This window comes from Saccharicrinis sp. 156, assembly GCF_050589685.1.
Taxonomy (GTDB): domain Bacteria; phylum Bacteroidota; class Bacteroidia; order Bacteroidales; family Marinilabiliaceae; genus Saccharicrinis.
The window spans coordinates 115,343-226,346 of record NZ_JBNGOS010000006.1 but is presented as its reverse complement, the minus strand read 5'-3'; the positions used below and the strand labels follow the sequence as shown (position 1 = coordinate 226,346).

The window sequence follows — 111,004 nt, the reverse complement described above, 5'->3', positions numbered from 1 at the left end:
ATCAGTGTCAAATTAGTAGTTAATCCCACTAATTAACTTAAACCTAAATCCAAGGGGTCAACATGCTCCGCTTTTTTGAAAGCAGCTGTTGCTGACGGGGTCAATATGCTCCGTTTTTTTTGCTCCCGGAGCAACTTTATTCCTCGAAAAACATTTTAAGGGGGTCAACATCCGCCGGAATGTCATGCTAAAACACAACCTTAACCAACGTTTGGGAAGGGGGTCAACATGCTCCGGAATATCCATAGAGACCTTCTAGGGTTGAAAACTCAATTTCTTTGTGCGTTTGAGCATGTAAGCCAATGGTCATACATAGAGTTACTAATAGTAGTAATAAATTATTCATGTTTTTGAATTTCATTAAGTATCCGAAACTGTAACATAACCGAATATATATTCAAGAAGTTATGCTTGTAGTTAAATTTTCTATTTGTACATAACGAAACTATTGGTTAATCGTAATGTATTTTCAAATGTCTGTTTGGCAATTCTAGAATGAAATGTTCAATTTCATCATATGTATCAAGATGAAGTTCAAATAGATAATCTGGATCTGCTCCTGTGTAATTCAAAACTCCGTTTTGTGAACTAACTAAATGCGCTTTTTTTGCTGAAAGTGTTGGTTCTATACTAATAATAACCTCTGACCGGTCGTTAAAAAAATTCACATTGACATTTCTTTCAACATCTGACTCACTTACCTTAAAACCTTGCTCAAAACGCTCATGACGTTGGGAATAAAAAATACAAGGTTCTGAAGTAACGTTGTCAATTGCCGTCCCATGCTTTTTCAAAAAATAGTCCCTTAAATAATCCCACATTTCTGCCCATGAAATATTGGAATAAATACTATTAAAGGCAGCTTTTCTCTCTGCCTCACCATACTGATGGGGAAAAAGTTTAGATGCTGCATTAATAAATGATAGCGCATAGGGTTGAAAGGTCATGTTTTTCATTATCACAGAATTGATTTGATTAATATCATGCACTGACTTCAAATCTTCTCTATGATTTTCAATAATGTATTTACATGCTTGATTGATAACTTCTGCCTCAATTTCTTCAGTTGTAAAATTACCTTGTCTTTTTTGAAGATTTGAGAAAGATTCACTTAAAACATTGCTTGCTTTCTGATTAAGATTCATGATATATCAACGAGTTAACTAAACAACTTAATTCCTAATTAAAAATTATTCGTTCTTAACTAGAATAATTTCTGCCTGTCTTAAAATATTACCACCTATTTTATAGCCTTTCTTGAGCACCTCAGCGATATAATCATTTCTATTGGATTCATCCTTTACTGTATCAACAATCATTACTACTGAACTATCAATTTCAAAGTGCTTTAGCTCAACCTCAGAAACATCATTATCATTTAAAACATTCAACATTCTCTTTTTAACAATTGCGAAATTTTTAATAATCTTTTTAGCATCAGCCTCTTCATGCTTTTTATGTAAATTTTCCTCTTTACGTTCAAAAGCATCTACCATCTCAATAACGCTTATTAGAAATTTCCTTTTCTCCTCATCTTTTTCACGCTGGAGAGTTTTTATTTCATTTCTATGTGCTAAAAGTTGTTTCTCGTTCTCTAAGTTTAAATCAACTAATTGATTTAATTGATTGATTTTATTTTCATTACTCATATTTATAAAGAATCAAAGGCATTATTATCAATTGGGTCTAAACTATTTTCGATTTCAAGCGAATTAATTTTATTCATTTTAACTCGTTTGCTAGTAATCTTTCTTGGAAAAAGAAAATCGGCCATTAATCGTTTTTCAGGGCTTAATAGCATTTTTTTATACTCCATTAATTCCTGAGGTTTAATTTCTTTTGTCTTGATAATCTCACGCTGCTTTATAATAGCTGCTTTCTGTATTTCTTGTTTAGTCGCATTTGGGCTTATTCCCAATACTATGTATGGATTTTTCATTGTTACGCTGCATTTTTTAAAGCTATTATTATTCTGGCCATTCTTATTCCCTCCGGTTGATAACCGTATGTATTGCCGTTTTCAACATCAGAGATAAGTGAATGGAATTGATAATTCGTAATACCAATTTCACTTATTACATTGTTATAAATACGGTTTAGGGTATTTAATATTCGTCGATTTCTTAATCTCTTTATTCTTCGAATATAAGATTCAAACTTACTCTGAGTAATATCCCCTTGAAAAGCTTCTTGAAATACTGCATTGAATAGAGGTTCCATATTTTCGTACGATATATTGGTAACCGCTATTTCCATACCATCGAGAAATGTATTAAACGCTCGCTCTAAATCCCACTTTGATTCATTAATATTTTTAATTGCATGTTGCATTTTTACATTGGCTTTTAATTCCTTATAGCAACTTTTACCGGGATATTTAGATTCTATTTCTTTAAAAAATTTCTCTATTTGATAATTCTTAACAACCATACCCGGTAATAAAAACTCTGCTATATCATCATGAGCAGGATATTTATCCAAGTACCTAAAAATTTCTTTGCTATCGTTTTGAGAAATTTTCCCACCTTTTTCTACCACAGATTGCAACAAAAATGTAGCAATGAATTGAAGTGCATTTCTTTTAGCTTGTTCATCCTCTTCCCATTTTAAAACCTTATTTAGATAGGTTAGAGCCTTTGTGCCATTAATTTCATTATTGTTATGAAATTTCACAACCAGTCTATTAGTATAATCAGCAAATGAATATGCAAGTTTTTTACTTTTCGGTAATACTGAAAATAGTTGGTATGTATTATCCCATAACTGTTCGCTGTATTGATGCTTTTCTTTATGTGAAGTAAAAATGTTAATGATTTGTTTTTCTAAATTAGTCGCCATTACTGGAAACTTATTATAAGGCATCTTAGCTGTTTTAATCTTGTCATTCTTTGTTGGTTTTAGATTTCTATAAGCATCCAATAACGATTCTTCCCCTTTTGAAATTTTCAAGAAATCCTTTATCAATTCGGGTTTATAGCCACTGTTCACATACTTAGAAGCTACATTTAGTAAATTGAGCTCATTATTATCTTCATTGTATAGTGCTATCAAATTATCAACAATCGGTTTATTAAGACTATATGCATGTGTAAAGTAAGGTGCAGCTATATAGTTATTATTAAAGGTATTTTTTCGCTTTATCAATTCTGTGATTGCTTCTGCTTCCTCTTTATAAAACTCTTTAATTTTATCATCACTATAAGCAGAAATCTCCTTTTCAAAACTTTTCACTAAAGCTGTTTGACTTTCTTTTATAGAGATTGCATTAGTTGTGCCAGACACTGATATGTTTTCTACACCATCTAATAAACTTTTATCACTTAGCCAGCCTATTGTTCCCTCAATCGTAAATTGGTGCTCATCATCCCAAGAGGTATTTTCAAGAGAGCTAATCATTAAGTCATCTAAATATACACTTGATAACCAAGTAGAAATTATTTCCTTATAGTGCTTAGTGTTTAATTGGCCATTCGCAACAAGCTGAAAACAGCAAATAGCAACATTGTTTAATAAACTGTGTTTCCTAAAGTATTGTATATCTTCTTTCTTAATTAAATTGAAAATAAAGGTATAGTCACCTTCATGAATCCCAGTATTAACAAGTTCCTTAAATAATTTTGATTTAAGGTTGCCTAAATTTTTATTCAGAAACTTAATTTCAATTCCTTCTAGAATAGGCATTTCTAAAATGGTATCTATTTCTGTAAGAACCTTTTGATAATACTCTTCAAATTTTGCATAAACCTCCTTCATTTCTTCATACGAAAAATCATTTCGTAAAATACTATTCAAGGTTTCAATTTTATCCGATATAACTTTGTGATAGAATAGGTTAATCTCATTAATTAGTTTATCTAAAGCTTGTTGAGTTCTATAATCTGGAAATAACTTTGGAAGATATTTTGCTACAGTCTCAAATTCCCCTTTCTGGTAGTTTTGAACCAACCATCTATATTTTAAATCATCAGTCAATGCTTCTGTTACATCATTGATTGATGTAGCATTAATTTCTTCAATAGTGACTTCTTGATTCAGTTTAATTTTAACAATTAGTTTACGACAGTTAATATCTGCTGCGACTTTATGCTTAGGATAAAAACTTAATATTAAATCATACAGCTCAATGCTTTCGTTATACTTAAATTCTTTTTCAAGTAATTTGGCAAAAGCATATATTTCTGATTTTAATTTAGTCAGCTTCTTTTTTGCTTTAGGTAAATCATCTTTCAACGCCGAATAAATTGGCAGACATTCTGTGAAGTTTTTTTCTTCATAATAACTCTCCGCACGCAAGTATTCGACCTCTCTTTCGCAGTCACTTTTTAAGCTCAAGGCCTTAGGTAGTTCATTGACAATTGAATCAATGATTCTGAGCGCTTCTCCGAATTTGTTTTCGTTAAAGCAATTTAATGCATTTTCAAACTTAATCTCATCATTTGTTTTGACCAACCATAATTCTGCCTCTTGATGTTTACACTCTGTAAAAGTATTTAGAGCGTTTTGAAGTTCCCCCTGTTCGAAATGCCTAATCCCTTTTAATAATTCAATTTCGTTATTAGTTTTTTCCAGCCAACTTGAAGCTTTAGCGTGAACCTCCAGAAGTGACTTAAATACTTTTGCAGCTTCATTATAATCCTTATTGTCAAAATGATTTACTCCTTTTATAAAGTCTAATTCCACTTGACAATTGGCAATAGCCAAATTAGCCGCTTCGTATTTGTGACTATCTTCGGTGATTTCTCTAAAAGAGTCTTGTGCTTTCAGAAATTCTTTTTCTTTAAATTGAACAGAGCCATTTTCAAAAATAACTTCATCAGTGGATTTTCTTAACCACCCTTTAAGTTCTTCTTTTTCAATCGATTTTTTAAAACAAGCTAGTGCATCTGTAAACTGCTTGTTTTGATAATATTCAATTCCCTCCAAATATGCTATTTCACCTTTTGCATTATCCAACATGGATTTTCTTTCAGGAAAGGCACTAACAATTTGTTCCGCAAGTTCCTGACAACTTCTATACCCATCAATTGTATCTAATTGATAAAGCTCGTTGTAGGATTCTATATTGATATGAGCCTGTGATTTTTGATATAAGCTTTGCGCAGGTTCACAAGGGAAATTGTCAATAATGCTAATTACAGTTTTATAATCATCTTGTTCATAGAAAGGAAGTGCTTGTTGGTACAGTATGTGAGCTTTAGCTTTATCAGAGCACGATTTAGCATTTTTCTCACTTGATTTATCAAATGAGAGAATAGCTGCTTCATATTGCTTATTCTCAAATTGAGTTTCACCAATAGCAAAGTATGTTTTACTCAACCAAGCTAGTGCTTTATCGTATTTTTTTTCTTTTAATTCAGTAAAAATACTTAATGCATCATCATACCTTTTTGAATTGAAAAGACTTATTCCTTTTTTTAATATTCTGTAGTTTGCTGATAATATCCAACCTAACACTCCTAAGAAGGCTATTAATGATATAATTATAAAAACTGTCATTGATGCATATTATTTAATAATTTCTATTGACTCTCCTTTAATGATGAAATCGGTATCAAGTATGCCGTTTTTTTCGATAATTAGCTTTTTACGCTCCTCAAATGGCATTTCAGATTGTATGCCTTTTATAAGCTCATTGAATGTATCTCCGGATTTAATTTTCACAGTTACCCATTGCAGCTTCTCTTTTTGTATTCGTTCTGCTTCAAGTTCTTGCTTTAAGTCCTTATTCTTTGTTTCTTGAGATGTTAACTGCTGATTCAGCAAGTCTTTTTCACGATGTAATGCGATCATCATTTCATCCTTATTTTTTATTTTGAAGTGCTGATGTATTCCTAAATAGGAAATCATTACAACTAAAATGAAAAATGCAGCATAAACATATATTTTCCTAGTTTTAACCGCTTTTGGATTCTTTAATTCTTCTTTATCCGAACTCTCTTCTTGGTTCGTAATTAGTAGATTTAATAGGTTATAACTTCTTAAATCAGCTTCACATTGAGGGCAGGTCTCAACCCCCTTGGTTAGACCTGCCATATTGCATATTGGACAATTCATTTACAAAAACAAATTAGTTACCTATTTCTGTTCCTGCGCCAGTAACTTCATTTACTGTTGCACCATACTGCTCAGCTAATTCTGAACCTTCATCTATGTATGCTCTCGCTTCTGCGAAATTATTTTGCTCAAATGCATCCTGAGCCAAGTGAAATAAATTTGCGATTCGTTTAGAAACCTCAGGATTTGAATCCCTTAGGTTATCTGCTGAAAGATTTAATACATAATGTGTCAAAAATAACCCATGGTTATTAATGAACTCATTAATATCAATCATCATATCTGCTTCAATAGATGGCGTGTTGCTAGAACTTATTTCTGCAATCATTCTTTTTATATTTGCCAATGCATGTGGCTCAATGAACCTTTGATATTCATTAATGATTATCGTTGCCAACAAAATAGTATAATTCTCCTCAGACATGTTTTCATTTTGCTGGAGACTTGTTTTAGCTTTAGATACATCTGTTATAATTTCATCCCATAACATATGGTCATCATCAATAGTACCTGCATCATTAATCTTCGATATTGATTTATGTATATCAGTCATAAATCCTTCACGCTTTGCCTCCTGAAAACCATCAGAGTTCAGCAGTTCAAACGCTTTTTCTATCTCTAAAAATGCTTTACTATCCTTATTACCACGCGATAATGTGATTTTTTTACTTTTACCTAGCACCGTGGCTGTAATATCAAAATTCTCATTACCATCGATTTTAAAGTCAAATACCACTTCACTACCTTTTGGCAGATCATCCCGGTCAAGTGTTACATAACCTTGTGTCTCCAGCTTGTATTTACCATTTTCAATATCACAGAATATTTTAAGGTGCATGAATTGCTGGTTTTCATATACAGTCTTATAGGTTTTTGTTTCCTCCAAAGGTGTCGGCATTCGCTCTTCAATGATGTTGTCCAGTGATGTATTGCCGTCACTATCTGTTATCTCTATGAAATAATTGTGATTGGTCGCCGTGTAAACCATTACATCACCTTCTGCCACTTCAACATTTTCAGTATCTTCAATAGCCCCATAAGATTTTGCTAATTTCGCTGCACCTTCAGCAATAGCCAACATTGGTTTTTTACCAACCTTTACTTTTTCTGCCAAAAAACGCTCTCTCATCATATTTTGTAAAAGTGGAATAGAAGAGGTCCCCCCAACCATGAGAAAATAATCAATCATGTTTTCTTCATAGTCCATTTTCGCTAGCAGTTCTTCAATAAGCTGAATACTTCTTTCTCCAATAGGCTTAATAACTTCCTCAAAATCTGATCGACTAACATTAATGTCAATATCAATGTCATCACCATCTTCATCTTCAAGAGTGCCATCTATAAATATATTTGCTGAAGTAGAGGCAGAAAGGGTTTTTTTAGCTTTATCAACTTCGCTTCTTAGTTGATCTTTAAATTTATATTTCTTTTTTAGAGGAAGGTTTTCTATCATACTATTTATGTCCTCTATGTCATACTCTTCACTTACCTTACTAAGCACATAGTCCATTAACTTACGGTCTATGTCATCACCTCCTAACCAACGGTCACCTCCTGTACCTTCTTCTAGAATTGAATCACCAGTAATAGATAGTACTGAAATATCAAAGGTTCCACCACCAAAATCATAAACTAATACTGTTTTACTATCGTCCTTGTTTATTTCCTCTTCTCCATATGCAATTGCAGCAGCCGAAGGTTCTGCTAATAGTTTTATTACTTTTAGACCAGCTAACTCTGCAGCTTGTTTGGTGGCTGCCTTTTGCTTTTCAGTGAAGTAGGCTGGTACAGTAATAACTGCATGAGTTACTTGACCAACTTTATTTTCTGCATCTTTCTTAACTTTCTTTAGAATTTCTGCAGATACTTGCTGAGGCGTATATTGTTTTTCATCAATATTAATGGCTACAGCATCATTTGTACCTTGCCTTAGAGGTTCTATTTTAAATTGGTAATAATCTTTATGATTAAGCATGCTTTGAACCATATCATCTTCGATACTTCCACCCATTAATCTTTTCACCGATAGAACTGTATTTACGGGAAACCTTTTTAACTGATTTAGCGCTGATGTCCCAACTTTAATATCTCCATTGGTGTATGATACACATGAACGTGTTAAATCCTCATTTTCTGAATTTTGAAGAATTTCTGTGTTGTCTATCGTAATTGCAAAAACTGTATTTGTTGTTCCTAAATCAATTCCTATTACTTTGCCTTGTTTGCTCATATTAATATATTTTTAGAACGAGATATTAAATCCCTGATAATTTATTTAATAATATTTTTTATAACAATTAAAATTCTTAGTTATACCCGTACCCATTATAACTAGTCCACTCTTTAAGCTTTCTACATTTTTTGATATTACCTTTAATAAGGAAATCAATAGATGATAAATATCGATGATGTCAATAAAAAAAATGGATATATGAAAGGCTTCGCCAAGCAGATTAATTTTATATTTAATCTAGTAGTAGCTATATTATCCTTTTATCAAAAGATTTAGGATTAGCTCGAACTTAAAAAATGTGATGCTTTGATTTGCAAATCATTAGAACGTATACAAATACAAATAAGAAAATTGAAGGTAAAATATGAATAGTTTAGTTGTTTGGCTTTCATTTAGTGTCGTTCTCAGGTTTTGTTATTATAATATTTTGCGTGTAGTGTTGGTTTTATTTATTCGAATGTACGAATATTTGTCATAAAAGTTTATAAAAATGCTAATAAAAAACATTTATCCTACTTCTTTCATATATTAACTTTCATATAATTAAGAGCTTATTCTGTTTAGAAAAGGGACGTATAAAAACAATATTAATACCTAATTTCCTTCGATGCCTCTAAACCCCGATAACTTCAGATAGAATTGTTTTGGATTACAGGTATACTTTTCACTTGTAAAATTACTAACACCCAGATCCCGCTTTTTCAGATGAAAGAAGGGAAGTGCAATAGTGGGAAATGATTGGTCTTAACCAACAAAATCTATGTTTACTGCATACGCACACTCGACTCGTCTGATGGTATAATCTATTGGCTCACGATGGCAGCATGCTCAAACATATCAATCACAGCCAATAATAGTATTGGCTTATGAGGAGCTGGACCGTATCTAGTCACTCTTACTTAAGGTGGATTGTGGTAGTGGTGGTCGGTATTATTTATACATCACAATCATTCTTAACTAAAAAATATACTTTTCCCATACTATTGAATTAGGATGCGAAGGTAAAAAAAATCAGGGTATGACTTTTAAAAATCATACCCTAATGCTCTGCAATTATATTGAACTAGTTGAAATATACTTTTCCACAAATGCATCTGTACACCTTTAAATATAAACTTTATGTGAAGAATAACTTTTTAACGATTTGGTTCGGCATCAATATATTTAATTCTAATGGGACAACAAAAAAGGTTGAAATCTTACGGTTTCAACCTTTTTTTTTAACAAACATCCGCTTTAATCTAATAATAGCCGGAATATATCTTTGTTGTTTTTCTTCCTTTTTGCCGGGTAGCTTGGGGAATAATGATAAAGCCTTACTGTACGCAGGCTATAAAAAACAGGCTACAGTTTAGCTTGCGGTCCGGTTAAGACAAACTTTTCTTGTATTGCTTTAGTTTAACTTCGATAGGTGTTATATTTTTAAGGTTGTCAGAAACGGGGCAACGGTCGCAAACGGCTTCCTTCCATTTTTCCAAGGTAGCATCATCCGCATCGCAATCAGGGATCATGGTCAACTCAATGGATTTGTATCCGGCCCTCTCTTCAAACGACTGTCCAAACAAACGAGCCGGATTCAGCGTTCCCGCAAGTTTAATTTCCATGCCGCGCAACTCAAAACCAAGTTCTTTGGCTACAATGTGTGCCATCACATTAATACAGCCAGAATAAGCAGCCAGAACATATTCAACAGGATTTGCACCTTCGTCGGTGCCTCCCAGGTTAGCCGGTTCATCAATGATCATTTCAAAACCTCTTGCTTTTACAACTGTTTTGGTGGCATTTTCACTATGCGCATGTACTCTAAATTTTATATCTGCCATTGTATTAAATTTTAATTATTAAGCTGTATAAATATTGTTAATTATATGCACTTATCAAAGGATTTTGGCGTCAAATTTTGATTCATGCATAAATTTGTATTTGGCTTGATGTAATCGTCGCCGCGACTCACATCATTTATAAACCCGCAATATTGCAACTTTTTTCAGGGGTTGGAATATTATTATAGCTATCGGGACTATCTTTTTGTGCATGCCGGGTTTGATGACCAAAGCACAAATCCCTTGAACGAGAAACATCAGATGCTGTGGACAAGAAAGGGAAACTACACCAATCCGATCTTTCAGGGAAAAACCATTATTCATGGACATACGCCAATTACTTTCAACACTTGCAAATGGACCATAGAAAAAGGGGCACAAGTGATCAATTTAGATACAGGCTGTGTGTATAAGGATAGACCGGGCTGTGGTAAACTAACCGCTTTGGATATCGTCTCAAGAATCATTTATACGGTGTGATCGCCATTTTTATGCAATCACTTTTTCCATTTCCTCTCTCCACCTAGTAAAGTCCCCTTTCTTGTAATTGTGGTAAGCACGCGTAAAATTTGATTCTTTTATCGAAGCATCAACCTGTACAAGGCCATCTTCGAAAGACAAGTTCGTTGCAGAATATTCATTAAGCGATGAATTGCGATAGACTTTTATCAAAGGCCATGATGCCATTGAAAAATAGAATAAAAGACCTGATTAATCGGAAAACCAATCATTATAGAGCTATATTATTTGTTTTGTTCATAATAATATAGTATATTATCCATTCATTTTTAACAAACAGATAACCCAAAGGCCGGTTCTCCACCGGTTGAGTTTTGACGAACAGTTCCGGCAGAGGCAGGCCCAAGGTTATCTGCAGTATAAACCTCTAAAATATAAAATTATGTCGAAAAATTCGTATGACGCAATTTTACCGGAAGCACAAGTTGTTACCGATGAGAGATTAAAAAAACCTTACATGCCCATAGGCATTTACCTGCAAGAAGCTGAAGACCTGTATGTATGGGCCAGCAAAGACAAAGATGATTTAATACAAGCTGGTCTTACTGAGCGTATCTTTGAGAAACTTCAGTCAGCCACCGATGCATGCAGGTATGCCCAAAGCCTGTGGATGACGGAATTACAGGCCCGAAAAGATGCCGAAGAACGATGGGCCAATGAGGCACGCCTGGCTTTTGACCTGCGAGACCGCTTGCTTCACACCTTCCGCTATGCTTACCGCAAAAACGAAAATGCTTTGCAAGTAGTAGCTGATATTGCAGAAGACGCTGGCAATGCAGATATGATACAGGATTTAAGCGATGAGGCCGCACTGGCCCGTAAATATCCGGATGAGTTAACAGCCATTCATTTTGATGCCTCATTAATTGAAACCGCCGATACTTTAAGCGGTGAAATGGCCGACCTGCGTGCCCTGGCCAATGGTGAAAAAAGGGAATCCAATGAAACCCTCACCATCCGAAACCAAATGTACACCTTGCTGAAAGAAATGGTGGATGAAATCAGGGATTGCGGTAAATACCTGTTCTGGCGCGATGAAAAACGCATACAAGGGTATATCAGTAAGTACAATCGAGACAAGAAACATTAAAATAGCTTTCGACTAAAAAGTTATTATATCTCACAAAGTAAACTTTAAATTCTTCCCTCGGTCTTGAAACCGGGGGAAAGTACTTTGCCGCAGCAAAGGGATGGCCCCTATGATTATCCTCCCTGTTTTTTGGTTTTCCCTCCCAACATGAGTCCTGCCCTCCGTCAAATTTTCCTCACCCTCCCTCTGTTAACCATTATCCTCCCGGCGATATACCATGTCCTCCCATAGAAACCCCCCGTCCTCCCTGGGGAGGACAGCATAAAAAAGTCGGAGGATGCTTTGTTTTATAAGGAGGAAAGCATGAATAACTTTTAGAACCATGCCAACTATCCACAGGACCTATTAAAATGCCAAAGGAAGCTTTCATATCTCCACAGGGTGATGTCAGGTTCATCAGGATTACCCCAGACTTATCAGGACTTCCTCTTAAGGTTTGGTGCAAATCAGATATATCTTCCAGAAACTTTAGATAGTTGTGAGTATTTATCTTAAAGCAAAACGTAGTATCCTGCCAGATTACTCACAAAGATGTATGATAATCTTTCAAGGATGATTTTCCTTATTTCGAAAGAGACTAAATACTTATACGTATAAAAACTCTATTTATCTTACCATTCTGCTCTACTCTATGAACAATAACATTAATAGTGCCTTTTGCTCTTTTAAACACACGACAGTGTATTTTCTTTACGTACCCTATGAACTCTCCTTCTTTAAATAGCTTTACAGCATCATTGTCTTGGTCGTTTGTTGGTTCCAATTGATAAGTTAGCTCATCGCCGCATTTTAGCGAGTTTGGTTGTAACTCTAACTTTGACAACCCTGCAATCTCTGAAATAAATGATAATCCTTTCTTTGGATTGAAATCAGCCAAAAATTCAAAGCTATCCGTAGGTAGTAAACCTTGTGTATAAGCCAACATATAAAAATTATCGTCTTTATACTTTTTATCTATCTGCCAAAAAGTGTAAAAATCGTCTATATCGTTACGTTCAGAACGCATGATACGCTGACCAAAAATATTGATAACGTTTTCTGAATATTCTTTGGTAGTATCAGGAAAACCTTCATAGCAAGTAAAGCCAAACTTTTTAGCTTCTTCTACACCTTCAGCAATATAATTAAAGCGAGTTCCTTCAGTCACATTATTTTTAATAACGCCAACGATGATTCTTCGACTCCCTTTACCTTTACGCCAAGCTAAGTATATGTTGCTAATTGCTTTCACTTTAGTTCCATTAATTTTTGAAACCGCAAAGATACTATTTCAGACCAAAACTCTGTTGGATAACGAATTTCTCCCGTATCCAACTCTTTTGAACCTTTAAAGAAAAACTCTTTATTTGTGTCGGGATGTAGAGCTATTTTTTTACTACGCGTACCTCCAGTGTTTTGGTAAATATTAATTTGCCAATCAGAAATATCAGTATATGTAGTTTTAAATTTCTCCATTAATTGTTTCCATTATACCCTTAAAACTGCTTAATCCCGATTCTAAGTTTTCAATAATCTCACCAGCCAAAATATCGGGATCAGGTAGGTTATCCAAATCGGTAAGGCTTTTGTCTTTGAGCCAGAAGATATCCAAGTTGGTTTTATCTCTTGCCAAAATTTCTTCATAGGCATATTTGCGCCAACGACCATCTGGATTTTCTTCGCTCCAAGTCTCTGTGCGTTTGTGTCTATTGTCAGGATTATACAGCTTAACAAAGTCGGCTAAATCAGTCGTAGTCATTTGCTTTTTCTTAAGCGTATGATGTATGTTGGTACGGTAATCATAAATCCACACTTCTTTGGTTTGTGCTTCTTTACTGGCTGGTTTATTATCGAAGAACAATACATTTGCTTTTACGCCATGCGCATAGAATAATCCAGTCGGTAAGCGTAAAATAGTATGTAAATCGGTAGTCAACATTAATTGCTTACGGACTTCTTCGCCTGCGCCACCTTCAAACAATACATTATCAGGTAAAACAACTGCTGCTTCACCAGTAATTTTTAATTGTGTTTTTATGTGCTGTAAAAAGTTCAACTGTTTGTTGGAAGTTGTTTCCCAAAAATCCTGACGGTTATAACTTAAATCTTCTTTTTCGGCTTCGCCCTGCTCGTTGGTAATGGTCATGCTACTTTTTTTACCGAAAGGCGGATTAGCCAATACATAATCGTAGCGACTGCCATCGTCAGAAACCAACGCATCATTTGAAGAAATAAAGCTCATACCATCTATCTCGCCAATGTTGTGCAAATACATATTCATTAAACACATACGGCGTGTATTGGCAACAATCTCATTTCCATGGAAAGTATCATTTTTCAGGAACTCCTTTTCTTCTCGGTCGAGTTGGTTGTTGGCTACAATCCAATCATAAGCAGCTAAAAAGAAACCCCCTGTGCCACATGCAGGGTCGGCAATGGTTTTTAATGGCTTTGGTTGTACGCAAGCCACCATGGTTTTAATTAAAGCACGAGGCGTAAAATATTGCCCTGCGCCCGACTTAGTATCCTCAGCGTTCTTTTCCAATAAACCTTCGTAAATCTTGCCTTTAATGTCGGCACCCATCATCGACCATTGCTCCTCGTCTATCATGTTGATGACACGCGATAGTTTTGCAGGGTCTTGTATCTTGTTTTGGCTCTTGGTAAATATTTGCCCCAACATTCCTTTTTCGGTGCTTAAACTACGAAGCAATTGCGAGTAGAACGATTCTAATTCTGCACCACGTTTGCTCGATAGGGTTTCCCAGTCGCAAATCTCACCGTCTTTTATTTCATTGCCTTCCACATCCTTTAAGCGGGGAAACTGCAAACCTTTATTGTATGGTGGTTTGTTTAATTCATCTGCCATTTTTAAGAATAACAGATACGTGATTTGCTCCAGGTAATCGCCATAACCTACGCCATCGTCACGAAGCACACCAGCGAGGTTCCATATTTTTGATATTATTGTTGAGTCTGTCATTATTTCTTTTTTTTAGAGACGAATATCAATCCGTCTTTACATTAAATTTATCATTGTTCCATTTTAATGGATTTTCAATGATGTATGATTGTATTTTTTCAAATGATTTATCGTTTCTGATAATGTGGTCGTGAAACCGCGATTGCCATGCAAAATCGGCATGAATTTTACGGGCATTTTTGGTAACCCCAATTTTAAACCCGCGAATAATGGATGCCAGATTTTTTGATTGGGGTCCGAATTGGTTTTTTGCCCCCATATTGTTCGTTGCGGTGGTAGAGACGCAATGCATTGCGTCTCTACGTTCCGTCCCACGTTCCGTATTGTATTCATTTTCGCCAATTGTTATAATGGCATGAAAATGATTGGGCATAACCACGTATGCCCCCATTTGTAAATTCATATCGGCACGCATTTCGAATGTTTTTAACCATTCAATTTTAACAATTTTCCCAATTTCCGAGAATTGCATTTTACCGTCAGAAATATCACCAAAATAACATTCCCTGTTATGTGTGCATATGGTTACAAAATAATGCGCGTTCCATCCGTAATCCCAATTTTGTAATCGGGAAGAGGGGATGCGGTATTTATTTTGAAATTTATCGGTCATTGGTTGGTTTTGTTTATTGTTTGGAGACGCAATGCATTGCGTCTTTACGTTGTTTTATTCGTTCCAATAATAATTGTGCAGGCTCGTAATCAGCCTCTTGTTTGCATTGTGCAATTTCTGCTTCGCTTAACAGTTTGCCCTCAAAGGCTTTTTTAAGGATGCTTTGGCGCAAGGCTTCCGATTTATTTAAGGCTTCGGTAATGTTTTGCTCTACCTTATCGCAAACGGATAAGCGGGATTCTATTTCGCGGACGATTTGGTGTTGTTCATTTCTATCAACATCTGGAATTTGAATTGATTTAAGGTTTTGCAAATTTATGCCTAAAACAGTTGTTCCACTAGATAACTTCACACATTCTCGCTCAATTGATTTAAATAGAAAGAAAATATATCGATTATACATCTCTGCTTTTGGTTTAGCAATTTTTAAATCTTGATTTATTGCAGTATCAATTTTTGTTAATATTGCTTTTCCTGGAGAAATTCTTGTGATGATAATAACTTCTTCTTTTAAAGCTAAGTTAGAAGAGCTTTTCTGTAATCCTTTATTAGTAATATAATCTTGAGTAGATGTTAAATAATCACCTTTAATATCTTTTACAGACGCCCAAGGGATATCACCATTCCAATAATCTTTTTCTTTCTTACTTGGCGTGCCACCACCAACAAAATCAAATAAGTCGCCAACTGTAGTTTCTTTCCATGCCCCCTCAAACGCCTTTTTAAGCACTGCCTGACGGTAAATTTTGAGTTGCGCTTGTGCTTTTTTAAGGTCGGCAATGCCATTGTCTAAATCAGAAAACAGGGTTTCTATTTTAGAGACGATGGCGCGTTGGATGGGGAGGGGGGCGAGGGGGATTTGTAATTTCTTTAAAATCGTCTGACTAATATTTGGCTGTGCTCCACCTGTTCCCTGAGAAACCAATTTAGGGCGCTTAAATAATAGAAAATTATATAAGTAATTTGAGTTTACAGCTTTACTTTGAAAAATACCACATATTGCCTGATTTGTAGAAGCTTCAACCCCCAGAAATGCAAGTTTTCCAATTGTAGCTCCATAGAGAGCAATTAATAAAGTTCCTTTTGGAAATAATTTAGCACTTGATTTTTTAATTGCTTCATCTGATATTTTTTCCTCAGTGTCATAAATTATTCCTTTATCTAATTCCCCTGATTTCACCCACGGGATTATTCCATTATAATAATCCGAATTTCTCCTTGAAGGCGTACCTCCCGAAGTTGTAAAACAGACCTTACCTAGTTCTTCCTCTATCCAATCCTCTCTCATTATGCAGCTAATACCTCGTTCAATTCGTTAATAATTTCGTTCATCTCGTTGGTTTTATTGTTTTCATGTAGAGAAAATTCATGAATTTTCTCTACATGAATTTTCTCTACATGAAAACACCCATTAATTACCATTGAATTTATCCTCATCCCATTTTTTAGGATTATTGATAATATAATTTTTAATGCGTTGGTAGGATATATCATCTCGGACAATATGGTCGTGAAAACGTGATTGCCATGCAAAATCGGCGTGTATTTTACGGGATTCAAACGTAACACGACCTTTGTACCACCGGATAATTTTTGATAAATTTTCTGTAATCATTGGATTTTTTATTCCTGAAAACCCACCAATATTGATTGTTTTCGTTCCCGTAGAGACGCGATTAATCGCGTCTCTACCATGTTCACAACAATCACCGCCATCACGTTTATCGTCCTGTTTGTCAATCACAACAATTCCGTGAATATGATTGGGCATCACCACAAATTCATCCAATTTAACAAATGGGAATTGTTCAGGTATTTCATACCAATATTTATCTGCCATTTTTCCTATTTCTGACAAAATCATTTCATTGTTTTCAATTTCGCCAAAATAATGTTCCCTGTTTTGGGTGCAAATGGTCACGAAATAGGACGCATTCCACCCGTAATCCCAATTTTGCATACGGGCAGATTCTATTCTATATTTACCTTTAAATTTTTCCACAACAACAAATTTTACGCCGCCAACACTTCATTTAGCTCATCGATAATTTTATCCATTTCATTTCCGAATAATTGGTGCATTCTACCTCGTCCGCCTTGCGCATCGAAAGGGGTGTAATCTAAATCGTCTATTTCAATATGATAGCTGCTTACTACATGGTCTTTAATCATGCGTAGCCAATCCATTTGCTCTTGTGAAAAACGGTTGTGCTGCCCTGCGTTTTGTTTGAATATCCAGTTTTGAAAATTCTCGTTTATGGTTTTATCGAAGGGTTTTAATTCATCGTCGATACCACATACACGGCGTATTAAAGAAACCAAGGCAGTTAGCTGGTCTTTAGGAGCCGCAAGGCATTGCGGCTGTACAACCTTATAGGCCTCCCATACATAGTCGGGGGCCAGTAAAGGTTTTTCCAGTTTCAGTTTCTCCATTACATCCTTTATCATTTTAAAGGTAATGTTACGGCGATTGTATGGCTGATTGTAGAATATGCTAAGTGCTTTTATCTCGTCTTTGTGCTGTTGCAAATATTCGGTAAAATCTTTAATGGTTTCGTTTGCCTTTTCGGTGGTAAAGCTGTCCCATTCCGATTTGGTTACGGTATCGATATTTACATGGTCGATAATTTGCTCGTGTTCGCGGCGCACATTTTCGATGTAGTTGTTCAGTTCACCATTAAAGGTGCTTGCAGCCTGATTGATTAATTCTTGTTGGGCTTCCTTATAGATTGCTTCTACCTCTGCAGGAGCCATCGTTGAGACGCAATGCATTGCGTCTTTACACATATCCTGTGCTTTCTTCTCAATTTCGTCAGGGTCGAAGGCAGAAATCAGTTCCTTGGTAATCTGTTTCAGGTTTTTGCCTTTGGAGTATTCCAGTAACTTATCTTTTTCCTTTTCGGTAATCTGCTTTTCTAATCGGATTAAGCGGTTTGCCAGCGAAAGAAACAAATCTTCGTCTTCGTGCCCCATGGTTACCGCACCCAATAAATCTTTCAGCGCAACAGTTGGCTTGCGCTCCAAAGGTCGGCTATCGGTCTTTTTACTTTTGGTAGCGCCAATGGCATCTACAATTACAAAGTGGGTTTTGCTGTTGGCGGTTCGAGTCACCTGCATCAGTTTATCTTTGTCGATGGTTCGGGTTCCGCGCCCTTTCATCTGCTCAAAGTAGTTGATGCTTTTTACATCGCGCATAAAAAGTAAAACCTCCAAAGGTTTTACATCGGTACCTGTGGCAATCATATCCACCGTAACGGCAATACGAGGGTAATAAGAATTTCTAAAACGGTTCAATACCGATTTAGGGTCTTCCTCAATTTTATAGGTTACCTTTTTACAAAAGTCGTTGCCCTCGTCAAATTCCTCACGCACAATTTTTATAATGTCGTCGGCATGACTATCGGTTTTTGCAAAGATGAGTGTTTTAGGTATTTCGTATTCACCGTTTTCATCGATACGGTTCGGAAAAATATCGGCTTTTAAGGCACGTTTGTATTCACGAATAATATTACGGATTTGGCTTGGGTTTACCACCTTTTTGTCCAAATCGTTTCTTGAATACTGCGTGTCTTCGTCTTCCTGTTGCCAGCGTTTTTGTCGGGTCAATTTATCACGGCGGTCAACAAACCACCCTGCTTGTATCACTTCACCTTTTTGCGAAATATCGGTTTCAATGCTGTACACATCGTAAGGTACATTTACGCCATCGGTAACCGATTGTTCATAAGTATACTGGCTTACCACATTCTCGTTGAAGAATCCGAAAGTACGTTTGTCGGGAGTGGCTGTTAATCCAATCAGGAACGCATCGAAATAGTCCAACACCTGTTTCCAAAGGTTGTAAATAGAGCGGTGGCATTCGTCAATTACAATAAAATCGAATTGCTCAATGGGTACTCTGTTGGTATATTCTACAGGAACGGCTTTCTTTTTATTGGCTTGTTGTTTTAGCCAAGTATTATTTTCGGTGGCTTCCTCTTCGGCACTTTCTTCAAGTTCTTCGCCTTTTAAAATGGAATACAAACGCTGAATGGTAGATATACACACCTGACTATCGCTGGCAATGTAGCTCGATGATAACCGCTGTACATTATAGAGTTCTGTAAATTTTCGATTGTCATCGTTAGGCTGAAAGGTCATGAATTCCTGTTCTGCCTGTTCGCCGAGGTTTTTGGTGTCTACTAAAAACAGGATGCGTTTTGCATCGGCATGTTTTAGCAAGCGATATATAAACGTAGCTGCGGTAAAGGTTTTCCCTGCACCCGTAGCCATTTGAATCAGTGCTTTCGGTCGATTGTTCTTAAACGATGTTTCCAGATTCTCAACCGCCACAATCTGAGCAGGGCGCAGCCCAGTTGGGTCGAGTGTTGGTATATCTTGTAATCTGCTACGTAAACTTTTATCCTTTTTCAACCACCCTGCTATCGTATCCGGTTTGTGAAAACTAAATACATTTCTCCCTCTTGGTTTTGGGTCACGGTAATCTGTAAATCGGGTTACAGCACCTGTACTTTCATACACGAAAGGTAAGAGAGCGTTTTTGAGGTATTTAAGCTTTGCGTTAGCGTAACCTTTTGATTGGTCTTCGACAACGGTTAGGTGCTGTCCTTCTTCTTCACGTTTCGCTTCTATGATACCTACAGGCTTGCGTTCAACAAACAGTACGTAATCTGCTGGTCCAACATCCGTTTGGTATTCTCTTACTGCAACACCTTTGTTTGCCGATAAATCAACCTTGTTTTTTGATTGCACAAGCCATTCAGCATCCACCAACATTTGGTCGATATGGTCTCTTGCAATCTGTTCTGGGTTTTGGTTGATCGTTGCGGTCATTTATGTTTTAGCTTGTTTTGAATTTGTCAAGCTCAAAGCTACTTAAAATTTTATTGTTCACTATAACTTATAGTCAAGATTATCCGTTAAACCCGCATTATGCATTAGAAAATCTATTACACATTAAAATTGTTTCAAAACAAGACACTCCGCTGCTTCACTTCAACTCACCATAACAATGAAAACCTAGTAAGATTGCACTTTCAATGCTCACGACGAACCTCCAATGCATAATCCGGGATAAACTTACAGTGACGTGGATGATATCCAATTTTTCCGTAACTTCTCTTGCATAAATCCTATCGAACGCAAAAGTATACCATGATGCCAATCAGAATTATAGCCATAGGGGATATTCACGGCTGCTTTGGGTCTTTAAAAAAACTTGTCGAAGAAAAGATACGAGTTACAAAGGCTGACAGACTGGTCTTTCTGGGCGATTATATAGACAGGGGTACGCAAAGCAAAGAGGTGGTTGACTATATATTGCATTTAATGGCCATGAAGTATGATATTGTCCCATTGAAAGGCAACCACGAGCAAATGCTGATAGACGCATTTACCGAGGACCGGTATATTCCCCTATGGTTGTATAATGGCGGAAGGGAAACGTTACATAGTTTTGGATTAGGCGCAACCGTTAATCTGCCTGTCAAATATTGGAACTTTTTTCAGGGGTTGGAATATTATTATAGCTATCGGGACTATCTTTTTGTGCATGCCGGGTTTGATGACCAAAGCACAAATCCCTTGAACGAAAAACATCAGATGCTGTGGACAAGAAACGGAAACTACACCAATCCGATCTTTCAGGGAAAAACCATTATTCATGGACATACGCCAATTACTTTCAACACTTGCACATGGACCATAGAAAAAGGGGCACAAGTGATCAATTTAGATACAGGATGTGTTTATAAGCATATACCGGGCTGTGGAAAATTAACGGCTTTGGATATCTTCTCAAGAACTATTTACTCGGTGTAAGTCATTCTTCCGTATAATTTTTTTATACCCATTGATTTTTTCGGTCGCTCAGATGGTTCCCAAAGACAAACTCAAAAGTCAGCAAATTACATTTTTATATCAAGCTGCTTTCCTTCGCTCAATGCTTTTTTATCTTTTTGAGAACCAATCACTGCCCCAATAACCAGGCCAATGGGGAGACCAACTCCCAGCAAACCCACATTGCCAATAATGGCTCCGATAACAACACCAATGGGAATACCAAAGGCTACCATGCCAACGGCTAACCATTTATGCTTATAATAACCTTTGGGCACAAGTCCGAGTTCTTTTTCTAGTAGCGTATAAATCCTCGATTGCATTTTTGCGATCTGCCTTCTGTAGTCAACTCCCGAATCAGATAATCCATTAAAACGCTCTATAATTCCGTTAATCGAATCAATTATCCCGTTCGGTAAGTTGTTTGTTCTTAACTCAGCCAAAAACCGGTTAAAATGCACAAAGGCATTAAATGTTTTATTGTTTTCTTTAATGCTGTGTCTGTTTTTGGGCGCTATGATCTCCATTCTTCTTTTTATTTTTTAAAAATAGCTGAAAATTAATTATTCAACACTTATCCTGGACCTTCCAAGTATTATTTTCTGTACACACTGCAAGTCCGTGCTAGCTGTTGTAATACGATTTAGTAAATTAACAATCGAAGCGTAAAAAAAAGAAAAACTAAATTAAGGTGACGCATTTTTTTTATCTTTTTGTTATCCGTCCTGAATTCTTTACCCATTAACGGCACTAACTCTCAGGTCCAATTTTTACCCCCAGCACAAGGATATCATCCGTCTGCACCAGTTCACCCTGCCACTTCTTAATATTCTGTTGCAGTATCTCCCTTTGTTCGCTCATTTTTTTATCCTGAATGGTAAATAAGAGTTCGCGGAAATATTTCACGCGATAGGTTTTACGCTTAGGGCCTCCTATCTGGTCGACATAACCATCGGTAAACAGATAAAACGAGTCTCCGGGCTGAACGGTTATATCATTATTGGTAAAAGGTGAAACAGCATCGTAATAGATACCAATCGGCATACTGTCAGGCCGGTATTTTAACATCCTATAATCACCTTGCCTGATCACCTGCAGGTTGCTATTTGGTTTCTCCTCGTTGCTTTGTCCGTTATGGTTCTTCCGCACGAGGTACAGCGGCCGGTTAGCCCCGGCATATTGCAGGGTATTATTTTCCAGGTCGAGGATACACAAGGCTATTTCCAGTCCGTCCCGGGCCTCTCCTTCTTTTCCTTTCTGATGTAACGAAAATATTAAAGCCTCCCTCATCCGCCCTAAAATCTCGCTGGCATCGTAATTGTTGACACTAACAATCTCGTTGAGATAGGAAATGCCCAGTATGCTCAAAAAGGCTCCCGGCACGCCATGCCCCGTGCAATCAGCCACGGCGATAAACAACTTATTGTCCTTTTTCACGTTCCAGTAAAAGTCACCGCTAACAATATCGCGCGGGTTGTTTAACACAAAATGATCACAGAAGGCGTTTTGCAGCAAGTCTTCAGGCGGCATGATGGCGGTCTGGATCCGCTTGGCATAACGGATACTGTCGAGTATCTGCTGCTGCTGGGCCTCAATGGTATCTTTCTGCCTAATAACGAGCTCCAGCTGGGTCTCTATCTCCTCTTTCTGGTCCTCTATTTCTTCTTTCTGCTTGGCAATCTCACGGGTTCTTTCCACCACTTTATCTTCCAGCTCCGCGTTCATCTGCGAAATACTGGATATATAGTTTTTAATCTTTTGTATCATGACATTATAACCCTCGGCCAGTTCACCTACCTCGTCATTGCTTCGCACAATCGTAAAATCGGTAATCCCGTCCGACCGGATCTTTTTCATGTTCAGCAGGAGCTCATGCACCGGGTTCACAATACTGCGGGTGGTCCATTTTACAATCAGGAATATATACATGATGGAAACCAGAATCCCTGTGCCAATTCCCAAAAACATCACGATGGTATCTATGGCGTTCACATAATAATAATCGGCATGGTTACCTATGTCTATTGTCCCTGATAACATGTTAACCGAATCATTCCAATTGCCCAGCATCACCTTTTTTTGTTCCGGGCTCAACTCAGAAATCCCAAGGCTCTCCACCGAGGTCAGGCTCAGCACAATATACAGGCCCACAATAGCCAATGGAAAAAAGGTGGTTAAGGCATTGGCAAACCACAATTGCCGGCCAATCTTACCACTTCTGTAACGGAATATACGTTGCCTGAGTTCTTCTTTGCTATAGAAATGCTCGATATAGGTTAAGCGCACCCTGTTTTTTTGCCAGAAGTAAACAAAGAGTACCGTAAGAAAAGCAGCTACGGCAGACACATAGAAGAAGTTCTGAAAAATATTGCGCTCTATCTCCTTCATGAAGATTTTTTCCGACAACAGGATATACAAGGCAAAGGTATGGCTGGCTAGGTGCGGCAGCAATAAAATTATTCCATTGATCCGGGGTGTTTTTAGGATAAGTTTTTTACAATACCATTGCAGTCTGTTGCCAATTGGCTTTTGCTTTCTTTTTCGGCGCAGATATATCTTAAAGGGCCTATTAAAAGCAAGCCCCAGTAAATAACACCCCAACAGAACGTTAAAATACCAGAAAAAAAACAGCATTAGGTAATCTTGTTTATTGTTATGCTTCCGCTCTCCGGGATGGTTTCTGGCAGCAGGCTCCATGGCTGCTGCAATGGAATCCGCCATTTGTTTATAGTGTTGTTCCATTTGTGCAACACCTTCCCTTTTGCCCATCACATCCAATAGAACAGAGTCCCTGATGGCTGGCGGTCGGCCTTCCTTCATCGGCATTCTCTTTCCAGGAAATCTTGATTCTTTTATAATATCGGGCAGGTTCTGAAATATCAGGAAACCGATAAACGGCATCACCAAAAACAAATACAAGATGGTTGAGGTGAGATATATTCTTAAACCAATAAATTTGGGTATACTAGTACTACTCATATTGTGTATATTATCGTAACGGTACTATCCGGGCATTACTTTACGGATTTGTCCAAGTTAGTAAGTTTTTCTCTTTAGAAAAAGCCCTTGGAGGAAGCCCATATTCCTGGCATTTAAAAAACCAATAATTTAAGAATTCAAATCAATGGTAAATATCATAAGGCTGAAAGTCATTATTTCGAAAGTTGGGGCAACGCTCATAAGTGTTCGGAAAGTTGTAATATTGAACCCGCAATATTTTACAAGACGGGAGTCGGTACTCCTCCTTCAAAAGTGTGTGTGTGAAAATGCATAAGTATTTTTGAGAAACTTTCAATTTGTAAGCTGTTTGCCTTTGATAATACCCCTAAATCCCCTGAAGGGGACTTCAGCCTCCACTTTAGGGGAGGTTTGGAGGGGTAAAAAGAAGGAGGTGGGAGATGTTTTAATTGGTGGTTGCAGTATAGTCTTTAGTAGAGCTGCTGACTTACAATGTTTATAATTATTTGCCAATTTTGTTCAATATCCTATTTAAAACATCACCTTTTAACGTGAAGTATAACAACAGTGTTGTCAACCATATAAACATCAGGTTAAACCAAAAGGTAGGTATCTCGGTGTTCCCAAGACGTTTGTACGACGCATAAAAATGCGCCCGCCCAAAATTGGAATCAGGTGTTTTATATATCGGATCCTTAAGCTGCACCCACTTGTCGTTCACCTGTGTGATCATGTCAGATCCTGTTCTGTTGGTGACCAAATCGTTTAATCGTTTATTAAAATACCGTTGTTTATTCGCATAATATTCCTCTTCGCCTCCCAATGTTCTCACCAGCTCCAGGTATTTTTCATCATTTTCGCGAGCGGCCTTATTCCTCTTTTCATTGAGCTGTTGTGTCAGCTGCAACAGATAGTTCCCGATATCTTCCAATAGCTCGGTGTTCACTTCCTTTATATTTATTTTTGCTGTTTTTTCATAAGGAAAGGCGGTGTTTCGTGCGAGCGTCTTGATGCCATTCTTGATCAGGCGCACCTGAAAATCCACCACTGCGTTATTTTCCGTATTGTCAATATTACGCTCACAATAAAGAATGCTTTTCTGCAATTCAGGAATCAGGTAATCTTTGTAATAGGTAGCCCTGCTTTTTTCCTTCTGCACATCTGTAAAATGTTTTTGAAACTCGTTTGCGTTATGCTGATGGACAATAAGCGCTTCATAGGCCCAACGAGAGGTCATCACATCGCCAATCACGGGCACATACTTCTGCGATGTGATACTCTTGTGCAAGTTGTCGTAGGTCACAATAACACCACTAAACAGCAATTCGGGCACCAATATAAAGGGTATCAGAATATAAATGGTGATGACAGAGTTTAATGCCGAAGAAAGGTTTAGTCCTAATAAATTGGCGAAGCAGGAAGTGGTGAATAAGATCAGCCAATAGTGCATGTTCATCCCTTTTATTTCCAGGATAAAATTACCTATGAGCACAAAGCTTAACATTTGTATGGCTGAAATCATAAACAACAGCGCTATTTTAGAATGTAAATAACTGCCCCTGCTTAATCCTAAAAACGATTCCCGTTTCAGGTGCTTCCTGTCTTTTATTATTTCTTCGGCAGATATGGATAATCCCAAAAACAAGGCCACCACTACGGCCATAAAAATATAAGCCGGGATATTGTTGTTCTCCATAAAAATATAGGCATTTGGATCTCCCGTCCTGCCACTTATATATTTGGTAAAAAAACCCAGCAACACCGCCAGAACAGGGGCCTCCAAAAGACTTATTAACAGATATTGCTTGTTGCTCAGTTTCGTCAGCAAATCCCGCTGAAAAAAGATGCGGAGCTGGCCGATCTTTCCCGGGATGCTATACAGGCTATGTCCGGATTTCCTTTCCTCGGGGAAATCCGTTGACTGGCTATGCCGGGTCTCTAGAAAGAAGTCGTACCATTCTCTGGGTGTTATTTTCCTGGTTCGGGTCGGCTTTCCATACTCATTTACAATCTTGGATTCGATGATTTGCAAAAGCTGTTCGGGATTCACATTGCCGCATTCACCGCATTGTTCATCTGTCGCGTTAATATAGTTGCTCTTCCTTTTAAAATAGCCAATGGCCTCAATAGGGTTTCCCGAATAAATCAGATATCCTCCTTTATCCAGAAACAGCATCCTGTCGAACATCTTAAAGATGTCTGATGATGGCTGATGAATATTAACGATGACAATCTTACCATTCAGGGTTTGTTCTTTCAACAGGTTCATCACCACCTCCGAGTCGAGAGATGACAGGCCCGAAGTGGGTTCGTCCACAAACAGGATAGCAGGCTCCCTGATTAACTCAAGGGCTATGTTTAAACGTTTGCGCTGACCCCCACTAATGAGTTTGTTTAACAGATTGCCCACCACCAGGTCTTTAACGCCATACAAATCAAGGTCGTATAACATTTTATGGACATACTCTTTTCTTTTCTCCTCGCTATAGTTGCTCAGGCACAACTGTGCGTTGAAATCGAGATTCTGATACACCGTCAATTCTTCAAACAGGATATCATCCTGCGGCACATAACCGATAATACTATTGTTTGCCGGGCTATAATTCTGATACAGATCATGGCCGTTGATAAACACCTGTCCCTGTTGTGGTTTGATATTTCCATTTAAGATATTCAGCAGCGTGGATTTTCCGGCCCCACTGGCTCCCATGACCCCCACCAATTGTCCCGAATCGATACTAAGGTGTTGCAGAAGGACCCCGTTTTCACTGTTCTTAAATCTAAAAATAATATCGCGTGCAATTAAGGAAGCGCCGGTTTCTTTGCGCAAGTGCATAAAAACCTTTACCACATCGGTATAATATATGGTTTTTGTTGTCGCACTTCGCAACGATGATCCTGCCTCAAAAATATATACCTGGTGTGGCGTGAAATTTTGCCCATTCAAGTATACATCCTGGTTCCCTGTATAACGAAAGGCAAACGTATTGGTGCTCTTGATATGCAAAAAGATGATTTCCCCGCCTATATCTCCAATGTTACGGTGTACGATCCCAGCTTCAGACTGACCACCGTCAGAATCAAAAATAATCACATTTTCTTTCTCCGGCACATTTTTTAATTCGTTAAAAACAAAACCCTTACAGTTGAGGTATTCTGTTTCGTCAATATTAAAGGCCGTTGCCACGGAAAGCACAAAATCCAATTCTTTTTCTGTTAAAATGGCATCCAGTGAGATGAATTCCAGAAGTTTCAACAACACAAAGGTCTTTTGTTTCTGCTGCAATTCCTGATTGATCTGCTCACAGATAGCCATCACCTTCATGGCATCCACCATGGTCCGCTTTTTCCTTTTCTTGTCGGAGACATCCACTTTATTGGAGGCATACAATTGCAGGTAATCATCAAACCGGATCAGGTATTTCTCTATCAGATTTTTATTTAGGAGCTTACGCAAAAACGTTTCGACAAACTTACGTTCCCGGCTGGGTTGTTTAACCGATATGTCTATGTCAATTACCAGGGCAAATAATTGAATTAATGCCTTAATTATATTCTCATTCATGTCTTCTTTTTTTTCTTCCCAACGGTATGGTGGCTGTTTGGTGCAATCGGAAATCTCCGGGTTTAGATCTATCCAACCGTAGCTATATGCAGCTTAACTCTCTTTTGAGATTGTTTATAAAGCTACTAATATTTTCCTATCTTGTAAAAAAAAGTAATTCAGGCTATCCAGCAATACCAATAATGTCGAAAATTAAGACCATACTAAATTATAGGGGACCCATTGAATTTGAAACAACAGAAATTCTTTTACAGAAAGTTAAAAAGGATTTGGAGGCCCATGCTATAAAAAAGGTACTTAAAAAACGTGTTTACAACATTATGGTTGAATGCATTGAGAATATTCTCAGGCATCATGCAGCTCCCCCTAACACTACCATCCATCCATATATCATACTCGAGCAGGAGCAAGAGGGATATTTAATCACAGCAGGGAACCTGATCTCCAATGATGAAGTGAATGATCTCCATCAAAAGATTGACCATGTGAAGGGTCAGGATAAGGAAGGCTTGCTGAAGATGTATGAAGACCAGATTAATAAAGATGGTATCGCCATCAATAAAGGAGCTGGATTGGGAATTATCACCATAGCCTTAAAGGCCAACAGTAAGATTAACTATAATTTCACGCCGGTAAATGCAGGATGGTCTGTGTTTGAATTGCAGGTAAGCGTTCCTTTGGAGCATTAAAAAGTATATTTCATGAGAAAGCTAACAATAGACCCTACTCCCAACTCCCCAAAAATATGGTTTGAACCTGATAAATACAGCTTTGAAGTATCAGGGGAGTCAAGACCTGAGAATGCCAGTATTTTCTATAAAGATTTGATAGATTGGGTGAATGAACTGGAACTGTCGTTAAAAAACAATGACGGCTCAATTGACAGGCCCTATGTTTTTATTTTTAACCTGGAGTATTTTAATTCAACCTCGGCAAAGTTTATCCTCGATTTCTGCAAGAAACTGGGCAACTTGCATTCCATGGGTCATCCAATTGTTATTCACTGGCATTACGAAGACGATGATGAGGATATGCTGGAGGTAGGCCAGGAAATGTCCAGGATGTCCAAGTTCCCGTTTGAATTTATCGAGATTAGGACCTAAACCAAAATTCCTTCGGATATTAGGAAGTAACGACATTTAGCACGGAGCTCACTTTTAAACCCATAATACCACTGCCGCGTTCACCCTTTAGCAATATTCTCCAATAATTTCAAGGTAATTAGGTAGGTGGGTTTTATCCCTTCCTGGCCAAGGCCACCGGAAGCCAATGTTGTTTTGCTTTGCATGGGATTGTCCGAGGCGTAATAGGCATAATAGACCCTCACCTGTTCGTTGACACTTTTCCGCACCTTGGTGGCGGCCTGAATCGCCTTTTGATAATGTGCCCCCTCCATCTCAATTCCAATTGCATTCCACGAACTGTTCATAAAGTGCTTTAACACATCCTTGTTTTGCAGGGAGGTACCCAGAACAGTAATCATGTTCCCCTCGACCACATTAATCCCGTTTCCCGCAAAATCAGCTGCCTTAAAGCTGTTCTCGAACGGGTAGTTATCGCCGGTCCCCTCAAAAACATGAGCGCCGGGTACAATGATATCCCCTTTGTCTCCTTTCAGAATTCCCGCTTTACCCATAATGGAGATGGTCTCAATGTTCAGCCGCAATCTTCTTTCGCCTTTTATCTCGGGCTTTAACAATTCGTCCATACACTCGTACGCCTGTTCCCCAAAAGCATAATCCATTACCAATAACAAACCTCTGTCTGTGGTATTACCTTTTTCTGAATGCAACCATTTGGAGCTGTTGTTGTGTAAAGCTTTCTCCAGATCGATTATTTGAACATTAATATTGGCACCGGATGAATCCTTTATCATATGCAACCCATTTTGCAGCGCTATTTTTTCAATTTTGTCGCGGAGTTTTTTGTTTCCGCCCTCGCTTGTCTTGATGGCCAGTTCATCCAGGGAATCTATATCCGGTTCGGCCAGATTTCCGTATAGTGTGTTTAAAAAACTATGGAGGTTTGCGCTTATAATATGCAGTGGGCGTTCAATCCACCCTTTTTTCACAATAAAGTCTTTAATGTGATTGGCCCATTTCTCGCCATAAATATGATGCCCGATGATTTCCCTTAGTTTTTGGGAAAAAGATATTTCTCGTTTTATTCCCTTGATCTGTTCCTGTATGGTAAGGTGCCCCAGCCAATAAATAATTTCAAACAAGGAGGGCTCATCCTTTCTCTGGCCAAAATCTTCAACCGCCATCTTCGTTTCCAGGTAAGTACGCCCCAGCACGTTGCTTAAATAAGTGATTCCCTGCTTTATATCGCGATTATCGTCCGAGTTTATAAAGTTCTTAAGTTTATTCCAGTCATCAGAAACCTGTCCCTTAGGATCCAGACTGTTTTGCATTATTTTTTTTGATTCGTTGAACAGAAATGTCAGGTGCGTGAGAATATCGTAAATATCGCTTCGCCCACGGGTAACTTCAATATACATCGAATCTTCATCAATGCGGTAACAGTTTCTTCGCCGCTTTAAAGGAACGATAACATCGTAGTCGGACAATTCAAATCCTTCGCGCGCTATCAAGCGGATGTGCCTGCATTTTTCTATTCTCCTGGGCAAACGATCCAACACGTATTTCATGGCACTTAACTCCACCCTGTATGGGTCGGACATGGATCCGTAGATTTCCGGATTCAGGGTTAAGAATGTTTTGGTCAGCTCCTCTCCCGATACCCCCAGGGGTTTGTAACTGCCCCGGATGAACAAGTGACGCATGGTAATATACAACCTTTCGATGGCTGCCCTCGATTCCCTCGTCCTGATTTTATTGTCCATGAATATTTCTGTTTTAAAACGATATTGTTGTCCTATCACAGCACAACCGTACCTAATGAACCATTTCTCTTTTGCTAAACAATTTGTTCCTTGTCAAAGTCCCAGTAAGTTCTTCTGCCTTCTTTATAGGATATGGTTCCCATATGGGCTGTCATGGCTTCTTCAAAAGCCCTGTCGATATTACAACTTGGTTGTGTACCATTGTTTAGCCGGATGCAGTCGAGCCATTCGCGAAGGTGCAGGTGTGTGGTATCCACTTGTTTTCCGTCACGATAGGTATATAACAATCCGCGACCTGCAAAGTATTTCTCGGTGGCCGACGTGATGGCATCTACCTTGTTTTTGCCCGGAGTATAGCTGAAAATCGGTTTCCCGGGATCCATCAAACCATTTTTTATCTTCTCTTTGTACCTGGTCGAATTTGGGTCTACATTTATTTCAAGCGTATTGCCTACGTGCATCGTAGCATCATGACCCATAATCATTTTACCGCGGGTGTTCTGATTTGCCTGGGTTGCGCTGTATAAGAGCGTTAAGTCTTTGTGAGCAAATTCATAGGCCATTGTCAATACATCAGGCACGGTTCGTCCGTCCTTAAAATAATAGATACCCCCGGAAGCCATGGAAGAGGATGGCATGCCTAAATCTAATATCTGATTCATCGCATCGTATTCATGGGTAAACAAATCGCCGCTTAATCCGGTGCTGTAGTCCCACCAGCATCGCCAACGGAAAAAGCGTTCCAAACTAAAATCGTGCCATGGAGCCGGTCCTATAAACTGTTTCCAGTCGATATTGTTCTTGTTGGCTTTGGGGTGAATATTATACACCCATGCCCCATTGGGAGAATTACGGTTGGTACAGGTTTCTATAAGCGAAATTTTTCCCAAGGCTCCTTTTTCAATAATCCCTTTGGCAACATGGTAACTATCCGTTTGACGGTTCTGATGTCCTAACTGAAAGACATTTCCCTTTTCTTTCACTATTTTACGAACCATATATGTTTCATCTAAATGCCACGACAAGGGCTTCTCGCAATATATATGTTTCCCGTTAAGCGCGGCCTCAATGGCTATTGAAGAATGCAAATGATCCGGGGTTCCGATTATGACAGCATCTACATCATCCGATTTAACCAATTCCTGATAGGTTTTGTATCGCTTTGGGGCTTTACCCTTTTTCCCGGAAATGCCCTGACGGTAAATATTCTGACCTGCCTTGATGGCATTCTCAGCATGAATATCGAAGACGTCACATATGGCGGTTATCTCCACCCCGAGATCTTCCTGGTCAATAAAATTCTGATATCTTTTTTCCCACCCTTTTTCGGTTTTGGCTTTAGTCGCCAATTTATCGATATATTCAGGCTGAGCAAAGCCGAGTGACCTTAACAAATAGTTACAGCGGCTTCCGTATCCAACCACACCAATTCTAATTTTCTTATTTACCGGAACATTAAGGCTGCTTTTTTCACTTAAATCAAAATCAAGCTCTTCGAGCAAGTGTTCGTTTAAGGTATCGTAATACCTGTTTTTACTATACATTCCATAAGCAAAAGCGCCAACAACAGGTACGGTGGCCAAACCCTTCAATACTTCCCTTCTGTTCAATTTTCTTGGAGAAGATTTTGGTATAGAATTTTTGTCTTTTTCTTCCATTTTATATACGCTTGTTTTTAAATAGTAGTCGGTCGATTCCTATATAATAACTACTTGGTATAAGAAACAACACGACCAAGATGCAGCACTCAATTGCGTTTTTGTTCACTAAAAGGTAACTTCCCTCCGAAGGCATCATATATTCCGAACCAATCACAGGTGGGTGTGAAAGATAAAACATCAGGATCATTATCGCTCCGGCAATAGAAGCATATCGGGCCAAAAGTCCTAATATTAAAGCCAGCCCAATTAATATTAACCCCCACTGGATGATAATATCAATAGCGTTCAGTATTATTTCTGTGTCAACCATCCATAAGAACCACTGTTTAAACAGGCCTTCAGAATCCAACAGATATCCAGCTGCACTCCAGTCGGGATTTAACATTTTTACAGCACCTTCATATAATAAATGCCATCCTATCAATACCCGGCATATTACGAGTGCCGATAGCTGGTATTTATTTATTGCATAATTTGTTGATTTATCCATTTAATCAGAGCTTTTCTTGTATTATTAAAACCTTGTAAGTGTTTGCTCTTCGCCAGCTTTTAGGTTCAGACTAATTGTTTTATCCCCTACTTTTATTTTACACGAACCGCCGTTTTTCGATGAAATCACCACATTTTCAGGATTACCATTTTTCCATTTCATATCCAATGTAAAGCCACCACGTGTGCATAAGCCAGATACATTCCCATTGGGCCAAACCTTTGGCAAAGCTGGCAATAACTGAATGATGGTTTCCCCGTTTTCATCTTTCAGATGACTTTGAACCAACATCTCCGCCATACCTGCTGCTCCTCCAAAATTGCCGTCGATTTGGAAAGGCGGGTGCATGTCGAATAAATTGTCGGCCATCGATTTTTGAAACAGTGCCTTTAAATTTTCATAAGCCTTATCTGGATTTTGAAGTCTGGCAAAGAAATTGATAATCCAGGCCCTGCTCCATCCGGTGTGGCCTCCACCATTTGCCAAGCGCCCATCAATGCTGCGGTTAATGGCATCGATGTAATAAGGAGTTTGTAATTCGCTGAACTGTCTCCCCGGATATAGACCAAACAAATGGCTCATATGGCGATGTCCTGCGTCCACCTCTTCAAACTCCTGCGACCATTCCATTAAACGGCCATCGGAACCGATTTTTGGCAGCGATAGGTTGGCAAGTGCTGTTTTTACATCCGCTACAAAATCATCTTCTATTTCAAGAATTGCAGCAGCCTCCAACAGGTTGGTAAAGTTGTCCCAGATAATTTCCTGGTCCATGGCATTGCCCATATCAAGTCGAACCATTTCTTTATCGGTTCCCGGTGCATAAAATTTATTTTCGGGCGAAGTTGACGGCCCTGAAACCAATTTCCCGGAACGGGGATCTACCGAAAGCCAATCAAGCAGAAACTTACTCGATTCTTTTAAAATCGGGTATGCCCGATTAGCTAGAAATTCCTTATCGCCGGTAAAACGATAATGTTCCATAAAATGCTGCGTACACCAGGACGAGCCAAAGGGCCACATGCCATACTGTACTTTGCCAATAGGTGCTGTCCAGTGCCACACATCCGTAGTATGGTGCACCACAAAACCATCACAATTATAAACTTCTTTTGCCGTTTTACTTCCCGGTTCAACTAGGTCTTCCAGTAAGTCGAAAAATGGTTCGTGACATTCACTTAAGTTGCAGATTTCCACCGGCCAGTAATTCATCTGAAAATTGATGTTGGTATGAAAATCACTGTTCCAGGGAGCGCTCAGGTGCTGGTTCCATATTCCCTGCAAATTGGCAGGCAGGTTGCCCGGCCTTGATGAGGAAATAAGCAGGTAGCGTCCATACTGAAAAAACAGCTGCATCAATCCAGGGTCGTCCGCACCTTGCTTGATGGCCTCCAACCGCTTATTGGTAGGCACATTAACGTCTCCTGAATTTCCAAGGTTAAGGGTCACCCTTCTAAACAACCGTTGGTGCTCTGTTTGGTGCTCGTCTACCATTTTTTCAACGGTTTTTTTCGATACCGCTTTTAACTGTTTAGCACAAACTGCCGAAAGCGTATGTGTTAATGGAGAATAAGGCTCGTCGGCATTATAATCGGTGGCTGCCGAGATAAATAAGGTTAACCCATTAGCCCCGCTTACCTTTATATTTCCCTCTTCAGCAATGGTTTTTCCACCGTTAGGCACAGCCAGCAATTGGGCTTCGTATTTCACGCCCGGATGTTTGCCTTTTTGGCTGGCTTGCCCCCACATTCTGATTTTGTTTTTGCCTACCGTAGCTACCTCAAAATCGGCAGGACGGTCTAAACTCAAATTAACACTCATGGATTTAGGTTTGTCGGCAGAAAGCTTTACAACAATAACCTGATCTACAGGGCTCGAAAAAACCTCGCGGGTATAGTTGACACCGTTTAATGTAAAAGTTGTTTTGGCAATGGCTTTGTCGAGGTCTAGTTCCCTGCGGTAATTTTCAGCTTCACCTTTCAATTGAAAGTCCATGTTCAAATTACCCAGTGTTTGGTAACTTCTTGGTGCAATCCTGGGCGACAATACATCGGTTTGCATAATGCTGTCGGCTTCCACGTATTTTCCATTAAAAATCGACGCTTGCGCTTTTGCGATGGATTTCCAGGCCCCATTGCGATTTTCAGGAACGGGAGGCCCGGCCCAAACCGATTCTTCGTTGAGCTGGATGGTTTCCTTTTCAATGCCACCAAATACCATGGCACCCAAACGCCCATTTCCAACTGGCAGGGCTTCCATCCATTTTTCTGCAGGTTTATCGTACCATAATATTTTTTCTTGTGCTGACGTGCCTGTAATCAGACTTAATGCAATACTAAGTATTGCAAATATTCGTTTGTTCATTGTACAGTTTTTTTACTTGTTCCTGAATCTATTAATATTTTTATCTATTCTATATTTTTCATGGTTTCATGAGGTTTATCCTGACAGCAGATAAACTTAACTAAATTAGTTTGTATGACCAAAGCGATATTCCGTGCCTCTGGGGCAAGGAGCATACACTGTATTCAGGTTGTGCCTGATCGGCTGGCCAGAATAACACCCAGTCGTCAGGAGCCGTTTCGATGATATAAACTCCCTATATATCTCCAACTTTAAACCCTATAAAGCCAATTGGCACCTTTTTATGTAATACGGATTGTCATTTGCACCAAACTTCGTGGGAGCCTTAGATGCTTTAAGCAAATAAAATTACTTACATCCCATATCCAGTAACGCTTCGGCGAATGCCTTGCCAGCCTGAGCATGGAACTTAGCCGAGCCGTAGTAGTGAACAAAGCCACCAATAGAGGCAGCCCGCTTCCATAGGGCCATCTCTTCAGGGGTGAGTATTTTAGCTTTGTAATCATCCATATAAGCTTTCTTCTGCTCCGGCGTCATTGAGCCATCGGCATTTGGCCCATCGGCAAGTTGTTTCGACAATTTTCTACCCATGTTTTTCACCTTTGTTTGTTTCTGTTCTATGAATCCAAGTACATCTTCTCTGAATGGTGCCGTCTGAACGGCAGCTACACTCCCTTTGAACTCTTCCATTTGCGCTGGCACCGCCATGGCTTTACGGAAAAGCTTCATGCGATAATCCGATTTGTTAACCACCTTAAATGTGCCTGGTGTGTAATTCCCATACTGACCCATCACACCTATAACAAATGGCAGTTCGGGAGCCTTCAAATCCTTACGGACATCGCGTATAAATTGTGCCAATAAATGGCTGTATTGATCATACTGCTTTTCTCCATAACTTGATGGATAGGTGGTAAGATCACTAAAGTCATTCCATCCCTGGAACCAAACAAAACCCGACAATTCATAGCCTGCATCCGGGTCGTAGTCCGGGTAGACCCGCTTTATATCGCCCAGAACCTTTCGGACATGATCCATCATGTAACGATAGTTTCGGCCCGTTGCCTCCTTTTTCTGCGCCCTAACCTTCTCTAGCGCGCCCTTTTGGGTCAATATTTCTACCTGATAGTCATTCATTACGTATGGACCGGAGCCAGGCGATCGGTAATCCACACTTAGATTTTGGCCTCCCCAGGCGGTCTTGATAATTAAGATAGGGCCATCGTATGATTCTTCCATGGTGATGCCGAACATATACTCCGGTCCGATAAAATCGTCAGGTTTCGTGGGATCTGTTCTGCGCACACCGTAACCGGCAGTCAACTTGCCATATCCTTCTCCTCCGTATTGGTTCATCTTTCCATTCAGCGAAGAGATCCAAACCCTTTCACATACCTTCGGTTTGCCGTCGGGGCCAAGCATCTTCTTAAGCAATGGGGCGGTTGCGGGATCGTCTCCAATATAGTCGAAGGTCGAAATACCCCCAGTGCCGACCATATTCGACTGCCCGGCCATTATGTAAATCTTAAGCGGTTTTTTTGCAAAGGCCGGACTAATACAAAAAAAGGCAACAAAGACAGCAAACATGAGTTTTACAGCTCGTATCATAGTTTCTTCTTTAAACGTTAAAAATTTGTATGCTTCATTCTTTTTTACCAATACGCACCTCTAAAAACTATTTTTCGATGCTATTTTTAAATAATCGATTTATGAATTATAAGGCCTACTTTAAATGATAAGGGGTATTACAAACCAAAATGATACTCCTCACCGCGAAAAGCAACAGGCGTAACATTCGGTTTGGGTTGAACCTTACCTTTGGGCCAGAACATCACCCATTCGCCGGGCGACATTTCAAGGTGGTACGTACCTCTATCATTTGGGCTAATCTTTGTATTTTTTGAGGCCACCCATTGTGCATCCTGCATGGCAGGATCAACTTCTACTTCCCCGCCTGCTTCTGACTGAATTAACACCCATTGGGTTTTACTTTGCTCACGTCGGGCACTCGCCAAATAAGCGCCTTCACCACGAAGCTGGTGAAACTGAACATCGGGCCACTTTTCGGGAACAGCAGGAAAAATACGCAGCTGTTTGCCCCAACTCTGCAACAGCATTTCTTGCATTGTGGTGGCTCCATGCAATGGTGTTTCCATCACAGGCAAACCGATTTCAGAATAAAAAGTATTGGGCTTTAAAAACGACTTTAAACCATTGAGTAACTCTAAGGCCCGGTCGCCATCATTCAGTATGGCAGCCATACATGCCCCTCCTGTATACGAATAGCCCATGGCCCGCCCGAAGCTGTGCCAGTGCGTTAAACTACGATCAATTAATTCACGGTTCTCCTTAGTTTCAGGAGTAAGTGTATGCAAAGGATATACCGCCAACAAGTGCGACCAATGTCTGTGTCGATAATCTAATGTGACATCTTTTCCAACCATTCTACCGGTTGCTTCATCAACATGAACCGGCATCAATTTCGTTTTAATTTCTTTCCAGGCGGCAATTAAAGGTTCTTCTTTTTCTGAAAGACCTTTTTCTTCTGCCATTTCGAGTAAACGCCCCAGGCCCCAATTCAACAGATCGAGATCGTAAGTACAATCTACTGCCATTTTATATTCAGGACTAAAGGTTTGGGGCAGACTCAATAAACCCTCCTCGTTTTCTACCAAAAAGTGTCGGTAATAATTTACAGCACGAGTTAGCAGCGGATAAAGCACGGTGTCGCGTAGTTCCTTGTCTTGCCAATAGATGCATTCCATATCTACGTTATGCAGCCCCCACAACAAGTTTCCAATCTCACTTCCAATTTTGGGTTCTATGGGCTCCCGGCCTCCAGGTTGCCCGGCATGTCCCGCCAGATCCCAGCCCGAGCTGTTTCGACCAATGGCATACGAATCATGACGATAAGGTTCGGCTACGTTTTTGGCCAGGTTCTCGCGGTTCACATTCAGCTGATGACTCATGGCCGAAACCATTCCACGGCGATTGGCAACATAGCCACCACTGTGCGAAAGTTGTACATTCAGATTCCACCAGGTTGCGCACCACGCAGTTGGTTGCAACCATGGTCCCTGATTATCAATAATCCATCCTTTATCGCGTGTAGCGCAGGCCAATTTGTATTGTTGTATCCAGTAAAAAGCATCCCAGTAGCGGTCGCCCACCGAAATAAAACTTTGCGGATAATAGTTGTGCCACCATTCGCGATGCGATTCCATCCACTTTTTCTGATCGGCCATAGCTGCTGCACGTACCGCCAAGACAGCATTGCTTACTGCTTCGTTGCCCGGAAAACTGTGTTGAACACTTAACCAAAGTCGTGTGGTGTCGCCCACTTCTTTTTGTACCCATGCCACAGCTGTTTGTCCTCCGGCAATTAGATTTTGAACGGCAGTTTGCACACCATCACCGAACGTTGAAAGCGCCGGAGAAGGATTGACCGGAGTTCGTGGTGCGTTGGAACGCACCGAACGTGGATTCCGTGCTTCTTCAGCAATGTAGGTAAATTTAGTTCCTTCAAGATTACCTTCGGCAACTAGATCGAAACGCATGACCGGTTCTGTGGCATGTACAATTGTTTTCCAATCCACAGCACCTCCATTAGATAAAAGCGTTCCTGTCGCTTCCGCATCCCACAACGAGAGGCGTGATTTGCTTTCTGTTATTTCTTTTGGTAATTGCAGTTTCAGGTGACCAATAAAATGTCTACCACGATTAAGCGCTGTAAAATTCTTTTCCGTAAGGTCATCGTCCTCCATGGAGCGGTGTTCATGTGCTGCCGAACAACCTACATCCCATCTGAGCGTATGGCCGTCGATTTTATACATAAGCGTACCTTGCTCGCCATTGCCCAGGAAAGGTCCTTCGAACCATGTTCCGGGAAGTGAATCCCATTGCATATCGTGATTGGCCATAAAAGCCGGCCAGTCTACGGCATCCATTCCCGAACAGGTATCGCCTGCTTTAAGAACCATTCCCCTATTTTTACTCGGAGATTTTTGTGCGCCGGCAAGTCCAACACAAAGGACTGATAACAATATTATCCATATATTCTTCATCTGTTTATTATTTAGCAAAACCTTGATAACCAATGCAAATTCTAATCTCCGAATCAAGTTCGGAGCAGGCTATGCTCCTGTGTGCCCGATTATTTGCCCTGGCCATGCCAGTTTCATATGATCACCTAATTACAAAATATTATTCCCTACATGTTTTTTCCAGTCTCCATTGCGGTTTTCAGGAACGGGAGGCCGGCCCAAACCGATTCTTCGCTGAGCTGGATGGTTTCCTTTTCAATGCCACCAAATACCATGACACCCAAACGCCCATTTCCAACTGACAGGGCTTCCATCCAATTTTCCGCCGGTTTGTCGTACCACAAAATGGTTTGCTATGTTTCTGAAATGCCTGAAATCAGCACCAATGCAATGATAAATGTAGTTACTCGTTTATTCATCGTTTAAGTTTTTACTTGTTCCTGAATCCATTATTGTTTTTAAGGTCTTTTCCATTGAATTTGCCAGCTCCCGGTTCTCATCGATAATATCAGTGGTTTCTGAAATATCCTTTTTTAAATCGAACATTGAAAATGGTTTTTCAAAGGCCTTTCCTCTTGGAGTTTCACGACCACCGGAGCCATTACCCAAGACCAACTTATAGTCTCCGTTTCGAATGGCAAATGTACCACTAACCGAGTGATTCACAATTGGAGCCCGTGAGAAAGCATCGTCGTTTTCCTGTAATAAAGGGAGAAAACTAAAACTATCCTCACCCTCATTTTCGGAAAGGGAAACACCTAATAAATCTGCAAAAGTTGCCAGAAAATCAGTAGTGCAAATGGTTTGTTCTTTCACCTGTCCTTTTTTAATTGCGGCCGGCCAACGTACCACGAAAGGAACACGGTGTCCACCTTCCCAAACATCGGTTTTTGTTCCGCGATAAATGTAATTTGCCGTGTGGTTTTTGGCGTAAAAACCCTGAACATTCTCATTCATTAAATGGTCAGCTTCCACACTTTCATCCAGGCGGTACATAAACGAACCATTATCTGACGTAATCATCAGCAAGGTATTTTCTTCCATCCCGGCCGCTTTTAATTTGTCGGCCATGCGGCCGACCACATAATCGGTTTGATGCACAAAATCGCCATAAGCTCCCAGTTCTGTAGTGCCCACAAAACGTGAGTCGGGCCACACTGGTTTATGCGGTGCAGGTAAAGCAAAATACATGAACATGGGTTTATCGGTTGGACGTTTATCAATTAAACTTTCGGCTTTATTTAACAGGTTTTCCCAAGCCGTTTCAAAATCAAAATTTTCAGCTTTGTCACCTTCCCTTAAATACCTTGGAAAATCTTGTTTTGGTTGTATTTGCGTAGGAACCTGGGTAAAATGGTCGTTTTCGATATAAACGTACGGAGGAAAATCGAGCGATGCTGAGATTCCATAAAAATAGTCGAAGCCGTTCACTGTTGGATTATTTTCAATTTTACCGGCATAATCAACAACTCCGGCAGTGTCTATTGTAAAATCCATTCCCAGATGCCACTTTCCAACACCTGTGGTATAATAGCCATTTTGTTTCAAAAGCGATGCAATGGTCGTTCGCTGCGGATCAATCAGGTGTTCGCTGAATCCATTTAACACCCCTTTCTTTTTCCATGTGCGCCAACAATAACGCCCGGTAATAATTCCGTAGCGCGTAGGTGTGCAAACGGCTGAGTTTGTATGGGCATCGGTAAAACGAATTCCTTCAGCTGCAACCTTGTCCATTGCCGGTGTTGGAATTTTGGAATCCGCGTTGTAACAATGTACGTCACCACTTCCTAAATCATCAGCCAGTATAATGATAATATTTGGTTTCTCTGTTTGTTTTTCCACAGTAGAACATGCGGAAACAAGGACCGCTAAAATCGGAAAAAATAAAGTTTTATAATTCATTTTTGTTTTAATTTAATGTTTTAGCTCGCTGAGCTTGATTGTGTACGCCTCCACTTTTTCGTTGTCAATACTCCATATTTCGTATCGCAGCGTTGGATCAGATGATGTTGTATTGAAGATAAGCTTCCCAAACGAACATTTTTCACGGTAGCACAATATTCTTTCAGGGTCGTCCATACAATCATGCGTGTGTGTATTTATCAGTTTCGAACTTTCCATTTCATATAATGGGTAACCGTTTTCGCGCTCAATTTTCCATAAGTCGCTGCGGTGTCGGTCGGCAGACAGAAGCACAACGCCTTCAATTTTATTTTCAGCCAGGAAATCGAAAATCTCCTTGCGTTCTTTTTTATATCCACGCCAGGTATCGAATCGCCCGGCCATACCTGCTTTAGCACCATATGCCCAAGGAACGCTGGAAACAATTACCTTAAATGTCCCTTTCGATGCCAGTAGTTTTTCCTTTAACCATTTTAATTGAACAGGACCCAACATTTGCGGATCTTTGATATTTCCATCTGCACTAGAAGGTTCACGATAGTAACGGCAGTCCAACATGAAGAAATCGATATCGGCCATTTGAAAATCGTACCATATACCGGGATTTTTATCACCACCTCCATAATAGGGATTGGCAAACTGATTTCGGAAAACTTCAAAAACCGGACGTTTCCATTTCGGTGAATCAATTTCCTTTCCACCAAACTCATCGTTATCGCCAAAATCGTGGTCATCCCAAATTGAAAGGATTGGTGTCCCCGATGAAAAATCACGAAACTCGGGTTTACTTTGCCTTCGAAAATAACAGTACCTTTGAATTTCAGCGTTCTCCGGATAGTCGATATAAACATTGTCGCCCAATAACAGCATTGCATTTAAATTATGCGATTTCAATGTATTCCACATGTACGAGTGCCAGGGAATGTAAGCGGCACCACCACCAAAAGCTACGGTAGTTTCGCCGGGCTGCCCTTCCACAGCTTGTGTTGTAAATTCGTAAACTTTATCTTGAATTTTACCATCAATCTTTACTTTGTAGAAATAGGTAGTTTTTGCCATGAGGCCTTTAGCATCAAGTTTTGCAGTATACTCTGAATCTCCACTTGTTTGTACTTCTGCAGTCAAAATCTCATTGTCGAAACTTCTATTCTCGCTTAAAACAATTTGGGCTTTTGATGTATGAGATGTACGCAACCAAATTTTTGCAGTGCTTGAAGTAGTATGCCCAATCATTGGACCATGAACGATTGTTGTCCCATTCTTTTTAATAAATTTCTTGAACTGGGGTAACTTATTTAAAGAAACAAGCATTTCGTGAGGACCTTGGTAGCGGTCGATACTTAAGCCCCAATTTAGCGACTTATGCACGTTTGCCATGGCCGAGTCGGCATTTCCCATTCGGGCAAAGGCCAATGCTTTCACAAAACAAGCCTCTGCATCAATTCCTTGTTTGTTGGCATGTTCAATGGCAGCTTTGGGATTTCCATTGGCAATCTCAATTAAATACTTAGTTACACCAGTTTTACGATTATACCAGGACTTGGCATTATCAGTATAGCGTAATTCAGGTTTGTTTTCCGGCCTATCTGCTTGACAAAAAGTAAAAAGAAATGCTACCAATACCAATAAAGCTATGTCTTTCATATTATTATTTATTTCGTTTGTATTCGATGTAATTCTCATTGAATTTTAATATTTAGGTTCTGTGTTTGTTTTTCTGAATGAGAATATGCGGAAACGGTGACCGCTAAAATCAAAAAAAAAGCTTTGAGGTTCATTTCGTTTTAATAAAAAATCTATTTAAGTCATTATTATAAATATTTTTCCGGAAAGCCCTTTCTTTTTGAAATTTCAAAGTTGCCCGCATTATACTTACTTAACAACCGTAAGTGTTACCGTCTTTAAATCTTCTGTTCTCGAAGAAGCGCCAACAGAAACCGTGAATGTTCCAGGTTCTACAACCTTGTTCATGTCCTGTGTTAAAACTGCGAGATTCTCCGAATTTAATTCAAACTCCACCTTTTGGGTTTCACCTGGTTTTAGGCTAATACGCTTAAATCCCTTCAGCATTTTTAAGTAACGGCCCACGGAGGCATAATCGTCGCGTATATACATTTGCACCACTTCATCGCCAGGCCGCATTCCGGTATTTGTAACATCCACTGACACCGTAGTGGCACCACCTGCTTGTATGACCGATTTCGCTAATACGGGATTTCCATACTCAAAAGTGGTATAACTTAAACCATACCCAAATGGGAACAATGGAGATTTATCGCTGTATTTATAACGACCTTTGCCATGACCCACAAAATCGGGACGCTCCAAATAAGTGACAGGTACTTGTCCAACGGATCGAGCAAATGAAACGGTTAATTTTCCTCCCGGGTTAACATCTCCAAAAATGACATTTGCGACAGCATCACCAGAGCGCATACCTAAATACCACGTTTCAAGAACTGAAGGTATGTTCTCAGCAATGTAGTTAATACTTAAAGGACGACCATTAATAAGCACTACAATAATGGGCTTACCCGTTTTATGGATAGCCTCAACCAATTCATTTTGAACACCTGTTAAATCAAGATCGTCACGGTCTTCGCCTTCTCCACATGTTCTGCGGGAACCTCCAACGACAAGTATTACAGCATCGGATTTTTTTGCTGCTGCTATGGCTTGTGAAAAACCTGCTCTGGATTCTCCTTGTAAGTCACATCCCTGGGCATAATTTATTTTTACTTTTCCATCTACTTTTTTAGTTAATCCATCTAAAACAGAGACATAATAAGGGGGTAGGCCGGAATATCCACCTAATAATGAATAGGTGCCACTTTTAGGTTTAAGTTGATGTGCATTGGGGCCAATAACCGCTAACGACTTAAGCCTTGCCATATCGAGGGGTAACAAATCATCCTCATTTTTTAATAATACGATGGCTTTTTCTGCCATTTCCTGAGCAAAGTCCTGATGCTCAGTCCGACTAACAACGGTGTCAGTTTTAAATTCATTGCCCGAAGAAGCAAACAAACCCAACTTGTATTTTGCTGTTAAAATGCGTGATACAGAGCGATCAATATATTTAATCAAGTCAGGGTTTTGTTCCAAGGTATCTTTTAAGATGGAAGAACGATAGGAGGAAAGCGCAAGGGATTTATCCAGCACCAAATCCATATCCACACCAGCTTTAAGCCCAAGAATGGCTGCTTTTGTTCTGGTCTCAGGAATAAAATGCATCGTTTCAAGTCTTCCCACATCGTTATTGTCAGAAACAATAAAACCATCAAAGCCAAGCTCCTTTCGCAATATATCATTAAGCAACCAGGAATTCATATGACAAGGTACACCATTAAAATCCTGGTGTCCGGGCATTATACTACCAATTTGGGCTTCTTTTACCGCTGCCTCAAATGGCGGAAGGTACACTTCGCGTAAACGGCGCTCCGACATATCGCTAAAACCTGCGTTTATACCACGTTGGTTTTCGGGGTAACCAACAAAATGCTTTGCCGTTGCCATAATATGGTTTTCGTCAAATTGTTCCTCTCCCATACCTTGCATTCCCTGTATAAAAGCAACCCCCATGCGTGCCACCAAATAGGGGTCTTCTCCGAAAGATTCTTCGACTCTTCCGTAGCGAGGGTCGCCTGATATGACATCCAGATTAGGCGAATAGCAGTGTGTAATATTTAGAGCGCGGGCTTCCAATGCCGTTTGTGAAGCCATTTTTTTTATTAATTCCGGATCCCAGGTAGACCCATTGGCAATTGCCTGTGGGTAAACCGTAACGCCATTAAACCATAAACCATGTAATGCTTCGCCAAATTTCATAAAAGGAATACCTAACCTTTTGTTTGCCGGCACATCTTGTGTCATCTGTGCAATCTTCTCATCCAGCGTCATCTGATCTATAAGAGATTCAACTTTTCCTGTAATGTCAGCAACTGTTGGGTCTTTCGTCTCCGTTTGCTCTGGTTGACATCCCCCCAAAAATACAATCGCCAAAATAAAAATCAGTTGTGGTTTTATATTCATTTTTTTTATTTTGTTTGTTCTCAATAAGGGATATAAACTGCCATTTTTAATTTTTTTTTACCTCAAGAATTCTCCCCTGTGTATTCTAAAACTGTGCTTTTTCCAATTCTTATGTGCAGCGAACACTTTGTTTTCCCTTTAGATTCTCATGCTCGCGCCAAACCCAAACAAACTTCAAATTAAGCCAGTTGGGGCTGTCTGTAAAACCCAACTTCTGCCCCGATGAATAGTGACAGGTGTTTCGCTTGGATTTGAACTCTCTAGCTCAAACGCTCTATTTTCTGACCAATCACTAGTTGGTAAGACCAAATCGATATTCCTCACCTCTGCGGTCAACAGGAGTAACACTGGTTTCAGGCTGTGCCTGATCGGCTGGCCAGAATAGAACCCAGTCACCGGGAGCTGTTTTGATGGTATAAACTCCTTGCTCGTTCCTCACTTTAACACCTTTAGAGTTAATCCATTTCGCATTTCCCAATTGTGTTTGCACTTCTACAGTTCCTCCCGCTTCTGCCTTTACAAGTACCCATTTTGTTTTTCCCTGCTCGCGGCGGGCACTAACCAGAAAACCACCTTCGCCGCGTAGTTGGTGAAACTGAGCATCCGGCCATTCTGTTGGCACTGCCGGGAAAATGCGCAGTTTTCCGCCCCAACTTTGCAGCAGCATTTCCTGCATCGCGGTGGCACCGTGTAGTGGCGTTTCCATCACAGGCAGGTGATCAATTTCGTAATAACAGGTATTTGGCTGCAAAAACGACTTCAGTCCATTAAGGAATCCAAAGGCCCGTTCGCCGTCGCCAAGCAGAGAGGCCATACACGAACCACCCGTAAAGGAATAGCCCATTGCCCGCCCGAAACTGTGCCAGTGGGTCAGGCTACGATCAATTAGTTCGCGGTCTGCCGACGATTCCGGAGTAAGGGTTCGCAAAGGATAAATAGCCATCAGGTGCGACCAGTGGCGATGACGCCCGGTCAGCTCAACGTCGCGGCCAATCATTCGTCCGCTCTCCTCATCGATGTGCACCGGCACGAGTTTTGCCTGAATTTCTTTCCAGACAGGAATCAGTGGCTCGTCTTTCTGCGACAGCTTCATTTCTTTTGCCAGTTCAAGCAAGCGACCTACGCCCCAGCCCAGCAAGTCTATATCGTAGGTACAATCAGCGGCTATCCGGTATTCGGGACTGAAGGTTTCGGGCAAGCTCAATTGGCCATCTTCATTTTCCACCAGAAAATGTCGGTAGTAATTCACAGCACGTGTAAGCAAAGGATAGAGTACGCTGTCTCGCAAATCTGTATCCTGCCAATAACGGTATTCCATGTCGACATTGTGGATTCCCCACAACAGGTTCCCGGTTTCACGGCCTATTTTTGCATCGAGGGGTTCGCGGCCTCCCGGCTGGCCCGCGTCACCCAGGAGATCCCATCCCGAAGTTGAACGGCCGAGGGCATAGGAATCGGCGCGGTAGGGTTCTGCAACATTTTGTGCAAGGTTATCGCGATTGATGTCAAGTCGATGACTCATAGCCGACACCATACTTCGTCGATTGGCCGTGTATCCCCCACTATGCGAAAGTTGCACATTCAGGTTCCACCACAGGGCAGGCCACGCAGTAAGTTGCAACCATGGCCCCTGATTGTCGATGATCCACCCTTTGTCGCGCGTGGCGCAGGCGAGTTTGTATTGCTGGATCCAATAGAAGGAGTCCCAGTAGCTATCGCCGGTGGAGATAAAACTTTGCGGATAATAGTCGTGCCACCAGGTGCGGTGCGCTTGCACCCATTCCGACTGGTCTGCCCGGGCGGCATTTCGCACGGCTGCAACAGCTTGATTTACGGCGTCCTTGTTCGGGAAGCTATGCTTGACGCTGAGCCAGAGAAGGGTTTTTCCGCCCACTGTTTTCTGTATCCAGGCGACGGCGGTCTGTCCTCCAGCATGGAGGTTGTGGACAGCTGTATGCACCCCGTCGTTGAGCGTTGTCAATTCTGGCGAAGGGTTTGCGGGGACGCGCTTTTCGTCAACCGGCTTTTTCAACGTCAGGGCACGCACCGCGCGGGGATTGCGCGCCTCCTCAGCCACATATACCAGCTTAGCCCCTTTGAGAGTGCCCTGGGCCAACAGCTCGAAACGCATGACGGGTTCGGTGGCGTGCACCAGTGTTGCCCAATCAAGCGTACCTCCTTTGGTGTTGAGCGTACCTGTTGCTTCGGCATCCCACAGCGAAAGGCGCGACTGGGCCATGGTGACATCTTCAGGGAGCTTTAGCTGCAGGTGGCCAATAAAATGCCGGCCGCAATTGAGCACGGTAGGGTTTTTATCTGAATAATCGTCCTTTTCAACCGGGCGATGATCGTGAGCCGCAGAACACCCAACATCCCATCGCAGAGTTTGCTCATCGAGCTTGTACATTAGCGTGCCTTGTTCCCCATTGCCAAGAAAAGGTGCATTAAACCAATTGTCTGGCAAGCTATCCCACAGCATATCATGATGGGCCATGAAGGAGGACCAGTGCACCTTATCGACCACCGGATCGGTAGCCCGCAGACTATTTGTAAGAAATAGTGTAAGTAATATTACAACTGCTCTTTTTGTCATTTTTCAATATTCATTTACTCTCCATAAAAAACATCATCCCAATCATCGGTACGGAAAGGCAGTGCAGGCAAACCTTGTAGGTTAAATAAAGTGGCGTTGGCATTGTTAGCCCAGTTGTACCGCACGGCCACCGGACGTTGCACTTTTGCTGAATTTAAGATAATTTTGTTGCCTTCTTGCTTCGCTCTTGCGGGGTAAAATATTTTGTTCTCTCCGGCCACATAAAACGAATAAATACCACCAATGGCAAATCCTGAAGAATACAACTCCGAACCCGGCGTTTCAAATTCCAGCACCATTTTTTCACCTTCAGCCTTATAAGAACTTAAAGCCGGCCCCTGATAAACCACATCGGTTTTTCCGTAGGTTTGATTTAAAGCCACTAAACTCAAACGGCGTCCAACTTCTCTTTTTTGTGGTGGATGAATGTCGTAAACAGCGCCAATGTCTTGCGTAGCTGCCACTCCGGTATTTTTCAGTTTTAAGGCTTCGCATTGAGCTTCTACAATTTGTGGCTGGCCATATTTATCGTCGTAAGCCCGAGGGGCTATTTGTACAAAATAGAAAGGAAAATCGCCAATGCCCCATTTTTCGCGCCAGCTGTTAATCATATTCGGAAAATGCGTTTTGTAATCCTTCCAGTTGGGCACATTGGATTCGCCCTGGTACCAAATGGCTCCTTTTATACAATAATTGATTAAAGGAGAAATCATTCCGTTGTACAAAACTGCCTTGTGTACATGTTTACGTCGGTGGTAAGACAGGCTAACCGGATATTTCGGATATATATTTATAATACCTTCTTTGTAATATTTTACTGCCTGAAAGTAATACGCACTATCCGCTTCAGCACTCTTTTCGAATTTATTTATCAAATCGAGTGTTTTTTCCGTATAAAATTCCTCAGGAGTCCATGGTTCAACAGGTGTTCCGCCCCAGGCTGATTGAATCAATCCAACCGGAGTATTCAAATTTTCATGAAGCTCCTTTCCATAAAAAAATCCAACGGCAGAAAACTTAAGCGCAGTTTCTGTAGTACATTCCACCCATTCACCTTCTATATCCTCAACCGGAGTTTGTGAGGGAACTTTAGGAACATTAAACATGCGAATTTTGTTGTAATTGGCTTTTTGTGCTTCTTCGTAGAACCCCACAATTGGTTTCTGCCCGGCGCGGAAGCCCAGCGCCCGCTCCATATTCGACTGCCCCGAACATAACCAAACCTCACCAAACAGAATATTGTTGATGGTTTCTTGCGATGAACCGGTAACTTTGATGGTTCCAGTTTTTCCGGCTTTGGGTGTAGTAATTTTTACCAGCCATTTACCTTCTTCGCTCGTTTCTGTTTTAACTGCTTTTGCCCACGAGGGTTTTACCGTAACTGTTTGTCCGGGATTATCCCATCCCCAGATTTTCACCTCGGCCGATTGCTGCAAACACATATTATCGGATAATATTGCAGGAAGTTTGGTTTGGGCGAATAAAGTTTGTGCTCCTAAAAAGAAGACAAGACACAGTAGCGTGTTTTTTATTAAACGTTTCATTTTATATTTTTTAGTCATTCGTATCCACTAAAATTGAAAAAGATTCGGTGCTGTACTAAGAAAAATAACGTTATTCATTTAAAAAGGTGCACGATTGTGCATTTCTCTTATAGATTGGTTTGACTTGAATGTTTTATTTTTCCGTGAATTGTTTTTGTTGCCAGGGAATTGTGCGGTTGAATATTTTGGCATATTTCTGATAGTTATTATAAGGTACCGCTTGTTGTTTCCATTTCAACAATTCCATATCGTATTTTGCACGCATTACCTTTAGCTGCTCTACATATTTTTCGTCGTTTGCAAGATTTTTCATCTCCATGGGATCAGAAGCCAGATTGTAAAGTTCCTCACATGGTTCCATTTCCGAATTTCCATACCACCAATAGGTATATTTCAAATCTTTTGTAATACAGGTAAGGCTTTGTATTGGTGCAGAGCCCCATACATTAATAAAAGCAAGTTGTTCATGAATATCGTGTTTCGGATTTTCCAACAACGGAACAAGGCTTGCGCCATCCATGTTTTTGGGTATTTGCACCCCAGCTAAATCAAGTATGGTTGGTGCAAAATCGATGTTTCCGGTAAGTGCGGCACACCGTATTTTTTTGCCTGCACTCTTGCTTCGTGGGTCGTAAATCATTAAAGGTGCCCGTGACGACTCTTCCATGGGAAGTACTTTTGATGCGTAGCCATGAGCACCACAAATATACCCGTTGTCACTGGTGAAAATGATTATCGTATTATCGGCAATTCCCTGTTCTTCCAACTCATCCATTATCATCCCAACGGCTACGTCTACAGCATAAATTAGTTGGTAGTATTTTGCCATAACGCCATCATAATCAGTGGAATATTTCCATTCATGGAACCTTTTGTACTGACGTCCCTGCTTGCTTTGCTCGGACATGTGTTCTCCCGCTTCGCGCCCAAAATTTGCTGGCTTGGTGAAGGATTTCCCTTCATAAATATGGTCAAATTTTGGATCGGGCGACACTGGGCGGTGAGGAGCTTTGAAACTAATGGATAAACAAAATGGTTTATCCTTTTTCACGGCTTCTCGAATCACATCCTGTCCAAAAGCGCCATAGGACAACGTAGAATGAGGAAAGTCTTTGGCGTATTTCGCCATGGAACTATTTTTCCTTGTTTCATAGTAAGTTTGTCCTGGACCACCACCCCATATCTTAAATTCCTTTTCACATAACCCCAGCCCATCCACTTCGAAACCAAATTTTCCGGCAAATGCCGTGAAGTATCCGGCCTCCCGCAAAAGCACCGAGTATGATTTTTTCCAGACTTCGGGTTTCATAATTCCATGAGAGAAATTAGTGCCCGTTTTGTATTCGTACATACCTGTCATTACCGTAGCCCGACTTGCCATGCAAATGGCAGTGGTATTGTAATGCTTTGTGAAAATCATACCCGCTTCCCCAATTTTATCCATATTTGGCGTTTCCACCTCATTATTTCCATAACATCCAACTGAAGATATGTTTTGGTCATCTGTCATTAGATAAATGATGTTAGGTTTTTGCCCTTTACTTTCAAAAACAACAAAAATAAAAATGGCGAATAAAACGGTTATTTGTTTCATGATTTTAATACTTAAAGTAAAAAGCCGCTGTCCATCCTGGGTGCGCATATTTTTCCGCTTGGCTCAATTTTACCCGATTGATTTATACCCCTTGTTGAATAAAATACCTCTTAAAATTAGTACATGCTACTTTATTTGAATTAAAGCCACGGCTTTGTCCAATCCTTCCGATTTGGCAGTAACCGTTACTTTACCCGCGTTTTTGCCGGCTTTCACAATCAGCAGGCACTTTCCGTTAAACGCCGTAATTTCATTTCCAACAAAACTTGCCTGGTTCAGAGGATCGCCATTGTCGATTCCAAGTATTGTAGCATCGCCTTCAATATTAAAAGAAATTTTGTTGGAAGCATCCGGTACAAACCGGTTCTGTACGTCCACAACATTAACTTCCAAATGCACAACATCGGTACGGTTTGCTTTTATAGTAGAATTGTCGACCAGCATTTCAATTTTTGCCGGTTTGCCGGCGGTTTCAATTTCCATTTCGCAGGATATTTCTCCGTTGCTTTTCCCTTTTGCCATCAAGATACCCGGCTGATAAGGAACCAGCCAAACCAAATCCATGTTGTCGCCCATTTCTTTTTCCCCCAGTGATTTACCATTCAAAAACAACTCAACACTTTCGCAGTTCGAATAGGCCACTACCGGAATTTCTACACCTTCTTTACCTTCCCAGTTCCAATGCGGAAAAATATGCACCATGGGTTCTTCTGTCCACTGACTTTTGTAGAAATAGTAGGTATCTTTTGGGAAACCGCACATGTCGATAATCCCAAAATTCCACAATTTTGCAGGCCAGCCAAACATGGTTTCGCCCAAATAATCGAAACCGGTCCAGCGGAATTCGCCGGCCATATAATCGAAATCGCGGGTGCGGCGCCACGAATCGCGTGCACCAATACGCACCATAGCGTTATCGTACGACGAACTGTAATATTTTGGATGATCGGGAAAAACTTCCTCTTCGGTTAAATTCGGCACTTTCATAATTCCGCCTAAAGGATTTTGTCCACGGTACCACGATTGTGTACGATAAATGCCTCGCGTTTGAAATGAGTGTGGCACTTCTGTGGCGATAAATTTTCTTTCGGGATATGTCTCATGATCTTTTTCGTACATAAAGCATGATCCGCCGCCGCCATTGTAACCAGTAATATCGAGCGCGCTGGCAAAGCCACTTTCGTTGGCCAGGTGCATGTGGGTAATTCCACAAGTAACCGGCCGCGTTGGATCATTCTCGCGAACGACGTCGATTAATTTGTTTAAACGCTCCACGCCTACTTCGAAACAAGCATCAGGTATTTCGTTTCCAACACTCCATATAATTACCGAAGGGTGGTTGCGGTCGCGTTTGATCAGTTCGGTTAAATCCTTTTCTGCCCACTCGTTAAATAACAAATGATAACCGTATTTTACTTTACCACGCGGAGGTTTAACTCCTCCAAATGGCCACGATTCCAACCACTCGTCAAAGGCCTCATCCATGACCATAAACCCCATGCTGTCGCACATATTTAAAAGCTCGTCGCAGGGTGGGTTATGGGCAGTACGGATGGCATTGCATCCCATTTCTTTTAAAATTTCAAGACGACGATGTAACACTCGATCATTAATGGCAGCCCCCAATGCTCCCAGATCGCTGTGGTTGTTCACGCCCTGAAACTTCATGCTTTTGCCATTTAGGGTAAAGCCATTGTCGGCTGAAAATGTAAATTCTCGGATACCAATGTTGGTTTCAACTTCGTCAACTATTTTATTTTTTTGACTGATTACAGTTTTCAATTTGTACAAGTTGGGTTGGTCGGGTGACCATAGTTCAGGTATCGCAACCGTAAGATTCTGAACAATTTCCTGAGAACCATCCTGTTCAAGATTAGCATCTGTTTCAAATTCGGCAACTAACTCTCCAGCCGGAGAATACAATTGATTTTGCAAACTAATAGATCGATCTGCATCATTATCGTTTATAATAGAAGTACTTACTTCAATTGCAGCCGAACCATCGTCTTTAATTTCGGTAGTGGCAAAAACACCGTGACGGGCAATGTGCAACTTATTTGTGGCAACTAGCCAAACATGGCGGTAAATGCCCGAACCTGTGTACCATCGCGCATTGGGTTGTTTCGAGTTATCGACACGAACTGCAAGTACATTCTCGCCATCGAAATTCAGATAGGGTGTTAAATCGTAATTAAAACTGATGTAACCGAAGGGACGTTTTCCCAAATAGTTCCCATTGATCCAAACTTCGCTGTTCATATAAACACCGCCAAATTCGATGCTTACCTTCGAGCCTTTGGAAATACCATCCAGGCTCAAAGCTTTTCTATACCATCCAATTCCGCCTGATGCAAATCCTCCGGATTTACCTGTAGGATTATCTTTTGAAAATGTATCGGAAATACTCCAGTCGTGCGGTACGTCAATTTTCTCCCATTTACTGTCGTCGAATGATTGTTCTTTGGCTTCAGGAAAATCGCCTTTTGAAAAAGTCCAGTCGAAATCGATTTTAACTTTTTGACGAGGAATCTCCGGTTTATTTTGAACACAACTGGAACACATAACTAATATTATCAGAAATACCAGTCCTTTGCAGAGGTTTTTAAGCATCATTTGTATTATTTATTAGATTATTCTATTCGGTTTATATAAACAAAGTTGGCTCCCCACGATTTTTTATTTTCGTCGGAAGAATCAGACTCAAAAAAGGTAGATAGGTCATATTGCCCTGTTTTCAGCTCTACCTCAAAAGTAACTTTTTCTTGCTCAGTATCTGTTATCTTCGAAAATACACTTTCGCCAATTTTTAACACCGTTTTATTTGCAGCAATAGTTTTCGGGTGCTCGCGTGGGAAACTCCGCAATTCGAAATGGTAAAGCCCATCGTTAGCAATGGTAACCGGCCAAACACCATTATTTCGTTTTGAAGGAATTTGCCCTTGCGTATGTGGATTATTTCCTTTGTACCAATCCATGGCATTGAGACGTATCTCGGGTGCATTTTTAGCTCCAATAATATGTCGAGCCAAGATTGGCTCTGTGGGAAGGCTTTCCCAAAATTCGTTGTAAATAGCATTAAGGGAATCTACAACTTGTGGGTGTTTTGCCGAAACATCCTCTAACTGATAAGGATCTTCAATAGCATTAAACAATAATTTACCATCAAGTAAGCGCCATTCTCTGGTTTTAACCGAGGCGTTTTTATATTTTTTTCGCTTTCTGTTTCTAGGGCATTGCACAATAACTGTACGGTCATCATCCCATTCTTTGGTGTCTGTCAACAATGGTTTTAAACTTCGCCCATCCATATTAGCAGGAACTTCGAGTCCGCATACATCGATAATTGTGGGTGGAATATCTACAATTCCGGTGAGTGCCATTGATTTATAAGCCTGTTTTTGTTTCTTAGGGAATTGCATCATACAAAATACCTTGTGGCGAAAGTCGAGCACATCATCGGGCAATCCGTGGTTGTTTACTGCCGGTGGGTTGGGTAAACCCCGATAACGCATTCCCTGATCCGTGGCAATAATTACCAGCGTATTTTCCGTTAACTCCAGCGAATCGAGTTCGGAAAGTAACATCCCCACATTATCGTCAATATTTTCAATCATTGAATAAAGGGCCATCTCTTTATCAGTTCCCTCAATTCCACGTTTTTTAAGTTCTTTCAATTTTTCGGGGTGAGCTTGCCAGGGGCCATGGGTTGCCGGGGTCGACACAAAACAAAAGAAAGGGTTATTTTGATTCTCTTTTATGAAATGCTGAGCTTCATGAAAGAGAACATCGGAAGAAAAACCTAAGGAAGAAACAAATTTCCCGTTGTGGTTGTAGCTTGCATCGATGTGGGTATTTCCATAATAATCAGGAAATTGTCCTATTCCACCACCATCATGAATAAAGGATTTGTCGAATCCCCGGTAAATAGGATTATAGGGGTATTCGTTACCCAAATGCCACTTGCCAAATACACCACAGGTATAGCCAGCATCTTTTAATAAATCGGAAATTAATATTTCGGTAGTAGGAAGTATTGAAACGCCTCCAATGGTGTTGTGAATTCCATACCGCAAGGAATAACGACCGGTAAGAAGCTCTGCCCGGCTGGGCGAACAATAAGGTGTTGCATAAAAATTATCGAACACCACACCTTGTTTTGCAACTTTATCAATGTTCGGGGTTTTTACAATCTCGTGCCTATTGCAGCTCAATTCGTAATAACTTTGGTTATCGGTAAGTATTAATAAGATATTGGGCTCTTGCTTGCCGTTATTAACATCCGAACAACTATATAGCGCCAAATGAATAACAAGCAGCAATCCTATTCTTGAGATTGTTTTATAGTTGTAATAACTTGTTAATCCTTCATGATCCTTTACCATCATCATTTTTTCATTATTGTTTGAACCAAAACAACACCATTTGCCCCTCTTGAACCATACTCCGCTGCACCGGCATCTTTTAATATATTGATGGTGGCAATTTCTGACGGGATCAGATTTGAGAAAAAAACTTGATCAACAATTACTCCGTCAACAACCAGCAAGGCAGCGTGGCTACCCAGAAAAGATGAAGTTCCGCGAATTATTATATCGCTCCCATTTATCTCCACTCCCGGAAATCGTCCTTTTATAAGCTCGTATATGCTAGTATACTGTGTAAAGTCCAGTTCGTTTGTGTTTAAACTGGAAACTGCGTATAATTTATCTTTATCTTTAACATGTCCGCAACTAACCGCCATTTCCCGGTTTTCGTGTCCCGGTTTTAGCTTCAAGTTCACATCTATGAATTTTATGGTATCTGTTATTTTAGCATGTTGGTTTGAAAAACCGTGAGCAGTAACTTTAATTTTATCTTTTTGTTGAATCGATACGGAAAAAAAACCCGAAGAATCCGTTTTAACTATTTGCTTTGTGCTTTTAACCAGAATGCTCGCCCCTATTAAAGGGATACTGTCGAAGGTGGTTACTTTACCCTGAAGCATTCTTTCCCTGGCAACCAGTAACTGAGATGTATAAAGAATGAAAATAAAGCAAATAAGCACTTTTTTCATGATTATTATATTTTTATCATACGCAGATCCTAGAGAAAGAAAGAAACGCAGAAACAGCCATTTACACCCTGACCTTCAGTCGGCTACCTACCCTTTTGAAGGATAAAAAGTACATTGCAGTGATAACTATGTTTTCAAAAAAGATAAAGAAGGAACGTGCGTCAACACGCTCCTCCTTCTTCTTTTTATATTTACACTATTACTAATTATAGCCCGGATTTTGTTCAAGTACTGCTTCCGAGTTATTTTCTATTTCGTCAGCGGGAATCGGGTAGAGGTTATGGTATTCTTCAACCCCATTAGTGGCATAAGTTCCATTATACATTGGATTGTATTTTTTAACCCTTTCAGCCAGCTTTTTGGTTCGCATAAGGGTTACCGTACGGAATTCTTCGTAAGCCAATTCCCTCACCCTTTCATCGAGTATGTAATCAATATCAACATCCGCTTCATCCACCGGAGTTGCCTGAGCCCTGCCTCTAATCACGTTGATGTCGGCTGCCGCATTTGTTTTATCGCCTTTGCCAAGATAAGCTTCCGCCCGCAATAAGTAGGTTTCGGCGAGTCGCATGAAGTAGTGATCTCTGAATGTTTGGGGGCCGCTATTGATCACGGTACCTCTTTCTTTATCGATGTAATATTCATCGGGTAGATTATTTACAGGGGTAATTTTAACCATAATGGCCGACCAACCCCGATTGTATGCTCTGGCCGTACTTTGGTCGATGGCATCGTCGGCAACGATATACTTCCCGTAATAAGCAGAGGCAGGATTTGTTGCCTTAATATCGCGATAAATGTTATATTCTGAATTCCGCATATCTGCCGGGTCATCCCATACCTCGTTAATTAAAAAGTTGTTTGGTGCAAACCAGCCAATGCCTCTACCTCCGTAGGCGGCCATAGGTTTGTCAAATAAAGGTATTCCATCTTTGCCTTGTAACGTGGTGTAATGAGGATTTCCGAATTGTGGATAGTTGCTGCTTCGGCCTCCACCTGTCACATCGTATTCGTATTGGCATACCCAAATTGCTTCCTTGTTTACACTGGACTTCCGGTTTTGATTTCCAATCCTGAATAAATCCCAATATACATCGCCAGGTTCTGATTGACGCGTTCCAAATCGTTCGGTCATCAGTTCGTAATTTGGATCGTCAATGACTGCGGTGGCTGCTGCAATAGCATTGTCCCACTGTTCCCCAGTAATATAGAGTTCGGCCAAAAGATGGTTGGCAGCTCCTTTTGAAACCCTTCCATCTTCAGCTTCATCCGGGTCAGGTAGATTTTCAGCTGCAAATTTTACATCGCTGATGGCCTGAGCCAATACTTCTGCGCGTGTGGCCCGCACAAAGTCACGCTTTGGTTCCTTAATCTCTTCCAAAACCAGGGGCACTCCGCCAAACATGATTCCTAATAGGCGATAGCAATTACCTCTAATGAACATCGCTTCTGCCTTTAACTGATTGCGTTGTTCTTCTGATTCGAACTCGGTGTTTTCCCCATCAATACGTGAAAGAATTACATTGGAGTAATAAATAATCTGGTAATACCAGCGCCAGAAGTTACGCGTGCTTCCATTGCTGGGCGTTATTTTATCAATGTAAGAGTTCAATGCATTTGTAGGCGCAATTGCGTTATAAGCAATGTCGGAAGTGTATTGAAAGATATACATTCCCCCCAGGTTGGACATTATTGTGCGGTCCTGCATTTGATCATACAGGGTTGCCACCGCGGCGTTAAACTGATCGGCGGTTACATAGGAGTTGCCAATACTGTAGAAATCTAATACTTCTTCTTCTAACCATTCATCTTCGTTACACGAAAAGAAAATGAAGGTTGCTAGAAAAACGGTTGTTATATATTTTAATATTTTCATGGTCGTAAATTTTTAAAATTCAACATTTACACCTAACGTATAATTTGCCATAACAGGTGTTCCAACGGTAAATCCCTGGCCGGATTCAGGATCCCAGCCTCTCCAATCTGTGATGGTCAACAGGTTTTTGCCACTCATGAACACTTTTAAGCTGTTGATATCCCATTTGTTGATGACTGATTTTGGGAAAGTATAAGATAAAGAGACATCCTGAAGGCGAATAAAATTACGTTGCATAACCGGGTCAGGGTCATAGGCCGCAACGGCATCAGGTCTGCGGAATCGGGCATTAGGATTTTCAGGCATCCAGTAATCCCATCCGCCTGCAATCATATTTGCTTTATCGTAGCGCTCGAGAACAGTATTATTACCTAAAGGAAGCACATCTCTGGCGTAGTAATAATCTTTTCCTCCCTGAATAGTGTTAACGAAGGCATACAAGCTAAACCTTTTGTATTTGAGCGTATTGGCAAAACCCATTCTGTAGCTAGGATCGGTATATCCTAAAATTTTCCGGTCATAGGCAGACGAGATAACTCCATCCGGTTCACCGTCAGGTCCGCTCAGGTCAGAGAGTTTGTAGGTACCCGGTAAAAATCCATCGGGTATCACACCGGCTTCTTCATCGGCCAGTTGCCACATGCCTTCAATTTCGTAGTCGTAAATAACGCTGGTTGGTTTACCGATAAAAAGGCCGCTTTGAACCAGATCATCTTCAATCCCATCCCCGTCATTGTCTTCACCAAGAATAGATACAATTTCGTTTCTTACCCTGGAGAAGGTAACCGTTGTACTCCATGTGAAATCACCACGTCTAATAACATCTCCCGTTAGGGTAAACTCAATACCGTGGTTGTCAACAGCCCCTATATTTTTCATGATGCTGCCAAAACCGGTCAATCGGGGTAAGGAAATAGAATACAACCCGCCTTCCGTTGAGTTTTTGTAATACTCGATGTTACCGTGTATCCTTGAATTTAAGACCGCAAAATCTAACCCCAGGTTTAGTCCGGTGGTGGTTTCCCAACCTAATGCATCGTTAGGAAGGCTGGTAGGATATTGGCCTATGGTGGCTGGCACTCCGTCACCAAAGGTAATGACCGGTGAAGCCGATACTTTGGCAAGGGTTTGATAGCGGCTTACTCCACGGTTACCTGTGCTACCATACGAAGCTCTTAGTTTCAAATAGTCGAGCCAGTCTTCTGTTTTTTCTTTCACAAAACTTTCTTCCGAGGCCACCCAGCCAACGGCTACAGAGGGAAAGGTGGCAATTTTATCGTTCGCACCAAAACCAGAGAAACCATCTCTCCTATAAGTACCGGTAAGTAAGTACCTGTTTTTATAATTGTACGATACGCGTGCCATGGAATACAAACTTTGCTCCTGCCATGCACCGGTATTCAGCCCTCTTAATTCGGCTTCGCCTTGCTCCAGTGAGTTGTAGCCCAATAAATCGTTGGTAAACTTTTGTGCACTTGTATTTGTAGATGAACCTTCGCGTTTTTCAACACCATAAACCAAAGTTGCGTTTACGTTGTGTACATTATTAAATGTTTTTTTGTAAGTTAAGATATTATCTACAGTATAGTCGTAGCCAATTGAAGAATTTTTATATCCGTATCCGGTGTATGTAGCTCCCCACGGATTAAAGTTATCGTGGTTGGTTGTACGGTAATTCTGCGAGAAATTAACCCTGTAATTTAAACCTTTTATCGGAAGATTAATATCAGCGTGGATATTTGCAAAAAGGTTCAAACGTTTGTCAGAATCATCTTGCTGAATGGTTAATAGCGGGCTAAACCAAACTCCTGCCAGGTCACGCAAAGGCTCTCCATCCTCATCATAGTAAGGGATCCATGGTTGCATTTGAAATGCCACACCCGAGTTAGGCGCCACACCCGAATAATCACTCGAGGTAAGGAAAGTTTCCATTCCCACATTCATCCAGCTATTAATTTTTGCATCCAGGTTAATTCTATAATTGTACTTGGTATATTCGTCGTTGGCCATGTAGCCTTCCACATCAGTTACACCACCGGAGAAAAAATAGCCGAAGTTTTTTGTTTTTCCACGAACACTTATATTATGGGTATTAATAAAACCGTTTCCGGTTAAATCATCCCACATACTGTTGTCCACGCCATTTCTAAATCCTTCTTTCATTTCATTGGTTGATAAAATGTCTTCGGGCGACCAATCCGGATTTCTCTCTACATAATCAGGTCCAATACGCGAGCCATTTGCCCAATAAGCATCCCAGAGAAAATCTGTAATTTCAGCTGCTCCCATGGGCTCCAGTTTATTTGAGGGTACCTGCAGGGTGTAACTTCCCGAATAGTTGATGATGGGTTTTCCCGAGTCATCTCCTTTTTTAGTGGTAATAAGCATAACACCATTTGATGCCTGCGAACCATAAATGGCGGCTGAACTGGCATCCTTCAAAATATCAACAGATTCAATATCCGCGGTATTTAAGTCGATCAGGCTTCCCCGGTAAATAATTCCATCAACTACAATTAATGGAGCATTGGCAGCTGAACCGCTTGAAAGCGAATTTTGTCCACGAACAGAAATAGATGGGTTTTCACCCGCTGCATCTACGGCACCAATATTCAGACCTGGTACAGTTCCCTGCATCGACTGGATGACAGAGACATTTGGGAGTTCACTTAATTCTTCAATATTTACATTAACTACGGCGCCTGTTAAGTCGCTTTTTTTCATAACACCATAACCAATGGCTACAACCTCTTCCAAACCAATGGCATCAACCGCCAAGGTAACATTGATTGAACTTTGTCCCTCCACCTTTATTTCCTGTGTTTTCATTCCGATAAATGAGAAAACCAACACTTGACCAGAGCCGGCTAAAATGGAGAATTCACCATCGATATTGGTAACGGTACCTGTTGAAGTACCTTTTATTAACACTGATACACCGGGTATGGATTCACCCCGTGAATCAATTACTTTACCGGTTACACGAGATTGCCCAGACTGTGCGGCTTGATAAATATCGCTTGGCGAAATAATGATCTGCCGGTCAATAATCGAAAACTCAACATCCTGCCCCTCAAAAATCAAGTTAAGAATATCTGTAATTTTTTCATCTTCTACATCCACATCCACTTTTTTATCCACATCAATCAGATTATTATTGTAGAGGAAGAAGAACTCACTGTTGTTTTCTATTTCAACCAACACTTCCTTAATGGAGGTATTGTTAAAATTTAACGATAGTTTCGTGTTTTGCGAGTAGGAGTTAGAAGCATAAACTCCGAGAGAGCTAAAACAGATGATTAACACTGTCAGTTTCATAATTAATAACATTCTGGATGGTAAAACCAAAGAAATGATTTTCCACCAATTTAAAAACTTTTTCATAAATTTGTGGGGTATTAAGTGAATACTAAAATTACTTCCTGAATTAGCAGTTCAGGTGAAAAAAGCAACAGGAGGGTGCGCCAACACTTTCCTGTTTTTTTTTGGATTTTTTTTACGTCATAGGAATTATTTTTTTATTGATAAAGTTGCTTTTCGGGGGCTAAATGAATTATCTTCCTGCTTTTGCGCAGACACTATCTTATAGCTCATGGGCGACGATAAACTCAACAAATTCAGGACCTGCTCCAGGGTCTCATCGGTAAAGGTTGCCGTGAAGCTGTAATCCTGCAAGGCCTGGTCTTGTATTTCAATTTTAACATTGTACCATTTCTCTAACCTTTGAACCACATCATTGATATGGTCGTCATAAAATACAATATAACCATCTTTCCATGAAGTGTACTTTTTTAGGTTCGAGTTTGACGAATGAAAGAGTTTGTTTTTCTCCGAATCGTACTCAACAATATCGTTTGGCTTCATTGTCATCAATTCTTTTGGCCCGCTACTGTATTCATTAACCAAAGCTACCTTCCCTTCTTCCAGGGCCACTGTCATTGTGTTATACTCCTTGTAAGCTGATACATTAAACGAAGTCCCGTATACTTTTACGCCCAGTTTCGGAGTCTTCACTATAAATGGTTTGGCATCATTCTTAGCAACGTCAAAATAACCTTCCCCGTTTAACTCTACCTTCCGTTCATCCAGGTTAGCAAACGAAGTTGGAAAACGAAGTGTGCTCCCTGAGTTGAGCCAAACTGTCGTACCATCGGCAAGTTGCAATTTGGTGTGCGTACCAAATGCAGGCTTAACTTCCTGCATAACCACCTCTTCGGAATCAATTTCGAGTACACAGTAGTTGTATAAAAAAGAAAATGAAAGCGACAGCAATAAAATTGCCGCAGCCTGACGTAAATAGGTCTGCCAACGTTTTTTCGGGCTTAGTTTGGCTATTCGTTTTTTTGTCTCGGTTAAAGAAGATTCAACATCGATTGAGTCAGATAATACCAACTTTTGCGACTTCTCCCACAATAAAGCATAAGCCTTAAATTCCTTCTCGTTTTCTTTCGATTCTGAAATCCAATGGTTAAGCAGCTCTTGCTCTTCCGCATTTAATGTCCCTGCCAGGGATTTCGTTATAATATTTTCCAATTGATGATTGTTCACGTGTTTGTATCAAATTTTAATAATATGACTTTACACTTAGGACGAACCATAAGGGTCCTTACCCTATATGGAAATATAAAAAAAAGTTAAAACAATTAGAAAATTGTGCAGGAAAGAAGAATGGCTAAATAAGAGAGATGCTCTTTTAGCTCGATTCGCAATGTTTTTAGAGCCCGGCTAACCAATGCCTCGACAGCCTTTACCGAAATACTCATTTTTTCGGCAATCTCTTTATAGGTAAGATTTTCAAAACGACTGTATTCAAAAGCCATTCGGCTCCTTTCGGGGAGTACAGACAAAACAACAATCAGTTTTTCTTCAAATTCCCGCTCAAAAATATAATCCTCGGAGTTCGTTTCCGCTCTTTCTTTTTCAGCTTTCCTATGAAGATTCTCTAAAGACTTGTTCTTTCGCAAATAGTCGACACATTGGTTGCGCACCATAAAGGACAAATATGCCGGAAGATTTTTTATGCTGCACGCATTTTCACGGTTTACCCATAATTTCACAAAACAGTCCTGAACAAGACTCTGGGCTTTGTCTAAATCATTAACATACAAATTGGCCTGTGCACAAAGCCCTTTAAAATATTTCCGAAAAATATAATCAAAAGCTCCATCATGCCCGTTCTGTAACTCAAGCAAAAGAAAATCATGTGTATCATTTTTTTCGTTGTTCATATGATGTAATCGAGGCTTTAGAATAAGGAATAGACACAAATATCTATATTCATATTACAAATCAAAACAATATCGAGCAATAAATAGCCATATTGTAAACTTTTTTATTTAAACCCGCAATCTGCATTAAAAAATCCCTGCCTGATAAAGCTGGCAGGGGTTTTCTAATATAATCAAGGTGAAAACGAAACTTGCTCGTATAACAATCCTTATCTCACTTTTTTATAGGTGACAAAATAATATTTCTAACCCTAAACCAACCGTTATTAAGGTCGCCATTACATTCATCCGTTAATAATTCAATTAAGTGCTCGGCCTTTTCCTTATGTTCTGATATCAGGTTATTCTCTTCGCGATAATCGTTAGGCAGATAATACAACTGAAATATATCTTCAGAAATAAAGTACCTGATTTTCCAACCATCTGAGGTTACCAGTGCTGGGCCCAAAAAAGAAGAATAAACCACGTGATTATGCTTCTTGCCTTCCTGTCCCAACAATTCCGGCAAATAAGAAACTCCATCTTTTTCAACCGGTATATCATAGTTCACCAAATCAGCCATCGTTGAGAGAAAATCGTAATTGGCAACCAATACATTGGATGTAATACCTTTTTTAATTTTACCGGGCCAACGTGCAATTAAAGGCACACGGACCCCTCCTTCCCAATTACTGCGTTTTATCCCCGCCATGCCATCATTCCCATCAAAAACATCGCCACCCAGCTCGCTGTAATATTTGGTTTCTATGTCGTCGAAAAACTCCCCGGTGGACATATTCCTAACCGGTTTTAATATTCTTCCCTCTTGGCTATAATATATCTCATGGCCATTATCCGATGAAAAGATCACCAATGTTTTTTTATCAATTCCCAACTTTTTTAATTCGTCCATTAATATACCCACATGCTCGTCCAGCATTTTCACCATCGACGCATATTCTTTTTCAATCTGAGTAAGCCTGTCGTCATTTACAAATTCGTCGTATACTTTCGGGGTAGCAACAGGTCCATGAGGCAGTTGCGTAGGGTGATACAGAAAAAAGGGTTTGTCCTTGTTTTCACGGATAAAACCCAGCATTTTTTCGAGGAACAAGTTTTGGGAATACACTGCTTTCCCTTCCATATTCCATCTTTGATTAAAAGCTTTTTCCGTCTCTTTTTCATTTGTTCTACCACAATGAATATCGGTGTTGCCTTCTATATTTACCAATTCTCCATTTTCAAAAAGAAATGGAGGGTAGAAGCCGTGACACCGCACATGGTCGAGGTATCCGTAATAATAATCCCAGCCATGGCGTTTCATCTGTTTATGGGTAGCCGAGAACCCCCATTCCAGTTTTCCTACCTGACCGGTTGTGTAACCCGCTTTTTTAAAAACTTCGCCAAGAAATATTTCATTTTCCGGAATCTGGCCTTGTTGCTGGTTTAGTTTTGATTCTATCTCCTGGGGAGTCATCACACCTGTTGAGATTTTTTTGTAGGCCCCACCGGCACTAATTTTCCATTTATCGCCATGGCAATCATGGTATCCGGTCAGCAGGCTTGCCCTGGCAGGGGCACAAAACATACAACCATAAGCATTTTCAAATCGCATCCCTTCGTCGGCCAAGCGGTCGATGTTGGGAGTTTTGATAATTTTCTGCCCTTCGCCTGACAGTAACCCGCGTCCCAAATCGTCGGCGTAAATAAAAATGACATTCGGTCGTTCATTATTCATGCTGTCATCATTCTCTTTGGATTTATCAGAACTTTGCGAAGCGCAACCAAAGAGTCCAACAACAATTATCAGGAATGTAAACAATCTACAACTAATCATAACTAAAAAATATTAAATTTTAATCTATTTAAAACCTATTTTTTTGGCAGATAACTCCAGGTTCATAATTTTATCTAAAACCAACGATACTGCACCAATTTCTGTTGTCTGTTCCCCAAAACTGGAAGGAAGAATCTGGACATTGATGTTTGCCGGCAAAAGGTATTTAGATTTTTTATTTTCAATTAAGTCAAAAAGGAACTGGCCGCTTAAGGAAATTCCACCTCCAATATAAACGGTCTGCGGATTTAGAAGGTTGGCAATTGTGCCAATGCCCTTGCACAAATATTCCGAGACCTCATCGTAGATTTTTAGACAGGCCACATCGCCCATTTTTGCCGCACGGGCGACTTGTTCGGCAGTCACAAGGTTGGAATTGTTATTGCACAGATCTTTCAGCAAATCGGCATTGCCGTTTTCCATTTCGGCCTTGCCACGGTTGGCAATTCTGTGTCCCGAAGCCAACGCCTCGAGGCATCCATACATTCCGCATTTACACTGTACCTTACTGTTTGTGTCAACCACAATGTGCCCGAATTCACCGGCAAAACCAGCATAACCTTTCACCAGGTTTCCTTCGATCACCAGCCCCGAAGCTATCCCGTAACCGAAGTTGATTACCGTAAAGTTTTTCAGATTTTGTCTTTCCCCCAGCTTTAATTCACAAAGAGCCATTAAACGTGTCGAGTTGTCATAGAAAAAAGGCACATCCAGCTTCTTCTCTAATACTTCTCTCAGACTGACGTTAGACCAGCCAAAATCAGGGGACGATTCTATGATCCCGGTTTCGCTATGTACCAGCCCGGCAACACCGATTCCAACACCCCAAATCCTTGCGTCTTTCTCCTTTCGCTTCTGAAGCTTGTTTATCACTTGCACTACTTTCTCGATTATACTGTCAAATCCACGTTCAATTTCAGTAGGAACTTGAATTTCCGAAATAAAATTTGCATTCAGGTCAACCAGGCAGCCCCTGATGTATGTTGCCCCAAGGTCGATACCAATAATGCAATTACTTTCGTACTTGAATTTTACGATCACAGGAGGCCTTCCCCCGCTTGAATTTCCCACGCCTACGTATTCCGCGATCCCTTCAGAATCCACCAGCTCGTTTACAATTCGCGTAATTGTGGGCGGGGTCAATCCTGTTGCTCTGGACAGTTCCGACCGACTTATCTGGCTTTTCTCTTTTATTAGTTTTAAAATTACCTTTTTGTTGGTTTGATGCAGCAATGCCGCATCCATCTTTGCATATTCTTTTCTCATAATCATCTCGTTCTCTCCATACAAAAATATGAAAATAATATTAATAACATACACAAACAACTCCACATAATATGTGTTTACAAATGTTAATTTTTATAACTACCTGTTTTTCATTCTTTTTCATATTACATTTAGTACTTATTTTCTTCTATAACTTATTAATATCATTTTTATAAGTTGGATTATTAAAATGTATTGTTTACTTTTAAAATCTATTTTAAAAAGGCTTTATTCTAAATAGGCCCTAAAAATGGCGTATTTTCATAAGTTCTGGAAACCTGAATGTAATTAACAGAGAGAGAGTCGTGATTTAGTTAGTGAAGCCGGAAAGAATTGACAATTGTTGTAAAAAAACTGAAACGTACAGAACTAGAACATTGTAGATCCCAGGCTTATAGTGGGACTGAATGGATAAAGTGGCCGAAATCCTTATTATATCAAGTTTAATCACCAATAGAAAGAAAGGAGGAAAGAATGAGAACATAGGCTTTGCAAATAAATTAGAAATGTAATGATTAATTAACCGAGTAAAAAAAGCATTCCAATTATGAAGCCTTCAAATCTGATGTCATCTAAATATTCCTGCGGGTTAATAGTGCTTGTGCTAATTAGATGAAAGTAAATCAGCCACCGTGTCAGAAAAAGTAGGTCTTGTGGATTCTTGGGGAACATAATGACAAAACCGAAATCGATCCGCTTTTTTAACAGGCTTTAATTAGACCTATTGGGTGGCCTACCATGCGGGCTAATAAAAACATGCAAATATCACATAGTTAAGGCTTATAATTTATGCAAAACAAGTTTGATAAGTAAGTTATAACCCGATAAATAAACTATTAAACTCTTATGAAAAAAACACGATTCAATCATTCCTTCCTTCGAGAGGGTTGCAAATTGCTCAATCAGAAAATAAAAAAGGCACTTCTCTTTGCTTATTTTATTTTTCTTGCAAGTTCAGGACAGGCAATTGCCGATAACTTGAACTTTGAAGATGAACCTCCTATTCTGTTGGAACAATCTGACAAAACGGTTCGGGGAACCGTTAGCGGGACAGATGGCCAGGGAATCCCCGGAGTAACCGTGATGATAAAAGGAACCACTATTGGAACCACATCCGGTGCAGACGGGCAGTACATCCTGAAAAACATTCCGGATGGAGTGGTATTGGTTTTCAGTTTTATCGGGATGGAAACACAAGAAATACCCCTAAAAAAGAATTTAGTTATTGATGTCGTTATGAAATCTGCACTTACACAACTGGAAGAAGTTGTGGCTGTAGGTTATGGTAAGCAGGAGAAAATAAGCGTTACCGGGTCGGTTGCCGCGGTAAAAACAGAATTAATCAAGCAAAGTCCCTCCCCCAACGTCATTGGGGCACTCACCGGTCAGCTGCCGGGTTTAACGACGATACAGAGCAGTGGTCGTCCAGGCGCTGAAGGCTATTCTATTTATCTGAGAGGGCTCAGCACAACCAACGGAGCTCAGCCATTGATTTTGGTGGATGGGATTCCCCGGGACAATATTACCCAGCTCGATCCGAATGAGATAGAGAGCCTGACAGTTTTGAAAGACGCCTCGGCCACGGCCGTTTTTGGGGTTCGTGGAGCCAATGGTGTTATTTTGGTGACGACCCGTGTAGGTCAAAACGAAAAACCATCTATCAGTTTTACTTATGAATTCGGGCTGCAACATTTAACCTACAAAACCGAGATGTTGGATTCGTGGGATTATGCCGAAATGAGAAACCAGGCCCTGATTAACGATGGGTATGCCCCCAAATATACAGAACGGCAGATCGGACTGATGAAGGCTGGAACCAGTCCTTTTTATCCCAATACCGATTGGTATGATATCATGCTCAACGACTTTGCGCCCATGTCGCGATACAATGTAAATATGTCGGGCGGAAACGATCGTTTCAAGTATTTTTTCAACGCAGGTGTTCTCAATCAGAAAAGTTTTTACGATGCCCTATCTAAAGATGAAGTCGGATATGATCCTCAGTTTAAGTTGAACCGTTACAATTTCAGAACCAACGTGGAGATGAAAGTGAACAAATGGATTTCCGCCGGGGTTAAGCTGGCCGGCTATGTAGATAAGGTGAATGGTACCACCTCGAAGGCTTCTCAAGTATATGTGGGGATCAATTCCATGACCCCGGTTACACCCGGGCCGCTCTCTCCCGCAGGATGGGAAGAGTATGGAATCCCCGAAGGGTATCCTATTACCCCCGATAACGTAAGCAACAAAAATCCCTACGACATATTGAATTTTAGGGGCTATAACAGTTCTGAATCCGATAACCTGAATACCACCGCCTATGTTGATTTTGACTTAAGCAAGATCACCAAGGGGCTATCCTCAAAAGTAATGGCCTCTTTTGACACCTATTCCAGCTCGTCTATCTCTGGAAGTAAGAGCAATACCAGTTATCAGTTTGATATTAATGAGCAGGAGACTCTGGAAGGCGAAATATACGATGCCATTCAATTTACACCCGAAGAGGATCTTCAGTTTTATCCCATTTCCCTTTCCAAGAGTTCCAGTTTTAGGTACAGCTCGAATTTACAATGGGTAATCAATTATAACCGCACCTTTAATAAAATACATAAGGTGACAGGGATGGTGCTGGCACAACGCGACAATAAAGAAGTGGCTAGTGGCAGCAGTGAAAATTTACTGCCGTATAATTATATGGGTGTTGCCGGTCGCGGAACCTACCGGTTGAAGAATCGTTATCTGGCCGAATTCAATATTGGTTATAACGGATCGGAGCAATTTGCCAAGGGTAATCGTTATGGCATATTCCCTGCCGGATCTGTTGGTTGGGTGCTGTCGAACGAACCCTTTGTTAAATCGCTTAATGTTTTCTCCAATCTTAAGGTGAGGGCCTCTTATGGTAAAGTGGGTAGCGATAATATTGGCGGTTCACGATTCCTGTACCTGGATAAAATGAATGTGAAAACCAGTGGAGCTATTAAAACGATCAGTGATTTGTTTGTGTCGGAGAATTTGCTCGGAAACCCAAATATTACCTGGGAGGTTGCCTACAAACAGAACTATGGGATTGATATGGGCTTCTTGAAAAACACCCTGACTTTGTCGGTGGATGCTTTTAAAGAAAGAAGAGAGAATATCCTGATTACCCGCCAAACGGTATCTGACGTGACCGGTTTGGCTGATATTTATCCCAAAGCGAACCTGGGAATTGTCGATAATAAAGGATTTGAGGTGGAGATGGAATATAAGAAAAGACTTAATAATGATTTCTTTTTCTCCATTCGCAATACCTTTGCTTATGCCATCAATAAAAACGTATTTGCCGATGAAGCCAGCAAGGGAGATAACTATTACCAACCTTATACAAAACAAGGTCTCTCTATTGGGCAATATACCGGTATGATTGTCGATTGGGATTCGGAAGGCAATGGGTATTACATTTCCGAAGAGGAGATTAATCAAACCACCTATTCGGGAGCCACGCCTCGTTTGGGGGATTTAAAATATAAGGATCTGAATGAGGATGGTAACATCGGTGCTGAAGATAAAGACGTGATTGGCTATCCAACCGTTCCGCGAATCAACTACAGTTCAAGGTTTTCCTTTTCATATAAAGGGTTTGATTTGTCGTTGATGTTCCAGGGGGCTGCCCAGGTAACCAAGAACTTTACCGCCGCGGGAGTATGGGAATACGGAGATCCCGGATATTATTTTGCCTACCAGAAAAATGCCTGGACCCAGGAACGTTGGGACAATGGAGAGGAGATCTCCTACCCGGCTCTGTCCTCCTATAAGAGAAATACTAATCATACAATTAACTCATATTACACCACGGATGTATCTTACCTGAGATTGAAAAATGCCGAGTTTGGCTATACTTTTTCAAAAAACTTATGCAGCAAGCTGGGGATAGAGAAGGTAAGAGTATACACCAATGGTAGTAACCTTATCACCTGGGCCAATAACCGTTTTTCCCATCTGGATCCGGAAATTGGGCGTTCCCCGCTGATTCCAATTACCCAGATATTTAATTTTGGTGTAAATGTTACGTTTTAGATTGGTGTAATTATTAAATGAAAAAGAAAATATTATGAAAACAAAAATATGGATTGCTGTCCTGTCTTTATTTCTGTTTGTTTCGTGTGAGGATGTTTTGGATATCTCTCCGGATGGAACACAGACAATGGATGAGATTTTTGCCGACGAAGCAACTACAGGAGGTTATTTTAGCTCCTGTTATGAGAAATTTCCCGTCTATGGATATGCCTATGTGGGGATTGAAAATCTACCTACTGCGATATCGGATGATTCCTGGAGTATTGGCCGAAATGGTGCCAACAGCGCTTCTCTTTATCTTGGAGCCTGTACCGCAGTTGGGAACAATAACAAACTGGGTTACCAGAAAGGGATTTTTGGTAATGGTGTTCAGGCATGGCCTTATTTCTATAAAAGAATTCGGCGCATTAATGTGTTCCTGAGCAGGATAGGGACCGCCGCCGTTCCTTCCGAGGCAGAACGTGAACAATGGACTGCCGAGGCCCGGGTATTGCGTGCTTTCTATTATGCCGATCTTGCGCAGCGGTATGGCAAAGCCTATCTTCTTACCGAGCCTACGGATGTGGATTTTGATGAGTCAACGCTGGTCATCTCCACCTATACGGAGATTGCGGATTTTATTATCAGTGAATGCCGCGAAGCCATGAAATCGCCTGAATTGCCCTGGCGACCTGAAATAAGTACCGATGCCAAAAGGATGAATAAAAGTGTCGCGGCGGCACTAAAATCCAGAGTAGCCCTGTTTAAGGCCAGTCCTTTGTATAACGGTGGTCAGAATTATTGGGCGGAAGCCGAAGCCATTTGCAAAGAGTCGTTAGACGAGCTTTTGGCACATGATTTTGAATTGTATACCACCGTTCGTAACGCTTCTGTTTTTGGGACAAACGCCTATCATGAATACAGCACAACTACCAGAGATTATTCTGCTGTTCCGGTAGATAAGGAAAGTATTTTAGTTACTTATACCCGCAGTAATCTTTGGAATTTCCAGGGATTGCCTATTAACAATGCGGTTTCGGCAGGAATGGCCCCTACCCAGGAACTCGTTGATGCCTATCCTATGACAAGCGGAAAATATGTTCTTGACCTGGCGAATCCGTATAATGATGTTAAACATCTTTCCCCCAATTTTGCCTCCGGGTCGGGATATGACGAAACCAACCCTTATGTGGACCGGGATCCACGTTTTTACGCCACGGTCTATTACAATGGTTCAACCGCTCTTAATTCAAGCAATAAGACTACAACGATAGATATTTTTAGGACGGGTAACAGTAGTATTGATGGTAGTAATACCAAGCGCACGCAGACGGGTTATTATCCACGCAGGCACTATCATCCTTTATCGCGCAGAGGTAAGAATGTTTCCTCTTCATGGCGCTATATGCGGCTGGCCGAGATCTATCTTAACTATGCCGAATGTGCGATCGAAAACAACCATCTTACAGAAGCTTTAGCGGCGATTAAGCCGATCAGAGATCGTGTGGGAATGCCCAACCTGGATGAAGTGGAAGGGGTAACCATTAACCAGGAAAACCTTCGTTTGATGTACCGTAACGAACGCCGGATTGAGATGGCTTATGAAGAAACCCGGTATTATGACGTGCGCCGCTGGACCGCTCCCGGAGAAGATATGGATATTGTACGTTATGCCACGGGTATGTGGATCGAAAAGAATGAAGACGGCAGTTTTACGCATATGCGATTTCAGGTGGGCGATGCCTATGATCCGGACACACAGAGCTGGAGCGGGCAAGGTCTGGAAAAAAAGTGCTATGCGGCCAAATTTAATCTTTACCCGATTGATGCGACAGAAGTCTCCAATTTATTTGAAAAAACCGGCGTTAACATTCAAAATCCCGGATGGTAATCTGGCTTGGAAGTGTTTACAATTAAATATTAAATAAATGATGAATTTCAGAAATTATATATCATCAAAAATATTAACCTTCTTGCTGATGATCTTTGTATTGTCGGCGGGGCATGTGCATGCCCAAAAAGAGGGCTCTTATACGAAAGGCTCGGTAAAAGATGTTTTCGGACGGGCTTTGCCCGGAGCTAAGGTGACGGCCCGAAACAATGCCATTAATTGTGTCAGCGGGGTGGATGGCACCTTCAACATACATGGGGTTCTTGTTGAAAATGAAGTATTCGTTGTGTCCTTAAACGGTTACAGAAGCCAGGAGGTAACCTTTACTAACAAGGAAGACCTCAATGTGGTTTTGGAATCGGATGCCTCAGGTCGCGACAATACGGTGTCTCTATTGACCGGCGACAGAACCATGAGTTCTGTGGGGGCTTCGGCCATAACCATAGGTCAGGATGTTTTATCCCGAACCAAGTCCTCGTCCCTCGGGACTGCCCTCACGGGGAGAATCCCGGGCTATACCTCCGGATACATACGAGGAATCTCTACCACCAATGGGAAAGCCCCAACGATTTTGGTGGATGGGATGCTAACCGATAGTTATGGACACCTGAATCTGAGAGATGTGGAGTCGATAACCATATTAAAAGATGCCGCTGCCACCTCTTTATATGGCTTCCAGGGAGGAAACGGCATTATTTCGGTGAAAACCAAGAAAGGTTATGATGGGGAGTCTACTATTACCGTAGATGCCAATTACACCCTGCAAAAATCTATTGTAACCCCTACCGTTTTAAATTCGGGACAATTCGCCAGACTTTATAACGAGGCCTGGGCTAACGATGGCAATACCGGTACGCCTGTATTTTCGGCTGAGGACATTGCCAATTACGAGTCGGGTGAAAATCGCGACTTGTACCCCAATAACAATTGGTACGATATGTTTATCGACCCGTTGGTTCAAACACAGGATATTCATGTAAGCGGACGTGGAGGTTCTGAATCCTTTAAATATTATGTGGGAATGGGCTATCTTCATCAGGATTCTCCTTATAAGACGGATGGTACCGTTCCCGAGACTTTTGGAACCAACCGGTTTGATATCCGTTCCAACCTGGATATTAAGATCAACGATTATATCAGTGGTTACATGAATATATCGGGAAGGCTGAATCGTAATATGGACACCCAGTCAAATGATGTCTATTCTACTATTTTTAACCTGGACCCTACTGTTTATGGACCTCTTACACCCGAAGGGTATGTGGTGATTACCGAAACCGAAGGGAGTTCAACCTATGCCAAGATTAACAGATCGGGATACACTAAAACAACCGGGGTTCATATTTCTTCCATTTCCGGATTAAATATTGACCTTAAGAAATTGCTGCCTGGCTTGTCAGCCGGAGGAGAGATAAAGTATTATACGATTCCGACCTCTTATATCTATGGCAATACCGATTACGAGCGATGGATACGGGATAAGACTGTAACCGACAGTTTGGCTTTTATGAAATTTGGCTCCACCACAGACGAGCCGGTCACATTCACCAAGAAAACCTCTTCCATTAACAGGAACGAATATCAGGGGCATTTGAGTTATCAAAATACCTTTGGAGACCATGGGGTTAGCGCCCGTGCGTTTATACAAAAACAACATTATAGTTCCCAGGCGGCGGTTGGTGTTCAGCCCTTTATAAAAATGACCTATGGGTTAAATGTGAGTTATGCGTATAAAAATCTGTTATATGCCGATTTGGTGTCGGGTTATCAGGGGTCAGAGCAATTTAGTTCCGAGAACCGTTACGGATTTTTCCCATCCATGTCTGCGGCTCTGGTGCTTTCGAACTTCGATTTTTTGAAGGCTAATGAGGCGGTGAGCTTCCTGAAACTTCATGGTTCCTACGGTTTGGTGGGCAATGATGCATTGGGCACCAGCGAGCGCTTCCTGTATAAGGATAACCTGACCACCAGTGGAAGCAACATTGGAGAGACCCAATTGGGTAACCCCGATATCACCTGGGAAAGCTCTAAGATTGCCAATATCGGGATCGACCTTGGCTTATGGAATCAGGTCTCTTTGGCTTTTGAGTATTTTGATGACCGGCGGACCGACATTTTGGTCTCCAATAAGATCATGCCGGCCATGATGGGTATTGCTTCCAGTGCGCTTCCTTTGATGAATGACGGTGAAGTACATTCATATGGCTTTGAGACCCAATTGGGTTACCAGAAGGACTTCAGCAAAGATTTTTCCTTTGGGATTAATGGTTACTTTGCCTTTAACGACAATAAGGTTGAAAGCATTGCAGAGTTAAATCTGGGCGATGATTATGCTTATCCATACAGAACTACCGGATACCGTGTAGGACAACATTGGGGTTACCTGATTGATTATTCCAATGGAAACGGCTTTTTCAACAGTGCCGATGAGATTGCAGCCTCCGGGCTAGCTTATGATGGCGCCTCACCAAGAACCGGAGATTTTATCTATCAGGATTTGAATAACGACGGGATTATTAATGCTAAAGACATGGCCCCAATGGGTTATGGAAGTATCCCAAGAATCAGTTATGGCGCTGAATTGAATATGCGATGGAAACAATTTGACCTTTCGGCCTTGTTGTATGGCGTTTCACAAGTGAGTTCATTTAACAGCGGTTGTGGCTATTATGAGTCGTTTAACAACGGCACCTTTTTCACGCAACATTTAACCGCATGGACTGCTGAGCGTTACGCCAATGGAGAAGAGATTACGGCTCCTGCTTTATCATTGGATGGAAGTTCCAGTCATAAAGCCAATGATTATTACTTTCAGGACAAAAGCTATGTCCAATTGAGGGAGGTAACCTTAGGCTATACGATTCCTGCCAGTGTGTCTAATAAGGTATGGACCAAGGATGCCCGGATCTATTTTAGCGGAAGAAATCTGCTTACGCTCGATAACATGAAAAGCGACGATATGACGGTTTTTATGAGCGGCGTGAACAGTTCTCCTACGCGCAGGGCGTTTGTTTTTGGGCTTAATCTAACATTTTAAGAAAGAGAAAAGATGAAACGAAGAATTGTATATATATTAATGGCTGTAAGCCTGTTGGCTCCATCTTGCGAAAGCGCTTTTGATTTTGGATCGGATGGACGGGTGACGTATGATGAAATCTTTTCGGATTACGAGTTAACCAAGAAATACCTGGCAACCGCTTACTCTTATATGCCCTACTATGGGGCGAGTAGTGCGGGGGGAACCTTTTTAGCATCCTATACCGATGAAGCGCAGAATGCCCAGGATGTAGTCCCCGGTAACAGTACCCTGCAATATTATCAGGGGAACATGAGTTCCAGCAATAATTTGCTTGATGGCAACCTTTACGACGATATGTATAAAGGGATCCGTGCGTGCAATGTATTTATTGCCCATGTGGATGAAGTACCTTTTTTTAAGATTGAAGAACACAGAGGCCAGTGGAAAGGCGAAGCTTATCTGTTAAGAGCTTATTATTATCTTCAACTCATTAAGCGTTATGGTCCGGTTCCTATCTTTAAAGAGGAGCTCCCTCTGGATTATGATTTCTCGGCCATGGAGAGGCCAACGTTTTATGAAAATGTGCAGGCGATCATCGACGATTGCGATGCTGCCATGGCCCAGCCTGAGCTTTTATATCGTCAGGTTAGTGGTCTTCAGGATGGGTATATGACCCGCGGGGTGGCCAATGCCATTAAGTCACAAGCCATTCTTTTTGCAGCCAGTCCGTTATGGAACGATGGCAACAACTATTGGAATGAAGCCGCTGCCGTAACTAAAGATGCGATGGAAAAACTTGAGAGTGCCGGTTTTGGGTTGTATAATCCGGCAAGCATTTCTGTCCCTGGTCTCTATAGCAAGTATCAGGAATATTTCCTCACCGCCTCTGAAGGGGTGGAGAATCCTGCAGAAGAGAAAGAGACCATAAAAGGAACCACACGAATGACGCTGTGGTCCAATTACGGCCTCCCTGTTTTGGCCAATGTAACCAAAGCAGGCATGAGTCCTTCGCAGGAATTGGTTGATGCATATGAGACCATTGATGGTGTGCCGGTTCTTGATCCGGAGATGCCTTATCTGGATGACCAGCATCTGCAGCCCAATTATAATGTGGATAACACCTTGTATGATCCTGCAGATCCATATGCAAACCGCGACCCCCGTCTTTTTTCGACGATTTATTGCAATGGCAATTATCATAACCTAAGCAACAATACAGTTCCTGTGGAAACTTTTGTCGGCGGTAATTGCGGAATCTCTGAGATCAGTAACCTTTATACCAGAACCGGTTATTACCTTAGGAAGTTCATTAATTATGCTTCAAAGAACAATTATAATGTAGACGGTTATTGGCACGATTTCCGGATGGCTGAGATTTATCTTAATTTTGCCGAAGCAGACTTTTACGCCAACGGGGCGGTTACCTCTGAAGCGCTGGCGGCTGTCAATAAAATCAGAGCCAGGGCCGGCATGCCTGACGTTCCTTCAAGTATCTCTGCCCAGGATTTTGAACTCAAATTGCGCAATGAGCGAAGAATAGAGCTGGCTTTTGAGGAGCACCGTTACTATGACCTTCGCAGATGGAAGATTCAAAAGGACTATGAAGGAGTGGTTACAGGCATGAAAATCACTGAGAATGAAGGCACATTTAATTATGACAGGATCATTGTTCAGGAAAGAAATGTTACCGATGATAAATATTTGATGTGGCCGATTCCTTTAACGGAAGAAAATAAATTCAAAGCCGTTGGGGTTAATTTCCAAAATCCAGGTTGGTAATTGATGCTTCTGACCAGATCTTGACGAACGGATTTGGCGGAACATTTACTGATGCTACACAGACCAAAACGTTACACTCAGTGGTGAAATCGATTTTGGAATAAAGTCAACTTAGAATTAAACGAGGTTGTGGAGCGATACCACAACCTCTTACAAATTAGACTCCAGTATCTTTATTTAGCGCATTGGATTCTATAAAAAAATTAATTCCCATGTATAATGAGTGAAAAAATAGGTTTAATCGATTCTTCAATAATTATTATCTACCTGGTTGGAATATTAGTCGTTGGTATTCTATCCGTTAGATTAAAAAAAATGACTAGCGAAAGCTACTTTCTTGCCGGAAGGGGATTAAACTGGGTTTTGGTGGGTGCCGCTTTGTTTGCATCAAACATTTCAACCATTCACTTGGTTGGGCTCGCGGCATCGGGTTATAACGAAGGTTTGGTGTGGGGTAATTTCGAATGGCTTGCATCAATAACTTTAATTTTACTAGGGTTGATTTTCGCCCCATTTTATTTTAAAAGCAAAATATCAACCTTGCCCGAGTTCCTGGAAAAACGTTATGACTCCAGGTCGCGCACGGTTCTTGCCTTCATTGCCATTATTGGGGCCTTGTTTGTTCACATTGGCATGAGTTTGTATGCCGGTGCTGTTGTGTTCGAGACTTTCTTTGGAATAAATATCATTACCTCAATTCTTGTCATTTCAATAGTAACAACAATTTACACCGTACTTGGTGGCCTAAAAGCGGTGGTTGTAACCGAAACTATACAATCTGTAATTTTAATAATTGGTGCAATTATGCTAACGGGCTTTGCCGTATTTGCTTTATCAGAAAGTGGTATAAATACGATTGCCGAACTAAAAGCAAGTTTAAAACCCGGGCAACTAAAAATTTTACATTCCAAAGATAGCTTGGCCACATTGGGAGGAGACACCGGACTTACCTGGTACGCTTGCCTGCTGGGTTACCCCATTTTGGGTTTATGGTATTGGTGCTCCGACCAAACCATTGTTCAGCGGGTTTTAGGTGCCAAAACCCAAACAGATGCACAAGTAGGGCCCATTTTTGCCGGTTTCCTAAAAATATTACCGGTTTTCATTTTAGTGTTTCCTGGCGTTATTGCCTACGTGCTATTTAAAGACATTATTGGAACCAATGCCAACATGGCCTTACCGGTTTTAATTAACCAGCTTCTACCTGTCGGATTAAAAGGCCTAATGGCTGCTACACTTCTGGCAGCCTTAATGAGTACAATTGCGGCTGCATTAAACAGTTCAGCAACACTTATTGCCGTGGATATTGTAAAGCGGGTAAGACCCACTGTCACCGACAAACAACAAATTAAAATTGGTCGTTATGCTGCAATTTTGGTTATGGTGCTGGCCATGGCCTGGTCCACTCAGGGCGATAAATTTTCTAGTATTTTTGAGGCAATCAACAAAATTGCTTCGGCCATTGCACCTCCGGTAGCCGTAGTATTCTTGTTTGGGGTATTTTCGAAAAGAGGAACGCGGCAAGCTGCTTTCATCACCTTAACCTTGGGATTAATCCTAGGCATCACTGCATTTTGTTTCGATTTTGAACCCATTAGCGGGTACATGTACATTACAAAAGGTTTACAAATTCCTTTTATGATGCAGGCATGGTGGTTATTTGTGTTATGCTCAATCATATATTTTACCGTAAGTTTTGCAACAGAAAAGCCCAAACAAGAAGTTATTGACAACTACACCTGGGAACACCCTTTGGCTGTAGTAAGAGGAAAACTTACCTCAGTAAAAGATCCTAGGGCGCTAGCTCTTATCCTTACAGCGACTTTAATAATATTGTATTTCGCATTTTCATAGATTAGTTCAATTAGTAGAATGTTAATTTTTGGACGGGTATCATTCCCCTCGGAATTTTTCTAAAAAAAACAGTAATGAGACAAGCTATAATGACATCGCCGGGAGTGATCGAATTCAAAAACACTTCTGCTCCAAAGGAGATTAAACCGAATGAAGTGCTTTTGAAAATAGAAAAAATCGGAGTTTGCGGAAGCGACATACATGTCTATCATGGCGAACACCCCGCAACGCCCTACCCTGTTATTCAAGGGCACGAATATTCGGCCACCGTGGAGGTCGTTGGCAAGCAAGTATCTAAGGTAAAACCCGGGATGAAAGTTACGGCACGCCCCCAGCTGGTGTGCGGAGTATGTGGCCCTTGCAAAAGGGGGCAATACAATGCCTGCCAGAACCTGAAGGTTCAGGGGTTCCAAGCTCCGGGAGTTGCCCAGGACTATTTTATTGTTCCCGAAGATCGGGTGGTTGTCCTTCCCGATTCGTTAACTTTTGAGCAGGGAGCCATGGTTGAACCCGCTGCCGTTGGTGCTCACTCCACCAGCCGTGTTGCAGAAATCAAAGGAAAGAATGTGGTTGTTTCCGGTGCCGGCACAATCGGTAACCTGGTAGCACAGTTTGCGATGGCACGCGGTGCAAAAAAGGTCCTTATCACCGACATCAACAATTATAAGTTGCAAAAAGCAAAGGAATGTGGTATTGAAGCAACACTGAACGTATCGGAAACACCTTTTGAAGAAGGGATTAAATCAATCTTTGGCAATGAAGGTTTTCAGGTTGGCCTTGAAGCTGCCGGCGTGCAATCTTCATTGGATGTCCTAATTGCCAACGTAGAAAAGGGCGGAGATGTGGTAATTCTGGGTGTATACGCCAAAAATCCAACCGTAAACATGTATTATGTTGGCGAACACGAGTTGAATCTTTCCGGTTCTATGATGTATCGCCACGAAGATTATGAAGTGGCAGTACAAATGATTGCGGAAGGAAAAATCATAACAGAACCTCTGATTTCTAAACACTTTCCTTTTGAAGAATATGCGAATGCATACAAATACATTGAACAAAAAGAAGGAGAAACGATGAAGGTGATCATTGACCTTTAATATTTACGCATGAAATGCGTCCGGAATATTGGACGCATCCTACACGGTGCTGTTAAAAACAATCAATTTTAATTGTATATGAAATATTATTATAATGAAAAACTTTAATTACCATCAGTCTACGGAAATACGCTTCGGGATAGGACGAATTAACGAACTTGCCGAAACGGTAAAAAAATACGGAAACAAAGTTTTATTGGTCACCACAGCTACAACTAATCCCGCTTTCGAGGAACAATACACCAGGGTAAAAAAGATATTGAGGGATGGCGGTGTTGAAGTGGCCCACTACGACGGGGTTATTCCAAATCCAACTATCGAATCGATAACTGCAGGTGCCGAGATAGCCCGCAATTTTGGCGCCGAGGTAGTTGTTGGGTTGGGGGGCGGCTCCAGCATGGATTCAGCTAAAGCCATATCGGTAGCCGCAACACATGAAGGTTCTTGTTGGGATTACCTCTTTTATAAATCGCCACAACCCGATCCCGAAAAATTATTGCCGGTTATTGCCGTTTCAACCACTTCGGGTACCGGTTCTCAAGTTACCCAGGTGGCAGTGGTTACAAATACACAGGAACGCGACAAATCGGCCCTGTACAATAATATTTTATACCCGGAGGTGTGTATTATCGATCCAGAACTGATGTTAACCGTTCCCGCTTTTGTAACCGCCACAACCGGTTTCGATGTATTGTGCCATGCATTCGAAAGCACAATCAATCCGGGTACGGGAGCATATGTCGATTTGCTGGCATGGGAAGCCATTGCAATTGTGGTAAAAAACTTACCCAAATTACTAGCCGATTTAAAAGATATTAAAGCGCGTGAAAAAATGGCCTGGGCCGATACCCTTGCCGGGCTTTGTATTGCCAATGCCGGAGTTACCCTACCCCATGGAATGGGAATGGCCATTGGAGGCATGTATCCACAAGTTGCACATGGCGAAGCCCTGGCCATTGTTTATCCGGCCTTCGTTGAGTTTACCTGGGAAGCAGCAATACCTCAATTTTCAAAATTAGCCCGGATATTAAATCCTGAATTAAATGCTGTAACCGATAAAGAAGCGGCTGCTCAATCTCAAAACGAAATTTGTAGGTTTCTGAAACAAATTCAATTGAACAAAAAACTGCGTGATGTTAATATGCCTGAAAATGAAATTGAAAAACTGGCGGATCAATGTATGGTATTGCCCGATTACGAAGGCAATCCGCGCGTTGCAACAAAAGAAGATATGATTGAACTTATAAAATCCTCATTTTAACAAATATTTAGCTATCATATTTTTAAACTTAAATTCTTTGAAGATGAAAAAACAATTATTTCTAATTTGCTTGCTCTCCATCGTAATGCTAAGTGCATACGCGCAAACCCGAAGCATAAGCGGGACAGTGACTTCGGGGAAGACCGGAGAAAAGCTTGTTGCCGTAACCATTTCGGTAAAAGGAACCAGTATTGGTGTCATCACCGATACTCATGGGAATTTTAGCCTGGAAGTGCCTGAAAATGCTAAGACACTGGTTGCTTCATTTTTAGGCATGACAACTATTGAAGTTCCCATTTCGTCATCGGATGTTTACAATTTTTCGATGGTGCCGGAAAATATCGGCCTTGACGAAGTAATTGTGACCGCTCTTGGTGTTACCAGGGAGAAAAAAACGCTTGGTTATGCTGTTCAGGAACTTTCGTCGGACGATTTAAATCAGGCAAACGATCCTAATATTGTTAATTCCCTTTCGGGTAAAGTAGCAGGTGTTCAGGTTACAAGTGGGGGTAGCACCATTGGTTCCTCTTCAAGAATTGTGATAAGAGGTAATGCTTCATTTTCTGGCAATCAACCACTTTTTGTGGTCGATGGCACTCCAATAGATAACTCTTCACCCAACCTTCGGGGAAATGGTGGTACCGACTGGGGTAATACAGCCTCTGATATCGATCCTAATACCATTGAGTCTATGACAGTGCTAAAGGGTGCAAATGCAGCCGCCCTTTATGGCAGTCGCGCCACGAACGGAGTTATTATTATCACCACCAAAAAAGGAGGTAAAGGAGGCAAAAATATTGGGGTTGAATTTAACTCTTCAGTAATTTTCAACCAACCGGCCTATTTCCCAAAACTTCAGAACGAATACGGAGGAGGTAGAGACGGTAGCGAATATCTTTACAATAAATATAACGAAGAAAACGGTACATCATTAACTTATAATGAATACGCAAAACAGTTTGGATATAATTATGTTGATGGCGCCGGTGGCGGAGTGAACGATAATCACCCCATTAACTGGGGGCCAAGATTAGATGCCGGACTTAATCTCGACCAATGGTCTACAGGAGCGGACAGCCCATGGGTATCACGTCCGAATAACGTAAAGGAATGGTTCAATACCGGTCATAATATCGAGAACAGCCTTACCGTTACTTCAAACGGAGAAAAAGCATCGGGAAGAATTACGATCACGAATCTGGACTCGAAAGGTATTGTTGACTATACGGATCAAAAGCAGAATACTATCTCCTCAAATGTAACCCTAACTCCAACTAAAAAGTTAACTGCAGTTGCCAATGTTACCTATTTAAGAAAGGAAAGTGATAACGTACCAAATAATGGTTACATGTACGCCGACATTTTTGGGTGGTTGCAAAGAGATTACGATACACAATACGCGAAAGATTTATTTTACGAAAAAGGGAATGACGATTACATGTTTAATGGCGATAATCCTTTTTATTCGCTCAGAAACACCCATGGCTTCACCAGGGATAGAATGTTTGGTAACATAAGTACTTCCTATGATATTAGCGAATGGTTATCCGCTACAGGACGGGCAGGAATTGATTTCTATAATGAATACCGTAAAAACATTACCCAATCGGGAACTTTCCGGAATATACGTTTGGGAAGAGGCGGGCAATTCAACGAAACCCAAATTTTTAACAAAGAAATTAACGCCGATTTCATCCTTAATTTCGACAAGACTTTTGGCGATTTCCGTATCGATGGGCTATTAGGCGCAAATTACAGGAACGACTTTTACAAGAACACGTATATGAGTGCAGCTGACCTTACCGTCCCCGACCTGTATACCATCTCCAACGTGAATGGTAATCCAACAGTAAGTATGTACACACGCGAATATGAAACACACAGTGCATATTTTGCAGCCAATGCATCGTATAAAGATTTTATTTTTCTAGGGATAACCGGCCGTAACGACTGGAGTTCGACATTGCCTTCTGAAAGCAGGTCCTATTTTTATCCATCGGTAAGCCTTGGCCTAAGTGTAACCGACGCATTTCAAATCGAATCTGATGTTTTATCGTATGCCAAGTTAAGGGGGAGTTGGGCAAAAGTTGGTGGTGACACCGATCCTTATAAATTGGACAGGGTTTATTCTGCTAATTCTTTCAATTCAATCTCAACATTTACGGCTTCCAGCACTATGCCTCCTGTTGGATTAAAACCTGAGGAAACGCAATCTTATGAAATTGGTGCTGATTTAAGATTTATAAAAGATCGCATATCTTTAGATTTTACTTATTATAACCAAACAACAGTAAACCAAATATTGTCTGTCGCCACATCCGGTACAACAGGCTACAGCTCCATGCTGTTAAATGCAGGCGAGATTGAAAATAAAGGTGTTGAATTAATGGTGTTTGGCAAAATCCTAGACAGCAAGTCTGGATTAAATTGGGATGCAACAATTAACTGGGCAAAAAATAAGAGCATGGTTAATTCATTATATGGCGACCTTGAATCGTATGTTATTTCTGCCGGGTTTGGAGGTGTGAAATCGCTGGGTATACCCGGAGAAGAATGGGGTGTTTTATGGGGGTTACCATTTGTTAAAGATAATGAGGGAAATACCGTTGTAGATGCGAGAGGGCTTCCCAAAACAACCAATGTTGGTGAGAAACTAGGTACGGTAACGCCGGACTGGACAGGAGGTATAAAAAACTCATTTAGATATAAGAACGTTAACCTGAGCTTTTTAATTGATGCCAAAGTTGGGGGCGATATGTTTAGCACCACCGCCTGGCACTCATATCCAACCGGAGCATATGAAGTAACCACTAAAAATAATGTAAGGGAAACCGGTTTGATTGTTGATGGTGTTTTTGAAGATGGTACAAAAAACGACATTCGCGTATCAGCACAGGATTATTACCTGGGCTCGTGGATGTGGAATAACCATGAATATTCGATACTTGACGGAACCTATGTGAAATTTCGCGAGCTTGCGGTAGGATATGATTTCCATTTCGACAACATAGGCTGGATTCAAAAAATTAACATCTCATTTGTTGGCAGAAACCTAGCGATTCTATACAGAGATAAAAGCACAGCTGATTTGGGTATTGATCCGGAAATTGGTTTTGGCGGAGGAGAAGCCGGTGTTGGTTTTGAGAACTTTAATATTCCAACTACCCGCAACCTTGGATTTAAGCTAAAAATCAGTTTATAAGAATTTTGTAATTAAAAAAAGTTTCGATTATGAAAAAGATATTTAAAGCATTATTATTTCTTTCGGTTGGCGCTTTGCTTGCAATGGCATCATGCACTAGCGAATTTGATGAGTTGAATACGAACCCCAATGCGGCCACTGTTGTACCGGGAACTAATGTTCTTGGTTCTTCAATGACATTATCTGCAGGCACATTGTTCGGAACCAGACTGAGCTGCTACTACACAGGTACGTATTGTGGATACATAGGTTCCGATGACTACGAATACAGAGTTGGTATTAACAATAGCATGTGGACCAGCATGTATAATATAATGACTCGCGCTGTTGACGCCATGAGACTAGCAAAAGAGGAAGGAAACGATAACCTCTACGCAGCCGCACTTACTTTTAAAGCATACAATGCACAGAAGACAACTGACATGTGGGGTGATATTCCATACTCACAGGCTTTTAAATTAGGAGAAGGAATAACTTATCCAGTATACGATTCGCAGGAACTGGTTTACAACACAATTTTGTCGGAATTAAAAACTGCCGCCGATATGTTTGACGAAAATGGCGAGAACATTGGTGAAGGTGATTTTATATTGAATGGAGATGTTATGCTTTGGAAAAAGTTTTGTAACTCTTTACGCCTTAGAGTTGCGATTCGTATGTCGTCAGCCGATGCAGCAACAGCTTCAGCTACTATCCAGGATATTTTAAACAATTCAACCAAATATCCTATTATGACTGAGAATAGCGATAATGCTTATTGGTGGTTTCCCGGGATTGCCCCTGACCAGGAAATTTGGTACGAATCAATGGGTACAAGCGGCGACGCTGAAAAAACCGGCTGGAGGCTGCAACAACCTATTATTGACGCCTTGCAGGACAACAACGATCCGCGCCTTCCTGTTTATGCCGATAAAAATGACTATGGCGTTTATAGTGGTCACCGCATGGGACCTTTTCAAGCTTCCGACACCATGAATAACAATGCGAACAGATCACATATTGGAGATTGGTTTATGAACGATCCTGCAGGCTTTGTGCCTTACATGAACTGTGCCGAAGTATATTTCGGTCTGGCCGAAGCGTATGAACGCGACCTTGCTACCGGTGATGCTAAAGTGGCTTATGAAATGGGCATTACCTATTCATGTATGGAAAGTGGGCAGATTGAACCGTCCCAAATAGCCACATTTTTGGCTGAGCCTGAAGTGACCTGGGACGGAGGAACCACTTCTAATCTTGAAAAGATTGCCCTGCAAAAATACGTTGCTTTATTTAAGCAAAGTGTTGAAGCCTGGTCAGAAGTAAGGCGAACCGATGTTCCGCTTCTTACAGGAGTATCGGCAGAATATGCATCCGCCCACAACAGGCCACCTTTCAGGTTAGCGTATGCCGATGAAGAGAAATCACTAAATATTAATTTCCCGTACGATGTTGAGGAAGAAGATATCTTTTACGGAACACAGGTGTGGTGGGACAAAAGAACAGGTGTGGAATAATAATTTAACTAAATAATATGTGAGGAAACAGGTCAGTAGTTAGCTCACCTGTTTCCTTTATATATAATTAGTGGCTATAAGAAAAGGCAACAATTCTCTTTTAAAAACCCTCTAACTCTCCCGAATACGAGTTCGGGACAGGCTCTAAAGGGAGAACCAAAACTCCCCGTAGAGAGCTAATTCCCCTTTAGGGGTTCGGGGTAATCACCAAGGAGAATATATTAAATAGAGAGTTTTCTTAGATGCACTAATTATTTGGGATAATAGCTCGTTAAGCTTTCGTCATGATCATATTATCAAGTTGTTATATAGATGCGTATTTGCATCGTATAAATTGTCATTGAGTACTTTTAACCCGGATTATGCATTGGAGGTTCGTCATGAGCATTGCAAGTACAATAAAACAAGGCATTACTGAAACAAGGCATAACTTGTCCCGATTACTTTCGGGAGCATCGTTCTGGTGAGGTGAAGTGATGCAACGAAATGTCTTGTTTTAAAATAATTTCAATGTGTAATAGAATTTCTAATGCATATTGCGGGTTTAAAATAACCCCATGTCTATTGTCGAAAATACAACTATTAATAATTGGCATGTACCTGATAATTAATTTCAGTAAGCCTATACGAATTAAGTTAAAAGTTTGAAAAATGGTAAAGTGTATAAAAAAACAAAATACCCTACATCCAATTTTTGTTATATTAGTATTATTGCTAGCCTGTTATGGCTGTTCTCAACAGGGAACAACATCAAAACCTCGTCCCAACATCCTCTTCATCCCCGTCGACGACCTTCGTCCAGAGCTGGGATGCTACGGAAACAAGGACATAAAAACGCCCAACATCGACCGGTTGGCAGGCCAGGGTGTGACATTTACACGTACCTATTGTCAGCAGGCCGTTTGCAGTGCCTCACGGGCCAGTTTACTTACCGGTCTGCGCCCCGATTCCATTCAGGTTTGGGATTTGCAGAGCGAATTTCGCGCCGCCGTCCCCGATGCTGTTACCTTGCCCCAGTTTTTTAAACAAAGTGGTTACACTACCATTGGTCTTGGTAAAACATTTCACAATATTTTTCCCGACACCATTTCATGGACAGAAAAACCACATATCGAAGGATTTCCATTCGACCCGGATGCGTTTTATGTAAATGAAGAAAATATAAAAATTCAACAGGAAAAGATTGAAAAACTGAAAGCCGCCGGAAAATCGACCATCGACCAATTGGGTCATTGGTATGTAAAAGCCAAAGCTACTGAAATTGGCACGAAGGGTGACGATGCCTATTTTGATGGTGCACAAACCACCCTGGCCATAGAAAGAATGCAGGAATTGGCTAAGTCTGACAAACCCTTTTTCCTCTCGGTAGGATACTATCGGCCACATCTGCCTTTTAACGCCCCCAAAAAATACTGGGACATGTACAACAGGGATTCAATCCCGTTGGCAGAAAACCAGTTCACACCTGACGGGAGCCCTGAATATGCCAACCACGGTTACCAGGAACTAAAGGGATACATCGATTGCCATGAGCTACCTCTTCCATCCGAAAAACCCTGGCAAACAGAACGCCAAAGAGAACTTAAACACGGCTATTATGCCAGTGTTTCGTACATCGATGCTCAAATTGGCAGGTTGCTCGACGAATTGGACAGGCTCGGCCTGACCGAAAACACCATTATAGTGCTTTGGGGCGACCATGGTTGGAAACTGGGCGAACACAACGGCTGGTGCAAAATGACCAATTACGAAATCGACACACATGTGCCATTAATTATAAGCGGAACTGGCGTAAAAGCAAAAGGGCAGCAAAGCAATGCCCTAACCGAATTTGTAGACATCTATCCAACGTTAATTGAAATGACAGGTTTCGATATTCCATCGCATCTTCATGGAAGCAGCACCGTACCGCTTCTCGAAAATCCTGAAAAAAAATGGAAATCGGCTGCTTTCAGTCAATTTTTGCTGGGGAGGTTTGGTCCTGCGGAAACACGAAAACATGAAAGAATGGGATATGCCATACGAACCGACAGATATCGTTATGTGGAATGGTACGGCTGGAATAAAAAAGAAAAGAAAAAGGGAGAACTTTTAAATAGGGAACTGTTCGATCACCAGACTGACCCAAAGGAAAATATGAATCTGGCAAACGTTGTGGAATATAAAAAAATTGTACAGGCACTTTCTCAACAACTAAACCTGGGATGGAGGAATGCCCTTCCCAAGTCAAATAAATAATTTGTTTTATCCAAATGACATAGGGTTTTGGCAACAATTTTCGTCTAGTAAGTAATAAACATTCAAAATCAGTTCAACCAATTGTATTATACAACAACCATGAAAAATATATTAGTATTGATAGTTGTTTCGACTATGTTGTCATGTACTTTTTCCAATCCGGAAAAAAAACCAAACGTAGTATTTTTATTAATCGACGATATGGGCTGGATGGACATTGGTGCCAATGGGAGTACTTTTTACGAAACGCCTAATATCGATAAACTGGCGAGCGAAGGTGTTCGGTTTACCCAGGCTTATGCAGCTTCTCCAATATGTTCGCCAACGCGTGCCTCCATATTAACCGGTAAAAATCCGGCACGTATTAATCTTACCCAATGGATTGGAGGCCCTGGAAACCCCGATTACGAAAGAAATTTGCCTCTCGAAGAAGTACTCTTCCCTGAAATAATGCAAGAGGCCGGCTATAAAAATATTTTCCTGGGCAAATGGCACTTGAACAACAGGGCTGGCGAGGGGAAATTCTGGCCCGACAAACAAGGTTTCGACATTAATGTTGGGGGTCACTTTAGAGGTGGCCTGTATATCAAAAACAAATACTTTTCCCCCTGGAACATTCCCAACCTGGAAAACGGACCTGATGGAGAATACATGACAGACCGCCTGGCACAGGAAGCAGCCGATTTTATCGATGTTAATGCCGATAGCTCATTTCTTTTGTACCTTTCTTTTTACCAGGTCCATGCGCCCTTTAGCGCACCTGAAGACAGGGTTGAAAAATACTTGAAAAAGCAAAAACAACTGGGACTGACCGACGAAGAAAAATTTAAAGAAGGAACTTTTGGCGATAAAACTTTTACTTACAGAACTAAACAAGATCATCCCACCTATGCCGCCATGGTTGAGTCAATGGATATGGCTGTGGGCAAGGTGCTCAGTAAACTGAAAGAAAAAGGGATTGACGATAACACGATTGTCGTTTTCTTTTCCGATAACGGAGGATTAAATACCTCAGAGGGAATACCCACCTCAAATGCACCATTAAAATATGGCAAAGGCTGGTTATACGAAGGAGGAATCAGGGAGCCCGCTATTATCAAATGGCCAGGCGAAACCAAACCGGGAACTGTTTCGGATGAAGTTATTACCAGTATGGATTTCTACCCCACCATTCTCGAAATGATTGGAGAACCATTACGCCCCGATTTACATGTTGACGGTAAAAGTTTAGTGCCCTTGCTTAAAGGGGAAAAGGAAAAAATTCACGATGCCGTCTATTTCCACTACCCGCATCGATCCAATCAAAAAGGAAGTCCGAGCAGTGCCATCCGCGAAGGCGATTATAAGTTGATTGTATTTTTTAACGACAACCGTCAGGAGCTTTACAACCTGAAGGACGATATTGGTGAAACACACGATCTCTCAAAAGAATTGCCCGAAGTTAGAGAAAGACTGTACTCAAAACTGGAAAAATGGTGGGACGATGTTGATGCCCGTTTCCCAAAGGAATATAAAAAACCATGATCAGAAAGAAGCACCAATTAGCCCGATTATTCATGAATTTTCGCGATGAAAATTCAAAATACACCGAGAAAACAATTGATTTGAAATGAGACGAATTATAATAGCTGCCATTTTCTTTACCTTCCTGTTTGCAGAAAATGGTCATACACAGACTAATAAAACAATTAAAGTTGCCTGCATTGGTAATAGCATTACGTTTGGATACGGAATAAAAGATCGTTTAAAAGATGCATATCCCGTGCAGCTGGGAAGGATGCTGGGAGAAAATTACGTGGTAAGAAATTTTGGGGTAAGCGGGCGTACATTGCTTTCAAAAGGTAATATGCCTTACATAAAAACAGGGGCATATCAGCAGGCATTAGAATTTAATCCTGATATTGTCATTATCAAATTGGGAACCAACGATAGCAAACCCTATAACTGGGAGTTTGGTGACGAGTTTAAATCTGATTATTTAAAACTCCTGGAATCCTTTAAAAACCTGGAATCAAAACCAGCCATTCATCTTTGTTTGGCCGTTCCCGTATTAAAAAGCGGACTGACCATTAGCGACGAAATCGTTGAATACAAGATCAATCCGTTAATACAGGAAATTGCCAGGGAACAGAATTTGAAACTGATTGACCTCTTTACGCCATTTGTTGGAAAAAAAGAGCTCTATGCTGACAATATTCATCCCAATGGCCAGGGAGCAGGTGAAATGGCAAAAATAATCTATAAGCAACTTACCGGTGTTGAAGGAAAACTAGTTATCCAAACATTCCCGGGGAAGAGAACGACATGGAAAGGTTTTAACCGGTACGATTTTGAGTTTGGCAATAAAAACGCACGAATCATAGAGCCGGCCAAACCCCTTGAGGGTAATCCATGGGTTTGGAGAGCCCGCTTTCCGGGATGGCATACCGAAATGGACAGCATATTGGTTTCAGAAGGTTATCACCTGGCCTATATAAATACCAACGCTCAATTTGGAAGCCCTAAAGCTATGAAATCGTGGGATAGATTTTATAAATACCTGATTAAGGCACATAACTTCAACAGAAAAGTTGCATTGGAAGGTGTAAGCCGGGGAGGCTTGTTCGTATACAACTGGGCAAAACAAAATCCAAATAAGGTAAGCTGCATTTATGCCGAGGCACCTGTTTGCGATTTTAAAAGCTGGCCAGCCGGTTTTGGGGCAAGTGACGGTTCAAAAAAAGATTGGGAAAAGCTAAAGACTGAATATGGTTTTGCATCGGATAAGGAGGCGAAGAACTATGCGAACAATCCAATAGACAACCTGGAAGCTTTGGCAAAAGCAAAAGTTCCTGTTTTGCATATGATTGGCCTAAACGATTCTGTTGTGCCAGTGGCAGAAAACTCGATGGTGTTGATTAACAAATACATAAACCTGGGCGGCATAGCCACCGTGATTCCTTGTACCCGGGGAAAACAAACCCTTTATGGCCACCATTTTCCGATTGAAACACCACGAATTGGCGCCGACTTTATAAAATACCACACAAAACCTGAAGTAAAATTGATCGATACAAGCGCCCATCATACCCTAAAAGGAAGACTTCAAAATAGTTTCCTACAATTCCAGCGAAACAAAAAAGAACAGGTGGCATTCCTTGACGGTTCAATTACAGGCACGGGAGTCCCTGAAGAACTTGACCTAAGAAAAAGGGTAATTAAGCATTTACATATACCAATCTATTACTCCACCGCCTCCTGCCTAGGCGATACCGATCACCCATTAGAATTACGCATGACCGCTTCAGGCAAAAAAATGCAGGAGGTTGAGGCCAGTCGCATCAGGTATTTCTTTGAAAAACGCAGTGAAGCAATTTTATACAACTAAATTTAAATAAACTACATGAACATCGAAATCATATCCCCATTCAGGTTCCTAGCGTGCCTACTTATAGTTGCCTTATCCACAGGAACAAAAGCCTACTCACAAAAACCGGTTAAAGTCTTCATCCTTGCCGGTCAGTCAAACATGCAAGGGCACGGCGAAACGGTGAAAGGAAAAAAAGGAAACTTAAGCTGGTTGGTGCAAAACGACAAAGCTGGAAAATACCAACACCTGGTAGACAAAAAAGGCAACTGGAAAAAAAGGGATGATGTATTTATTTATGCAAACGACAAATACGACAATATAAAAACAGGCGAGTTAAGCGTTGGTTACGGCGCATATGACTATACCATTGGACCGGAGCTTCAGTTTGGCAATATTATCGGCGATTTTTACGATGAAAATGTATTGCTGATAAAAACAACCTGGGGAGGAAAAAGCCTCGCAGTTGATTTTTGTCCCCCCAGCGCAGCAAGCGACACGGGCTATGCACGCATTCCCTATGCCCCTCAAGATACCGGATACTATTACGTGCAAATGCTGGCCACCATTTACGATGTTCTGCACAACCTGCATAAATATGTTCCAAATTATTCAGGCGAAGGTTACCAAATTACAGGTTTTGCCTGGCATCAGGGTTGGAACGACCGGGTAAATAAAGCACACAATGCCGCCTACGAAAGCAACCTGGCACATTTGATCAAAGACGTACGGCGTGATTTGGCAGAACCCAACCTCCCGTTTGTTCTTGCAACCACCGGAATGAGAAGTTACAAAGACAACGACCCAAGGGAAATTTCGTTGATACAAGCCCAGATGGCTATACCTTCCCATGCCGAATTCGAAGGGAATGTAAAAGTGACGGACACCCGCAATTTCTGGCGTTCCATTGAAGATTCACCGGCAAAACAAAATTACCACTGGAACCGCAATGCCGAAACATATTGTTTGATTGGCGAATCGCTGGCCGAATCCATGTTAGCGCTTTTGTATGAGAATAAAACTTCTTCAAAAATACGTTCAGCCAAATGCGGAAGTGATGAGATTTTGGCGCCAACACCGCCTATGGGCTGGAACAGTTGGAATGCCTTCGAAAAAAATATTGATGAAAACAAAATAAAAACCATTGCCGATATTATGGTAAGCTCGGGGATGCGTGACGCGGGATATGAATACCTGGTTTTGGACGATGCCTGGATGGCTGCCGAAAGAAATGAAAAAGGCGAATTGGTTGCCGATTCCTTAAAATTCCCGGGAGGTATGAAAGCCATTGGCGACTACATTCACAGTAAAGGATTAAAATACGGAATTTACGAATGCCGTGGCAATTTAACTTGCCAAAACCTTCCCGGCAGCTTCGAACACGAACAAACCGATATGAATTCCTTTGCTTCTTGGGGAGTGGATTACATTAAAATGGATGCCTGTTTTGCTGCGAGAAATGGCAGGCTAAGCTCCGAAGATTTTGCTATATACGCAGATGCCATTAAAAACACCGGCCGCCCGATGGTTTTTAGCATCTCCGATTTCGGACAGGGAGCCTGGGCTTGGGGAGGTAAAAACTACGCACAGCTTTGGCGTACATCCATGGATATTTACCCATTTATCAAATCGGTTTATCGATGTGCTGAAACTTCAGGTGGAGCAGGATCTTCGCATCCCGCATTTAACGGATTATGGCAGTTTGCAGGGCCCAACCACTGGAACGATCCGGATATGCTCCAAATTGGAAACCTAAAAAATGCCGATGAAGACAAGGTTCATTTTAGCTTATGGGCGGTGCTTGCCGCTCCATTAATGGCAGGCAACGACCTGCGCGTCATGTCCGATAGTGTTAAAAATATCCTTCTGGCTCCCGAGGTAATTGCCATCAACCAGGATCCACGTGCGCAACAAGGCTACAAAGTATTTCAAAAAGATAGTATTGAAATATACAACAAACCGTTATCCGATGGAACAACAGCAGTATTATTGTTGAACAAAGGTAAAAGGAAAACCGATGTAACCGTTACTTGGAAACAAATCGGGCTTGACGGGCATCAACCTGTCAGGGACTTATGGGCACAAAAGGATTTGGGAAACTTTCAAGATTCAATTACGGCCCGTAACCTTGGGCAACATGGCCACCTTTTAATTAAAGTTGGAAGAATCGGTGCTAAGCTGCTACCTGGTCCAACTCCTGTTTCTCCGGAAAAATATACCGTAACAAAAAAAGGAACTACTTACCTAAGTGATTTATACTATATCATGAAAGAATTTAACCACCCCGTGGCCGACAAAAATTTTAAGGGTGAGCCGATTCAAATAGAAGGTAAGACTTACAACAAAGGTTTGGGTTGCAAAAGCAAGTCGATACAAATGTACAAACTAGATGGAAGGGCCAACCGTTTTAAGGCGATAGTTGGTTTAGATAAATGTTCGCCGGATGAAAAGATGGGAAAATTCAGAATACTGAACGAAGATAAATTTGGAGGTCGTGTCCTTTTTGATAGCGGACAAATGGAAAAAGGAAACTCTCAAGAGGTCGATATTGATGTTTCAGGCCTCAATTTTATTCTACTTGAATTTGTTGGAAAAGGCGTTTTTGGCAATTGGGCCGATGCCAAAGTGATTGTAAATAACTAAAAAGATGAAGAATATACTCACAGCATTTTTATTCGTCGCAGTCGTATTAAACCTGGCGGCTCAGAACCGACAAGATAAAGGTTTGCAGGCTATTACCATTGAAACGGTGGAAGCGCCACTTAAATTCCTCGCCTCCGACTGGACAGAGGGACGCGAGGTAGGGACAAAGGGAGCCTATATGGCGGCAGATTACATAGCCAGCGTTTTTCAAATGTATGGAATAAAACCACTTGGCGATATGACGCAAAAAAGCATGAGCCGGGAGTTTAGATTGCAAGGAAAGAAACCTGAATTTTACCGCAGTTACTTCCAGAATTTCGACTTAATTACCGAAACACGGAATAAAAAGAGCGAACTCCGATGGTCCCAATCAAACGGAGTTTCAACCCGGATAAAAAAACTGACAGAAGGGGCTGATTATCAGGTGCAGGGTAGAATTGGATCGCTAGAATTTGACGCGCCGATTGTATTTCTTGGTTACGGAATAAAAAACAAAGACCTAAAATGCGATCCTTATAAAAAGGTTGAATTAAAAGGAAAAATCGCTTTTATCCTAACCGGGTTTGCAGGAATTAACGACCAAGAATCAAGAAACTATAGAACGCTGAACAAAGACAATAGTCTTTCAACAAATAAACTGGAAAGAACAAAAATTGAAAATGCCCGTGAAGCGGGTGCCATAGCCATTATAAAATACAATCCCGGTCATGTTTTCAAGGCAGCAAACCCTTCCAACCTGCCCATGTTTTCCGACAATGAGTTTTATGAAGGCGACCAACCACAGGACGATTTTTATCTGAAAAAGATTTTCCTGCCCAACTGGGAAACAAAACAGGAAATACCTGTAATTCAATTAAACAAAAACTTTGCTGAATCTATCCTGAAAAATGAAGGCGGGATATTGAATACCTTGCAAAACCCGGACTACGATATGGCCAAGTTTACAAGCCATGAACTTAAGGATTCGCGTTTACAGTTTAAAATCAACCACGACCAAAAAGTAATCAGGGCAAGAAACGTACTTGGTTATATTGAAGGGGAAAATACCGACGAAGTGGTGGTTATTGGCGGCCATTACGACCACGTAGGAAAATACAACGGTTTTATTTTTAACGGTGCAGACGATAACGCTTCGGGTACGGTGGGAATGTTAACGCTGGCCCGCGCGATAAAAGAAAGCGGCAAGAAACCGGCTAAATCCATCCTTTTTGCTGCCTGGACAGGCGAAGAACAAGGTTTGTGGGGCTCGAAATATTTTGTAAAAAACATACCCGATAATCTGAATATAGTGCTCGATATTAATATGGATATGATTGGGAGAACTTCGATAAAAGACGATTCAGAAGCCTACCTGAAAATGCAATACACGAAGCAATACCCCATTTTCGAGAAAATTTTTCAAAAGCAAAACGAAGCAAACAACCTTAACCTTGATATCCGCTTTTTCCCCAGCGAACAACCTAAGGGAGGGAGCGATTTTGTGCCTTTCGCGGCAGAGCAAATCCCAATAATTTCACTTTTTACCGGCTTGCACCGCCATTACCATTATCCAAACGACGAGCTTGAATATATTGATTTGGAGAAAATGACCAATATTATAAAACTCACCTATCTAGGGTTAAACGAGATACTGGAATCAGAATGATTCTGTTGAAAAACTAATTTTTACTTGAAAAAACAGCAAAAATGAAAACTAATAGAATAAGCATAGTACTCACTTTAGCAATTGCGATTTTATTCATTGCACCAGGAAACATCTTCGCACAGGAAAAAGCCGGTCCGTTTACAAAATTTGCCAATCGCCTTCAGTGGGAAGACGAAGGTGAGCTGTATTGGATGGATGCTTTTGGTCCGGATGCCCTGCGTTTTAGAGGCTCCAAAAGTCTGAGGATTACCGACGAAGATTGGAACCTGTTACCTCAACCCGATGTTCAACTTGAAATAACCATTGAAAAATCCAAAGCGGTAGTTAAGAATGGTAAAATCAGGGCTGAGATTCAGGCACGTAAAGGAAGAATTACCTATTTAAACGACAAAGGCGAAGTGCTTTTGCGTGAAGCTATTCACCACCATCATCCTCAATTTGCAAGGCAATGGGAAAGCAAAGGAAGCGACCATTTTAAAACTAAAGTGACTTTCGATGCAGAAAAAGACGAACATCTGTATGGTATGGGACAATACCCCAACGATTGCCTCGATCTGAAAGGAACGGTTTTGGAGCTGGCACAAAAAAACACGCAGATTTCAATTCCCTTTTTACTTTCGAGTAAAGGCTATGGTTTTATATGGAATAATCCAGCCGTTGGCCGTGCAGAATTATCCAAAACACACACCAGTTTTTTTGCGGAATACACCAAACAAATCGATTATGTGATATTTCCCGGCGATACCCCTTCCGATCTGGTCTCCCACTACGCAGACCTCACCGGAAAATCGCCTAAGATGCCTGAGTACGCAACGGGTTTCTGGCAATCGAAGCTCCGCTATTATTCGCAGGACGATTTGCTTTCAGTGGCTCGCGAATACAAAAAACGCAACCTCCCTCTTTCGGTTATCGTTGCCGATTTCTACCACTGGCCGGTTACCGGGGACTGGAAATTTAACGAGGAACTGTGGCCAGATCCCAAAGCCATGATTCAGGAATTGGACAGCCTGGGGATTAAATTGCTGGTATCGGTGTGGCCCACATTGGCCGAAAACAGCGAGAATTATACCGAGTTCAAAAAAAATAATTTCACCATTCGCCCGGAACACGGAGTAAATCTTTTTCTCCAGGCAAACGACGATCTTACCTATCTTGACGTAACGCATCCGGGAGCGCGAAAAGCCCTTTGGACAAAACTCAAAAAAAATTACTGGGACCTGGGTGTACGCATGTTCTGGATGGATGAAGCCGAACCCGAGATCGAACCGCTTGAGTACAACAATATTAGGTACTATCTTGGCAATGGCGAAGAGGTTTCGTGCCTTTACCCATACTATTTTGCCAAGACTATTTACGACGGGCAAATAGAAAGTGGGCAAACCGAAATCATTAACCTTATCCGTAGCGGATGGATTGGCAGTCAGAGGTTTGGCACTTTGCTATGGTCGGGCGATATTTCAGGTGATTTCCCAACTTTAAAAAGACAGATTAAAGCAGGATTAAACATTGGCTTGTGTGGAATTCCATGGTGGAATACCGACATTGGTGGTTTTTACGGAAAACCTGAATCTGACGAATACAAAGAAGTACTTCTACGTTGGTTCCAATATGGTACTTTTTGCCCGGTAATGCGCATTCATGGTTTCAATTCGCCAAGGGTTCTTTTAGAAGGGCAGATTACCCACACAGGCTCGCCCAATGAAGTCTGGAGTTTTGGAGACAAAGCACAGGAAATAATGACGCACTATCTGCATGTTCGCGAGAGATTGCGCCCTTACATCCAAAAACACATGGACATTGCTTCAGAAAAAGGAACACCCGTTATGCGACCCCTATTCTTCGATTTCCCTAAAGATGAAACCTGTTATACCATCGAAGACCAATACATGTTTGGACCTGATATCTTGGTTGCCCCGGTTACCGATGCGGGTGCAACATCCAGATCGTTATATCTGCCCGAAGGCTCCAAATGGAAAGATGCCTTATCTGGAAAAACATATAAAGGGGGGCAAACCATCCAGGTGAAAGTAAGCATTGAAAATATTCCGGTATTTACAAGAAACGATCTGGATTTTAAGCTGAATTAAATCAACGCGTAAATCAACAACCATGAAAACATTAATAGCATTAGCATTTCTGACAACCGGATTTTCTTTAGGCCTGTTCGCTCAAAAGGTGGATATTCCATCTCAAATCGACGAAAAGAAATTCGACCCGGCAACTTTGTTGTGGTACGATAGCCCGGCAAAACAATGGGAAGAAGCACTTCCGGTTGGAAACGGACGTTTGGGTGCCATGGCATTCGGTAAATATGGCGAAGAAACCGTTCAGCTTAACGAAGATACTTATTGGTCGGGAGGGCCTTACTCCACGGTTGTAAAAGGGGGTGCTGAGGCCTTGCCCGAAATTCAGCGGCTTATTTTTGAAGGTGAACCCATTAAAGGACACAAACTTTTTGGCCGCAAACTGATGGGCTACCCCGTTGAACAACAAAAATACCAGCCACTAGCCAATCTGGTGCTGATGTTCGACAACCAGACGGAAGAAACCGTAGCTGACTATAAACGTTGGCTCGATCTGGAAACAGGGATCACTAGTGTGGAATATACCGTTGGTACCGTAACTTTTCATCGCGAGGTGCTTACTTCGGAGCCTGACCAGGTTGTTTTGGTGCATATGACTGCCGATAAGCCCGGGAGCCTGACTTTTAAAGCGCAGCTCCGTGGCGTGCGCAATATGTCCCACTCAAACTACGGGACCGATTATTTTACCATGGATATGGTTGGCCAAAACGGACTAACCGTAAATGGAAAATCGACCGATTATTTGGGGGTTGAAGGGAAACTCAAGCACCGTACAGAACTAAAAGCCTTACACGAAGGAGGAAGGATAAAAACGGAAAACGATTATATAATCGTTGAAAATGCCGATGCCGTTACCTTTGTCATTGCCGCTGCCACCAACTTTGTAAACTACAAAGACGTGAGTGCTGACCAGGTGGCACGTGTAAAAAACTACCTGAAGCAAGTGGAAGGCAAATCCTACAAAGAGATGAGAGATGCCGCAGTAGTTGATTATCAGAAATATTTTGAGCGTGTTAAGTTGGAGCTTCCAACAACAGAACAATCGTTTAAACCTACTGATAAAAGAATGCTGGAAAATGTGGACAATTCGGACCCTAACCTTGCCGCACTTTGTTACAACTTCGGACGTTATGCCTTAATAGGTTCGTCGAGAGAAGGAACGCAACCTGCCAATCTGCAAGGAATCTGGAACGACAAAGTCAACCCTGCCTGGGATTCCAAATACACCACCAACATCAATACCGAAATGAATTACTGGCACGCCGAAACCGGAAACCTGCCGGAACTAATGGAGCCACTGATTACCATGGTGAAGGAATTAACCGACGAGGGTGCAAAGGTGGCAAAAGAACATTACGGAGCGCGTGGTTGGGTATTCCACCAAAATACCGATTTATGGCGCGTTGCTGCACCTATGGACGGACCATGCTGGGGGACATTCACCGTGGGAGGTGCGTGGTTAACCAACCAGTTGTACGAGCATTACATGTTTAATCAGGACAAGGAATACCTGGAAGAAATTTATCCGTTGATGAAAGGTGCTGTGCAGTTTTTCCTCGACTTCTTGATTGAAGACCCACAGGGAAAATACCTGGTAACCAACCCGTCCACCTCACCTGAGAATCCTCCCAAAGGCCCCGGATATGAATACTTTTTCGATGAAGTAACCGGTTTCTGGTATTTCACAACCATTTGCTACGGAGCATCCATCGATATTCAGATTCTTACGGATTTGTTTGGTTATTACCTTGAAACAGAAAAAACATTGGGGTTAAATACTGATTTTGCGGACAAAGTATCCGCTGCCCGTGGTAGGTTGGCGCCACCTCAAATTGGAAGAGACGGCACCTTGCAGGAGTGGACCGAAGATTTCGAACAAATGGAGCCCAATCACCGCCACAACTCGCATTTATACGGTTTGTATCCCGGAAATGTGATATCAGCCAAACGCACACCGGAATATATTGATGGGGTCAAGAAAGTTCTGGAACTTCGCGGCGACGGAGCTTCGGGATGGTCACGTGTGTGGAAAATGGCGCTTTGGGCACGCCTTTACGATGGCAACCGCGCCAATAAAATATTCAAGGGCTATTTGAAAGAACAATGCTATCCTCAATTCTTTGCCAAGTGCGGCACCCCACTTCAAATTGACGGTACAATGGGTGCTTCGGCCGGTATCACCGAAATGTTGGTTCAATCCCACGAAGGTGTAATCGACTTGCTGCCCGCTCTTCCCGACGAATGGAAAGAAGGCGCATTTGACGGCGTATGTGCCCGTGGAGGTTTCGAGCTGAATATGAAATGGCAAAACAACAAGGTTTCATCAGTGGACGTCCTGTCAAAATCAGGAAACATCTGCAGGATTGATGCCGGAGGAAAATTTACAATAACCAAAGACGGGAAACGGGTTGCTACAAAAACCAAAGCAGATGGTTCTATTGAATTCAAAACCGTAAAAGGAGGATTGTACAAGGTTGTAAGGAAGTAGGTACTCCGAATCGGCCGAGCCACAAAAGTGATTAAAAAAACAACAAAACCTATTGACAGCAACTTCAATAGGTTTTGTTTTTATCACGTATATCTTAAAACTTGATTATGCGAATTTTAATGAAAAGCGGAATATTGTCATTTTTTCTTACAGTCCTGATTCAGTTAGCATCGGTTGCACAGGATGCTGTTCCTATATCATCCTGGGATTTTAGCGAAATAAAAAACAGGACCGTCATTGAAGCTGAAAGTGGTATCGCCGATACCCTGGAAGGAAATTTCGCAACCGCACCGGGAATAAAAGGTCAGGGATTAAGGCTTGATGGATTTACTACAAGAATTGTCCGTAAGGAAAAATATATTCAAGAACCAGGCTCCAAACTAACCATAGAGGCATGGGTTGCTTTGGGCGAATATCCATTGAATTGGTGTCCGGTAGTTACTACCGAATCCAACGAAGTAAAGGGTTATCGTCTTCTGATTGGCCCTCACGGACAAGTTTCTTTTGAAACCGCCATTAGCGAAAAATGGATGTCCACTACGAGCGCCCATGTGACCATACCACTCCGCAAATGGATGCACATCACCGGTGTTTATACCGCACAAAAGGATATTAAACTATATGTAAACGGTGAACTTGTGTCCTCAAGGAAGATTGAAGGCTCGATAACTTTTCCTAAAAAAACAAATTGTATCCTTGGAATGGTGCCGGAGCCTTTAAGACCAAGCAACACAATCCGGACCTGGGGAACAATCCCGGCTTATTACGGATTGGATGGTATTATTGATGAAATTAAAATATTTGATACGGCATTAACTGCTGACCATATCAAGGGCAATTTTATAAAATATGAGATAGTTGATCCTGATATTGAGGTACGAAGACTACCTGTAGTTGAAAATAACCCCAATCGTTTTGGGGCATTTTACACAAAGCTGAACTATTACCCGGGGTGGGATCTTCTCTGGCCTGTTGATCAGGATCCGGATATTGTGGTATGTTTTGAAAATAATCCTGTTAAGTTTATTTTCTGGCGGGGAATCAGGTATGGTCCTTGCTGGGTTTCGGAAAATGAAAACTGGATGGCCGATCAGAGCCTCGAAACCTGGGGCAACGGAAAAAATGATATTGAAGGTTGTTTCGAACATATGCAGGACCGACACTGTCGTTTCTCACACGTGAGAATCATCGAAAATACAGAAGCCAGAGCAGTAGTTCATTGGCGCTATGCTCCTGTGAGTGCTCACGACCACACCTGGAAGCCCGACCCTAAAACCGGCTGGGAGTGTTGGGTAGATGAGTATTATTACATCTATCCTGATGGTTCGGCCATTAGAAAAGTTTCGTGGAACAAAGGCAGTGCCGGGCATCCGGTACAGTTACAGGAATCGCTGCCGCTTACGCAGCCCGGTCAGCGAAGCGAAGAGGTCGTGAAAGATAATTATGTGACCGTTGCAGACTATGATTATTATACCTGCCCTGTTTCGGTAGATGAAAATAAGAAGCCCACTAACTGGAAGGGGGATAATACTATTCAGCAATTTAATTTTAAAGCTAAAAATAAACCCTATATCTGTTTTGAGCCCGGAAATCGGATGAGCGTAAGATGGATTAACGGAGGATATAATCATTTTCCGGTGAATCAGGCACGAAGTGATGGCAGGTGGGCTAAAACCGTGGACCGTCCCAGTCATTTTATGAGTTCCCCGTGTTCCGATCCGGTTATTCACAAAAAGGGAAACCGCCTGTTCTGGTTTGGTCTGTATGGCATGAACGATATGAACATGCATGAACTGATAAGTTTTGGCCGTTCCTGGGCTTATGCTCCTGAAATTTCCGTTAAAGGCGGAGATTATGTCTCCAATGGCTATGATAAGAGCGAAAAATGCTACCGGTTGGAAAGTAAATACACAAAAACACAGAAACTTGAACTCTGCCTGGCAGGGAGTCAACAGAATCCGATTTGTAATCCTGCTTTTATTATTAAAAACTGGAATGCAGATAAAGCTGCTGTTATGCTGAACGGCAAACCATTAAAAGAAGCAAAAACAAGCATAGTTCATGAACTTGAAGCTGATAAGCTTGTCGTTTTCCTTTTTCTGGAAAAAAAGGAATCCGTGAATATTACTATACATCCCAAGTAAAAACCCAAAAATAGTATGCCAATAAAGTTAACCTCGACAAATATAAGTGCATTACTGGTGTTATGCATAATCTCTTTAAATATTGGTTGCACCCGTGAAAGAGATGATAAGCCTAATATTGTTTTTATCATGGCGGATGATATGGGTTACGGTGATGTGGGTTCGTATAACCAGGATTCAAAAATACAAACCGCAAACATGGACAAATTAGCCACCGAGGGATTGATGTTTACCCATGTACATACGCCATCATCACTGTGCACTCCTACGCGCTATGGCCTGCTTACGGGCCGATATTGCTGGCGAACCAGGCTAAAAGAATGGGTATTGGCCGATTTTTATGGAGATACCCCTTTGATAGAGGAAGAACGAATGACCATTGCTTCAATGTTAAAGAACGAAGGTTACAAAACGGCTTGCATTGGCAAATGGCATGTGGGGATGACTTGGAATACAAAGGATGGCAGGCCTGCCTCATATGACGAGGAGGATAATGTTGACTTTACGAAACCTGTTATCGGAGGACCAATAGAACGTGGATTTGATTATTTTTTTGGCACAGCCGGATGCTCTACGAGTGACCCTCCATATTGTTTTATCGAGAACAAAAAAACCATATCTATACCTAATGTAATGATTCCGGAAGAAATGGATGCAAGGCCAGGAGTAGTAAAAGGGCTAATGGCTTCGGACTGGTCGCAGGAAGACGTTGATGTAAGATTAACAGAGAAAGCAGTGGATTATATAGCAAACCATCAAACCAATCATCCTGATGATCCCTTTTTCCTGTATTTCGTCCCGTCGTCACCTCACATCCCCTGGATGGTTCCTGATTTTATGAAAGGTAAAACAGAAGAAGGTGCCAGAGGAGACCTGGTTGCTTTGGTCGACTGGTGCGTCGGACAGATAACCGAAGCACTAGAAGAATATGGGTTGGATGATAATACCTTGATTATTGTTACCAGTGACAATGGCCCCAGGAAAGGAGCCAACGGACATAAATCGGCAGGCGAATTTAAAGGATATAAATCTCAGATTTGGGATGGAGGACACCGAGTCCCGTTTATTGCAAAATGGCCGGGAAGAATTAAACCGGGAACCAAAAGCGATGAGGTATTTAGCCTTACCGATATGATGGCTACTTTTGCGGCCCTTCACGATGTGGAATTGCCGGCTAATACTGCAGAAGACAGCTATAATGTCCTACCTGCGTTACTAGGAGGCACGACGAGGGAGAATAAGATGCGCCCCCGGGTATTTCATTCGGGCAACGGGGTGTTCGCCATTCAGCAGGGAGACTGGAAGCTAATACAGGGGACAAAAGGTTCTGGCTCTGGTAAAGATCGTGCTCATGCCGATTCTTTACTCGTTGTTGGTCAGCTATATAACTTAACAAACGACCCTTTTGAACGGTCAGATTTATGGGATAAATACCCTGAAAAAGTAATAGAGTTAAATCGATTATTAGAATATATAAAAAACTAGAGGAAAAGCCGAAATACTTATCGCAAATGATGCGACAGATTAACCGATTTATAGCCTTTAACTTTTAGTTATTTTATTAATAGGTAGTTATGATATGTAAATGCAGAAAAAACAGAGTTCGTTTTATTTTAGGAATTGCAATAATTTTATTTTTTTTCGCGAGCGGATGTAGCCGCCAACCGGCGGAAAAACCAAACGTCCTCTTTATTTCCTTGGATGATTTGAACGATTGGATTGAACCCCTTGGAGGTCATCCACAGGCAATTACTCCGAATCTCCAACGCTTATCCGATAAATCGGTTTTATTTACCAATGCATATTGCGCAAGCCCTGCGTGCAATCCTTCCCGCACTTCTATTATGTCTGGATTAGCGCCACATACATCCGGAGTATATTCAAATTATCAGGACTGGAGGGAGGTTATCACCGACTACACATCCATGGGTAAATATTTCCGGAATAATGGATATTACTCGGCCGGAGCAGGGAAAATCTATCATTACCATATGGTTGATACAACTTGTTGGGATGAATACTGGCCATCGCAAAAGAAAAACATGCCGGATGAATATATCCCTGAAAAAGCGGAATCAGGCACCATCAATATGCCTGCCTTTGAGAACATGTATAAAATGTTTGACTGGGCCGCCCTGGATATTGAAGATTCCTTAATGGCAGACTACAAGAGTGTGACATGGGTTTCCGACCAATTAAGAAAAAACCATGAAAAACCTTTCTTTCTTGCCTGTGGTATATATCGTCCTCATGTTCCCTGGTATGTGCCGAAAAAATATTTTGACATGTTTCCCCTGGATTCAATTCAGTTGCCAAAAACTATGGAAAATGATCTGGATGATGTGAGCGACAGGGCAATGGATATAGTACATAGAGGGGGGAACTACCATAAACACATTCTTGAAGCCGGCCTATGGAAACAGGCAGTTCAGGGCTATCTCGCCTCCATTGCATTTTGCGATGCGATGTTGGGTCGACTTCTTACCCAGCTCGAAAATAGCAAGTATGCCGAGAATACAATTGTTGTGTTATGGTCGGATCATGGCTGGCAGTTGGGGGAAAAAGAGCATTGGAGAAAGTTTGCACTATGGAGAAATACCGCCCGTTCAGTGCTGATGATCAAAGCGCCTCAAGGATGCCCGGGGTTACCTGAAGGTTCAGAAAATGGAACCAAATGCCATCGTACAGTTTCATTGCTGGATATTTATCCAACACTTGGCACTTTATGTGGATTGCCAGCACGACATGACCTCGACGGACATAGCTTGATTCCTCTACTCAAAAATCCAAAGAGTGAATGGGAATATCCCGCAATTACATCCTATAATTTCAGTGAATTTGCCATTAGCACCCAAAACTGGAGATATATTCAATACATTGATGGAAGCGAGGAGTTGTATAATCAAATGGAAGATGAAGAAGAGTGGTTTAATCTGGCAAAAAATCCAGCTTATCATCACATCAAAGAAGAATTGAAGCAACATATACCGTCCAATCCTGCTCCGTTGAAAATCACTTCGTTAAAACTAATGCCGCATCATTATCCTCCTTTTAAATCCAGAGAGGAATACCAGGATTGGTTAAAACATGGAAAAGACACAAAATATTTAATTGAAAATTATTGGAATTAGTAAATATCGCGTAACAATTAAATTATAAAATCATGAAGTCAGCATATTTATTTTTTGGAATATTATACCTCGTAAACACTTTAATTTCATTGGATGCGGCCGGCAAATCGAAAAAGCTAAAAGTACCCGAACGGGGTTTTATCAGTTCGCTACCTGCAAAAACCTGGGAAGAGGGATTGATTTGCGGAAACGGAACCATTGGGGTTAATATCCTGAGCCGCCCCCTGGAGGAAACTATTATTTTCAGCCACGAAAGATTGTTTCTTCCGCAAGGAGCACCAACGGTACCACCCGATAATTCGCACATGCTATTTGAAATTCGAAATCTTATAGACAGAGGATTGTACAAACAAGCTACCGAACTGGCATTCAATCTGTCCGGGCAGGAGGGTTTTATGTATCCGGATCCTTTTGTGCCTGCATTTGACGTGAATCTGCAGATGAAAGCCGAAGGGGAAGTGAACGACTATATGCGTTCGGTTGATTTTAAGACGGGCGAAGCGACTGTTCACTGGAGCGATGACAGAGGGGTTTTTGAACGAAAAATGTTTGTTTCAAGAGCTGATGGAATAGCCGTGTTGTTAATTACCGGCCCTGCTGGCGCTGTTGATTTTAATTTAAGCCTTAATCCCAGAAAACCAAGTGATAACCTGGATCTAAAGACAATCGGAAAATCTTACAAGGTTTTTGAGAATCATGTTAGCGATATTGTAAAAACGGTTAACAACAATACGATAACGTATAAAAACAGTTTTACAAAAGCCTACCCCGGAAGTATTCACGCCATGGAAAGTATAGCAAAAGTAGTTCAGCATAACGGCGAATTGATAGAAAGCAGTGAGGCAATAGAGGTTAAAGGTGCGGAAAAAGTTCTTGTTTTGTTCGATCTTGTAATGATTTATGATGCCGCAAAATCAGAGGTGGAAGAGATGAAGGGTTTTATGTCTGGTTTAAATCCTGATTACCAAACGTTGCTTGAGCGTCATGCTAAAATACATGGCGAAATGTTCAACCGGATGAAGCTTGAGCTGGGAGGAGGAAAAGATCACCTGCTTACAACCGAGAAACTGATAGAAAAATCGACAAGTGATCATATGAACATGGCCTTACTCGAAAAAGAGTTCGATGCAGCAAGGTACAATATTATTTCATGTATTGGAGAGTTACCACCAACCCTACAAGGAGTTTGGGGCGGCACCTATGTTCCTGGCTGGGCCAGTGACTTTACGCATAACGGTAATGTCCCCTCTGCTATCGCCAGCCTTTTAATGGGTAACATGCCGGAACTCATGATGGCTTACATTTCATACATGGAGTCCATTGTTCCGTATATGGAAATTAACGCCAAGCACATTTTTAACTCCAGAGGTATAGTTTTGCCCTCCAGGTCAACAACACATGCCTACAATAATGCCCTCAATGCTAGATTTGCAGGTGGTTTCTGGGTCGCCGGTGCAGCATGGGCGGCACATTTTTTTTATGACTATTATCTGTACACGGGAGATCAGGAATTTATGGTTAAACATGGCTTGCCCTTTATGGAAAAAGCCGCACTTTTTTTCGAAGATTATCTATATGAAAATAAGGATGGGATATATGTTTTTTCTCCCACCCAATCACCAGAAAATACGCCTAAGAATATTGATTCACAGGGAACTTTTAATGCCACCATGGATGTGGCAGCGGCAAAGGAACTTTTAACCAACGTTATTTCTGTATCCAAAGAGTTGGGCGTAAATGCCGATAAAATTCCACTTTGGACAACCATGCTTGAAAAAATGCCGCCATATATGATTACGGATGACGGTATCATAAAAGAGTGGTTAACACCGAAACTTGAGAATAATGACGATCACAGACACTCTTCCCAGCTTTATCCCCTGTACGATGGAATTTCCAAAGAGATAGAGCAAAGCAAGGCGTTGCAAGATGCGTTTAAGAAAAGTATTGAATATAAACTCGACAAGCATTGGAGGGGCAACAAGCGGGGATTTATGTCCTTTGGTCTGGTGCAACTGGGCCAAGCTGCTACTAGCCTGGGAGAAGGCGAACTGGCTTATGAATGTCTGCAGCATCTTGTAAACAGGTTTTGGTTGAACAACCTGGCTTCCATGCACAATCACCGCTCCTTGTTTAATATGGACATCAGCGGTGGCATGCCGGCAGTAATTATTAAAATGCTAGTGGCCAGCGAACCCGGAAAATTATATTTGTTACCTGCTCTATCGGAAAAATTTCCGAAGGGATCAATAGAAGGGGTGTTGTGTCGAGGCCAGGTAGAGGTAAAAAGCCTGTCATGGGATGATAAGACTTTAAATGTAAGCCTGTTGTCAGCTAAAGATCAAACGATAAAGCTTGTTATGCCATCGGACATAGCGCATATTGCAGTAACGGAAGGAAATTCTAAGATAGGTGAAACCGGGGATAAAGATAGCCGGAATGTTTCTCTCGAAGAAGGAAAAATAATTACGCTTAATATGGATCTCCGTTAGACCCATACGAAACAATTGACAGCAATGCCAGAAAAAGCACAAGCTGTGTTTACGATAATGATATCCTCCGCGTTGCGTTTAAATATTTATTGTAGGAGAAAATATTGAAGTGATAAAATCAGTTTTACGGATAAAATATAAAAAAAAGACTATGATTAAATTATTGATTGTACTGTTGGGTTGGATAGCAGGTACTGTTGGTTTATACGCCCAGGAACTGCCAAATATCATCATTATTTATGCCGACGATCTGGGATATGGTGATCTTTCGTGTTACAATGATAAAGCGGCCTATAAAACCCCTAACCTGGATAAAATGGCTAAGGAAGGGGTCATGTTTACGGATGCCCACAGCCCGTCCACAATCTGTTCCCCTTCCCGATATGGGCTTTACTCCGGACAGCAAATATACCGTTCTACCGGAAGGGGCGGAGGAGCCTTTGAAGGCCCCGGAGGACCAAGTTATTTGAAACCCGGAACGCTCACGATTGCAGAAATGTTACAAACCAAAGGGTACAGAACAGGTGTTTTTGGGAAATGGCATGTCGGGCTTTCCTGGTTCGACAAGGATAATAAAAGACTAGGGGGGGGCTATAAAAATGCCTTACTTATTGATTACGAAAAAAGTACTCCCTTGATTGATGGCCCAAATGCAAGAGGTTTCGACGAATCATTTATTACACCCAATTGTCCCTGCACAGATCCGCTATATGTATACATAGAAAATGGTATGGTTCCTGTTCCGGCCAGCCAAAGACACAAACAAGATAACTTACCCAATCCGGGTGGCAAGTGGCGTTGGGATAATGATGAGGGCTGGATGGCTCCGGGATATAATTTTATGGAAGCGGATTTGATGTTTTATAAGAAAACCCGCGAGTTTATAACAGAACATAGAAAAAACACACCAGAGAAACCGTTTTTTGCAGTTTTGTCAACGCAGATTGCTCATGCCCCTGTACTCCCGGCCCCAGAGTTTAACGGGATCACGGATGCAGGCCCTCGTGGCGATTTTGTAAGGGAACTGGATGTTATTGTTGGGCGCGTTATGGATATGCTAAAAGAAATGGATATAGATGATAATACCATCATAATGTTTAATGCGGATAACGGGGCGGAAATTGTTCATGTAGACTGGATGCGTCAGGATCACAATCATGATGCGTCAGGAGGCTGGAGAGGGATGAAACGGGATGCCTGGGAAGGAGGTCACCGGGTGCCTTTTATCGTTCGTTGGCCGGGAGTATTCCCAAAGGGTTTGGTGTCTGATCAGATGACCAATACTACTGATATTTTTGCCACAACTGCTTCTATTGTCGGTTATAAACTAAAATACGAAGATGCTACTGATAGTTTTGATATGTTACCGGCCATGCTCGGAACCGAAGACAAAAATAAATCCATCAGGCCATATATGCTGACCCAGAGTTTTCGCGGCGAATTCCAGATCCGCCAGGGAAACTGGAAGTATCTTGACCATAAAGGCTCCGGAGGGAATAATTATAAAAGTGATTTACTTGAAAAATATGCTTTGCCGGAGAAAGAAGTTGATGCAACCGGTCAGCTATATAATCTCACAAAGGATCCGGGGGAAAAGACCAACCTGTATTTTACAGAAGCTAATAAACGAAAGGAACTTCAGGATTTACTTGAGAACCTAAAATCAAATGGCCGTAGTGCCCCCAAAAACAGACAGCCGCTTGGAGTTGAGAAAGTCAAGGAATTGGGCATGCAACATGCGAAATAGAAGAAAAGCACCTTATCAAAAGCATAATCAGCGTTGGGGGTTTGAATAGAATTCCCGAAGCTGCAAACGATAAGCGATAAAGTCTTGTAAATTTTAATTTACAGGGCTTTTTTGTAATAAGCAAAAGACGTATGCACCAAGCAATAATAATTCCGCGTAATTAACCGGGATACCGATCACAGATCGGCACAGTTCGCGAGGTTATCAAATCTTACGGAACTCGCTTAGTGGATATCCTAAAAAAGCTACTTCTCAATATTCGATCAAGGAAAATTGAGAAGTAGCTTTTAAATTAATCCCAAAATTGTCATTATACTACATCTAATTCGGGATTACCTCGATACGCTGATGCCTGCCAACATTAAGGAATTTTTCAGATTCCTTAATGTCAGATCGCGGTTAATCTGGCAGCTGACGATGAAGCTTACTCGATTCCCTGACGGGTAACGATAGGTACATAACCAATTTCCATTCCTTTAGGAGGCGTAACCAGTAAGGCAGGATCTAATTCTGCCAGTTCGCCAATCAATGGGGCAGGGAGGTATTCGCGTTCTTTCGTCCAGTTTTTGTGCAGCAGCTCTACACGGCGTTGCATTTCTTCGCGTTCGGCTTTGCTCAAATCAGCATTGAGCAAGGCAGGCTGGTCGGCAAAGCGGTACCAGTAGTAGGTGACCGTACTCCCATCGCCCAGTTTAGCCTTAAACGGGCCGGCTGCCGGTCCTGGAGTCTTCCAGCAACTCTCTTGGTCTTCTGGCGTTACATAGGTTTTCGAACCACCTTCGTACGCCCGGCTAAAGCTAACCTTTTGCAATCCGGTTTCTGCGGGCACTTCTTCGGGAGCTACAGCAATCCACTTGCCAACCTCGTCGTTTTCTTCTTTTACCAGTTTGTAGTATTCCGGAAGTGTTACTAATGTTTGTCCGTTTTCCACGGTTTTTGTTACCAAATCACCATCCCAGCGAACCCTTAAGGTGGCATCGTCGGTTACATTAGGATCGAGATACGATGTTATATTCATTAAAGCACGCTTTTCTTTCGGAATATTATCACCGTAAAATTTCCAGTTAGATCTGATGCCTTTTTGAAATTTCTGCATGGTAGCGCCTTCCACTTTAATTTTACTGTCTGCTGGCTTTCCCCCTTTAAACCAGGCTTCCACATCATCCCACAGCGCTTTTTTATTGTACACCATCAGGCGATGCAATAATTCGGTATTGCCATCGGAACCTACCGGATAACGTGTTGGCGCCATGCGCGCATAGTGTACCCCTTTTGAATCGACGGCTTGCACCGAATGAATGTGCTGCGTTTCCATCTGATACTGTTTGTTCGCCTTCGAGGGACGTTGATCCAGAAACAGCCCTTCTACACGAGCATCGTCGACGGATGCCGCAGACCAGAAATATGGAGTGAAGAATGTTATAGGCCCCTTGAAATTTTTAGTGTTTAA

General features: G+C 41.3%; 67 protein-coding genes (1 of these 67 only partly in view). 26 read left to right on the top strand and 41 right to left on the bottom strand.

Annotated elements, in window-relative coordinates; genetic code table 11:
* Positions 1-452: 452 nt before the first annotated feature.
* The 7 genes from ACRD64_RS05305 to ACRD64_RS05275 all read right to left on the bottom strand — a co-directional run bounded on the left by ACRD64_RS05305 (position 453) and on the right by ACRD64_RS05275 (position 10,110).
* On the bottom strand, positions 453-1,145 hold the full coding sequence (locus tag ACRD64_RS05305; protein ID WP_430932188.1) for a hypothetical protein: 693 nt from the start codon (positions 1,143-1,145) through the stop codon (positions 453-455).
* A gap of 45 nt (positions 1,146-1,190) precedes the next feature.
* Entirely contained in the window at positions 1,191-1,649 is a 459-nt protein-coding gene (gene grpE / locus ACRD64_RS05300) for a nucleotide exchange factor GrpE (protein ID WP_430932187.1), read from the bottom strand.
* 2 nt (positions 1,650-1,651) lie between these two features.
* Positions 1,652-1,939: a hypothetical protein gene (locus tag ACRD64_RS05295; RefSeq protein ID WP_430932186.1), complete on the bottom strand. Its 288-nt coding sequence runs from the start codon at positions 1,937-1,939 to the stop codon at positions 1,652-1,654.
* Positions 1,940-1,941: 2 nt separating this feature from the next.
* The gene (locus tag ACRD64_RS05290; RefSeq protein WP_430932185.1) at positions 1,942-5,496 is read right to left on the bottom strand and encodes a tetratricopeptide repeat protein; all 3,555 of its coding nucleotides are present in this window, start codon (positions 5,494-5,496) and stop codon (positions 1,942-1,944) included.
* 9 nt (positions 5,497-5,505) lie between these two features.
* Positions 5,506-6,033 (bottom strand): hypothetical protein, encoded by a 528-nt coding sequence (locus ACRD64_RS05285; protein ID WP_430932184.1) that lies wholly within the window; start codon positions 6,031-6,033, stop codon positions 5,506-5,508.
* A 34-nt stretch (positions 6,034-6,067) separates the two neighbouring features.
* Positions 6,068-8,284: an Hsp70 family protein gene (locus tag ACRD64_RS05280; protein WP_430932183.1), complete on the bottom strand. Its 2,217-nt coding sequence runs from the start codon at positions 8,282-8,284 to the stop codon at positions 6,068-6,070.
* Positions 8,285-9,654: 1,370 nt separating this feature from the next.
* On the bottom strand, positions 9,655-10,110 hold the full coding sequence (locus tag ACRD64_RS05275) for an OsmC family protein (protein ID WP_430932182.1): 456 nt from the start codon (positions 10,108-10,110) through the stop codon (positions 9,655-9,657).
* A gap of 171 nt (positions 10,111-10,281) precedes the next feature.
* Between ACRD64_RS05275 and ACRD64_RS05270 the strand changes: the two genes are divergently transcribed.
* Complete coding sequence (locus tag ACRD64_RS05270; RefSeq protein ID WP_430932181.1) at positions 10,282-10,590, top strand: hypothetical protein; 309 nt, start codon at positions 10,282-10,284, stop codon at positions 10,588-10,590.
* A gap of 9 nt (positions 10,591-10,599) precedes the next feature.
* Here ACRD64_RS05270 and ACRD64_RS05265 read toward each other — a convergent pair whose 3' ends face one another.
* Complete coding sequence (locus ACRD64_RS05265) at positions 10,600-10,797, bottom strand: hypothetical protein (RefSeq protein ID WP_430932180.1); 198 nt, start codon at positions 10,795-10,797, stop codon at positions 10,600-10,602.
* 214 nt (positions 10,798-11,011) lie between these two features.
* Here ACRD64_RS05265 and ACRD64_RS05260 point away from each other — a divergent pair, with 214 nt between their 5' ends.
* Positions 11,012-11,719, top strand: a complete 708-nt coding sequence (locus ACRD64_RS05260; RefSeq protein ID WP_430932179.1) for a hypothetical protein — start codon at positions 11,012-11,014, stop codon at positions 11,717-11,719.
* Between the two features lie 577 nt (positions 11,720-12,296).
* Here the strand turns inward: ACRD64_RS05260 and ACRD64_RS05255 are convergent.
* The 7 genes from ACRD64_RS05255 to ACRD64_RS05225 form a co-directional block, all read right to left on the bottom strand.
* A complete protein-coding gene (locus ACRD64_RS05255) occupies positions 12,297-12,950 on the bottom strand; it encodes a hypothetical protein (RefSeq protein ID WP_430932178.1) in 654 nt (217 codons plus the stop codon).
* Positions 12,947-13,174, bottom strand: a complete 228-nt coding sequence (locus tag ACRD64_RS05250) for a hypothetical protein (RefSeq protein ID WP_430932177.1) — start codon at positions 13,172-13,174, stop codon at positions 12,947-12,949. Before ACRD64_RS05250 ends, ACRD64_RS05255 begins: the two co-directional genes overlap by 4 nt.
* The gene (locus tag ACRD64_RS05245; RefSeq protein WP_430932176.1) at positions 13,161-14,681 is read right to left on the bottom strand and encodes an N-6 DNA methylase; all 1,521 of its coding nucleotides are present in this window, start codon (positions 14,679-14,681) and stop codon (positions 13,161-13,163) included. Before ACRD64_RS05245 ends, ACRD64_RS05250 begins: the two co-directional genes overlap by 14 nt.
* 25 nt (positions 14,682-14,706) lie before the next feature.
* Positions 14,707-15,294, bottom strand: coding sequence for a transposase (locus ACRD64_RS05240; RefSeq protein WP_430932175.1), 588 nt, complete (start codon positions 15,292-15,294; stop codon positions 14,707-14,709).
* Positions 15,295-15,307: 13 nt separating this feature from the next.
* The gene (locus ACRD64_RS05235; RefSeq protein ID WP_430932174.1) at positions 15,308-16,582 is read right to left on the bottom strand and encodes a restriction endonuclease subunit S; all 1,275 of its coding nucleotides are present in this window, start codon (positions 16,580-16,582) and stop codon (positions 15,308-15,310) included.
* A gap of 123 nt (positions 16,583-16,705) precedes the next feature.
* Positions 16,706-17,296, bottom strand: coding sequence for a transposase (locus ACRD64_RS05230; RefSeq protein WP_430932173.1), 591 nt, complete (start codon positions 17,294-17,296; stop codon positions 16,706-16,708).
* 11 nt (positions 17,297-17,307) lie between these two features.
* Positions 17,308-20,127 (bottom strand): DEAD/DEAH box helicase family protein, encoded by a 2,820-nt coding sequence (locus ACRD64_RS05225; protein WP_430932172.1) that lies wholly within the window; start codon positions 20,125-20,127, stop codon positions 17,308-17,310.
* Positions 20,128-20,448: 321 nt separating this feature from the next.
* Between ACRD64_RS05225 and ACRD64_RS05220 the strand changes: the two genes are divergently transcribed.
* Positions 20,449-21,114 (top strand): metallophosphoesterase family protein, encoded by a 666-nt coding sequence (locus ACRD64_RS05220; protein WP_430932171.1) that lies wholly within the window; start codon positions 20,449-20,451, stop codon positions 21,112-21,114.
* Positions 21,115-21,200: 86 nt separating this feature from the next.
* On the opposite strand, the gene ACRD64_RS05215 is transcribed toward ACRD64_RS05220, so the two are convergent.
* From ACRD64_RS05215 to ACRD64_RS05205, 3 genes are all read right to left on the bottom strand, one after another.
* A complete protein-coding gene (locus tag ACRD64_RS05215) occupies positions 21,201-21,659 on the bottom strand; it encodes a hypothetical protein (RefSeq protein WP_430932170.1) in 459 nt (152 codons plus the stop codon).
* A gap of 223 nt (positions 21,660-21,882) precedes the next feature.
* Positions 21,883-24,111, bottom strand: coding sequence for a SpoIIE family protein phosphatase (locus tag ACRD64_RS05210; RefSeq protein WP_430932169.1), 2,229 nt, complete (start codon positions 24,109-24,111; stop codon positions 21,883-21,885).
* 481 nt (positions 24,112-24,592) lie between these two features.
* Complete coding sequence (locus tag ACRD64_RS05205; RefSeq protein WP_430932168.1) at positions 24,593-27,655, bottom strand: ATP-binding cassette domain-containing protein; 3,063 nt, start codon at positions 27,653-27,655, stop codon at positions 24,593-24,595.
* 182 nt (positions 27,656-27,837) lie between these two features.
* On the opposite strand from ACRD64_RS05205, the gene ACRD64_RS05200 reads away from it, so the two are divergent.
* Together ACRD64_RS05200 and ACRD64_RS05195 are read left to right on the top strand one after the other, a co-directional pair.
* Complete coding sequence (locus ACRD64_RS05200; protein WP_430932167.1) at positions 27,838-28,344, top strand: SiaB family protein kinase; 507 nt, start codon at positions 27,838-27,840, stop codon at positions 28,342-28,344.
* Positions 28,345-28,356: 12 nt separating this feature from the next.
* Positions 28,357-28,758 (top strand): DUF1987 domain-containing protein, encoded by a 402-nt coding sequence (locus tag ACRD64_RS05195; RefSeq protein WP_430932165.1) that lies wholly within the window; start codon positions 28,357-28,359, stop codon positions 28,756-28,758.
* Between the two features lie 80 nt (positions 28,759-28,838).
* Here the strand turns inward: ACRD64_RS05195 and ACRD64_RS05190 are convergent, their stop codons facing one another.
* The 22 genes from ACRD64_RS05190 to ACRD64_RS05085 all read right to left on the bottom strand — a co-directional run bounded on the left by ACRD64_RS05190 (position 28,839) and on the right by ACRD64_RS05085 (position 65,962).
* Positions 28,839-30,500: a DUF6909 family protein gene (locus ACRD64_RS05190; protein WP_430932164.1), complete on the bottom strand. Its 1,662-nt coding sequence runs from the start codon at positions 30,498-30,500 to the stop codon at positions 28,839-28,841.
* A 74-nt stretch (positions 30,501-30,574) separates the two neighbouring features.
* On the bottom strand, positions 30,575-32,158 hold the full coding sequence (locus tag ACRD64_RS05185; RefSeq protein ID WP_430932163.1) for a Gfo/Idh/MocA family protein: 1,584 nt from the start codon (positions 32,156-32,158) through the stop codon (positions 30,575-30,577).
* A 1-nt stretch (position 32,159) separates the two neighbouring features.
* On the bottom strand, positions 32,160-32,651 hold the full coding sequence (locus ACRD64_RS05180; protein ID WP_430932162.1) for a DoxX subfamily: 492 nt from the start codon (positions 32,649-32,651) through the stop codon (positions 32,160-32,162).
* Positions 32,652-32,675: 24 nt separating this feature from the next.
* Positions 32,676-35,015: a glycoside hydrolase family 95 protein gene (locus tag ACRD64_RS05175; RefSeq protein WP_430932161.1), complete on the bottom strand. Its 2,340-nt coding sequence runs from the start codon at positions 35,013-35,015 to the stop codon at positions 32,676-32,678.
* A 348-nt stretch (positions 35,016-35,363) separates the two neighbouring features.
* A complete protein-coding gene (locus ACRD64_RS05170) occupies positions 35,364-36,623 on the bottom strand; it encodes a sialate O-acetylesterase (protein WP_430932160.1) in 1,260 nt (419 codons plus the stop codon).
* Positions 36,624-36,760: 137 nt separating this feature from the next.
* Positions 36,761-39,079, bottom strand: a complete 2,319-nt coding sequence (locus tag ACRD64_RS05165) for a glycosyl hydrolase family 95 catalytic domain-containing protein (protein WP_430932159.1) — start codon at positions 39,077-39,079, stop codon at positions 36,761-36,763.
* 146 nt (positions 39,080-39,225) lie between these two features.
* Entirely contained in the window at positions 39,226-39,402 is a 177-nt protein-coding gene (locus ACRD64_RS05160) for a glycoside hydrolase N-terminal domain-containing protein (RefSeq protein ID WP_430932158.1), read from the bottom strand.
* A gap of 67 nt (positions 39,403-39,469) precedes the next feature.
* Complete coding sequence (locus ACRD64_RS05155; protein WP_430932157.1) at positions 39,470-40,960, bottom strand: sulfatase family protein; 1,491 nt, start codon at positions 40,958-40,960, stop codon at positions 39,470-39,472.
* A gap of 12 nt (positions 40,961-40,972) precedes the next feature.
* Positions 40,973-42,643, bottom strand: a complete 1,671-nt coding sequence (locus ACRD64_RS05150) for an alkaline phosphatase D family protein (RefSeq protein ID WP_430932156.1) — start codon at positions 42,641-42,643, stop codon at positions 40,973-40,975.
* A 189-nt stretch (positions 42,644-42,832) separates the two neighbouring features.
* A complete protein-coding gene (locus ACRD64_RS05145) occupies positions 42,833-44,992 on the bottom strand; it encodes a glycoside hydrolase family 3 N-terminal domain-containing protein (protein ID WP_430932155.1) in 2,160 nt (719 codons plus the stop codon).
* 292 nt (positions 44,993-45,284) lie between these two features.
* Positions 45,285-47,585: a glycosyl hydrolase family 95 catalytic domain-containing protein gene (locus ACRD64_RS05140; protein WP_430932154.1), complete on the bottom strand. Its 2,301-nt coding sequence runs from the start codon at positions 47,583-47,585 to the stop codon at positions 45,285-45,287.
* A gap of 14 nt (positions 47,586-47,599) precedes the next feature.
* On the bottom strand, positions 47,600-49,129 hold the full coding sequence (locus ACRD64_RS05135) for a sialate O-acetylesterase (protein WP_430932153.1): 1,530 nt from the start codon (positions 49,127-49,129) through the stop codon (positions 47,600-47,602).
* Positions 49,130-49,262: 133 nt separating this feature from the next.
* Entirely contained in the window at positions 49,263-50,723 is a 1,461-nt protein-coding gene (locus ACRD64_RS05130; RefSeq protein WP_430932152.1) for a sulfatase family protein, read from the bottom strand.
* A gap of 126 nt (positions 50,724-50,849) precedes the next feature.
* The gene (locus ACRD64_RS05125; RefSeq protein ID WP_430932151.1) at positions 50,850-53,336 is read right to left on the bottom strand and encodes a glycoside hydrolase family 2 TIM barrel-domain containing protein; all 2,487 of its coding nucleotides are present in this window, start codon (positions 53,334-53,336) and stop codon (positions 50,850-50,852) included.
* A gap of 17 nt (positions 53,337-53,353) precedes the next feature.
* Positions 53,354-55,111 carry a sulfatase-like hydrolase/transferase gene (locus ACRD64_RS05120; RefSeq protein ID WP_430932150.1) on the bottom strand — a complete coding sequence of 586 codons (1,758 nt, stop codon included), beginning with the start codon at positions 55,109-55,111 and terminating at the stop codon, positions 53,354-53,356.
* Positions 55,108-55,776, bottom strand: a complete 669-nt coding sequence (locus tag ACRD64_RS05115; protein ID WP_430932149.1) for a TonB-dependent receptor plug domain-containing protein — start codon at positions 55,774-55,776, stop codon at positions 55,108-55,110. Before ACRD64_RS05115 ends, ACRD64_RS05120 begins: the two co-directional genes overlap by 4 nt.
* Positions 55,777-55,978: 202 nt before the next feature.
* Positions 55,979-57,652, bottom strand: coding sequence for a RagB/SusD family nutrient uptake outer membrane protein (locus ACRD64_RS05110; protein ID WP_430932148.1), 1,674 nt, complete (start codon positions 57,650-57,652; stop codon positions 55,979-55,981).
* Between the two features lie 12 nt (positions 57,653-57,664).
* Positions 57,665-61,036, bottom strand: coding sequence for a SusC/RagA family TonB-linked outer membrane protein (locus tag ACRD64_RS05105; RefSeq protein WP_430932147.1), 3,372 nt, complete (start codon positions 61,034-61,036; stop codon positions 57,665-57,667).
* Positions 61,037-61,162: 126 nt separating this feature from the next.
* Positions 61,163-62,200, bottom strand: a complete 1,038-nt coding sequence (locus ACRD64_RS05100; protein ID WP_430932146.1) for a FecR family protein — start codon at positions 62,198-62,200, stop codon at positions 61,163-61,165.
* A 95-nt stretch (positions 62,201-62,295) separates the two neighbouring features.
* Positions 62,296-62,880: an RNA polymerase sigma-70 factor gene (locus ACRD64_RS05095; protein ID WP_430932145.1), complete on the bottom strand. Its 585-nt coding sequence runs from the start codon at positions 62,878-62,880 to the stop codon at positions 62,296-62,298.
* Between the two features lie 214 nt (positions 62,881-63,094).
* A complete protein-coding gene (locus ACRD64_RS05090; RefSeq protein ID WP_430932144.1) occupies positions 63,095-64,696 on the bottom strand; it encodes an arylsulfatase in 1,602 nt (533 codons plus the stop codon).
* A 24-nt stretch (positions 64,697-64,720) separates the two neighbouring features.
* Positions 64,721-65,962: an ROK family transcriptional regulator gene (locus tag ACRD64_RS05085; RefSeq protein ID WP_430932143.1), complete on the bottom strand. Its 1,242-nt coding sequence runs from the start codon at positions 65,960-65,962 to the stop codon at positions 64,721-64,723.
* 846 nt (positions 65,963-66,808) lie between these two features.
* Here ACRD64_RS05085 and ACRD64_RS05080 point away from each other — a divergent pair.
* The 21 genes from ACRD64_RS05080 to ACRD64_RS04980 all read left to right on the top strand — a co-directional run bounded on the left by ACRD64_RS05080 (position 66,809) and on the right by ACRD64_RS04980 (position 109,554).
* Positions 66,809-70,018: a SusC/RagA family TonB-linked outer membrane protein gene (locus ACRD64_RS05080; protein WP_430932142.1), complete on the top strand. Its 3,210-nt coding sequence runs from the start codon at positions 66,809-66,811 to the stop codon at positions 70,016-70,018.
* 34 nt (positions 70,019-70,052) lie between these two features.
* The gene (locus tag ACRD64_RS05075) at positions 70,053-71,888 is read left to right on the top strand and encodes a RagB/SusD family nutrient uptake outer membrane protein (RefSeq protein ID WP_430932141.1); all 1,836 of its coding nucleotides are present in this window, start codon (positions 70,053-70,055) and stop codon (positions 71,886-71,888) included.
* Positions 71,889-71,925: 37 nt separating this feature from the next.
* Positions 71,926-74,925, top strand: coding sequence for a SusC/RagA family TonB-linked outer membrane protein (locus ACRD64_RS05070; RefSeq protein ID WP_430932140.1), 3,000 nt, complete (start codon positions 71,926-71,928; stop codon positions 74,923-74,925).
* A gap of 12 nt (positions 74,926-74,937) precedes the next feature.
* On the top strand, positions 74,938-76,686 hold the full coding sequence (locus ACRD64_RS05065) for a RagB/SusD family nutrient uptake outer membrane protein (protein WP_430932139.1): 1,749 nt from the start codon (positions 74,938-74,940) through the stop codon (positions 76,684-76,686).
* Positions 76,687-76,905: 219 nt separating this feature from the next.
* Positions 76,906-78,540, top strand: coding sequence for a sodium:solute symporter (locus ACRD64_RS05060; protein WP_430932138.1), 1,635 nt, complete (start codon positions 76,906-76,908; stop codon positions 78,538-78,540).
* A gap of 74 nt (positions 78,541-78,614) precedes the next feature.
* Positions 78,615-79,637, top strand: coding sequence for a zinc-dependent alcohol dehydrogenase (locus ACRD64_RS05055; RefSeq protein WP_430932137.1), 1,023 nt, complete (start codon positions 78,615-78,617; stop codon positions 79,635-79,637).
* Between the two features lie 94 nt (positions 79,638-79,731).
* Entirely contained in the window at positions 79,732-80,898 is a 1,167-nt protein-coding gene (locus ACRD64_RS05050; RefSeq protein WP_430932136.1) for an iron-containing alcohol dehydrogenase, read from the top strand.
* 43 nt (positions 80,899-80,941) lie between these two features.
* On the top strand, positions 80,942-84,100 hold the full coding sequence (locus tag ACRD64_RS05045; protein ID WP_430932135.1) for a SusC/RagA family TonB-linked outer membrane protein: 3,159 nt from the start codon (positions 80,942-80,944) through the stop codon (positions 84,098-84,100).
* A gap of 29 nt (positions 84,101-84,129) precedes the next feature.
* Positions 84,130-85,596, top strand: coding sequence for a SusD/RagB family nutrient-binding outer membrane lipoprotein (locus ACRD64_RS05040; RefSeq protein ID WP_430932134.1), 1,467 nt, complete (start codon positions 84,130-84,132; stop codon positions 85,594-85,596).
* Between the two features lie 651 nt (positions 85,597-86,247).
* Complete coding sequence (locus ACRD64_RS05035) at positions 86,248-87,834, top strand: sulfatase (RefSeq protein ID WP_430932133.1); 1,587 nt, start codon at positions 86,248-86,250, stop codon at positions 87,832-87,834.
* 99 nt (positions 87,835-87,933) lie between these two features.
* A complete protein-coding gene (locus tag ACRD64_RS05030; RefSeq protein WP_430932132.1) occupies positions 87,934-89,358 on the top strand; it encodes a sulfatase in 1,425 nt (474 codons plus the stop codon).
* 85 nt (positions 89,359-89,443) lie between these two features.
* Positions 89,444-91,201, top strand: a complete 1,758-nt coding sequence (locus ACRD64_RS05025) for a GDSL-type esterase/lipase family protein (protein ID WP_430932131.1) — start codon at positions 89,444-89,446, stop codon at positions 91,199-91,201.
* A 15-nt stretch (positions 91,202-91,216) separates the two neighbouring features.
* The gene (locus ACRD64_RS05020) at positions 91,217-93,823 is read left to right on the top strand and encodes a sialate O-acetylesterase (protein WP_430932130.1); all 2,607 of its coding nucleotides are present in this window, start codon (positions 91,217-91,219) and stop codon (positions 93,821-93,823) included.
* Positions 93,824-93,827: 4 nt separating this feature from the next.
* Positions 93,828-95,468 (top strand): M20/M25/M40 family metallo-hydrolase, encoded by a 1,641-nt coding sequence (locus tag ACRD64_RS05015; protein ID WP_430932128.1) that lies wholly within the window; start codon positions 93,828-93,830, stop codon positions 95,466-95,468.
* Between the two features lie 41 nt (positions 95,469-95,509).
* Positions 95,510-97,555 (top strand): glycoside hydrolase family 31 protein, encoded by a 2,046-nt coding sequence (locus tag ACRD64_RS05010; protein WP_430932127.1) that lies wholly within the window; start codon positions 95,510-95,512, stop codon positions 97,553-97,555.
* Positions 97,556-97,577: 22 nt separating this feature from the next.
* Positions 97,578-100,040: a glycoside hydrolase family 95 protein gene (locus ACRD64_RS05005; protein WP_430932125.1), complete on the top strand. Its 2,463-nt coding sequence runs from the start codon at positions 97,578-97,580 to the stop codon at positions 100,038-100,040.
* Positions 100,041-100,147: 107 nt separating this feature from the next.
* Positions 100,148-102,184, top strand: coding sequence for a LamG domain-containing protein (locus ACRD64_RS05000; protein WP_430932124.1), 2,037 nt, complete (start codon positions 100,148-100,150; stop codon positions 102,182-102,184).
* A 15-nt stretch (positions 102,185-102,199) separates the two neighbouring features.
* Positions 102,200-103,669 carry a sulfatase family protein gene (locus ACRD64_RS04995; RefSeq protein ID WP_430932123.1) on the top strand — a complete coding sequence of 490 codons (1,470 nt, stop codon included), beginning with the start codon at positions 102,200-102,202 and terminating at the stop codon, positions 103,667-103,669.
* Positions 103,670-103,758: 89 nt separating this feature from the next.
* Positions 103,759-105,315, top strand: coding sequence for a sulfatase (locus ACRD64_RS04990; protein ID WP_430932122.1), 1,557 nt, complete (start codon positions 103,759-103,761; stop codon positions 105,313-105,315).
* A gap of 32 nt (positions 105,316-105,347) precedes the next feature.
* Positions 105,348-107,807 carry a glycosyl hydrolase family 95 catalytic domain-containing protein gene (locus ACRD64_RS04985; RefSeq protein WP_430932121.1) on the top strand — a complete coding sequence of 820 codons (2,460 nt, stop codon included), beginning with the start codon at positions 105,348-105,350 and terminating at the stop codon, positions 107,805-107,807.
* Between the two features lie 151 nt (positions 107,808-107,958).
* Positions 107,959-109,554, top strand: a complete 1,596-nt coding sequence (locus ACRD64_RS04980) for a sulfatase family protein (protein ID WP_430932120.1) — start codon at positions 107,959-107,961, stop codon at positions 109,552-109,554.
* A 424-nt stretch (positions 109,555-109,978) separates the two neighbouring features.
* Here ACRD64_RS04980 and ACRD64_RS04975 read toward each other — a convergent pair whose 3' ends face one another.
* Positions 109,979-111,004, bottom strand: the 3' portion of a protein-coding gene (locus tag ACRD64_RS04975) for a hypothetical protein (protein ID WP_430932119.1). Its footprint extends 648 nt past the window's final position; the window shows 1,026 of its 1,674 coding nt (coding positions 649-1,674); its start codon lies off the right edge, out of view — the gene reads right to left on this strand; it ends in the stop codon at positions 109,979-109,981.

Coding starts and splice junctions, on each gene's coding strand:
- ACRD64_RS05145 (WP_430932155.1), bottom strand. CDS start 44,992: ATGAATATAAAACCACAACTGATTTTTATTTTGGCGATTGTATTTTTG.
- ACRD64_RS04990 (WP_430932122.1), top strand. CDS start 103,759: ATGATATGTAAATGCAGAAAAAACAGAGTTCGTTTTATTTTAGGAATT.
- ACRD64_RS05180 (WP_430932162.1), bottom strand. CDS start 32,651: ATGGATAAATCAACAAATTATGCAATAAATAAATACCAGCTATCGGCA.
- ACRD64_RS05075 (WP_430932141.1), top strand. CDS start 70,053: ATGAAAACAAAAATATGGATTGCTGTCCTGTCTTTATTTCTGTTTGTT.
- ACRD64_RS05265 (WP_430932180.1), bottom strand. CDS start 10,797: ATGGCATCATGGCCTTTGATAAAAGTCTATCGCAATTCATCGCTTAAT.
- ACRD64_RS05120 (WP_430932150.1), bottom strand. CDS start 55,111: ATGATGATGGTAAAGGATCATGAAGGATTAACAAGTTATTACAACTAT.
- ACRD64_RS05055 (WP_430932137.1), top strand. CDS start 78,615: ATGAGACAAGCTATAATGACATCGCCGGGAGTGATCGAATTCAAAAAC.
- ACRD64_RS05030 (WP_430932132.1), top strand. CDS start 87,934: ATGAAAAATATATTAGTATTGATAGTTGTTTCGACTATGTTGTCATGT.
- ACRD64_RS05115 (WP_430932149.1), bottom strand. CDS start 55,776: ATGAAAAAAGTGCTTATTTGCTTTATTTTCATTCTTTATACATCTCAG.
- ACRD64_RS05165 (WP_430932159.1), bottom strand. CDS start 39,079: ATGAAGAATATATGGATAATATTGTTATCAGTCCTTTGTGTTGGACTT.
- ACRD64_RS05150 (WP_430932156.1), bottom strand. CDS start 42,643: ATGAGAATTACATCGAATACAAACGAAATAAATAATAATATGAAAGAC.
- ACRD64_RS05010 (WP_430932127.1), top strand. CDS start 95,510: ATGAAAACTAATAGAATAAGCATAGTACTCACTTTAGCAATTGCGATT.
- ACRD64_RS05210 (WP_430932169.1), bottom strand. CDS start 24,111: ATGAGTAGTACTAGTATACCCAAATTTATTGGTTTAAGAATATATCTC.
- ACRD64_RS04985 (WP_430932121.1), top strand. CDS start 105,348: ATGAAGTCAGCATATTTATTTTTTGGAATATTATACCTCGTAAACACT.
- ACRD64_RS05135 (WP_430932153.1), bottom strand. CDS start 49,129: ATGAAACGTTTAATAAAAAACACGCTACTGTGTCTTGTCTTCTTTTTA.
- ACRD64_RS05085 (WP_430932143.1), bottom strand. CDS start 65,962: ATGAGAAAAGAATATGCAAAGATGGATGCGGCATTGCTGCATCAAACC.
- ACRD64_RS05070 (WP_430932140.1), top strand. CDS start 71,926: ATGATGAATTTCAGAAATTATATATCATCAAAAATATTAACCTTCTTG.
- ACRD64_RS05050 (WP_430932136.1), top strand. CDS start 79,732: ATGAAAAACTTTAATTACCATCAGTCTACGGAAATACGCTTCGGGATA.
- ACRD64_RS05140 (WP_430932154.1), bottom strand. CDS start 47,585: ATGACAAAAAGAGCAGTTGTAATATTACTTACACTATTTCTTACAAAT.
- ACRD64_RS05035 (WP_430932133.1), top strand. CDS start 86,248: ATGGTAAAGTGTATAAAAAAACAAAATACCCTACATCCAATTTTTGTT.
- ACRD64_RS05125 (WP_430932151.1), bottom strand. CDS start 53,336: ATGATGCTTAAAAACCTCTGCAAAGGACTGGTATTTCTGATAATATTA.
- ACRD64_RS05080 (WP_430932142.1), top strand. CDS start 66,809: ATGAAAAAAACACGATTCAATCATTCCTTCCTTCGAGAGGGTTGCAAA.
- ACRD64_RS05155 (WP_430932157.1), bottom strand. CDS start 40,960: ATGAATTATAAAACTTTATTTTTTCCGATTTTAGCGGTCCTTGTTTCC.
- ACRD64_RS05170 (WP_430932160.1), bottom strand. CDS start 36,623: ATGATACGAGCTGTAAAACTCATGTTTGCTGTCTTTGTTGCCTTTTTT.
- ACRD64_RS05040 (WP_430932134.1), top strand. CDS start 84,130: ATGAAAAAGATATTTAAAGCATTATTATTTCTTTCGGTTGGCGCTTTG.
- ACRD64_RS05205 (WP_430932168.1), bottom strand. CDS start 27,655: ATGAATGAGAATATAATTAAGGCATTAATTCAATTATTTGCCCTGGTA.
- ACRD64_RS05175 (WP_430932161.1), bottom strand. CDS start 35,015: ATGAACAAACGAATATTTGCAATACTTAGTATTGCATTAAGTCTGATT.
- ACRD64_RS05025 (WP_430932131.1), top strand. CDS start 89,444: ATGAGACGAATTATAATAGCTGCCATTTTCTTTACCTTCCTGTTTGCA.
- ACRD64_RS05000 (WP_430932124.1), top strand. CDS start 100,148: ATGCGAATTTTAATGAAAAGCGGAATATTGTCATTTTTTCTTACAGTC.
- ACRD64_RS05185 (WP_430932163.1), bottom strand. CDS start 32,158: ATGGAAGAAAAAGACAAAAATTCTATACCAAAATCTTCTCCAAGAAAA.
- ACRD64_RS05260 (WP_430932179.1), top strand. CDS start 11,012: ATGTCGAAAAATTCGTATGACGCAATTTTACCGGAAGCACAAGTTGTT.
- ACRD64_RS05215 (WP_430932170.1), bottom strand. CDS start 21,659: ATGGAGATCATAGCGCCCAAAAACAGACACAGCATTAAAGAAAACAAT.
- ACRD64_RS05235 (WP_430932174.1), bottom strand. CDS start 16,582: ATGAGAGAGGATTGGATAGAGGAAGAACTAGGTAAGGTCTGTTTTACA.
- ACRD64_RS05065 (WP_430932139.1), top strand. CDS start 74,938: ATGAAACGAAGAATTGTATATATATTAATGGCTGTAAGCCTGTTGGCT.
- ACRD64_RS05015 (WP_430932128.1), top strand. CDS start 93,828: ATGAAGAATATACTCACAGCATTTTTATTCGTCGCAGTCGTATTAAAC.
- ACRD64_RS05290 (WP_430932185.1), bottom strand. CDS start 5,496: ATGACAGTTTTTATAATTATATCATTAATAGCCTTCTTAGGAGTGTTA.
- ACRD64_RS05020 (WP_430932130.1), top strand. CDS start 91,217: ATGAACATCGAAATCATATCCCCATTCAGGTTCCTAGCGTGCCTACTT.
- ACRD64_RS05190 (WP_430932164.1), bottom strand. CDS start 30,500: ATGGACAATAAAATCAGGACGAGGGAATCGAGGGCAGCCATCGAAAGG.
- ACRD64_RS04995 (WP_430932123.1), top strand. CDS start 102,200: ATGCCAATAAAGTTAACCTCGACAAATATAAGTGCATTACTGGTGTTA.
- ACRD64_RS05250 (WP_430932177.1), bottom strand. CDS start 13,174: ATGGAGAAATTTAAAACTACATATACTGATATTTCTGATTGGCAAATT.
- ACRD64_RS05095 (WP_430932145.1), bottom strand. CDS start 62,880: ATGAACAACGAAAAAAATGATACACATGATTTTCTTTTGCTTGAGTTA.
- ACRD64_RS05090 (WP_430932144.1), bottom strand. CDS start 64,696: ATGATTAGTTGTAGATTGTTTACATTCCTGATAATTGTTGTTGGACTC.
- grpE (WP_430932187.1), bottom strand. CDS start 1,649: ATGAGTAATGAAAATAAAATCAATCAATTAAATCAATTAGTTGATTTA.
- ACRD64_RS05200 (WP_430932167.1), top strand. CDS start 27,838: ATGTCGAAAATTAAGACCATACTAAATTATAGGGGACCCATTGAATTT.
- ACRD64_RS05005 (WP_430932125.1), top strand. CDS start 97,578: ATGAAAACATTAATAGCATTAGCATTTCTGACAACCGGATTTTCTTTA.
- ACRD64_RS05295 (WP_430932186.1), bottom strand. CDS start 1,939: ATGAAAAATCCATACATAGTATTGGGAATAAGCCCAAATGCGACTAAA.
- ACRD64_RS05280 (WP_430932183.1), bottom strand. CDS start 8,284: ATGAGCAAACAAGGCAAAGTAATAGGAATTGATTTAGGAACAACAAAT.
- ACRD64_RS05195 (WP_430932165.1), top strand. CDS start 28,357: ATGAGAAAGCTAACAATAGACCCTACTCCCAACTCCCCAAAAATATGG.
- ACRD64_RS05245 (WP_430932176.1), bottom strand. CDS start 14,681: ATGACAGACTCAACAATAATATCAAAAATATGGAACCTCGCTGGTGTG.
- ACRD64_RS05305 (WP_430932188.1), bottom strand. CDS start 1,145: ATGAATCTTAATCAGAAAGCAAGCAATGTTTTAAGTGAATCTTTCTCA.
- ACRD64_RS05045 (WP_430932135.1), top strand. CDS start 80,942: ATGAAAAAACAATTATTTCTAATTTGCTTGCTCTCCATCGTAATGCTA.
- ACRD64_RS05225 (WP_430932172.1), bottom strand. CDS start 20,127: ATGACCGCAACGATCAACCAAAACCCAGAACAGATTGCAAGAGACCAT.
- ACRD64_RS05060 (WP_430932138.1), top strand. CDS start 76,906: ATGAGTGAAAAAATAGGTTTAATCGATTCTTCAATAATTATTATCTAC.
- ACRD64_RS05220 (WP_430932171.1), top strand. CDS start 20,449: ATGATGCCAATCAGAATTATAGCCATAGGGGATATTCACGGCTGCTTT.
- ACRD64_RS05240 (WP_430932175.1), bottom strand. CDS start 15,294: ATGACCGATAAATTTCAAAATAAATACCGCATCCCCTCTTCCCGATTA.
- ACRD64_RS04980 (WP_430932120.1), top strand. CDS start 107,959: ATGATTAAATTATTGATTGTACTGTTGGGTTGGATAGCAGGTACTGTT.
- ACRD64_RS05130 (WP_430932152.1), bottom strand. CDS start 50,723: ATGAAACAAATAACCGTTTTATTCGCCATTTTTATTTTTGTTGTTTTT.
- ACRD64_RS05105 (WP_430932147.1), bottom strand. CDS start 61,036: ATGAAAAAGTTTTTAAATTGGTGGAAAATCATTTCTTTGGTTTTACCA.
- ACRD64_RS05285 (WP_430932184.1), bottom strand. CDS start 6,033: ATGGCAGGTCTAACCAAGGGGGTTGAGACCTGCCCTCAATGTGAAGCT.
- ACRD64_RS05110 (WP_430932148.1), bottom strand. CDS start 57,652: ATGAAAATATTAAAATATATAACAACCGTTTTTCTAGCAACCTTCATT.
- ACRD64_RS05275 (WP_430932182.1), bottom strand. CDS start 10,110: ATGGCAGATATAAAATTTAGAGTACATGCGCATAGTGAAAATGCCACC.